The 86,514-nt window shown below is 64.0% G+C and carries 78 protein-coding genes, 2 tRNA genes, 1 pseudogene and 1 riboswitch (1 of these 82 only partly in view); of the genes and pseudogenes, 53 read left to right on the forward strand and 28 right to left on the reverse strand.

Going from position 1 to position 86,514, the window contains the following annotated elements:
- Both ACQ4N9_RS03605 and waaA read left to right on the forward strand, forming a co-directional pair.
- Nucleotides 1–322: the end of a LysR family transcriptional regulator gene (locus tag ACQ4N9_RS03605; protein WP_125860690.1), read on the forward strand. It extends 569 nt beyond the left edge of the window; the window shows 322 of its 891 coding nt (coding positions 570–891); the start codon falls outside the window, past its left edge; the stop codon is at nucleotides 320–322.
- An 11-nt stretch (nucleotides 323–333) separates the two neighbouring features.
- On the forward strand, nucleotides 334–1,605 hold the full coding sequence (waaA, locus tag ACQ4N9_RS03610; protein ID WP_390965880.1) for a lipid IV(A) 3-deoxy-D-manno-octulosonic acid transferase: 1,272 nt from the start codon (nucleotides 334–336) through the stop codon (nucleotides 1,603–1,605).
- Nucleotides 1,606–1,719: 114 nt separating this feature from the next.
- Here the strand turns inward: waaA and ACQ4N9_RS03615 are convergent, their stop codons facing one another.
- The gene (locus tag ACQ4N9_RS03615; RefSeq protein WP_125465779.1) at nucleotides 1,720–3,153 is read right to left on the reverse strand and encodes a TolC family outer membrane protein; all 1,434 of its coding nucleotides are present in this window, start codon (nucleotides 3,151–3,153) and stop codon (nucleotides 1,720–1,722) included.
- Between the two features lie 160 nt (nucleotides 3,154–3,313).
- A riboswitch (TPP riboswitch) is annotated at nucleotides 3,314–3,420 on the forward strand.
- 157 nt (nucleotides 3,421–3,577) lie between these two features.
- Between ACQ4N9_RS03615 and thiC the strand changes: the two genes are divergently transcribed.
- Together thiC and cytX are read left to right on the forward strand one after the other, a co-directional pair.
- Nucleotides 3,578–5,458, forward strand: coding sequence for a phosphomethylpyrimidine synthase ThiC (thiC, locus tag ACQ4N9_RS03620; protein WP_390965882.1), 1,881 nt, complete (start codon nucleotides 3,578–3,580; stop codon nucleotides 5,456–5,458).
- Nucleotides 5,459–5,595: 137 nt separating this feature from the next.
- On the forward strand, nucleotides 5,596–6,879 hold the full coding sequence (gene cytX / locus ACQ4N9_RS03625) for a putative hydroxymethylpyrimidine transporter CytX (RefSeq protein ID WP_390965884.1): 1,284 nt from the start codon (nucleotides 5,596–5,598) through the stop codon (nucleotides 6,877–6,879).
- Here cytX and ACQ4N9_RS03630 read toward each other — a convergent pair.
- On the reverse strand, nucleotides 6,848–7,594 hold the full coding sequence (locus ACQ4N9_RS03630) for an RsiV family protein (protein ID WP_110996471.1): 747 nt from the start codon (nucleotides 7,592–7,594) through the stop codon (nucleotides 6,848–6,850). The genes cytX and ACQ4N9_RS03630 overlap by 32 nt on opposite strands.
- A gap of 185 nt (nucleotides 7,595–7,779) precedes the next feature.
- On the opposite strand from ACQ4N9_RS03630, the gene ACQ4N9_RS03635 reads away from it, so the two are divergent.
- From ACQ4N9_RS03635 to ACQ4N9_RS03675, 9 genes are all read left to right on the forward strand, one after another.
- Entirely contained in the window at nucleotides 7,780–8,397 is a 618-nt protein-coding gene (locus ACQ4N9_RS03635; protein ID WP_390965886.1) for an NUDIX domain-containing protein, read from the forward strand.
- Nucleotides 8,388–8,840, forward strand: a complete 453-nt coding sequence (locus ACQ4N9_RS03640; RefSeq protein WP_110996469.1) for a DUF1249 domain-containing protein — start codon at nucleotides 8,388–8,390, stop codon at nucleotides 8,838–8,840. The genes ACQ4N9_RS03635 and ACQ4N9_RS03640 overlap by 10 nt, the downstream gene beginning before the upstream one ends.
- Before the next feature lie 85 nt (nucleotides 8,841–8,925).
- A complete protein-coding gene (gene cpdA / locus ACQ4N9_RS03645; RefSeq protein ID WP_390965888.1) occupies nucleotides 8,926–9,729 on the forward strand; it encodes a 3',5'-cyclic-AMP phosphodiesterase in 804 nt (267 codons plus the stop codon).
- Between the two features lie 253 nt (nucleotides 9,730–9,982).
- Nucleotides 9,983–10,591, forward strand: coding sequence for a YqiA/YcfP family alpha/beta fold hydrolase (locus ACQ4N9_RS03650; RefSeq protein WP_390965891.1), 609 nt, complete (start codon nucleotides 9,983–9,985; stop codon nucleotides 10,589–10,591).
- Nucleotides 10,592–10,626: 35 nt separating this feature from the next.
- Entirely contained in the window at nucleotides 10,627–12,531 is a 1,905-nt protein-coding gene (gene parE / locus ACQ4N9_RS03655) for a DNA topoisomerase IV subunit B (RefSeq protein WP_110996466.1), read from the forward strand.
- Nucleotides 12,528–13,514 carry an esterase-like activity of phytase family protein gene (locus ACQ4N9_RS03660; RefSeq protein ID WP_390965894.1) on the forward strand — a complete coding sequence of 329 codons (987 nt, stop codon included), beginning with the start codon at nucleotides 12,528–12,530 and terminating at the stop codon, nucleotides 13,512–13,514. Before parE ends, ACQ4N9_RS03660 begins: the two co-directional genes overlap by 4 nt.
- A complete protein-coding gene (locus ACQ4N9_RS03665) occupies nucleotides 13,511–14,029 on the forward strand; it encodes a retropepsin-like aspartic protease family protein (RefSeq protein ID WP_125860677.1) in 519 nt (172 codons plus the stop codon). Before ACQ4N9_RS03660 ends, ACQ4N9_RS03665 begins: the two co-directional genes overlap by 4 nt.
- Before the next feature lie 10 nt (nucleotides 14,030–14,039).
- The gene (gene parC / locus ACQ4N9_RS03670; RefSeq protein ID WP_258643407.1) at nucleotides 14,040–16,298 is read left to right on the forward strand and encodes a DNA topoisomerase IV subunit A; all 2,259 of its coding nucleotides are present in this window, start codon (nucleotides 14,040–14,042) and stop codon (nucleotides 16,296–16,298) included.
- Nucleotides 16,299–16,473: 175 nt separating this feature from the next.
- Complete coding sequence (locus ACQ4N9_RS03675) at nucleotides 16,474–17,184, forward strand: PqiC family protein (RefSeq protein WP_110996462.1); 711 nt, start codon at nucleotides 16,474–16,476, stop codon at nucleotides 17,182–17,184.
- Nucleotides 17,185–17,274: 90 nt separating this feature from the next.
- On the opposite strand, the gene serB is transcribed toward ACQ4N9_RS03675, so the two are convergent.
- Entirely contained in the window at nucleotides 17,275–18,489 is a 1,215-nt protein-coding gene (serB, locus tag ACQ4N9_RS03680) for a phosphoserine phosphatase SerB (RefSeq protein WP_390965897.1), read from the reverse strand.
- 135 nt (nucleotides 18,490–18,624) lie between these two features.
- Here serB and ACQ4N9_RS03685 point away from each other — a divergent pair, with 135 nt between their 5' ends.
- Nucleotides 18,625–20,070: a histidine kinase gene (locus ACQ4N9_RS03685; RefSeq protein ID WP_390965899.1), complete on the forward strand. Its 1,446-nt coding sequence runs from the start codon at nucleotides 18,625–18,627 to the stop codon at nucleotides 20,068–20,070.
- A gap of 62 nt (nucleotides 20,071–20,132) precedes the next feature.
- On the opposite strand, the gene asd is transcribed toward ACQ4N9_RS03685, so the two are convergent.
- From asd to ACQ4N9_RS03700, 3 genes are read right to left on the reverse strand one after another with little or no spacing between them, the layout of a single operon-like run.
- Entirely contained in the window at nucleotides 20,133–20,996 is an 864-nt protein-coding gene (gene asd, locus ACQ4N9_RS03690; RefSeq protein ID WP_110996147.1) for an archaetidylserine decarboxylase, read from the reverse strand.
- Between the two features lie 9 nt (nucleotides 20,997–21,005).
- A complete protein-coding gene (locus tag ACQ4N9_RS03695) occupies nucleotides 21,006–21,815 on the reverse strand; it encodes a rhodanese-like domain-containing protein (protein ID WP_390965901.1) in 810 nt (269 codons plus the stop codon).
- A 44-nt stretch (nucleotides 21,816–21,859) separates the two neighbouring features.
- Entirely contained in the window at nucleotides 21,860–23,395 is a 1,536-nt protein-coding gene (locus ACQ4N9_RS03700) for an HDOD domain-containing protein (protein WP_390965903.1), read from the reverse strand.
- A gap of 130 nt (nucleotides 23,396–23,525) precedes the next feature.
- On the opposite strand from ACQ4N9_RS03700, the gene motA reads away from it, so the two are divergent.
- Both motA and motB read left to right on the forward strand, forming a co-directional pair.
- Entirely contained in the window at nucleotides 23,526–24,377 is an 852-nt protein-coding gene (gene motA / locus ACQ4N9_RS03705) for a flagellar motor stator protein MotA (protein WP_125860666.1), read from the forward strand.
- Between the two features lie 3 nt (nucleotides 24,378–24,380).
- Nucleotides 24,381–25,400 carry a flagellar motor protein MotB gene (motB, locus tag ACQ4N9_RS03710; RefSeq protein ID WP_125860664.1) on the forward strand — a complete coding sequence of 340 codons (1,020 nt, stop codon included), beginning with the start codon at nucleotides 24,381–24,383 and terminating at the stop codon, nucleotides 25,398–25,400.
- A 280-nt stretch (nucleotides 25,401–25,680) separates the two neighbouring features.
- Here motB and rsgA read toward each other — a convergent pair whose 3' ends face one another.
- Nucleotides 25,681–26,712, reverse strand: a complete 1,032-nt coding sequence (gene rsgA, locus ACQ4N9_RS03715; protein ID WP_390965907.1) for a small ribosomal subunit biogenesis GTPase RsgA — start codon at nucleotides 26,710–26,712, stop codon at nucleotides 25,681–25,683.
- A 108-nt stretch (nucleotides 26,713–26,820) separates the two neighbouring features.
- Here rsgA and orn point away from each other — a divergent pair, with 108 nt between their 5' ends.
- Nucleotides 26,821–27,363 carry an oligoribonuclease gene (gene orn, locus ACQ4N9_RS03720; RefSeq protein ID WP_390965909.1) on the forward strand — a complete coding sequence of 181 codons (543 nt, stop codon included), beginning with the start codon at nucleotides 26,821–26,823 and terminating at the stop codon, nucleotides 27,361–27,363.
- 92 nt (nucleotides 27,364–27,455) lie between these two features.
- Nucleotides 27,456–28,067, forward strand: a complete 612-nt coding sequence (locus ACQ4N9_RS03725) for a trimeric intracellular cation channel family protein (protein ID WP_110996140.1) — start codon at nucleotides 27,456–27,458, stop codon at nucleotides 28,065–28,067.
- Between the two features lie 168 nt (nucleotides 28,068–28,235).
- On the opposite strand, the gene queG is transcribed toward ACQ4N9_RS03725, so the two are convergent.
- The gene (gene queG, locus ACQ4N9_RS03730) at nucleotides 28,236–29,300 is read right to left on the reverse strand and encodes a tRNA epoxyqueuosine(34) reductase QueG (RefSeq protein WP_125465761.1); all 1,065 of its coding nucleotides are present in this window, start codon (nucleotides 29,298–29,300) and stop codon (nucleotides 28,236–28,238) included.
- A gap of 65 nt (nucleotides 29,301–29,365) precedes the next feature.
- On the opposite strand from queG, the gene ACQ4N9_RS03735 reads away from it, so the two are divergent.
- From ACQ4N9_RS03735 to ACQ4N9_RS03795, 13 genes and pseudogenes are all read left to right on the forward strand, one after another.
- The gene (locus tag ACQ4N9_RS03735; RefSeq protein ID WP_390965912.1) at nucleotides 29,366–30,226 is read left to right on the forward strand and encodes an NAD(P)H-hydrate dehydratase; all 861 of its coding nucleotides are present in this window, start codon (nucleotides 29,366–29,368) and stop codon (nucleotides 30,224–30,226) included.
- The gene (gene tsaE / locus ACQ4N9_RS03740; RefSeq protein ID WP_371923667.1) at nucleotides 30,223–30,687 is read left to right on the forward strand and encodes a tRNA (adenosine(37)-N6)-threonylcarbamoyltransferase complex ATPase subunit type 1 TsaE; all 465 of its coding nucleotides are present in this window, start codon (nucleotides 30,223–30,225) and stop codon (nucleotides 30,685–30,687) included. Before ACQ4N9_RS03735 ends, tsaE begins: the two co-directional genes overlap by 4 nt.
- 12 nt (nucleotides 30,688–30,699) lie before the next feature.
- Nucleotides 30,700–32,133 (forward strand): N-acetylmuramoyl-L-alanine amidase, encoded by a 1,434-nt coding sequence (locus ACQ4N9_RS03745; RefSeq protein ID WP_390965914.1) that lies wholly within the window; start codon nucleotides 30,700–30,702, stop codon nucleotides 32,131–32,133.
- A complete protein-coding gene (gene mutL / locus ACQ4N9_RS03750; protein WP_390965916.1) occupies nucleotides 32,130–34,031 on the forward strand; it encodes a DNA mismatch repair endonuclease MutL in 1,902 nt (633 codons plus the stop codon). The genes ACQ4N9_RS03745 and mutL overlap by 4 nt, the downstream gene beginning before the upstream one ends.
- Nucleotide 34,032: 1 nt before the next feature.
- Nucleotides 34,033–35,004: a tRNA (adenosine(37)-N6)-dimethylallyltransferase MiaA gene (miaA, locus tag ACQ4N9_RS03755; RefSeq protein WP_125861431.1), complete on the forward strand. Its 972-nt coding sequence runs from the start codon at nucleotides 34,033–34,035 to the stop codon at nucleotides 35,002–35,004.
- A gap of 93 nt (nucleotides 35,005–35,097) precedes the next feature.
- Nucleotides 35,098–35,358: an RNA chaperone Hfq gene (hfq, locus tag ACQ4N9_RS03760; protein WP_110996133.1), complete on the forward strand. Its 261-nt coding sequence runs from the start codon at nucleotides 35,098–35,100 to the stop codon at nucleotides 35,356–35,358.
- A gap of 18 nt (nucleotides 35,359–35,376) precedes the next feature.
- Complete coding sequence (gene hflX, locus ACQ4N9_RS03765) at nucleotides 35,377–36,678, forward strand: ribosome rescue GTPase HflX (protein ID WP_125860658.1); 1,302 nt, start codon at nucleotides 35,377–35,379, stop codon at nucleotides 36,676–36,678.
- A 96-nt stretch (nucleotides 36,679–36,774) separates the two neighbouring features.
- Entirely contained in the window at nucleotides 36,775–37,965 is a 1,191-nt protein-coding gene (hflK, locus tag ACQ4N9_RS03770; RefSeq protein ID WP_125860656.1) for an FtsH protease activity modulator HflK, read from the forward strand.
- On the forward strand, nucleotides 37,965–38,834 hold the full coding sequence (gene hflC, locus ACQ4N9_RS03775) for a protease modulator HflC (RefSeq protein ID WP_110996130.1): 870 nt from the start codon (nucleotides 37,965–37,967) through the stop codon (nucleotides 38,832–38,834). Before hflK ends, hflC begins: the two co-directional genes overlap by 1 nt.
- Before the next feature lie 281 nt (nucleotides 38,835–39,115).
- On the forward strand, nucleotides 39,116–40,303 hold the full coding sequence (locus ACQ4N9_RS03780) for an ATP phosphoribosyltransferase regulatory subunit (protein ID WP_347151168.1): 1,188 nt from the start codon (nucleotides 39,116–39,118) through the stop codon (nucleotides 40,301–40,303).
- Between the two features lie 56 nt (nucleotides 40,304–40,359).
- The gene (locus ACQ4N9_RS03785) at nucleotides 40,360–41,652 is read left to right on the forward strand and encodes an adenylosuccinate synthase (RefSeq protein ID WP_003249542.1); all 1,293 of its coding nucleotides are present in this window, start codon (nucleotides 40,360–40,362) and stop codon (nucleotides 41,650–41,652) included.
- A 1,114-nt stretch (nucleotides 41,653–42,766) separates the two neighbouring features.
- Nucleotides 42,767–42,979: pseudogene (locus ACQ4N9_RS03790) on the forward strand (methyl-accepting chemotaxis protein); the annotation flags it as partial.
- Between the two features lie 201 nt (nucleotides 42,980–43,180).
- The gene (locus ACQ4N9_RS03795; RefSeq protein ID WP_371923669.1) at nucleotides 43,181–43,885 is read left to right on the forward strand and encodes a methyl-accepting chemotaxis protein; all 705 of its coding nucleotides are present in this window, start codon (nucleotides 43,181–43,183) and stop codon (nucleotides 43,883–43,885) included.
- Between the two features lie 78 nt (nucleotides 43,886–43,963).
- Here the strand turns inward: ACQ4N9_RS03795 and ACQ4N9_RS03800 are convergent, their stop codons facing one another.
- The 4 genes from ACQ4N9_RS03800 to ACQ4N9_RS03815 all read right to left on the reverse strand — a co-directional run bounded on the left by ACQ4N9_RS03800 (nucleotide 43,964) and on the right by ACQ4N9_RS03815 (nucleotide 47,013).
- A complete protein-coding gene (locus ACQ4N9_RS03800; RefSeq protein WP_125465752.1) occupies nucleotides 43,964–45,529 on the reverse strand; it encodes an ABC transporter permease in 1,566 nt (521 codons plus the stop codon).
- Complete coding sequence (locus ACQ4N9_RS03805) at nucleotides 45,529–46,542, reverse strand: extracellular solute-binding protein (protein ID WP_153786176.1); 1,014 nt, start codon at nucleotides 46,540–46,542, stop codon at nucleotides 45,529–45,531. Before ACQ4N9_RS03805 ends, ACQ4N9_RS03800 begins: the two co-directional genes overlap by 1 nt.
- A gap of 211 nt (nucleotides 46,543–46,753) precedes the next feature.
- Nucleotides 46,754–46,840 (reverse strand) — tRNA-Leu (locus ACQ4N9_RS03810).
- A gap of 86 nt (nucleotides 46,841–46,926) precedes the next feature.
- A tRNA-Leu gene (locus ACQ4N9_RS03815) sits at nucleotides 46,927–47,013 on the reverse strand.
- Between the two features lie 271 nt (nucleotides 47,014–47,284).
- On the opposite strand from ACQ4N9_RS03815, the gene rnr reads away from it, so the two are divergent.
- The 7 genes from rnr (at nucleotide 47,285) to dnaB (ending at nucleotide 54,489) form a co-directional block, all read left to right on the forward strand.
- Nucleotides 47,285–49,861: a ribonuclease R gene (rnr, locus tag ACQ4N9_RS03820; RefSeq protein ID WP_390965920.1), complete on the forward strand. Its 2,577-nt coding sequence runs from the start codon at nucleotides 47,285–47,287 to the stop codon at nucleotides 49,859–49,861.
- Nucleotides 49,858–50,604 (forward strand): 23S rRNA (guanosine(2251)-2'-O)-methyltransferase RlmB, encoded by a 747-nt coding sequence (rlmB, locus tag ACQ4N9_RS03825; protein ID WP_110996124.1) that lies wholly within the window; start codon nucleotides 49,858–49,860, stop codon nucleotides 50,602–50,604. The genes rnr and rlmB overlap by 4 nt, the downstream gene beginning before the upstream one ends.
- 321 nt (nucleotides 50,605–50,925) lie before the next feature.
- Complete coding sequence (gene rpsF / locus ACQ4N9_RS03830; RefSeq protein ID WP_110996123.1) at nucleotides 50,926–51,351, forward strand: 30S ribosomal protein S6; 426 nt, start codon at nucleotides 50,926–50,928, stop codon at nucleotides 51,349–51,351.
- Nucleotides 51,352–51,379: 28 nt separating this feature from the next.
- On the forward strand, nucleotides 51,380–51,610 hold the full coding sequence (gene rpsR, locus ACQ4N9_RS03835; RefSeq protein ID WP_003249563.1) for a 30S ribosomal protein S18: 231 nt from the start codon (nucleotides 51,380–51,382) through the stop codon (nucleotides 51,608–51,610).
- A 35-nt stretch (nucleotides 51,611–51,645) separates the two neighbouring features.
- The gene (locus ACQ4N9_RS03840) at nucleotides 51,646–52,512 is read left to right on the forward strand and encodes a hypothetical protein (protein ID WP_125465749.1); all 867 of its coding nucleotides are present in this window, start codon (nucleotides 51,646–51,648) and stop codon (nucleotides 52,510–52,512) included.
- Nucleotides 52,513–52,532: 20 nt separating this feature from the next.
- Complete coding sequence (rplI, locus tag ACQ4N9_RS03845) at nucleotides 52,533–52,979, forward strand: 50S ribosomal protein L9 (protein WP_011535934.1); 447 nt, start codon at nucleotides 52,533–52,535, stop codon at nucleotides 52,977–52,979.
- 112 nt (nucleotides 52,980–53,091) lie between these two features.
- The gene (dnaB, locus tag ACQ4N9_RS03850) at nucleotides 53,092–54,489 is read left to right on the forward strand and encodes a replicative DNA helicase (RefSeq protein ID WP_390965924.1); all 1,398 of its coding nucleotides are present in this window, start codon (nucleotides 53,092–53,094) and stop codon (nucleotides 54,487–54,489) included.
- Nucleotides 54,490–54,579: 90 nt separating this feature from the next.
- Here the strand turns inward: dnaB and ACQ4N9_RS03855 are convergent, their stop codons facing one another.
- The 3 genes from ACQ4N9_RS03855 to ACQ4N9_RS03865 are packed head-to-tail and all read right to left on the reverse strand — an operon-like array spanning nucleotide 54,580 to nucleotide 57,493.
- Entirely contained in the window at nucleotides 54,580–56,187 is a 1,608-nt protein-coding gene (locus tag ACQ4N9_RS03855; protein WP_390965926.1) for an ATP-binding cassette domain-containing protein, read from the reverse strand.
- Nucleotides 56,174–57,343, reverse strand: a complete 1,170-nt coding sequence (locus ACQ4N9_RS03860; protein ID WP_390965928.1) for a YcaO-like family protein — start codon at nucleotides 57,341–57,343, stop codon at nucleotides 56,174–56,176. The genes ACQ4N9_RS03855 and ACQ4N9_RS03860 overlap by 14 nt, the downstream gene beginning before the upstream one ends.
- 51 nt (nucleotides 57,344–57,394) lie before the next feature.
- Nucleotides 57,395–57,493 carry an alginate O-acetyltransferase gene (locus tag ACQ4N9_RS03865; RefSeq protein ID WP_390965930.1) on the reverse strand — a complete coding sequence of 33 codons (99 nt, stop codon included), beginning with the start codon at nucleotides 57,491–57,493 and terminating at the stop codon, nucleotides 57,395–57,397.
- Between the two features lie 387 nt (nucleotides 57,494–57,880).
- On the opposite strand from ACQ4N9_RS03865, the gene ACQ4N9_RS03870 reads away from it, so the two are divergent.
- Nucleotides 57,881–60,181: a YgiQ family radical SAM protein gene (locus ACQ4N9_RS03870; RefSeq protein ID WP_390965933.1), complete on the forward strand. Its 2,301-nt coding sequence runs from the start codon at nucleotides 57,881–57,883 to the stop codon at nucleotides 60,179–60,181.
- Nucleotides 60,182–60,320: 139 nt separating this feature from the next.
- Here ACQ4N9_RS03870 and ACQ4N9_RS03875 read toward each other — a convergent pair whose 3' ends face one another.
- Nucleotides 60,321–60,908, reverse strand: coding sequence for a TIGR00730 family Rossman fold protein (locus ACQ4N9_RS03875; protein WP_125860646.1), 588 nt, complete (start codon nucleotides 60,906–60,908; stop codon nucleotides 60,321–60,323).
- A 344-nt stretch (nucleotides 60,909–61,252) separates the two neighbouring features.
- On the opposite strand from ACQ4N9_RS03875, the gene azu reads away from it, so the two are divergent.
- Nucleotides 61,253–61,702 carry an azurin gene (gene azu / locus ACQ4N9_RS03880; RefSeq protein WP_110992991.1) on the forward strand — a complete coding sequence of 150 codons (450 nt, stop codon included), beginning with the start codon at nucleotides 61,253–61,255 and terminating at the stop codon, nucleotides 61,700–61,702.
- 126 nt (nucleotides 61,703–61,828) lie between these two features.
- Here azu and nadE read toward each other — a convergent pair whose 3' ends face one another.
- Nucleotides 61,829–62,656: an ammonia-dependent NAD(+) synthetase gene (nadE, locus tag ACQ4N9_RS03885; RefSeq protein ID WP_125465746.1), complete on the reverse strand. Its 828-nt coding sequence runs from the start codon at nucleotides 62,654–62,656 to the stop codon at nucleotides 61,829–61,831.
- A 3-nt stretch (nucleotides 62,657–62,659) separates the two neighbouring features.
- Nucleotides 62,660–63,865, reverse strand: coding sequence for a nicotinate phosphoribosyltransferase (gene pncB / locus ACQ4N9_RS03890; RefSeq protein ID WP_110992989.1), 1,206 nt, complete (start codon nucleotides 63,863–63,865; stop codon nucleotides 62,660–62,662).
- A 508-nt stretch (nucleotides 63,866–64,373) separates the two neighbouring features.
- Here pncB and ACQ4N9_RS03895 point away from each other — a divergent pair.
- From ACQ4N9_RS03895 to ACQ4N9_RS03920, 6 genes are all read left to right on the forward strand, one after another.
- Nucleotides 64,374–65,510 carry a branched-chain amino acid ABC transporter substrate-binding protein gene (locus ACQ4N9_RS03895; protein WP_110992988.1) on the forward strand — a complete coding sequence of 379 codons (1,137 nt, stop codon included), beginning with the start codon at nucleotides 64,374–64,376 and terminating at the stop codon, nucleotides 65,508–65,510.
- Nucleotides 65,511–65,664: 154 nt separating this feature from the next.
- Entirely contained in the window at nucleotides 65,665–66,579 is a 915-nt protein-coding gene (locus ACQ4N9_RS03900; RefSeq protein WP_110992987.1) for an ABC transporter permease subunit, read from the forward strand.
- Between the two features lie 2 nt (nucleotides 66,580–66,581).
- Nucleotides 66,582–67,883 carry a high-affinity branched-chain amino acid ABC transporter permease LivM gene (gene livM, locus ACQ4N9_RS03905; RefSeq protein WP_390965937.1) on the forward strand — a complete coding sequence of 434 codons (1,302 nt, stop codon included), beginning with the start codon at nucleotides 66,582–66,584 and terminating at the stop codon, nucleotides 67,881–67,883.
- Nucleotides 67,880–68,755, forward strand: coding sequence for an ABC transporter ATP-binding protein (locus ACQ4N9_RS03910; RefSeq protein ID WP_232882500.1), 876 nt, complete (start codon nucleotides 67,880–67,882; stop codon nucleotides 68,753–68,755). Before livM ends, ACQ4N9_RS03910 begins: the two co-directional genes overlap by 4 nt.
- Nucleotides 68,752–69,468: an ABC transporter ATP-binding protein gene (locus tag ACQ4N9_RS03915; protein WP_125465742.1), complete on the forward strand. Its 717-nt coding sequence runs from the start codon at nucleotides 68,752–68,754 to the stop codon at nucleotides 69,466–69,468. Before ACQ4N9_RS03910 ends, ACQ4N9_RS03915 begins: the two co-directional genes overlap by 4 nt.
- A gap of 671 nt (nucleotides 69,469–70,139) precedes the next feature.
- Nucleotides 70,140–70,907 (forward strand): SDR family oxidoreductase, encoded by a 768-nt coding sequence (locus ACQ4N9_RS03920; RefSeq protein WP_110992983.1) that lies wholly within the window; start codon nucleotides 70,140–70,142, stop codon nucleotides 70,905–70,907.
- A gap of 198 nt (nucleotides 70,908–71,105) precedes the next feature.
- Here ACQ4N9_RS03920 and ACQ4N9_RS03925 read toward each other — a convergent pair whose 3' ends face one another.
- From ACQ4N9_RS03925 to ACQ4N9_RS03935, 3 genes are all read right to left on the reverse strand, one after another.
- Nucleotides 71,106–72,194, reverse strand: a complete 1,089-nt coding sequence (locus ACQ4N9_RS03925) for an AGE family epimerase/isomerase (RefSeq protein WP_390965940.1) — start codon at nucleotides 72,192–72,194, stop codon at nucleotides 71,106–71,108.
- A 200-nt stretch (nucleotides 72,195–72,394) separates the two neighbouring features.
- On the reverse strand, nucleotides 72,395–73,027 hold the full coding sequence (locus ACQ4N9_RS03930) for a TetR family transcriptional regulator (RefSeq protein ID WP_110992981.1): 633 nt from the start codon (nucleotides 73,025–73,027) through the stop codon (nucleotides 72,395–72,397).
- 122 nt (nucleotides 73,028–73,149) lie between these two features.
- Nucleotides 73,150–73,695: a phage infection protein gene (locus ACQ4N9_RS03935; protein WP_390965943.1), complete on the reverse strand. Its 546-nt coding sequence runs from the start codon at nucleotides 73,693–73,695 to the stop codon at nucleotides 73,150–73,152.
- Nucleotides 73,696–74,034: 339 nt separating this feature from the next.
- Between ACQ4N9_RS03935 and ACQ4N9_RS03940 the strand changes: the two genes are divergently transcribed.
- The gene (locus ACQ4N9_RS03940) at nucleotides 74,035–76,101 is read left to right on the forward strand and encodes an AsmA family protein (protein WP_390965945.1); all 2,067 of its coding nucleotides are present in this window, start codon (nucleotides 74,035–74,037) and stop codon (nucleotides 76,099–76,101) included.
- A gap of 244 nt (nucleotides 76,102–76,345) precedes the next feature.
- Here the strand turns inward: ACQ4N9_RS03940 and ACQ4N9_RS03945 are convergent, their stop codons facing one another.
- Both ACQ4N9_RS03945 and osmE read right to left on the reverse strand, forming a co-directional pair.
- Complete coding sequence (locus tag ACQ4N9_RS03945) at nucleotides 76,346–76,873, reverse strand: ferritin-like domain-containing protein (protein ID WP_390965947.1); 528 nt, start codon at nucleotides 76,871–76,873, stop codon at nucleotides 76,346–76,348.
- Nucleotides 76,874–76,900: 27 nt separating this feature from the next.
- Nucleotides 76,901–77,242: an osmotically-inducible lipoprotein OsmE gene (osmE, locus tag ACQ4N9_RS03950; RefSeq protein WP_390965948.1), complete on the reverse strand. Its 342-nt coding sequence runs from the start codon at nucleotides 77,240–77,242 to the stop codon at nucleotides 76,901–76,903.
- Nucleotides 77,243–77,366: 124 nt separating this feature from the next.
- Here osmE and ACQ4N9_RS03955 point away from each other — a divergent pair, with 124 nt between their 5' ends.
- The gene (locus ACQ4N9_RS03955) at nucleotides 77,367–78,257 is read left to right on the forward strand and encodes an alpha/beta fold hydrolase (protein ID WP_390965949.1); all 891 of its coding nucleotides are present in this window, start codon (nucleotides 77,367–77,369) and stop codon (nucleotides 78,255–78,257) included.
- 139 nt (nucleotides 78,258–78,396) lie between these two features.
- Here ACQ4N9_RS03955 and ACQ4N9_RS03960 read toward each other — a convergent pair whose 3' ends face one another.
- Nucleotides 78,397–79,275, reverse strand: a complete 879-nt coding sequence (locus ACQ4N9_RS03960) for a DMT family transporter (RefSeq protein ID WP_390965951.1) — start codon at nucleotides 79,273–79,275, stop codon at nucleotides 78,397–78,399.
- A 205-nt stretch (nucleotides 79,276–79,480) separates the two neighbouring features.
- On the opposite strand from ACQ4N9_RS03960, the gene ACQ4N9_RS03965 reads away from it, so the two are divergent.
- The 3 genes from ACQ4N9_RS03965 (at nucleotide 79,481) to ACQ4N9_RS03975 (ending at nucleotide 81,695) form a co-directional block, all read left to right on the forward strand.
- Nucleotides 79,481–80,269 (forward strand): AraC family transcriptional regulator, encoded by a 789-nt coding sequence (locus ACQ4N9_RS03965; RefSeq protein WP_390965953.1) that lies wholly within the window; start codon nucleotides 79,481–79,483, stop codon nucleotides 80,267–80,269.
- 63 nt (nucleotides 80,270–80,332) lie between these two features.
- A complete protein-coding gene (locus ACQ4N9_RS03970; RefSeq protein ID WP_110992973.1) occupies nucleotides 80,333–80,617 on the forward strand; it encodes a PsiF family protein in 285 nt (94 codons plus the stop codon).
- 70 nt (nucleotides 80,618–80,687) lie between these two features.
- A complete protein-coding gene (locus tag ACQ4N9_RS03975) occupies nucleotides 80,688–81,695 on the forward strand; it encodes an AI-2E family transporter (RefSeq protein WP_110992972.1) in 1,008 nt (335 codons plus the stop codon).
- Between the two features lie 135 nt (nucleotides 81,696–81,830).
- Here the strand turns inward: ACQ4N9_RS03975 and ACQ4N9_RS03980 are convergent, their stop codons facing one another.
- Nucleotides 81,831–83,102: an Hsp70 family protein gene (locus ACQ4N9_RS03980; RefSeq protein WP_390965956.1), complete on the reverse strand. Its 1,272-nt coding sequence runs from the start codon at nucleotides 83,100–83,102 to the stop codon at nucleotides 81,831–81,833.
- A gap of 164 nt (nucleotides 83,103–83,266) precedes the next feature.
- Here ACQ4N9_RS03980 and cbpA point away from each other — a divergent pair, with 164 nt between their 5' ends.
- Both cbpA and ACQ4N9_RS03990 read left to right on the forward strand, forming a co-directional pair.
- The gene (gene cbpA, locus ACQ4N9_RS03985; protein WP_153785555.1) at nucleotides 83,267–84,226 is read left to right on the forward strand and encodes a curved DNA-binding protein; all 960 of its coding nucleotides are present in this window, start codon (nucleotides 83,267–83,269) and stop codon (nucleotides 84,224–84,226) included.
- 2 nt (nucleotides 84,227–84,228) lie between these two features.
- Entirely contained in the window at nucleotides 84,229–84,534 is a 306-nt protein-coding gene (locus ACQ4N9_RS03990) for a chaperone modulator CbpM (RefSeq protein ID WP_110992969.1), read from the forward strand.
- Between the two features lie 97 nt (nucleotides 84,535–84,631).
- On the opposite strand, the gene ACQ4N9_RS03995 is transcribed toward ACQ4N9_RS03990, so the two are convergent.
- The 3 genes from ACQ4N9_RS03995 to urtE are packed head-to-tail and all read right to left on the reverse strand — an operon-like array spanning nucleotide 84,632 to nucleotide 86,422.
- On the reverse strand, nucleotides 84,632–85,162 hold the full coding sequence (locus ACQ4N9_RS03995) for a GNAT family N-acetyltransferase (RefSeq protein ID WP_390965960.1): 531 nt from the start codon (nucleotides 85,160–85,162) through the stop codon (nucleotides 84,632–84,634).
- A 5-nt stretch (nucleotides 85,163–85,167) separates the two neighbouring features.
- Complete coding sequence (locus ACQ4N9_RS04000; protein ID WP_390965962.1) at nucleotides 85,168–85,692, reverse strand: GNAT family N-acetyltransferase; 525 nt, start codon at nucleotides 85,690–85,692, stop codon at nucleotides 85,168–85,170.
- 31 nt (nucleotides 85,693–85,723) lie between these two features.
- Nucleotides 85,724–86,422 (reverse strand): urea ABC transporter ATP-binding subunit UrtE, encoded by a 699-nt coding sequence (gene urtE, locus ACQ4N9_RS04005; protein WP_390965964.1) that lies wholly within the window; start codon nucleotides 86,420–86,422, stop codon nucleotides 85,724–85,726.
- Nucleotides 86,423–86,514: the final 92 nt, after the last annotated feature.

Here is an 86,514-nt window from a genome sequence, read left to right on the forward strand (position 1 = left end):
GCAACTGGCGCGTCATCGCCAGTTGCTGATCACCCCACAGCAGAGCGGTTATCCGGGCGGCGAGGCGATCAGCCCGCAGGTCTGGCGTGCCGACAGCTTCTACGCCATGGCCGAGTTGCTGATGCGCGGCCTGGGTTGGGCCTGGTTGCCGCGCCACGTGGTGCAGTACCCCACCTACCAGGCACAGATGGTCGAGCTGGACAGCGAGTGGCGCCCGCCCGCGCTGGTGGCCGAGCTGGCCTGGCGCCGTGACGAGCCGCTGGGGCCGGCGGCGCAATGGCTGGCCGAGCGTTTTGCCGTGCACCTGCGTGCGATCGGGTAAACTCCGCCGCCATGAACAGAACCCTCTACTCCCTGCTGTTTCACCTGGGCCTGCCGCTGGTCGCGCTGCGCCTGTTCCTGCGCGGGCGCAAGGCGCCGGCGTACCGTGCGCGCATCAATGAGCGCTTCGCCTGCAAGCTACCGCCGCTGAAGCAGGGCGGGATCTGGGTGCATGCGGTGTCGGTGGGCGAGAGCATCGCCGCCGCGCCCTTGGTTCGCGCGCTGCTCAAGCAGTACCCGGACCTGCCGATCACCCTGACCTGCATGACCCCGACCGGTTCGGAGCGCATCCGCGCGATGTTCGAGGGCGAGCCGCGGGTGCAGCACTGCTACCTGCCCTATGACCTGCCATGGGCGGCCGGGCGCTTCCTCGACCATGTGCGCCCGAAGCTGGGCATCATCATGGAAACCGAGCTGTGGCCGAACCATATCCACCAGTGTGCCAAGCGCGGCATCCCGGTGGCGTTGGCCAATGCGCGGTTGTCTGCGCGTTCGGCCCGGGGCTACGGTCGCTTCGCCGGGCTGACCCGGCCGATGCTGGAGGAAATGAGCCTGATCGCCGTGCAGACCGAGACCGAGGCCGAGCGCTTTCGCAGCCTTGGCGCACGCAGCGAATGCGTGCAGGTGACGGGGTCGATCAAGTTCGACCTGAAGATCGATGAGCAACTGCTGCCCCGCGCCCGGGCGTTGCGCGAGCAATGGGGGGCGGCGCAGCGCCCGGTGTGGATCGCCGCCAGCACCCATGACGGCGAGGACGCGCTGATCCTCGAGGCGCATCGGCAACTGCTCCAGGTGCACGGCGATGCGCTGCTGATCCTGGTGCCGCGCCACCCCGAGCGCTTCAATGCGGTACATGCCCTGTGCAGCGCCGGGTTCGCCACGGTGCGCCGTTCCACCAGGGAGGCGGTTCAGGCCCAGACCCAGGTGCTGCTGGGCGACACCATGGGCGAGTTGCTGTTCCTCTATGCCCTGGCCGACATCGCCTTTGTCGGTGGCAGCCTGGTGGCCACTGGCGGGCACAACCCGCTGGAGCCCGCGGCGCTGGCGTTGCCGGTGCTGATGGGGCCGCATGTGTTCAACTTCCTCGAGATCAGCGCGATGCTGCGTGAGGCGGGGGCGTTGCAGCAGGTGGACGATGCCGAGGGGCTGGCCGGGGAAGTGCGGCGCTTGGTCGAGCTGCCCCAGGATGCCCGACGCATGGGCGAGGCGGGCAGGGCGGTGATGCAGGCCAATCAGGGGGCGTTGCAGCGGTTGCTGGATGGGTTGGGGCAGTTCATTCGCTGACATGCTCACTGGCCTCTTCGCGGGTAAACCCGCTCCCACAGGTACATCACAAGGCTCAAGGCCAGTGGTGTACCTGTGGGAGCGGGTTTACCCGCGAAGAGGCCTGCGCCGATATCAAGGCCTGCGTTCGAAGTTCTTCGCCGCCGCCGCCGCCAGGTCCGGTGGCAGGAAGTCCTTGTCCGGGTTGTAGTCGGCCTTCAGGTACCGCCCCAGGTCCTGCAGATCCTGCGGGCTCAATGTCCCCGCCGCCTGCTTCAGGCGCAGGTTGTCGAGGATGTAGTCGTAGCGGCTGTTGTTGTAGTCGCGCACCGAGGTGTACAGCTGGCGTTGGGCATCCAGCACGTCGACGATGTTGCGGGTACCCACCTGGTAGCCGATTTCGGTGGCTTCCAGCGCACTCTGGTTGGAGATGATCGACTGCTTGCGCGCCTGCACCTGCTCCACGTCGGTGTTCACCGCGCGGTGCAGGTTGCGGGTGTTCTCCACCACCTGGCGGCGCAGGCTCTCGCGCTGCTGCTCGCTCTGGCTCAGGCGCTGGTAGGCCTCGCGCACCTGCGAGCTGGTCAGCCCGCCGCTGTAGATCGGAATGTTCAACTGCAGGCCGACGCTGGTCTGCTCCACATCGCCGCCGTAACGGATGCCGTTCTGCGAGGGGTTGGTGAAACCGAGGCTGTCGTTGTCGCCCTTCTGGTACTTGGCCACCGCATCGAGGGTCGGCGCGTGGCCGGCCTTGCGCTGGCGCAGGGTCTCTTCGGCGGCATCGACCGCGTGGTTGGTGGCCAGCAGGTTGAGGTTCTGGCGCCCGGCGGTTTCGACCCAGGCCTTGGCGTCGTTGGGGGTCGGCACCTGTATCGGCAGGGTGTGGACCACGCCCTGGATCGAGCTGTACTGGCGGTTGGTCAGGGTGATCAGTGCTTCGAAGGCGTCCTGCACCTGGCGCTCGGCGATGATCCGGTTGGCCCGGGCGGTGTCGTAGCTGGCCTGGGATTGCAGCACGTCGGTCTTGTCCGAGAGGCCGACGTCGAAACGCTCGTTGGACTGGTCCAGCTGGCGCTTGAACGCGGCTTCCTCGGCTTTGGTCGAGGCCAGGTTGTCCTGGGCACGCAGCACGCTGAAGTAGTTCTCAGCGGTTTGCAGGATCAGGTTCTGCTCGGTGGCCGACAGCTCCAGCGCGGCCTGCTCGTTGACGGCTTCGGCGGCTTGCAGCTGGAACCAGCGATCGGCGCGGAAAATCGGCTGGGCCAGGGTGGCGCTCCAGGAATTGCCGCTGCGGTTGGAGGTGATCGACGGGTCGTCGATCTTGGTGCGGGTGTTCATCATTTCGGCACCGGCCGACAGGTTGGGCAGCAGGCCGGCGCGGGCTTGCGGCACCACTTCGCGGCGGGCGCCGTAGTCGGCGCGGGCGGCGGCCAGGTCGGCGTTGTTGTCGACCGCTTCCTGGTAGACGCTGACCAGGTCGGTCTTGACCGTGGTCGGCGTATCCACTGCCCACGCCACTCCGTGGGTCGCACAAGACACGGCAATCGCCAGTGAGAGTTTGCGCAGCATAGGGCAATCCTTGATCAAGATTTAATTACTGTACTGTCGGGTATCGAGCGGTGCGCCAGTGTAGTGCCACGCGCAGGCATCAACAATCCACTGTTTGTGCCATTTGTCATGCCCCCAAATACCTGCTTGGCTTTGCCGACCACTCCAGCTTAGACTGCGCAGGTTCTTGTCGGGGTGCCTTGATGCAAAGGCTGAGATCGCAAAGTTGCGGATCCCGTTGAACCTGATCAGGTTAGCGCCTGCGTAGGGAACAAGATTGCTCTCACTTCCCGGGAGCCTCTTGTGCCAGGTCCGGGATCGTCACAGCTGCATGCAGCTCATGGCACCCCATATCCGGCACTGCACTCGTCACCACGAGTGCGTCCGCGCCTTTCAGGTTCACCCCGACATTCCGCCCGCTAGGAAGCTGTCTGGAGAGCCTGTGATGAGCAAACAAGAAAAAATTATCAGCCTGAGCGAGTCGGCCCAAGTCGACCAACAGTCCGTACAACCCCTGCCCAATTCGCGCAAGGTCTACGTCGAAGGTTCGCGCCCCGACATCCGCGTGCCCATGCGTGAAATCAGCCTGCACGACACCCCCACCGACTTTGGCGGCGAAAAGAACGCCCCGGTGCTGGTGTATGACACTTCCGGCCCGTACACCGACCCCAACGTCGTCATCGACGTGCGCAAGGGCCTGGGCGATGTGCGCTCGGCGTGGATCGACGCCCGTGGCGACACCGAGCGCCTGGAAGGCCTGAGCTCCAACTTCGGCCAGCAGCGCCTGAACGATGCCGAGCTGACCAAGCTGCGCTTTGCCCATGTGCGCAACCCGCGCCGCGCCAAGCCCGGCGCCAACGTTTCGCAGATGCACTACGCCCGCCAGGGCATCATCACCGCCGAGATGGAATACGTTGCCATCCGCGAGAACATGAAGCTGCAGGAAGCCCGCGCCGCCGGCCTGTTGAGCCAGCAGCACGCCGGCCACAGCTTCGGTGCCAACATCCCGAAAGAGATCACCCCCGAGTTCGTCCGCGAAGAAATCGCTCGTGGCCGCGCGATCATCCCGGCCAACATCAACCACACCGAACTCGAGCCGATGATCATCGGCCGCAACTTCCTGGTGAAGATCAACGGCAACATCGGCAACAGCGCCCTGGGCTCCTCGATCGAGGAAGAAGTGGCCAAGCTGACCTGGGGCATCCGCTGGGGTTCGGACACGGTCATGGACCTGTCCACCGGCAAGCACATTCACGAAACCCGCGAGTGGATCATCCGCAACTCGCCGGTACCGATCGGCACCGTGCCGATCTACCAGGCCCTGGAAAAGGTCAATGGCGTTGCCGAAGACCTGACCTGGGAGCTGTTCCGCGACACCCTGATCGAGCAGGCCGAGCAGGGCGTGGACTACTTCACCATCCACGCCGGCGTCTTGCTGCGCTACGTGCCGCTGACCGCCAAGCGGGTTACCGGCATCGTCAGCCGCGGCGGCTCGATCATGGCCAAGTGGTGCCTGGCGCACCACAAAGAGAACTTCCTGTACACGCACTTCGACGAGATCTGCGAAATCATGAAGGCCTACGACGTCAGCTTCTCGCTGGGCGACGGCCTGCGCCCGGGCTCGATCGCCGACGCCAACGACGCCGCCCAGTTCGGTGAGCTGGAAACCCTTGGCGAGCTGACCAAGATCGCCTGGAAGCACGATGTGCAGTGCATGATCGAAGGCCCGGGCCACGTGCCGATGCAGCTGATCAAGGAGAACATGGACAAGCAGCTGGAGTGCTGCGACGAGGCGCCGTTCTACACCCTCGGCCCGCTGACCACCGACATCGCACCGGGCTACGACCACATCACTTCGGGCATCGGTGCGGCGATGATCGGCTGGTTCGGTTGCGCCATGCTTTGCTACGTCACGCCCAAGGAGCATCTGGGCCTGCCGAACAAGGATGACGTCAAGACCGGCATCATCACCTACAAGATCGCCGCCCATGCCGCCGACCTTGCCAAGGGCCACCCGGGCGCGCAGATCCGCGACAACGCGCTGTCCAAGGCACGCTTCGAGTTCCGCTGGGAAGACCAGTTCAACCTCGGCCTGGACCCGGACACCGCGCGCTCGTTCCACGACGAGACGCTGCCCAAGGAGTCGGCCAAGGTTGCGCACTTCTGCTCGATGTGCGGGCCGAAGTTCTGCTCGATGAAGATCACCCAGGAAGTGCGTGAGTATGCCGCGAAGATCGACGCCGTCGATGTGACGGCCGAGCAGGGCATGCGCGAGCAGGCCGAGCGGTTCCGCCAGGAAGGCAGCCAGCTGTACCAGAAGGTCTGATCCACAGATCCACGGCGGTGCGCTTCGCGCACCGCATCGCTGGCAAGCCAGCTCCCACAGGGACCGCATCAGGCCCTTGTGGGAGCTGGCTTGCCAGCGATTGGAGCAACCCAATCCTTTTGCCGAGCGCCGCGAGCATGACCACACCCAGCCACTTCTCCCCCGACCACCCGGTCCCCCTCCATCACCGCCAGTTCGGCGCCCGCGACCTGTTCTCGCTGTGGTTCTCCCTCGGCATCGGCCTGATGGTCCTGCAGGTCGGCGGGCTGCTGGCCACGGGCCTGGGCCTGGCCGGGTCGATCCTGGCGATCACCCTGGGCACGGCGGTGGGCGTGTTGCTGCTGGCGGCGGCCGGGGTGATCGGCAGCGACACCGGGCTGTCGGCCATGGCCACCCTGCGCCTGTCGCTGGGCCGCCACGGCGCGCGCCTGCCGGCGCTGCTCAACCTGCTGCAACTGGTGGGCTGGGGCTCGTTCGAGATCATCGTCATGCGCGATGCCGCGAGCCTGCTGGGCGCGCGAACCTTCGGCGAGGACAGTGGCTGGAACAGCCCGCTGCTGTGGACCTTGTGCTTTGGCGCCCTGGCCACCTTGCTGGCGGTCAGCGGGCCCTTGGCGTTCGTGCGCAAGGTGCTGCGCAAGTGGGGGATCTGGCTGCTGCTCGGCGCTTGCCTGTGGCTGACCTGGAACCTGTTCGCCAAGGCGGACCTGGCCGAACTGTGGCGCCGCCCTGGTGACGGGTCGCTGTCGCTGGCGCTGGGCTTCGATATCGTCATCGCCATGCCGCTGTCGTGGCTGCCGTTGATCGCCGACTATTCGCGTTTCGGCAAGCGCGCCAGCCGGGTGTTCGGCGGTACCGCGCTGGGCTTCTTCATTGGCAATGCCTGGCTGATGAGCCTGGGCGTGGCCTACACCCTGGCCTTCGCCCCGAGCGGCGAGGTGAATGCACTGCTGCTGGCCCTGGCTGGCGCCGGGCTGGGCATTCCGCTGTTGCTGATCTTGCTCGACGAGTCGGAGAACGCCTTTGCCGATATTCACTCGGCAGCGGTTTCAACCGGCCTGCTGGTGAAAATGAAGGTCGAGCACCTGGCGCTGGCCATCGGCGTGCTGTGCACCCTGATCGCACTGTTGGCGCCCTTGGCCCAGTACCAGAACTTCCTGCTGTTGATCGGCTCGGTGTTCGCGCCGCTGTTCGGCGTGGTGCTGGTGGACCACTTCGTGGTCCGCCGTCGGCGCCTGCCGGCGCTGGTCGACGGGCTGCATTGGCAAGCGCTGCTGGCCTGGGCGGTGGGCGTGGCGGCTTACCATGTCATGGCCAATGAGGCGCCGGAGCTAGGGGCGACCCTGCCGGCACTGCTGCTGGCAGGGGTGCTGCACGGGTTGCTGTCGATCAGCCGCGGCCGGGAAACAGCTCAGGCCTGATCACGCCGTTGAGGCGCGGGTAGGGGATTTTCAGCTCGACGTGGCCCATGGAGTAGGGCGCGATGGCATAAACCTCGTATTTCACGATCACCGCGCCGTAGGTCAGGGCAATGTGCGGCGACTGCTTGAACGGCCAGGTCTTGACGAACTCGGGGTCCTTGTCCACGCCGGTGCTGATCTGCCAGGCGCGGTGGGACTCCTCGACGGTCTTCCAGAAGGTCTCTTTCTGGCCGGGCACCAGCATGTCGTCCAGGGTCAGCACCTTGTCCAGCTTGCGCGAGTAGTTGATGAAGCCGCGCCCGGGCATGCCGTGGGCGCCGCCGCTGTCGAGGTAGCTGGACAGCTCGACGATCACCAGCCCGTCATGCTGCTCGCGTACCTTGGCTTGCAGGTAGCTGCTGTTGCGCTTGTCGGCGCGGGCCAGGTACTGCTGCTCATAGGCCTGCAGCGAGGCTGGCGGGGTGCCGCGCTGGTTGTCCTCGGTCAGTTGCAGCAGGCGTTTTTCGACGATGGCGTCGAGCTTGGGCAGTGCCGGGAAGTGCACGGTGTCGATGTTCACCAGCGGGCAGTCGCTTTCGCTGCAGCCGGGTTTTACATGCTCCCAGGCGTCGCGCTTGACCTCGAGCGGTGCCCGGTAGTTGGGCGTGAACAGGCTCTGGCAGGCGCTCAGGGCGACTGCCAGCACGGCCACGGAAGTCAGTTTGACTAGCGTCATGATGATCCTTGCACAACGGTGATGATCGGCCTTGGACCGCCTGCGCGGCCTTCAGTTCGCCACTAAGCTAACAGAGAGCGTAGCGCCTGTCCCGAGTGCCCGAACGGTCGCCACAAAGGGATGAAACCGGGCGGCGCGCAGAGTAGGATTGCGCGATGCGGTAAACGAGGTAATAAGGAGTTTGCATGACGGACACGTTGAATTCGGTGCCCAGCCAGATCGAGATCGCGAAGCGCGAGCAGTTGTTCAAGGGCTTCTACAAGCTCGACAAGCTGCACCTGCGCCATGAACTGTTCGCCGGGGGCATGAGCCGTGAGTTCACCCGCGAGCTGTTCGTGCGCCATGACGCGGTCTGCGTGCTGCCCTACGATCCGCAGCGCGACGAAGTCGTGCTGATCGAGCAGTTCCGGGTGGGCGCCATAGGCAAGGTGGCCAATCCGTGGCTGATCGAGATGGTGGCCGGCCTGATCGACAAGGACGAACAGCCGGAAGAAGTCGCCCATCGCGAGGCCGATGAAGAAGCTGGCCTTACCTTCAGCGCGCTGTGGCCGATGACCTGCTACTTCCCGTCCCCGGGCGGCAGCGATGAGTACGTTCATCTGTTCCTCGGCCGTTGCGTCAGTGAAGGGGCCGGTGGCCTGCATGGCCTGGAAGAAGAAAGCGAGGATATCCGCGTGCGGGTGTGGGCGTTCGAGGATGCGTTGCAGGCGGTGCGCGACGGGCGCATCTGCAATGCCGCGGCGATCATCGGCCTGCAATGGCTGGCGCTCAACCGTGACGAAGTACGAGGTATGTGGAAGTGAACCTGCTGCGCGAGCGCTATCGAGTCGACCTGGTCGGGCTGCAGACGGCCTGTGAGGCCAACTACGCCCGCCTGATGCGCCTGCTGCCGGAGATGCGCACCACGCAAAGCTCGCGGCGCATCGGCATGACCCAGGGCGATCAGATGCTCGGTGTGCTGGTGCTCGAAGTGCTGTTGGCCTGCCCCTATACCACCACCCTGCGGGTGCGTCAGGAACACAGCCTGCCGTGGTTGCCGGTGCCTGAGCTCGAGGTGCAGGTGTATCACGACGCGCGGATGGCCGAAGTGGTCAGCGCCGAGCATACCCGCCGCCTGCACAGCATCTACCCGTACCCCAACACGGCGATGCACCAGCCCGACGAGAAGGCCCAGCTCAACCTGTTCCTCGGCGAATGGCTCAGCCACTGCCTGGCCTGTGGTCACGAACTGGCGACCGTGCGCTGAAATGTGACGCCCGTCGGCTTCGAGTATTTGCTCCAAAGCGATCCATCGCCATAATCCGTGCTGAATCCGTTCGAGGAGACGGCCGTTGCCGCAAGCACTTTTCGCAGAGTCACCCGTTCATGTGGTGCAACTGACCGATGCCCATCTGTTCGCCGATCCCGCTGGGACGCTGCTGGGGCTCAATACCCGCGACAGCCTTGAACATGTGGTGACGCAGGTGCGCTGGGAGCAGCCGCGCATAGACCTTTTGCTGTGCACGGGGGACCTGTCCCAGGATGCCAGTGTGGCCTCCTATGAAGCATTCCGCGAGCTGACCGCCGGGTTCGGTGCGCCGGCACGCTGGTTGCCGGGCAATCATGACGAAGCCCAGGTAATGGCCAAGGTGGCGCCGGAGCTGATCACGGCGGTGACCGATATCGGCGCCTGGCGCATCGTGATGCTCGATTCGGCGGTGGTCGGTGCCACGTTCGGGCTGCTGGCTGAAGACCAGCTGGCCACGCTGGATCAGGCGTTGGCCGATGCCGGTGAGCGTCATTGCCTGGTGTGCTGCCACCACCAGCCGGTGGATATCGGTTGTGCGTGGATGGCGCCGATCGGGTTGCGCAATGCTGACCAGCTTCTGCTGCTAGTAAAACGTTATCCACAGGTGAAAGCGCTGCTCTGGGGGCATGTTCACCAGGAATGGGACCAGGTGCGCGAGGGTGTGCGCTTGCTGGCCACGCCCTCGACCTGCATTCAGTTCGCGCCGGGCAGCGAGGACTTCCAGGTGAGTGAAGAGCAGCCGGGGTATCGCTGGTTGCGTTTGCATGCCGACGGGCGGGTGGAGACCGGGGTGGAGCGGGCGCGGGATTTTGTGGTGAAGCTGGATTTCGACAGCCCAGGCTACTGAGTCCAAGCGGGAGATGGGGGCCAATCCTGTGGGAGCGGCTTTAGCCGCGAAGCAAGCGACGCGGTGGATGGCACCGGCTTTGCCGGTGTTCGCGGCTAAAGCCGCTCCCACAGTGTCCGTGTTGAATCACAGGCTGATGATTTTTCCATGCAAGCCGCAGCGCGCATTTTGAAGAATGTGTTGCGAAAATCCCTGCACTGAACCAATGCTCCTCGAACAGGCTACACTGCGCGTCTTTGCGTCCGGGGGCAGCATGTCGGGTTCCATCCTTTATATCCATGGCTTCAACAGCTCGCCGCTGTCGAAGAAGGCCCGCCAACTCGAGGCGGTCATGCAGCAGATCGGCCTCACTGACCAACTGCGCGTCCCAGCTCTGCATCACCACCCGCGCCAGGCCATCGCGCAGCTGGAGGCGGCTATCGGCGAGCTCGGCGCGCCCTTGCTGGTCGGCAGCTCGCTGGGCGGCTACTATGCCACCCACTTGGCCGAGCGCCACGGCCTCAAGGCCCTGCTGATCAACCCGGCGGTCGCCCCGCACCGGTTGTTCGATGGTTATCTCGGCACCCAGCGCAACCTGTATACCGACGAAGCCTGGGAGCTGACCCACGACCATGTGCAGGCCCTGGCCGAGCTGGAAGTGCCTGCCCCGCTGGATGCCAGCCGCTATCAAGTGTGGTTGCAGACCGCCGATGAAACACTGGACTATCGCCAGGCCGAGCGCTATTACCGAGCCTGTGCCCTGCGCATCCAGGCCGGCGGCGACCACAGCTTCCAAGGCTTCGCCGAACAGCTCCCGGCGCTGCTGAGCTTTGCCGGTATTGCCCGTGGGCAGTATGCGGCGTTGGACTTTTCTGTACTTTGAGCTTTTTGCATTCACCTGACTGACGACGAGACCCCATGGCCAATCCCAGCGCTAGCGCCTATAACGCAGACGCCATCGAAGTCCTCTCGGGCCTTGACCCGGTCCGCAAACGCCCGGGCATGTACACCGACACCAGCCGGCCGAACCACCTGGCCCAGGAAGTCATCGACAACAGTGTCGACGAAGCCCTGGCTGGCCACGCCCGTTCGGTGCAGGTGATCCTGCACGCCGACCACTCGCTGGAAGTGTGCGACGACGGCCGCGGCATGCCGGTGGACATCCACCCCGAAGAGGGCGTGTCCGGTGTCGAACTGATCCTCACCAAGCTGCATGCCGGCGGCAAGTTCTCCAACAAGAACTACCAGTTCTCCGGCGGTTTGCACGGCGTCGGTATTTCGGTGGTCAACGCCCTGTCCACCCAGGTGCGGGTGCGTGTGAAGCGCGATGGCAACGAGTACCAGATGACCTTTGCCGACGGCTTCAAGGCCAGCGAGCTGGAGGTGGTCGGCACCGTCGGCAAGCGCAACACCGGCACCAGCGTGTACTTCACGCCTGATCCCAAGTACTTCGACTCGCCCAAGTTCTCCATCAGCCGCCTCAAGCATGTGCTCAAGGCCAAGGCCGTGCTGTGCCCGGGGCTGTCGATCAGCTTCGAAGACAAAGGCACCGGCGAGAAGGTCGAGTGGCACTACGAGGACGGCCTGCGTTCCTACCTGGTCGACTCGGTCAGCGAATACCTGCGCCTGCCCGACGAGCCGTTCTGCGGCAGCCTGGCCGGTAACAAGGAAGCGGTCGACTGGGCCCTGCTGTGGCTGCCGGAGGGCGGCGACAGCATCCAGGAAAGCTACGTCAACCTGATCCCCACCGCGCAAGGCGGCACCCACGTCAACGGCCTGCGCCAGGGCCTGCTGGATGCCATGCGCGAGTTCTGCGAGTTCCGCAACCTGCTGCCGCGTGGGGTCAAGCTGGCCCCGGAGGACGTCTGGGAGCGCATCAGCTTCGTCTTGTCGATGAAGATGCAGGAGCCGCAATTCTCCGGCCAGACCAAGGAGCGCCTGTCGTCCCGCGAGGCGGCGGCGTTCGTCTCTGGCGTGGTCAAGGACGCGTTCAGCCTGTGGCTCAACGCCCACCCCGAGCTGGGCATGCAACTGGCCGAGCTTGCCATCAGCAATGCCGGCCGCCGCCTGAAGGCGAGCAAGAAGGTCGAGCGCAAGCGCGTCACCCAGGGGCCGGCGCTGCCGGGCAAGCTGGCTGACTGCGCAGGCCAAGACCCGATGCGCGCCGAGCTGTTCCTGGTCGAGGGTGACTCCGCCGGTGGTTCGGCCAAGCAGGCACGGGACAAAGAGTTCCAGGCGATCCTGCCGCTGCGCGGCAAGATCCTCAACACCTGGGAGGTCGATGGCGGTGAAGTGCTGGCCAGCCAGGAAGTGCACAACATCGCCGTGGCCATCGGCGTCGATCCGGGTGCCACCGACCTGACCCAACTGCGTTACGGCAAGATCTGCATTCTTGCCGACGCCGACTCCGACGGCCTGCACATCGCCACCTTGCTGTGCGCGCTGTTCGTCCAGCATTTCCGCCCGCTGGTCGAGGCCGGTCACGTCTACGTGGCCATGCCACCGCTGTACCGCATCGACTTGGGCAAAGAGATCTACTACGCCCTCGACGAAGCCGAGCGTGATGGCATCCTTGATCGCCTGGTCGCCGAGAAGAAGCGCGGCAAGCCGCAGGTCACCCGATTCAAGGGGCTGGGCGAGATGAACCCGCCGCAGCTGCGCGAAACCACCATGGACCCGAACACCCGGCGCCTGGTCCAGCTCACGCTCGACGACCTGGCGGGTACCACCGAGATCATGGACATGCTGCTGGCCAAGAAGCGCGCCGGTGACCGCAAGAACTGGCTGGAGACCAAAGGCAACCTGGCCGAGGTCCTGGTTTGATTCGTCCGCTCCTGGCACTTTGCCTGGCGTTGTCGATGTTGCCGGCCCTGGCGCAGGACTGGCCGGAGCTCAAGCTCACCCGCGAGCACCCGGTCGACGGCATGCGTGGCGGTAACCTGTCCGGCCTGGCGGTGTGCCGCGGGGCGTTGTGGGCGGTGTCCGACCGCGACGATGACCGCATCTATCGCCTCGACCAGGGCGATAGCACCTGGCGCGCCGAAGCGCTGGTGTTTACCCCGCCCGCGGCGCCGGACACCGGCCTGCCGTGGGGGCTGAAGTCGCGCAACTGGGCCGCATCGTTCATCCGTGGCGGGGCGCTGGATTTCGAAGGGATCGCCTGTGATCAGGCCGGTAACTTCTATGTCGTCAGCGAAGCGCACGCGGCGGTGCTGCAATTGCCAGCCTCGGGTGAACCGAACTGGTTGAAAATTGATCAGTCGATGGTCCGCCAGGCCCGTGCCAGCGGCATGCTGCTGCACTTCAATGCGTTGTTCGAAGGCCTGGCGGTCAATCCGGCGGGCGACCGCCTGTGGCTGGCCGCCGAGCGCGAGCGCCGTGGCCTGCTTTCGGTGCAGCGCCAGCAATCGGTATGGGCCTGCGGGCGCAGTTGCGTGATGTTCAGCGAGGCCGGCGTCGAGATGCAGCCAGCCCAGTTCCCGGGGGCACGCGCGCTGTCGCGGGACTTCGCCGACCTGGCGCTGTTCGACGGCAAGCTGTTCACCCTGGAGCGCAATGCCTACCGCATTTGCCGGCGGGATGCCGACAGCGGCGCGGTCGAGCGCTGCTGGTCGTTTGCCGCCGACGCGTTGCTGGCGCCCCGTCAGTACGATCAACCCTACGGCCTTGCCGAAGCGCTGGTGATCGACAAGGACGGCGCCTGGATTGGCGTGGACAACAACAATGGCGTGCGCGCCGATGGTGAAGTGCGGCCGATCGTCTGGCGCTTCGCCGCGCCACAGGGCGGCTGGAGCGGCAAACCATGAGCCAGGCACCGGGCAAACGTGCGGGCAGGGTGCTGATGGTGCTGGCCTGGGCGGCGGCGATGTTCCTTGCCACGCGTTTTTTCGGCGAGTGGGAAGCGCGCCAGGAAAACCCGAACAGCGAAGTGCAGAGCACCCAGGGCGATGGTTTCGTCGAAGTGCGCCTGCTGAGCAACGGCCAGGGGCATTTTGTCGCCGATGGCGCGATCAATGGCCGGGTGGTGCATTTCATGCTCGACACCGGGGCCACCGACGTGGCCATCCCCGAGGCGCTGGCCCGTGACCTCGATCTGGCCCGTGGTGCACCCGTGACGCTGAGCACCGCCAATGGCCGCACGGAAGGTTACCGCACCCGTATCGACAGCCTGCTGCTGGGCGATATCCACCTGCGCGACGTGCGCGCCCTGGTGGTGCCCGGTCTCGACGGCCAGGCCGTGCTGCTGGGTATGAGCGCCCTCAAACAACTTGAATTTACCCAGCGCGGCGGCACCATGCTGCTGCGCCAGAACCTGAAATGACGAGGCCCGCATGAGCGACTCACTCGAACTCAGCCTGGACGGTGTCGAACGCCGTTCCCTGGCTGACTTCACCGAACAGGCCTACCTCAACTACTCCATGTACGTGATCATGGACCGCGCGCTGCCGCACATCGGCGACGGCCTCAAACCGGTGCAGCGCCGTATCGTCTATGCCATGAGCGAGTTGGGGCTCGATGCCGATTCCAAGCACAAGAAGTCGGCGCGTACCGTCGGCGACGTGCTCGGCAAGTTCCACCCCCACGGCGATTCGGCCTGCTACGAAGCCATGGTGCTGATGGCCCAGCCGTTCAGCTACCGCTACACCCTGGTCGACGGCCAAGGTAACTGGGGTGCGCCGGACGATCCGAAGTCGTTCGCCGCCATGCGTTACACCGAGGCGCGCCTGTCGCGTTACTCCGAAGTGCTGCTCAGCGAGCTGGGCCAGGGCACGGCCGACTGGGTGCCGAACTTCGACGGCACCCTGCAGGAGCCGGCGGTATTGCCGGCGCGCCTGCCGAATATCCTGCTCAACGGTACCACCGGCATCGCCGTGGGCATGGCCACCGATGTGCCGCCGCACAACCTGCGCGAAGTGGCCAGTGCCTGCGTACGCCTGCTCGACGAGCCCAAGGCCACGCTTGAGCAGCTGTGCGAACACATCCAGGGGCCGGACTACCCGACCGAGGCCGAGATCGTCACCCCACGCGCCGACATCCTCAAGATGTACGAGAGCGGCAAGGGCTCGATCCGCATGCGTGCGGTGTACCGCGTCGAAGACGGCGATATCGTCGTCACCGCGCTGCCGCACCAGGTCTCCGGGGCCAAGGTGCTGGAGCAGATCGCCGCGCAGATGCAGGCCAAGAAACTGCCGATGGTCGCTGACCTGCGCGACGAGTCGGACCACGAGAACCCCTGCCGCATCGTCATCATCCCGCGCTCCAACCGCGTCGACGCCGCCGAGCTGATGCAGCACCTGTTCGCCACCACCGACCTTGAGAGCACCTACCGGGTCAACGTCAATATCATCGGCCTCGACGGCCGTCCGCAGCTCAAGAGCCTGCGGGCATTGTTGCTGGAGTGGCTGGAGTTCCGCATCGGTACCGTTCGCCGCCGCCTGCAGCACCGCCTGGACAAGGTCGAGCGCCGCCTGCACCTGTTGGAAGGCTTGCTCAAGGCGTTCCTCAATCTGGATGAAGTGATCCACATCATCCGCACCGAAGAGCACCCGAAGCAGGCGCTGATCGAGCGTTTCGAGCTGACCGAGATCCAGGCCGACTACATCCTCGAAACGCGCCTGCGTCAGTTGGCGCGCCTGGAGGAGATGAAGATCCGTGGCGAAACCGACGACCTGCTCAAGGAGCAGAAGCGCCTGACCACGCTGCTGGGCAGCGATGCCAAGCTGCGCAAGCTGGTACGCAGTGAACTGATCGAAGATGCCGAAACCTACGGCGACGATCGTCGCTCGCCGATCGTCGAGCGGGCCGAAGCCAAGGCCCTGTCGGAAAACGAGCTGATGCCGACCGAGCCGGTCACCGTGGTGCTGTCGGAGAAGGGCTGGGTGCGCTGCGCCAAGGGCCACGACATCGATGCCACGGGGCTTTCGTACAAGGCCGGCGATGGCTTCAAGGCCGCTGCCGCCGGGCGCTCCAACCAGTTTGCCGTATTGATCGACTCCACCGGGCGCAGCTACTCGGTGGCTGCCCACAGCCTGCCGTCCGCCCGTGGCCAGGGCGAGCCGTTGACCGGCCGCCTGACGCCGCCGCCGGGCGCTACCTTCGAGTGCGTGCTGCTGCCGGACGACGATGCCCTGTACGTGGTGGCGTCCGACGCCGGCTACGGCTTCGTGGTCAAGGGTGAAGACCTGCAGGCCAAGAACAAGGCCGGCAAGGGCCTGCTGAGCCTGCCAAACGGTGCCAAGGTCATGACCCCGCGCCCGGTGGCCGACCGCGAGCAGGATTGGCTGGCGGCAGTGACCACCGAAGGGCGCCTGCTGGTGTTCAAGGTCGCCGACCTGCCGCAGCTGGGCAAGGGCAAGGGCAACAAGATCATCGGCGTGCCGGGCGACCGGGTGGCCAGCCGTGAAGAATATGTCACCGATCTTGCGGTGGTCAGCGAGGGGGCGACCCTTGTTTTGCAGGCTGGCAAGCGTACCCTGTCTCTGAAACCGGACGACCTCGAGCATTACAAGGGTGAGCGCGGTCGCCGTGGTAGCAAATTGCCACGTGGTTTCCAGCGTGTCGATGCACTGCTGGTGGAAACCCCGGCATAAGCGGGTAGCACGTCTGCAGCGGCGCTTTCGGCGCCGTTGCAGGCGGAAATGCTGGAGTCGGGCCGCTATTTCGCGGATGATAGTGCACTTGTGGCGCCGGCGTGGCCGAGTGCCCGGATGAATTTACGTGAGTATCACTGCGGTCAGTCTTGAGGCGACCGCCTGGATGGGATGAATGAAATTTCTGCGCCTTCCATTTGCGCTGTTGATGACTGGGCTGCTGGGCCTGAGCGGATGCAGCATGCATCAGCCGGTCGCCTTGTATCAGCTCGACAGCGGTGACCCTGGCCAGCCTTCGCAGGCGGCGGGCATGGCGGTGGTGCTTGGCCCTGTTTCGGTGGCCGACTACCTGCAACGCGAAACCTTCCTGCAGCGCCAGACCGACGGCAGCCTGACTGCGGCGACCGACGGGCGCTGGGCCGGTAGCCTTTCGTCGGACATCGATCAGTTGCTGGTGCGCCAACTGGCATGGCGCCTGGACAGCCAGCGCGTGGTGCTGGCGCCCGCCAGTGCCGGTTTCACCCCGGACGTGCAGGTGCTGCTGACCATCACCCGCCTGGATTCGGGCAAGAACCAGCCGGCGATCCTGGATGCGCAATGGCGTGTACTGGACCGTCGTGGCCAGGTGCGCGACAACCGCATCGTTCACCTTGAGCAGCCGCACCAAGGCAGCGAATCGGCCCAGGTGCAGGCCCAGGGGCAGTTGTTGCAGAAGCTCGCCGAGCAGCTCAGCAACACGGTCAAACCATTGGCCAACCAGCCGGCCATCGCCGAGGAAGCGCCCCGCAAGCAGGCGGCGCCGGTACAGGTGAAGAAGGAACCGGAGAAGTCGAAGATCCCGATGGCTTCACCGATCCGCACCGATATGGAAGTCTATCGGTTCTGATCCGCCAGACATGAAAAAGCCCGCAGCGATGCGGGCTTTTTTATTGCCTCGGTCTTCGCCGGCACGCCGGCGAAGAGGTTCAGCCAATCATCAGCTGCGCGCGTCGCGATCGCGCAGGCCCAGCAGGTACAGCACGCCATCCAGGCCCAGCGTGGAGATTGCCTGCTTGGCCGACTGGCGCACCAGCGGCTTGGCGCGGAACGCCACACCCAGCCCGGCCAGCGACAGCATTGGCAGGTCGTTGGCGCCATCGCCCACGGCGATGGTCTGCTCCAGCTGCAGCCCTTCCTGATTGGCCAGTTGTTGCAGCAGCTCAGCCTTGCGCTGGGCGTCGACGATCGGCTCGACGGCCACGCCGGTGACTTTGCCATCGACCACTTCCAGCTCGTTGGCAAACACGTAGTCGATGCCCAGGCGTGCCTGCACCTGCTTGGCGAAGTAGGTGAAGCCACCGGAAAGAATGGCGGTCTTGTAGCCCAGGCGCTTGAGTTCGGCGAACAGGTGTTCGGCACCCTCGGTCAAGCGCAGCGACGCGCCGATCTGCTCGAGTACGCCAACGTCCAGGCCCTTGAGCAGCGCCATGCGCTCCTTGAAGCTGGCGCGAAAATCCAGCTCGCCACGCATGGCACGCTCAGTGATCTCCGCCACTTGCTCGCCCACGCCAGCGGCCTTGGCCAGCTCGTCGATCACTTCGGCCTCGATCAGCGTGGAGTCCATGTCGAACACGGCCAGGCGGCGGTTGCGGCGGAACAGGTCGTCGCGCTGGAAGGCGATGTCGATGTTCAGTGCTTCGCACAGGGCAAAGAAATCGGCACGCAGGGCCTGGGCATCGGTTGGTTCGCCACGCGCGGAAATCTCCAGCGCGGCCTTGCCGTTATCGGCATCGGCATCCAGCGCCACACGGGCGGACAGGCGCTCGATGCGTTCGATGGTCAGACCGTACTGGCTGATGATCGCGCTGACCCGCTGCAACTGCTCCGGGGTGACCCGGCGGCTGAGCAGGGTGATGATATGGCGCGCCTCGCCCTGGCTGTCGGCCCAGTGCTGGTAATCGGCTTCGGAGATCGGCGTGTAACGTGCTTGCAGGTTCAGCTCGTGGGCCTTCGATTGCACGCTTTGCAGCAGCCCGGTGGCGACCTCGTTGTCGGGAATGTCGACCAGGATGCCGAACGACAGCGTGCCGTGCATCACCGCCAAACCGATGTCGAGGATGTTCACACCGCCCTGGAGCAGGACGCCGGTGATGGCAGCGGTAAGACCTGGACGGTCTTCACCAGTGATGTTGATCAGGACGATTTCGCGCAAGACCGGGCTCCGACTTCGATGAAAAATGCGCATTCTACCGATTTTCCGTGACCATCGGGCGCCAACGATACTTTGCCGACAAAACTCTGCTCGCTATACTGCGCAGCACTTTCTCGCCATTAAGAGCCGCGCTCTGTGAACCGGCCCACGCCCGTCAAAACCGACAACTTCTTCCTGATGATCTACCGAGCCCTCAGCCAGCGCCGAATCCCCCTGGCCCTGCGTATCGCCAGCCATAACATCTTCCTGGTGGCCCTGGCCCTGGTGATCTATGCCTGCGTGATGGGTTTGCAGTTCAAGCAGGCCATGCATGAGCAGGCCGATGCCGTTGGCCAGAGCCTGACCACGCAGACCGCCACCTCCGCCACCGAACTGCTGGTGTCCAACGACATCCTCAGCCTCAATGTGCTGCTCGGCAACCTGGTGAAGAACCCGCTGGTGGCGCACGCCGCCATCTACAGCGTGGACAACCGCATCCTCGCCGAGGCCGGCCAGCGCCCGCGCAACAGCCTGCTGGGCGAGGCAGAAGGGTTGTACCAGACCAAGATCACCTTCCAGGACGTGACCGCCGGCCAGCTGCGCATCAGCCTGGATATGAGCCAGTTCCAGCAGCCGATGCTGATCAGCCTGCAGAGCATGGGCATCCTTGCCGCCATCCTGCTGGCGCTGGCCCTCACTCTGAGCCTGCGCCTTGGCCGTTTCATCTCCACCCCGCTGTTGCAACTGCGGGTCTGGCTGCGTGACCCGCACCCCTACACCCCGGCCATCGACCGCCAGGACGAAATCGGCGACCTGGCCCGCCAGCTGCACGCCCGCCTCGCACCGCCACCGCCGCCGGAGCCAGAGGTCGAGGAAGAAGACGACTTCGACGACGCGCCGGTAGCGCCAAAGGCCGCCCCGCGCGCCAGGCCCGCCGTGCACGAGGCTGACGACGATGACGAAGCCTTTGCCGGCCTGATGGACGAAGAAACCGCCCCCGCCAAGCCGATCGCCGTCGAGTCGAACGAGCCCCAGAGCAGCGCCGTGCTGGCGGTCCAGCTGGGCTCCCAGGAGCAACTGCGCCGCCTGCCGCGCACCCGCCTGGCCGAGCTGCTGGAACGCTACAACGACTGCCTCGACCAGGCTGCCTCGCTGTATGAAGGCGAAGTGCACACGCTGAGCGACGGCGGCACCCTGCTGCTGTTCCACAGCCGCGACTCTGGCGAGGACTACCTGACCAACGCCATCTGCTGCGGTGAGCTGCTGCGTGCCCTGGGCCATGCCCTGCAGATCGAGGTGGCCGATAGCGGCATCACCCTGCAGCTGCAACTGGGCCTGGTGCTGGCCGATGACCTGCAGGGCCTGGATCAGGTTGACCTGCTGATGACCGAACAGGCCCAGGACGCCCTGGCGCTGTCGCAGCACAGCCGCAACCTGCTGCTGGTGGAGCGGCGCATCAGCGACGATGCCCTGGTGCGCCAGCGTGCGCGCATCCGCCCGATCGCCAGCCCCGAGGGCGCGAGCTGCGTCGAGCGGTTGATGGAGCCGTACCCGTCGATGCTGGAACGCCAGCTGGCGCGGATGCACGAACGCCGCGCCTGATACGCCATGCACCAAAAGAAAAGGCCCTGCAGATGCAGGGCCTTTTTCATTGCAGCGGCGGATCAGGCCTGGGCTGGCTGCGCCAGCAGTTCACCCATGCGCACGGCAGAGGCTGCGCCGAGGTTTTCAGCCCACTTCACCTGCTCTGGCCCGAACAGCACGATAGCCGTGGAGCCCAGCTTGAAGCGCCCCAGTTCGGCGCCTTTCTCCAGGTGGATCGGTGCGCGGCTGGCTTCGTCGTAGCGGAAGGTCTTGAGCTCGCGCTTCGGTGGCGTGACCAGGCCGGCCCAGACGGTCTCGATCGAGGCGACGATCATTGCGCCAACCAGCACTACCGCCATCGGCCCACGCTCGGTGTCGAACAGGCAGACCACGCGCTCGTTGCGGGCGAACAGCTCGGGGACGTTCTCTGCGGTGGTCTGGTTGACCGAGAACAGCCGGCCCGGCACGTAGACCATCTCGCGCAGGGTGCCGGCCAGCGGCATGTGCACGCGGTGGTAGTCCTTGGGCGACAGGTAGATGGTGGCGAACTCGCCGCCCATGAAGGGGGCGGCCAGGGCCGGGTCACCGCCCAGCAGCTCAAGGGCGCTGAAGCTGTGGCCCTTGGCCTGGAAGATGCGGCCATGCTCGATCGGGCCGAGCTGGCTGACCGCGCCGTCGGCCGGGCAGAGGATGGCGCCGGGGGTCTCGTCCAGCGGGCGGGCGCCGGGCTTGAGGGCACGGGTGAAGAAGGCGTTGAAGTGCTCGTAGGCAGTCAAGTCTTCGACCAGCGCTTCGGACATGTTGACCTGGTAGCGCTTGGCGAACCAGGCGGTGAAGGCATTCTTGAACCAGCGCGCGCGGCATTCGGCGACGCAGCCGGCCAGGCGCGACAGCAAGTGGTGCGGCAGCAGGTGCTGGCTGATGATGAACAAACGGGATTTCATTGTGCGTCCTTAAACTTCTACGGGCGTGTCGGGGTGGTTGCCCCATTCGCTCCACGAGCCGGCGTAAGCCTTGATGCGTGGGTAACCGAGGGCCTTGGCCACCAGGTAGGTGAAACCGGAGCGGCGGTGGGTCTGGCAGTGGGTGATCACTTCCTTGTCTGGGGTGATGCCCAGTTGTTCGAGCACTTGCGCGATGTCCTTGCGGATGCGCAGGTGGTCGTTCAGGTCCATGCCGGCGGTCCACTCGAAGTTGATCGCGCCGGGGATGTGCCCGCCCTTGGCGGCCAGGACTTTTTCGCCGCTGAACTCCTGCGGGCCGCGGGCGTCCCAGACCACCAGGTCGTCGGCGCCCAGGCGGCTTTGCAGGTATTCGCGGGTGGCGGTCGGCTCGCTGTGCAACTGCAGGCGCACCGGGGTGCTGGCAGGTGCCGGCGCCTCGGTGGACAGCTTGTCTGCCGGCCAGGCCTGGATGCCGCCGTTGAGGTAGTGGTAGTGCGGGTGGCCGATCACGTCGAGCAGCCAGATGAAGCGCCCGGCCCAGCCGCCCCCTTCATCGTCGTAGACCACATAGACGGCATCGTCGCGGTGGCCGAGCTCGCTGAACAGTTTCTCCAGGTCGCCCAGTGCCGGCAGCAGGCCGGGTGCTGGTGGTTGGCCCAGTTGGGTGCGCTTGCCCTCGACGAAGCGGGCCCCTGGGATGTGCCCGCTGACGTAGCGATTGGCACTGCTCAGGTCGACCAGGATCAGCTGTGGCGAAGCCAGGCGCGGTAGCAGGTCCTCGGCTTCGATCACCAGGGGCAAGCCGGAAAAGTCAGTCATCCACGGTCTCCAGGGTGGAAAGAGCAGCGATTGTAGCGCAAGGCTCAGGCATTGCGGTTGGCAAACACGGCCAGGGCGCGCTCGATGCATTGCGCGGTCTTGCCGAAGGCTTGCACGCTGACATCGGCCAACGGCTTGCCGCCCTGGTCGACCACCGCCAGCATCAGCACCTGCTCGCCGACGGCCAGCGAGCGCAGCAGCAGGTGCTCGCTGCGGAAGAACGCCCGCAGCGGGGCCGGCAGCAGTGCGGCGAACTGGGCGTGGTTTTCCGGCGTCAGGCGCAGTTGCCCGGCTTTGCTCATCAGCTTTTGCAGCAGTTTGTTCTGCCCGATCGCCAGCGCCATGGCGTCTGCTTCCTTGGGCAGACCGGCGGTCTGCTGCACGCGCAGGTAGTCGCTGGCCTTGTCCAGGCTCAGCAGCATGATGCGCTGCATGCCGCACGCCAGCAGCGCCTCGCGCGCTTGCGTGGCCAGGTGCACGGTGTTGGAGAACGGGCTTGGCTGGGCCAGCAGTTCCTGGCACAGCGTGCGCCAGTGCGCCAGCGTTTCGGCGCTGGGCGGCGGCGGGGTGAGCATGTCCGGGTGCGGGCGGCGCTGGTGCCAGGGCCAGATCAGCGCTTCGGCCGGGTGGAACAAGGCGTGGCGCGCATGGTGGCGGGCGCTGGCCGCGGCCTGTTGGTGGACCTGCTGCTGCACATCTTCCAGCGAAGTCTGCAGGTACAACGCGGTCAGCAACTGCCAGCGCAGCAGGTGCGGATTGTCCCAGCCGACCTGCGCCGCCAGCGCCAGGCCATTGGCGAGCAAGACGGTGTTGGGCGGCTGGTTGAACCAGCGGCGCAGGGCCGGCTCCTCGTCCAGGCGCTGCTGTTGTACCAGGGGCTCGGGTTCGCGGGCGATGGCCAGTACCTGGGCCAGTTGCTCGCGTTCGTCGATCAGCAGGCGATAGCCCTGGGTGACCCAGCCAGGCAGGCGCCAGTGCTCGGCCACGGCCTGGCACAGCGACATGATGCGCACGCCGAACAGTTCATGTTCGACCTGGGCGGCGTCCTCGCCTTTGTGGATAACTCGCAGCTCCCAGGCGTCCAGCAGCTTCGGGTAGGCCAGGGCCAGCGGCCACAGCGGCGAGAGGAACAGCAGGCTGCCCCAGTGGATGTCCTGCCACAGCCGCGCCAGGCGGCTGGCGAACAGGCCGTTGGCTTGTTGTGCGGCGTGCTGGCTGATCAGCAGGAACTGGCGCAGCACCGGCGGGATGTCGTCGCCGGGCAGGGTGGGCAGGCGTGCCAGCAGTTGACTGGTACGTTCAAGGCCCAGGCGATTCAGGGCAACTTCCAGGCTTTCGGCGGGGGCGGCCTGGCTGGGGCTGGCCGGATGGTTGGCCTCGCGCATCACGCATAGCACCAGGGCGGGGCTGTCCTGCAGCAGTTCGGCGATCTCGCGCAGCGAGCGACGGCTGTCGGCGATGGCCTTGACCACCTGGTCGTGGCTCTCTTTCGGCACCGGCAGGCGCACCCCGTCGAGCAGCTTTACCCAGGCCTCTAGCGTCGCGGGAACCTTACTTGGCACCTTGGTTTCAATTGGCATTTTGACATCAGTCCGAACTGGCTTTTCGCGATGAGTGGCTATAGTCTGGCGCAGTTGTGCCGATAAGTAGAAGAAGAGTTTTAAAGCTCCCGTCCCCGACCCTGACCACGACAGCAAGTGCTTTGAACCTATGGCTAAAATTATCGGCATCATCGTCGTATTCGCGAGCGTGCTCGGCGGCTACGTGCTTTCCCACGGCAAGATCGCGGCGCTGATTCAGCCGTTCGAAGTGCTGATCATCGGCGGCGCCGCGTTCGGTGCGTTCCTCCAGGCGAACCCTGGCTACATGACCATGCATGTGGTCAAGAAGTCGCTGAAGATGTTCGGCAGCCGCTTCACCCATACTTTCTACCTGGAAGTACTGGGCCTGGTATACGAGATCCTCAACAAGAGTCGCCGCGAAGGCATGATGGCCATCGAAGGTGACATCGAAGACGCCGCCGCCAGCCCGATCTTCGCCAAGTACCCCGCCGTACTGGGCGATGAACGCATGACCGCCTATATCTGCGACTACCTGCGCATCATGTCCACCGGCAACATGGCTCCCCACGAGCTCGAAGGCCTGTTCGACATGGAGCTGCTGAGCATGAAGGAAGAGCTGGAGCACCCGTCCCACGCGGTGAACGGCATCGCCGACGGCATGCCCGGCTTCGGTATCGTCGCGGCGGTACTGGGTATCGTGGTGACCATGGCGTCGCTGGGCGACGGCGACCAGGCGTCGATCGGCCTGCACGTAGGTGCGGCGCTGGTCGGTACCTTCTTCGGTATTCTCGCCGCCTATGGCTTCTTCGGCCCGCTGGCCAAGTGCCTGGAGCACGATGCCAAGGAAGAGCTCAACCTGTACGAGTCGATCAAGGCTTCGCTGGTCGCTTCCGCCTCGGGCATGCCGCCTTCGCTGGCTGTCGAGTTCGGGCGCAAGGTGCTGTACCCCAAGCACCGTCCAAGCTTCGCCGAGCTGGAACAAGCGGTCCGCGGTCGCTAAGCCATGGAAAACAATCAGCCCATCATCATCAAGCGCGTAAAGCGCTTCGGTGGAGGCCACCATGGCGGCGCCTGGAAGATCGCCTTCGCCGACTTCGCCACGGCGATGATGGCGTTCTTCCTCGTGCTGTGGCTGCTTTCCACCGCCACGCCCGAGCAGAAGATCGCCATTGCCGGCTACTTCAAGGACCCGATCGGCTTCTCCGAAAGCGGCACGCCGTACATCATCGACCTGGGTGGCTCGCCACAGCTGGCCCCCGAAAAGACCATCAACCCCGAGACCAAGTCCGAGCCGACGCCTGATACCAGCATCCAGCTGGACAAGGACAAGGTCGAGACCATGGCCGAGCAGGTCGAGCGCGAGCGCCTGGAGCTGCTGCTGCAGGAGCTGCAGAACAAGGTCGAGGAAAACCCGCAGCTGCAGAAGTTCAAGGACCAGATCCTGTTCGAGATCACCCAGGACGGCCTGCGCATCCAGATCATGGACGCCGAGAACCGGCCGATGTTCGACATTGGCAGCGCACGGTTGCAGCCGTACTTCGAAGACATCCTGCTGGCCATGGCCGACACCATCAAGGCGGTGCCGAACAAGATCAGCATCAGTGGCCACACCGATGCCAAGCCGTACTCCGGCACCGGCGACTACGGCAACTGGGAGCTGTCGGCCAACCGTGCCAACGCCGCGCGTCGTGCCCTGGTCGCGGGTGGTTACCCGGATGAGCAGGTGGCGCGAGTGGTGGGGTACGCGTCGTCGTCGCTGTTCGACCGCAAGAATCCGTTCAACCCGGTCAACCGCCGTATCGACATCATCGTCCTGACCAAGAAGGCCCAGCGCACCATCGAGGGTGAGCAGGGTGAGCAGGGTGCGCCTGAGGCCCAGCCGCAAGCGACGCCGCCTGCCCAGGGTGCGCCAGGCGCCGCCGCTCCGGCGCCGCAGGACCCGATGCAGCCTCGCGAGTTGCGGCAAAAGCTGAACATCTTCGAGGATGGTGTGTTGAAGATGGATGAGCAGAAGAACCAGTAAACCGGTCGCTGCCAGGCAAAACGCCCGTGATTGAGTACGCAGTCACGGGCGTTTTGCTTTGTGAAGGGCCTGTGGGAGCAACTGTCTTATGTTGTCAGTGCTGGCCTCATCGCTGGCAAGCCAGCTCCCACAGGTACGATGCTGCTTCAAGTTAGCGCGATCCATGTGGGAGCGGGTTTACCCGCGAACACCGGCGAAGCCGGTGCCATGCATCGCGTCGCCTGCTTCGCGGGTGAACCCGCTCCCACAGGGCTTGTGAATACACCGCTCTGCCGCAGCCTCAGTAGCTGTCTTGCGGCAGGCTGGCGATGATCGAGCGGTAGCTGTTCATCCGCTGCTGCGTCACGCTGCCCGCCTCCAGTGCCTTGAGCAATGCACAGCCCGGTTCGCGGTCGTGCTTGCAGTCGCGGAAGCGGCAATGGCCGATCAGCTCGCGGAACTCGATGAAGCCATCTTCCACATCATCACGGCTGACATGGCCCAGGCCGAACTCGCGGATACCCGGGGAGTCGATCAGGTCGCCGCCGTTGGGGAAGTGATAGAGCCGCGCGGTGGTGGTGGTGTGGGTGCCCTGGCCTGACCATTCGGACAGGTCGCCGACGCGGGTGCCGGCGTCAGGCAGCAGGCTGTTGACCAGCGACGACTTGCCCACCCCCGACTGGCCGACGAACACACTGATATGGCCATCCAGCGTCTGTTGCAGGCGCTGCATGCCATCGCCCTGGTGCGCCGACACTTCCAGCAATGGGTAGCCGAGCCCGCGATACACCTCGAGCATGGCGTTGAGCGTCGGGGCGTTCTCGTCGTTGATCAGGTCGGCCTTGTTGAGCAGCAGCAGCGGGCGGATACCGGCATGCTCGGCGGCCACCAGGTAGCGGTCGATCAGGTTGGGGTGCGGTTCCGGCGCGGGTGCGAAGACGATGACGATCAGGTCGACGTTGGCCGCCACCGGCTTGAGCTGGCCATGATTGTTCGGCCGGCACAGCTCGGTGCTGCGCGGCATCTGGGCGACGATCACGCCGATGCCCTGGTTGCCGGCGCGCCATACCACGCGATCGCCGGTGACCAGCGCCGGCAGGTTGGCCCGCAGGTGGCAGCGGAATACCTGGCCGGCGTCGTCGCCGTCCTGGGCCTCGACCTCGACCTGCACACCGAAGTGGGCGATCACCAGGCCCAACTGCTCCGGCCCCAGGTCGCCACCTTCGAGCTCTTGCAGTGCATGCTGCTCGCGTTTGGCGGCGCGGGCGGCGCGTTCACCCTGGATCTTTTCGATGCGCCAGTTCTGGCGGCGGTTGAGCTGGCGTTTGGCCATGAAGGTTCCGTATCGGCGGGGCAGTGAGAAAACCGCCGCAGTTTAGCATGGCCCGCCCACGCACCGCCTTGCTGGGCTAATATGACGGCCTATTCGAGGAGCACTTTCATGCAGAACCCACAGAACCTGATCTGGATCGACCTGGAAATGACCGGCCTGGACCCGGACAGCGACGTCATCATCGAGATGGCCACCATCGTCACCGACAGCGAGCTGAACACCCTAGCCGAAGGCCCGGTGATCGCCATTCATCACAGCGATGAAGTGCTGGCACGCATGGACGAGTGGAACACCCGCACCCACGGCGGCTCGGGCCTGACCCAGCGCGTGCGCGAGAGCAAGATCAGCATGGCCGAGGCCGAGGCGCAGACCATCGCTTTCCTGGAGCAGTGGGTGCCCAAGGGCAAGTCGCCGATCTGTGGCAACAGCATCTGCCAGGACCGCCGCTTCCTGTACCGGCACATGCGCGGGCTGGAAAACTACTTCCACTACCGCAACCTCGACGTCTCCACGCTCAAGGAATTGGCCGCGCGCTGGGCGCCGGACGTGCGTGACAGCTTCAAGAAGGGCAGCACCCACCTGGCCCTGGACGACATTCGCGAGTCGATCGCCGAGCTGCGTCACTACCGCGAGCATTTCATCAAGGTCTGAGCTTGCCGTGCGCCGACAATCGTCGGCGCGCCCTCTTTTGGTGCCTCGCGCGACTGGGTAGACTGCGCGCCTTTCCCGCACGGACCTGCACCATGTTGTTGATGCTCTACCTCATCGCCATCACCGCCGAAGCCATGACTGGCGCCCTGTCTGCCGGCCGTCGCGGCATGGATTGGTTCGGTGTGGTGCTGATTGCCTGCGTTACCGCCCTGGGTGGCGGTTCGGTGCGTGACGTGCTGCTCGGGCACTATCCGCTGACCTGGGTAAAACACCCGGAATACCTGGTGCTGACCAGTTTTGCCGCGCTGGTGACCATCTTCATCGCCCCCTTGATGCGCCACCTGCGCTCATTGTTCCTGGTGCTCGATGCCCTGGGGCTGGTGGCGTTCACCCTGATCGGCTGCATGACCGCGCTGGAGATGGGGCAGGGCTTCCTGGTCGCCTCGATCAGCGGGGTGATCACCGGGGTATTCGGCGGCATCCTGCGGGATATCTTCTGCAACGACATCCCGTTGGTGTTCCGGCGCGAGCTGTACGCCAGCGTGTCGTTCGCGGCGGCGTGGTTCTACCTGGGCTGCGTGTACTTCAAGGTGCCGGCGGAGCAGGCGATGCTGCTGACCCTGTTTGGCGGGTTCCTGGTGCGCTTGCTGGCGATCCGTTTCCACTGGGAAATGCCCAAGTTCCACTACAACGACCAGCAGTGAATCGTGCGCGGCTGCTGCGGGATGCAGGAGCTGTTCGGCTACTCGTGGGAGCGGGCTTGCCCCGCGATTGGATGCACCGGCTTCGCCGAGATCGCGGGGCAAGCCCGCTCCTACGTACCACCGCTTTCACGTTGTGCGACTGCGCACGCCGAAACGCTGACTGATCGCCTACAGGACGCCGTGCCGCCCCAGCGCCCATTCCACATGCTCGCGCACTAACGCCGACGGGTCATTGCGCCGCGCTTTCAGCGCTTCTACAACCGGGATCGTGGTAGGCGCGTTGCCCAGCCCCACCGCCAGGTTGCGGGAAAACCGCTCATACCCCGCACGCCGCAACGGCGAGCCCTCGGTGCTGCCGAGAAAGCGCTTTTCATCCCACAGGAACAGCTCGGCCAACTCGACGTTGTCCAGGCCGCGCCGCGGCATGAAGTCATCCTCGGTGGTGGTCTTGGCAAAGCGGTTCCATGGGCAGACCAGCTGGCAGTCGTCGCAGCCGAACACACGGTTGCCGATCAGTGGGCGCAGCTCCACGGGAATGGCGTGGCGCAGCTCGATGGTCAGGTAGGAAATGCAGCGCCGTGCATCGAGTTGGTAAGGGCCGACGAAGGCCTGGGTCGGGCAGATGTCCAGGCAGGCCTGGCAGCGGCCGCAGTGATCGCTGCCCTGCACGCCGTCAATCGGCAGCGGCAGGTCAACAAACAGCTCAGCGAGGAAGAAGTAGCTGCCGGCCTTGCGGTTGAGCAGCAAGGTGTTCTTGCCGATCCAGCCCAGGCCAGCCTCCTGCGCCAGGGCTTTCTCCAGCACTGGGGCGCTGTCGACGAAGGCACGGTAGCCGAACGGGCCGATGGCTTCCTGGATGCGGTCGGCGAAGTGCTGCACACGCTTGCGTACCAGCTTGTGGTAGTCGCGGCCCAGGGCGTAGCGCGCGATATAGGCTTTTTCCGGCTGGGCCAGGCGTTGTGCCATCTGCGTGTCGCCCGGCAGGTAGTCCATGCGCAGCGATATCACCCGCAGGGTGCCGGGGATCAGCTCGGCGGGGCGCGAACGCTTGGTGCCGTGCTCGCCCATGTATTCCATCTCGCCCTGGTAGCCGGCCGCGAGCCAGCGCTGCAGGTGCTGTTCGTGCTCGCCAAGGTCCACGCCGGCGATGCCGACGTGGGCAAAACCGAGTTCTTGGCCCCAATCCTTGATCGATTGGGCCAATGTGTTGATGTCTGGAAGCGTGGCAGGCATGGATGGGCAAGGCATTACGGGTGTAGGTGCGTATAATTCTGCCAGACATCGGAGCCTTTGACCCCATGCCTCAGACCAAACACCCCGGTAATACCCCGCAACCGCTCAATCGGCTGATCTTGGCCGGCCTGCCGCCGCGTGCCGCTGGCGCCCACAAGGCTGACTTCGGCCACGTGCTGGTGGTCGGTGGCGACCTGGGCACCGGCGGTGCGGTGATGCTCAGTGCGCAAGCCGCGCTGCGTTGTGGCGCCGGCCTGGTCAGTGTGGCCACGCGCCCCGAACATGTCGCTGCCGGGCTGGCCCGTCTGCCCGAGGCCATGTGGCTGGGCGTGAGCTCGGTCAATCAGTTGATGGGGCCGCTGGAGCGCGCCTCGGTGCTGGTGGTCGGGCCAGGGCTGGGGCAAGCGGCCTGGGGGCGCAGCCTGTTGTCGGCGGTGGCCAACGCGCACCTGCCGCAAGTCTGGGATGCCGATGCGCTCAACCTGCTGGCGCGCTCGCCGCTGGCGCTGCCCAGCGGCAGCGTGCTGACCCCGCACCCGGGGGAGGCGGCGCGCCTGCTGGGGATCTCCACCGAAGCGGTGCAGGCCGACCGGCCCGGTGCCGCGCGCAAGCTGGCGCGCAAATATGCCAGCGTCTGTGTGCTCAAGGGCGCCGGCACGCTGGTGGCTGACCCTGCCGGGCGGCTGGCGCTGTGCGATCACGGTCATCCGGCCATGGCCGGCGCGGGGTTGGGCGATGTGCTCACCGGGGTGCTGGCGGCGCTGCTGGCCCAAGGGCTGGACGCCTGGCAGGCAGCCTGCCTGGGGGTGTGGTTGCATGCCCGAGCCGGCGAGCGGCTGGGGGTTGAGGGAAGAGGCCTGGCAGCCAGCGATCTGGTTGCGGTCATTAGAGAATTGTTGGAGGAACATTCAGCGTGTCTGGCATAACCCTGTTTTTGGCCGATGAAGAGGCCACCGTCGACTTCGGCGCGAAGCTGGCTGAAGTGACCGGCGGTCATGGCGTGATCTTTCTCGAGGGCGACCTGGGCGCCGGCAAGACCACCCTGTCCCGCGGCCTGATCCGTGGCCTGGGCCACACCGGTCCGGTCAAGAGCCCGACCTTCACCGTGGTCGAACCCTACGAGATCGGCGACATTCGCGCTTTTCACTTCGACCTGTATCGCTTGGTCGATCCGGAAGAGCTTGAATTCATGGGGATTCGCGATTACTTCGAGGGCGATGCCCTGTGCCTGTTCGAATGGCCCGATAAAGGTGCGGGCGTTTTGCCAAAGCCCGACCTGACCATTACCATAAGCCCGCAAGCGGGCGGGCGCTCGCTGAACCTGTCGCCGCAGGGGGCACGCGGCGAAGCCTGGTGTGCCGATCTGGCCAAGAAAATCAAACAGTAAGTGGGGAAAGGTATGCGCATACGCGCACTGGTCGCTGTCGTTGGGCTGCTGCTGACAACGGTGACCGTTGACGCTCTGGCGGCTGTCACTCAAGTCAAGAGCGTGCGCCTGTGGCGTGCGCCGGACAACACGCGGCTGGTCTTCGACCTGTCCGGGCCTGTACAGCACAGCGTCTTCACCCTGACCGCGCCGGATCGCCTGGTCATCGATATCAACGGTGCCACCCTGGGTGGGCCGCTGAACGTGGCCACCTCGAACACGCCGATCAACAGCATGCGCTCGGCCCAGCGCACGCCCACCGACCTGCGCGTGGTGATCGACCTTAAAAAGGCCGTATCGCCCAAGAGCTTCACCCTGGCGCCGAATGCCCAGTATGGCAACCGCCTGGTGGTCGACCTGTACGACCAGGAAGCCGACGCCATCGCCGCCAGCAACCCGACACCGCCCCCGGCGGTGCAGCCGCCTGCGACCACACCGGCGGTGCCGGTGACCCCGGTGCAACCCGCGATCAAGCTGCCACCGGCACCTGCCGGCAAGCGCGACATCGTCGTGGCCATCGACGCCGGCCACGGTGGCGAAGACCCGGGCGCCTCGGGCTCGCGTGGGCAGCACGAAAAAGACATCGTGCTCGACATCGCCAAGGAACTGCAGCGTCAGATCAACAGCGAGAAAGGTTACCGCGCCGAGCTGACCCGTACCGGCGACTACTTCATCCCGTTGCGCAAACGCACCGAGATCGCCCGCAAGAAGGGCGCTGACCTGTTCGTCTCGATTCACGCCGATGCCGCGCCGTCTAAGGCCGCCTTCGGTGCCTCGGTATTCGCCCTGTCCGACCGCGGCGCTACCTCCGAGACCGCGCGCTGGCTGGCCGACACGGAAAACCGTTCCGACCTGATCGGCGGCGCCGGCAACGTCAGCCTCGACGACAAGGACCGCATGCTCGCCGGGGTACTGCTCGACCTGTCGATGACCGCCACCCTCAGCTCCAGCCTCAACGTTGGGCAAAAGGTGCTGGGCAACATGGGCCGGGTGACCCCGCTGCACAAGCAGCGCGTCGAGCAGGCCGGGTTCATGGTGCTGAAGTCGCCGGACATTCCATCGATCCTCGTTGAAACCGGGTTCATCTCCAATGCCAACGAGGCGGCCAAACTGGCCACGCGCGGCCACCAGCAAGCGCTGGCCCGTTCGATCCATACCGGCGTGCGCCAGTTCTTCCAGCAGAACCCGCCACCGGGCACCTACATCGCCTGGCTGCGTGACAGCGGCAAGATTGCCCAAGGGCCGCGCGATCACACCGTGCGCCCCGGCGAGACCCTGGCGATGATCGCCGTACGCTACCAGGTCAGCGTTGCCAGCCTGCGCAGCAGCAACAGCCTGAAGACCGATGAGCTGAAAGTCGGCCAGCACCTCGACATTCCGGGCACCACCCTGGCGTCGCAACAATGAATGGCGGTTCGCGCATCCAGCTGCTCAGCCCGCGGCTGGCCAACCAGATCGCCGCGGGCGAGGTCGTCGAGCGCCCGGCTTCGGTGGCCAAGGAGTTGCTGGAAAACAGCCTCGACTCCGGCGCCCGGCGCATCGAAGTCGAGGTCGAGCAGGGCGGCGTGAAGCTGCTGCGGGTACGTGACAACGGCAGCGGCATTGCCCCGGACGACCTGCCGCTGGCCCTGGCGCGCCACGCCACCAGCAAGATCCGTGAGCTGGAAGACCTCGAAGGCGTGCTCAGCCTGGGCTTTCGCGGTGAGGCCCTGGCCTCGATCAGCTCGGTGGCCCGCCTGACCCTGACATCGCGCACCGCCGACGCCGGCGAAGCCTGGCAGGTGGAGACCGAAGGCCGCGACATGCTCCCGCGCGTGCAGCCAGCCGCGCACCCGGTCGGCACCTCGGTGGAGGTGCGTGACCTGTTCTTCAATACCCCGGCCCGGCGCAAGTTCCTCAAGGCCGAGAAAACCGAATTCGATCACCTGCAGGAAGTCATCCGGCGCCTGGCGCTGGCGCGCTTCGACGTGGGCTTCCACCTGCGCCACAACGGCAAGACCATCTTCAGCCTGCACGAGGCTGCCGACGAGATGGCCCGGGCGCGGCGCGTGGGTACCATCTGTGGCCCGGGCTTCCTCGAGCAGGCCTTGCCGATCGACGTCGAGCGCAACGGCCTGCGTTTGTGGGGCTGGGTTGGTCTGCCGACGTTTTCGCGCAGCCAGGCAGACCTGCAGTACTTCTTCGTCAATGGCCGCGCGGTGCGCGACAAGCTGGTTGCCCACGCGGTGCGCCAGGCCTACCGCGACGTGCTGTTCAACGGCCGGCACCCGACCTTTGTGCTGTTCCTTGAGCTCGACCCGACCGGTGTCGACGTCAACGTGCACCCGACCAAGCACGAAGTGCGCTTCCGCGAAGGGCGGATGGTCCACGATTTCCTCTATGGCACCCTGCACCGGGCCCTGGCTGATGTGCGGCCCGAGGATCAGCTCGCGGCCCCCGCGGCAACCGCCGAACTGATTCGCCCGAGCGGCCAGCAGGCCGGGGAATTCGGCCCCCAGGGCGAAATGCGCCTGGCTTCGCCGGTACTGGAGCAGCCCCAGGGCGAGGCGCGTCAGTCGTTCTCCTCGGGCGGCGCGGGTGCGGGTTATCAGTACCAATACACCCCGCGGCCGGCTCAGCCGGTCGCTGCCGGTGAGGCCCAGGCGGTCTACCGCGAGTTCTATGCGCCGCTGGACAACGCCACGGCAGCGCCGGGAGCCTTGCCGGACAGCCAGGGCGATATCCCGCCACTGGGCTATGCCCTGGCCCAGCTCAAAGGCATCTACATCCTGGCCGAGAACGCCATCGGCCTGGTGCTGGTGGACATGCATGCCGCCCACGAGCGGATCATGTACGAGCGCCTCAAGGTGGCCATGGCCAGCGAAGGCCTGAGCGGCCAGCCGCTGCTGGTGCCAGAGTCGCTGGCGCTGAGCCAGCGCGAGGCCGACTGCGCCGAAGAGCACGCCCAGTGGTTCCAGCGCCTGGGCTTCGAGCTGCAGCGCCTGGGCCCGGAAACCCTGGCGATCCGGCAGATCCCGGCGCTGCTCAAGCAGGCCGAGGCCAACCGCCTGGTACAGGACGTGCTCGCCGACCTGATGGAGTACGGCAGCAGCGACCGCATCCAGGCGCACCTGAACGAATTGCTCGGGACCATGGCCTGCCATGGTGCGGTGCGCGCCAACCGGCGCTTGGCGATCCCGGAAATGAACGCCCTGCTGCGCGACATGGAGAACACCGAGCGCAGTGGCCAGTGCAACCACGGCCGGCCGACTTGGACCCAGATGGGCCTGGATGACCTGGACAAGCTGTTCCTGCGGGGGCGATGAGATGAGCATGAAACCCCCGGCGATATTCCTCATGGGCCCGACGGCAGCCGGCAAGACCGACCTGGCCATCGAGCTGACCAAGGTGCTGCCGTGCGAGCTGATCAGTGTCGATTCGGCGCTGGTCTATCGCGGCATGGATATCGGTACTGCCAAACCCTCGAAAGAGGTGCTGGCCGCCCATCCGCATCGGCTGATCGACATCCTCGACCCGGCCGAGAGCTATTCGGCAAAGCAGTTCTGCACCGATGCGCTCGAGGCCATGGCCGAGATCACCGCGCGCGGCAAGATCCCGCTGCTGGTCGGCGGCACCATGCTTTATTACAAGGCTTTGGTCGACGGCCTGGCCGACATGCCGCCGGCCGATGCAGGGGTGCGCGCCGAGCTTGAGGCCCAGGCCGGCGAGCTGGGCCTGGCCGAGTTGCATCGCCAGCTGGCCGAGGTGGACCCTGAGTCGGCGGCGCGTATCCATCCGAATGACCCGCAGCGGCTGATTCGCGCGCTTGAGGTGTACCGGGTGAGCGGCGAAAGCATGACCGCCCACCGCCAGCGACAATTCGCCGAAAGTCGCGGCGCAGACGCAGGCGTGAGCGGGCATTTGCCCTATACTGTCGCCAGCCTGGCCATAGCGCCTACAGATCGTCACATTTTGCATGAGCGAATTGCGTTACGATTTTCGCAGATGCTGGAACAGGGCTTCGTCGACGAGGTCCGATCGCTGCGAGCCAGAAGTGACTTGCACGCCGGGCTGCCGTCTATACGGGCAGTGGGGTATCGGCAGGTCTGGGATTACCTGGACGGCCAGCTAACTGAGAATGAGATGCGTGAACGCGGTATCATTGCCACGCGTCAGCTGGCCAAGCGCCAATTCACCTGGTTGCGCGGTTGGTCCGACGTGCACTGGCTGGATAGCCTGGCCTGCGACAATCTGTCCCGCACCTTGAAATACCTTGGGGCCGTCTCCATATTGAGCTGAGTCCCTGCTTATTGCCGTCTATTCTTGCGAAAGGCGGCAGCAATTACTGAATTTTCTTGTTTTTTACTATTGATCCTTACAGGAGTGCGGCATATGTCAAAAGGGCATTCGCTACAAGACCCTTACTTGAACACCTTGAGAAAAGAGAAGGTCCCGGTTTCGATCTATCTGGTCAACGGGATCAAGTTGCAGGGCCAGATTGAATCGTTCGACCAGTTCGTCGTGCTGCTGAAGAACACCGTCAGCCAGATGGTCTACAAGCACGCGATTTCGACTGTCGTACCTGCCCGTCCAGTTCGTCTGCCTAGCCCGACCGATGGCGAGCATGGCGACAGCGAGCAAGGCAACGCTTGAAAATAGTAGGAGCCTGCATTGTTCTTTGAGCGCCACGGTGGTGGTGAGCGAGCGCTGCTCGTTCACTTGGAAGGTCAGAACCCTGAGGCGCGCGAAGACCCGCAGGAGTTTCAGGAGCTGGCGCTGTCGGCCGGAGCCGAGATCGTTACACTGGCGACAGTGTCACGGCATCAGCCCACCGCCAAGTTTCTGATCGGTAGCGGCAAGGTCGAGGAATTGCGCGACCTGGTCAAAACCGAAGAAGTTGACCTGGTGATTTTCAATCACACCCTCACGCCCAGCCAGGAACGTAACCTCGAACGTGTTTTCGAGTGTCGCGTGCTGGACCGTACCGGGCTGATTCTCGATATCTTCGCCCAACGGGCGCGTACTCACGAAGGCAAGCTGCAGGTCGAACTGGCCCAGCTCGAGCACATGAGCACGCGGCTGGTACGCGGCTGGACTCACCTTGAGCGGCAAAAGGGCGGTATCGGCCTGCGCGGCCCGGGTGAAACCCAGCTGGAAACCGACCGCCGTCTGTTGCGGGTGCGCCTGCGCCAGATCAAGGGCCGCCTGGAGAAGGTGCGCAGCCAGCGCGAGCAGGCCCGTCGCGGGCGCAAGCGCGCCGATATCCCGTCCGTGTCGCTGGTGGGTTACACCAACGCCGGCAAGTCGACCCTGTTCAACGCCCTCACGCAGTCCGAGGTCTATGCCGCGGACCAGCTGTTCGCCACCCTCGACCCTACGCTGCGCCGGCTGGAACTGGCCGACCTTGGGCCCATCGTGCTGGCCGACACCGTGGGTTTCATCCGCCACCTGCCGCACAAGCTGGTCGAGGCATTTCGGGCTACGCTCGAAGAGTCGAGCAACTCCGACCTGCTGTTGCACGTGATCGACGCCCATGAGCCCGAGCGCATGGAGCAGATCGAGCAGGTCTTGGCGGTGCTGGGCGAGATTGGCGCTGAAGGCTTGCCGATCCTCGAGGTGTATAACAAACTCGACCTGCTCGAAGATGTCGAGCCGCAGATCCAGCGCGATGCCGACGGCAAGCCGCAACGGGTCTGGGTATCGGCACGTGATGGACGAGGCCTGGAGCTGGTTGGCCAGGCAGTTGCCGAATTGCTGGGGGATGATCTTTATGTCGGAACCCTGTGCCTGGAGCAGCGATTTGCCCGCTTGCGCGCGCAATTCTTCGCGTTGGGTGCCGTGCAAAGTGAAGAGCATGATGAAGAAGGGCGCAGCCTGCTGAGCGTGCGACTGCCCAGGGTCGAGTTGAATCGCCTGGTCAGCCGCGAAGGCATGGAGCCGCAAGTGTTTGTCGAGCAACACACTTTGCAATAAATGCTCGTCGAGGTCGCCGGGCAGCAGTGACAGGCATTCTGTAGCATTGGACGGCGCGCCGTGGGCGCGTCTTTGCTTTATCAGATGGAGAGCGCTATGGCTTGGAACGAGCCGGGTGGCAACTCGAACAATCAGGATCCCTGGGGCGGTCGTCGCGGTGGCGGTGGCGGCGGTGGCGACAAGAAAGGTCCACCGGATCTGGACGAGGCCTTCCGCAAGCTGCAGGACAGCCTGAACGGCATGTTCGGCAGTGGCAAGAAGCGCGGTGGCAACAGCGACCGCAATATCGGCAAAGGTGGCGGCCTGGGCCTGCTGGGCGTAGGCCTGGCGGTGCTGGCGGCAATCTGGCTGTACAACGCCGTGTACGTGGTGGACGAGCAGGAGCAGGCAGTCGTGCTGCGCTTCGGCAAGTACTACGAGACCGTCGGCCCCGGCTTGAATATCTATTTCCCGCCGATCGACCGCAAGTACATGGAAAACGTGACCCGTGAGCGGGCCTACACCAAGCAGGGCCAGATGCTCACCGAAGACGAGAACATCGTCGAAGTGCCGCTGACCGTGCAGTACCGCATCAGCAACCTGCAGGACTTCGTGCTCAACGTCGACCAGCCGGAAGTCAGCCTGCAGCATGCGACCGACAGCGCCCTGCGCCACGTGGTGGGTTCCACCTCGATGGACCAGGTGCTGACCGAAGGCCGTGAGCAGATGGCCGTGGACATCCGCGAGCGCCTGCAGCGTTTCCTCGACACCTACCGGACCGGTATCACCGTGACCCAGGTCAACGTGCAGAGCGCGGCCGCCCCGCGTGAAGTGCAAGAGGCCTTCGACGACGTGATCCGTGCCCGTGAAGACGAGCAGCGTGCCCGCAACCAGGCCGAATCCTACGCCAACGGCGTGGTGCCGGAAGCCCGTGGCCAGGCGCAGCGCATCATCGAGGACGCCAACGGCTACCGCGATGAAGTCATCGCCCGCGCCAAGGGTGAGGCCGATCGCTTCACCAAGCTGGTCGCCGAGTACCGCAAGGCGCCAGAGGTTACCCGTCAGCGCCTGTACCTCGAGACCATGCAGGAGGTGTACAGCAACTCCAGCAAAGTCCTGGTGGCAACCAAGGATGGGCAGAACAACCTGCTCTACCTGCCGCTGGACAAGATGGTCGAAAGCGGCCGCAACAGCGCTGCAGCTCCATCCGCCGGTGCATCGACCTCGTCGGCTAACGACGCAGCCGCGCGCGCCGCGCAGGACCTGCAACAGCAACAACCGCCGCTGCGTTCCAGGGAGAGCCGCTGATGAGCAATAAATCGCTGTTCGCCCTGATTGGCGCCGTGGTGCTGGCGATCGTCGCCTGGAACTGCTTCTACATCGTTTCGCAAACCGAACGCGCGGTATTGCTGCAGTTCGGTCGCGTGGTCAAGGCCGATGTCCAGCCTGGCCTGCATGTGAAGGTGCCGTACGTGAACCAGGTGCGCAAGTTCGACGCCCGCCTGATGACCCTCGACGCCCCGACCCAGCGTTTCCTGACGCTGGAGAAGAAAGCAGTGATGGTCGACGCCTACGCCAAGTGGCGCGTCAAGGACGCCGAGCGCTTCTACACCGCTACTTCGGGTATGAAGCAGATCGCCGACGAGCGCCTGTCGCGTCGTCTGGAAAGCGGCCTGCGTGACCAGTTCGGTAAACGCACCCTGCACGAAGTGGTATCGGGTGAGCGTGACGCACTGATGGCTGACATCACCGCCTCGCTGAACCGCATGGCCAGCAAGGAGTTGGGTATCGAAGTGGTCGACGTTCGCGTCAAGGCCATCGACCTGCCCAAGGAAGTCAACCGCAGCGTGTTCGACCGCATGAGCACCGAGCGTGAGCGTGAAGCCCGCGAGCACCGCGCCAAGGGTAACGAGCTGGCCGAAGGCATCCGTGCCGACGCCGATCGTCAGCGCCGCGTGCTGCTGGCCGAAGCGTATCGTGAAGCGGAAGAGACCCGCGGTGATGGCGACGCCCAGTCGGCTGCCATCTATGCCAAGGCCTACACCCAGGACGCCGATTTCTACGCGTTCTACCGTAGCCTGCAGGCCTACCGCGAGAGCTTCTCCAGCAAGAGCGACGTGCTGGTCCTGGACCCGAAGAACGAGTTCTTCCGTTTCCTGGACAAGAGCAAGCCCTGAGGTTGCTCTCATGATGGGCGCACCCCGCCCGGCAGCTAAAATGCCTGGCGGGGTGCATCCTGAATGAAAAGGGGTGTATGATGCGGCAGCCGGGAAATTCCCGGCTTTTTTGCGTCTGTAAGGTTGATTGGCCGATGAAACGGCCCCGGCGCAAGGTATTCAAGGGTGTTGGTAACGGTGGCTGCGCTGGGTTCGGTCCTGCCCGCTGCTGTCCGCCAGGGCCCGTTTCACTCAAGGCTAGCCCGCAGGGTGGCCGCCCGGACCAAAGGGGAAATGGCGTAATGGCAACGGTAGACCGCTGGCTTCTGCCAGATGGCATCGAGGAAGTACTGCCACCTGAGGCTGCGCGCATCGAGATCGCGCGTCGGCAGGTGTTGGACCTGTTCCAGAGCTGGGGTTACGAGCTGGTGGTCACCCCCCATATCGAATACCTGGAGTCGCTGCTGACCGGTGCCGGTGCGGACCTGGACGAGCGCACCTTCAAGGTTGTCGATCCGCAGTCCGGGCGCCTGATGGGCTTCCGCGCCGACTTCACCCCGCAGGTGGCGCGTATCGATGCACACACCCTGCGCCGCGAAGGCCCGAGCCGCCTGTGCTATGCCGGTAGCGTGCTGCACGCCCAGCCACGCGCGCTGTCCACCTCGCGCAGCCCGATCCAGTTGGGCGCTGAGCTGTACGGCGACGCCAGCCCTACCAGCGATGTCGAAATCATCAGCCTGATGCTCACCACGCTGCAGCTGACCGACGTGGCGGATGTGCACATGGACCTCGGCCATGTCGGCATCTACCGTGGCCTGGCCCGCGCCGCCAACCTGTCGGGTGACGTCGAGCAGCAGCTGTTCGATGCCCTGCAGCGCAAGGCTGTCGATGAAGTTCAGGCGCTGACCGCCAACCTGCCGCAGGACCTCGGCAACATGCTGCGCGCCCTGTGCGAGCTGTGCGGTGGTCGCGAAGTGCTGGCCGAAGCCCGTGTGCGCCTCGGCCGTGCCCCGGCCAGCGTGCTGGCAGCGCTGGACGACCTGCTGGCGATCGCTGATCGCCTGGCCTCGCGCTACCCGGACCTGCCGCTGTACTTCGACCTCGGCGAGCTGCGCGGCTACCACTACCACACCGGCGTGGTGTTCGCCGTGTTCGTGCCTGGCGAGGGTCAGTCGATCGCCCAGGGCGGGCGTTACGACGACATCGGCGCCGACTTCGGCCGGGCACGCCCGGCCACCGGTTTCTCCACGGATTTGAAGACCCTGGTCACACTGGGGCGAGCGGAGGTCGTACTCCCGGCTGGCGGCATCTGGATGCCCGACAGCGGTGATGCGGCCCTCTGGCAGCAAGTCTGCCAGTTGCGCAACGAGGGCCAGCGTGTGGTCCAGGCTCTGCCTGGCCAGCCGCTGAGTGCTGCCCTTGAGGCGGATTGTGATCGGCAATTGATTCAGCAAGACGGGCGCTGGCAGGTTCTGCCGCTGACCCATTGAGATTCTTCGCCGGCGATGGGCCGGCAACCAAGTTTGCGTGAATGAGGACAAGTGTTATGGGTAAGAATGTCGTCGTCCTGGGCACCCAGTGGGGTGATGAGGGCAAAGGCAAGATCGTCGATCTGCTGACCGAACATGCTGCCGCCGTCGTGCGCTACCAAGGTGGCCACAACGCGGGTCACACCCTGGTGATCAACGGTGAGAAGACCGTTCTGCACCTGATTCCGTCGGGCATCCTGCGTGAAGGCGTACAGTGCCTGATCGGCAACGGCGTGGTCGTGGCCCCGGATGCGCTGATGCGCGAAATCACCAAGCTGGAAGAGAAGGGCGTACCGGTGCGCGAGCGTCTGCGCATCAGCCCGGCTGCCCCGCTGATCCTGTCGTACCACGTGGCCCTCGATCAGGCCCGTGAGAAAGCCCGTGGCGAAGCCAAGATCGGCACCACCGGTCGTGGCATCGGCCCAGCCTACGAAGACAAGGTCGCGCGCCGCGGCCTGCGTGTGGGCGACCTGTTCCACCGCGAGCGTTTCGCCGCCAAGCTCGGTGAGCTGCTGGACTACCACAACTTCCAGCTGGTGAATTACTACAAAGAGCCGGCCATCGACTTCCAGCAGACCCTGGACGAGTGCATGGCCTACGCCGAGCAGCTCAAGCCGATGATGCTCGACGTTACCGCCGAGCTGCACAACCTGCGCCGCGCCGGCAAGGACATCATGTTCGAAGGCGCCCAGGGCTCGCTGCTGGACATCGACCACGGTACCTACCCGTACGTCACCAGCTCCAACACCACCGCTGGCGGCATCTCCACCGGTTCCGGCGTTGGCCCGATGTACCTGGACTACATCCTCGGCATCACCAAGGCCTACACCACCCGTGTCGGTTCCGGTCCGTTCCCGACCGAACTGTTCGACGAGACCGGCGCCACCCTGGCCAAGCGTGGTCACGAGTTCGGTTCCACCACCGGCCGCGCCCGTCGTTGCGGCTGGTTCGATGCGGTAATCCTGCGTCGCGCCATCGACGTCAACAGCATCTCGGGCATCTGCCTGACCAAGCTGGACGTACTGGACGGCCTGGAAACCATCAACATCTGCGTGGGCTACAAGAACGAGAACGGTGCTGTCATCGACGCACCTTCCGATGCCGACAGCTACATCGGCCTGGAGCCGGTGTACGAAGAGATGCCAGGCTGGAGCGAGTCGACCCTGGGCGTTAAAACCCTGGAAGAGCTGCCACAGGCCGCGCGCGATTACATCAAGCGCATCGAGGAGCTGGTCGGCGCGCCGATCGACATCATCTCGACTGGCCCGGACCGCAACGAGACCATCGTGCTGCGTCATCCGTTTGCCTGATTAGCCTTTCCGGCTGATCGAGCGCCGCGCTCCCGCAAGGGGGTGCGGCGTTTTCATTTGTATCGTCAAGTTGGGCGTTGCCCCATCGCCGGCAAGCCGGCTCCCACAGGCTCTGGCATGCGCTGTGTGTGGGAGCTGGCTTGCCAGCGATAGCGCCAATACAAGCAACATTGCAGAAACGCCTCACTACGCTCTTCAAATTGGCGTTTATACCTCCTGCCTCAGGCACAACCCTTGCTGTAAGAAGTTTCCGTAGATGCCATCAAAGTAATGGCGCCAGAAACACGAGGGTTACAACGTGTCTGCCATCCTTTCATTGTTACGAAGCCGCCTGTTGCGGCCTGTGTTTGTTGCGCTTGGTATCGCTCTTCTGGTGCAGGTGCTGGTCGCCGTTGCACTGACGCGGAGCACGGTCACCGCCCTGGAGGCCGATTTGGGGGAGCGCCTGGGGCATGACAGCCAGAAACTGGCCGCAGAACTGGAACAGGCCGGCCAGGATGTACGCGCCGGGCTCGACAGCCTTTCTGCCAGTACCCGTCAGCGCCTGAGTGCCGGCCTTTCCGAGCGGCTGCAGGGCGAGCAGCAGCAACTGCGCGCCACCCTGGAAAAGAACCTCAAGGACTCGGCCAACGACATGGCCGAACTCTTGGCGTCGGTTGCGCCGCGCGCCATCTGGGATAACGACGTGCCAATGTTGTCGGACTTCGCCCGCCGCGCCCAGCGCAATCCCAACGTGCTGTTTGTGATCTATGACGACGCCCAGGGCCAGCACCTGACCCGCTACCTCAACCGGCAGAACCCGATCAACCAGGCACTGATGGACAAGGGCCAGGGCGAGCGGGCGCTGGACAAGGTGTTGGATGCGGCGCGCAAGGACCCGTCGGTGTACTTCGTTGAAGCGTCCATCAGCCCCAATGGCGCCGAGATCGGCAAGGTGCTGATGGGTGTTTCCACGGCGGGCGTCGATCAGGAACTCAAGGCGCTCGACCAGCGTTTTGCCGCGTTGATCGGCAGTGGTGAGCAGTTGGTTGGCGACAGCCTGGTGGCCGCCGCCGCCGACAGTGGCAAGGCCCTGCGCGCCCGCCTGGAAACCGCCCAGAACAGCGCCACGGCGATGCAGGCCAATACCGCGCAGACCGTGCGTGACGCCGCAGGCGAGTTGCGCTGGCGTATCGGGCTGGGCCTGGTGCTGGTCGGGCTGGGGGTATTGCTGGTGGTCGCCGTGGTGCTTGGGCGCCGGGTACTCAGCAAGCTGCGCCTGCTGATTGCCGCGCTCAACGACCTGGCTGCGGGTGAGGGTGACCTCACCAAGCGTGTGACCCTCGACAGCCGCGACGAGATCGGCGACATGGCTTCGGCGGTCAACCGCTTCGTCGACAAACTGCAGCCCATCGTGCGTGAGGCCGGTGAGGTGGCCCAGCGCACCGGGGTGGAGATCGGCAGCATGACCCAGCGCAATGCCGGGGCCGACGCTGCGGCGGCGCTGCAGCGCGATGAAGTGGCCGCCAGCCTGCGCGACCTGTCGAGCATGGCCGACGAGGCCCAGGCCGAAAGCCATGCCATGCAGGCCGCATTACAGCAGGTGGTGGATATCCGCCAGGCCACCGATGAGAACAGCCGTGCGTCCACGCAGCTGGCACGGCTGATCGAGAACCTGGCCGGTGAAGTAGAAACCGGTTCCCAGGTGATCGAGCGGCTGGCCAAGCAAAGCGAGCAGATCGAAGTGGTGCTGACGGTTATCCACGGCATTGCCGAGCAGACCAACCTGCTGGCGCTCAATGCCGCCATCGAGGCGGCGCGGGCGGGCGAGACCGGGCGTGGCTTCGCCGTGGTGGCTGACGAGGTGCGGGCGCTGGCGAGCAAGACGCAGAGTTCGACCGGTGATATCCAGTCGCACATCACCGCCCTGCAGCAGGGTGCGAAGGAGGCGGTCGCCACCATCAGCCAGGCCGGGCGCCAGGCCAGCGAAGGCCTGCTGGTGCTGCGTGACAACGAACGGCGTCAGCAGTCGGTGCAGGCGGCGGTGGAGCAGGTGCATGCGGCGATCGGCCTGGCTACCCGTGCGGCAGAGCAGCAGGCCAATGGCGCGCAGGCGGTGCGTGGGCGGGTGGAGAACATCCATGCCCAGGCCGAGCGCTCAGCCGAGGTGGTGATGCAGACCACGGCCAGCAGCAAGGTGCTGGATGACCTGGCGGCGCAGTTACGGGCGAGCCTGGGGCAGTTCCGGGCCTGAAAAACATCGCGGGGCAAGCCCGCTCCCACGCGACCTACAAACGGCGGCGTGGGAGCGGGCTTGCCCCGCGATAGGGCCTTACGCCTTGTTCAGATACATCCGCGTGGTCAGTAGATACACCGGCAACCCCGACACCACGATCAACAGCGCCGCATAAGGCGCCGCCGCCGCAAACTCGACGTTGGCGGTATGCGCCCACACCTCGGTTGCCAGCGTGGTCATCCCGGTCGGGCTGAGCAGCAAGGTGGCGGTCAGCTCCTTCATGGCATCCAGGAACACCAGCGCAAACGCCGCCGCCATGGCCGGGAAGATGATCGGCAGGGTCACCCGGCAGAACGCCGCGAAGCTGCTCGCACCCAGCGTGCGCGCCGCCTCTTCCAGCGTCGGTGAAGCCTTGTTCAGTGCCGTGCGCACCGGCGACTGGGCCAGCGGCAGGAACAGCAGGGCATAGGCCAGGATCAGCAGGGCAGTGGTCTGGTACAGCGCCGGCACGTAGTGCAGGGCGAAGAACACCAGGGTCAGCGCGATCACCAGGCCCGGCAGGGCGTGCAGCAGGTACGGCAGGCGTTCGGCCCAGATCGCCAGGCGACCCTTGTAGCGCACCACCAGGAAGCTGATCGGCAATGCCAGCAGCACGCAGAAACCTGCACCGCCCAGCGACACCGACAGCGAGGTGGCCAGTGCCTTGCCGATGGCCGCCACCGGGAAAGCCGCCGACGAGCCGACACTCAGCCAGTAGCCGAGCATGGCCAGTGGAATACCGCTGCCCAGCACCGCAAGCGCCAGGCACAGCAGTTGCCCCAGTGGCATCCAGCCACGCAAGTTGACCGGCTGGGCGCGACGCGCCACGCCCTGGCCGATCCGCACATGGCGGGCCTTGCCGCGTACCCGCAGCTCCAGCCAGAGCATCACCAGGCACAGCGCCAGCAGCACTGCCGAAAGCATGGCAGCGTTGGCGTTGCTGAATTCCAGTTCGAACTGCTGGTAGATCGCCGTGGTGAAGGTCTGCAGGCCAAGAATCGACAGGGCGCCGAACTCCACCAGCATGTGCAGGGCGATCAGCAAGGCGCCGCCCAGCATCGACGGCCAGAGCAGTGGCAGGGTGATCTTGCGAAACACCCCCCAGCGGCTGCAACCCAGGGTGCGTGCCGATTCTTCCAGCGCGGTGTCGAGGTTGCGCAGGGTGGCGGCCACCGGCAGGAACACCAGCGGGTATTTGGACAGCGCCATTACCAGGATCGCCCCGCCCAGCCCTTCGAAGTCCGAACTCAGCGACACCCAGGTGAAGCTGCTGACGAACGACGGCACGGCGAACGGCAGGCACAGCACCACGCCCCACAGGCGCCGGCCCGGCAGGTCGCTGCGCTCCAGCAGCCAGGCCAGGGCCACGCCCACCACCAGGCACAGCGCGGTGACGCCGGCCATCAGCAGCAGGGTGTTGCGCAGCAGGCCCCAGACGAACGGGCGCCAGAGCAGGCGCAGGGCCTCGTGAGCGCCGGCTTCCCAGGCCTTGAGCCCGACATACAGCAGTGGCAGCAGGCTCATCGCCACCAGGAACAGCACCGGCAGCAGCACCCAGACAGACGGGCGCTTGCGCTTGGGGACGAAGCGGGAGACGGCGGGCGAGGGCAGGGCGGCGGTCATCAGAGCAGGCCAACCTCACGTTCGAGCTCGATGGCTTCCTCGGCATTGCCCAGGTCGGCCGGCGAGATCTTCGGCGGGCGCAGCTCCTCGAACGGCTTCAGGCCGCGGTCCGAGACCATGCCCTTGTGCAGCGGGTATTCGGCGGTGGTCTGGGTGATCACGCGCTGGCCTTCTTCGCTGGCCATCCAGTTGAGCAGGGCCTGGGCTTCTTTCGGGTGCTTGCTGGCTTTCACCGCAGCGGCGCCGGAGATGGTCACCAGGTTGCCGGCATCGCCATCGGCCAGGTAGTACAGCTTGGAATCGAGCTTGCCGCGCTCGCGCTCCAGGGCGTACCAGTAGTAGTTGTTCACCAGCACGGCGGCGACTTCGCCTTTTTCCACGGCCTTCAGGGCAACCATGTTGTTGGTGTAGGTCTTGCCGAAGGCTTTCAAGCCGGTCAGCCATTCCTCGGTGGCTTCGCGCCCGTGCATCTTGAGGATGGCCACGGCCTGTTCCTGGAATGCGCCGCTGGTGGGCACGTAACCGACTCGGCCTTCCCACTCGGGGTCGGCGAAGTCCATCACTGTGGTGGGCAGGTCTTTCTCGTCGACCTTTTTCGGGTTGTACACCACCACGCGGGTGCGGGCAGTGACCCCCATCCAGGTGCCATTGGCGCCCACGTATTCCTTGGGCAGCATGTTCAGGGTGGCGTCGTCGATCTTCGCCAGCAGGCCCAGTTCGCCCAGGTTGTTCAGCGGTGGCGACTCTTCGGTATAGATGATGTCGGCGGGCGAACGGTCGCCTTCCTCGATGATCTGGCTGGCCAGCTGGTTGCTGCTGCCTTTGCGGATATTGATGTGGATGCCGGTCTTGGCCTCGTAGGCCTTGGCAATGGCTTCGCCGATTTCCTTGTGCTGACCGTTGTACATGGTCAGGCTGGCCGGGGCGTCTGCCAGGGCGGCCGGAGCGCCGATCACCAGGCTCAGCACTGCAGCGGCCAGGGTGCGCATCAGCGGTTGCGGGCGGATCGTCATGCGGGTACTTCCTCGCTTACGGCTACATATTTGGAAACAATGGTAAACGAAATCGTTTCTCAAATGGGCGTATGACGGGAAATTCATGGGGGTTCGCCGTGATCCCTGCTGTGTCTGTGAGATCGAGCGCTAGAGAACCTTCGGCGGGAGAGGGGGTAACCAAAAATCGCAGGCAAGAAAAAACCCACTAGCAAGCTAGTGGGTTTTTATATGGTGCCCAGGAGAAGACTCGAACTTCCACGACCGTTAAGTCACTGATACCTGAAACCAGCGCGTCTACCAATTCCGCCACCTGGGCAAAGCTTTGAATCATCTGGTGATGCGACTATCGATCGCTTTCACACAGTAGTAATAGATCCTTGGTCATCTATTACTTGAAAATCTTGGTGCCCAGGAGAAGACTCGAACTTCCACGACCGTTAAGTCACTGATACCTGAAACCAGCGCGTCTACCAATTCCGCCACCTGGGCACACATTCGAGATTACAAGATGCTTTACAGCTCCGTTCATCTCTACTACAACTTCGGGGTTGTCCGTCGTTGTGGTGCGCACTATACGGGCGGTCCTGGAGGCTGTAAAGCCCCCAAGCGAAAAAAATTTCAAAAAATTCAACTTGTTGATTCCGCAGGTCTATTACTGCCTGGCGGACGCTGTGCTGGGGCTGTCCAAGGCTGACATTTCCGGTTTCAATAGGCCTATGCCAGAATTCATATCTATATACCCCAAGGTGAACCCCTTCTGATGGCCGATTGGCAATCCCTCGATCCCGAGGCCGCTCGCGAAGCGGAAAAATACGACAATCCTATTCCCAGCCGTGAGCTGATCCTGCAGCGCCTCGCCGACCGTGGCGAACCGGCTGCCCGCGAAGAACTGGCGGCAGAGTTCGGTCTGTATGAAGAAGACCAGATCGAAGCACTGCGTCGCCGCCTGCGCGCCATGGAGCGTGATGGCCAGCTTATCTATACCCGGCGCGGCACCTATGCCCCGGTAGACAAGCTCGACCTGATCTGCGGCCGTGTCTCCGGCCACCGCGACGGCTTCGGTTTCCTGATCCCCGACGACGGCAGCGAGGACCTGTTCCTTAGCCCCTCGCAGATGCGCCTGGTATTCGACGGTGACCGCGGCCTTGCCCGGGTCTCCGGTGTCGACCGCCGTGGCCGCCGCGAGGGCGTGCTGGTTGAAGTCATCTCCCGTGCCCACGAGAGCGTGGTCGGCCGCTACTTCGAAGAAGGTGGCATCGGCTATGTGACCCCGGACAACCCGAAGATCCAGCAGGAAGTGCTGGTCACCGCCGGGCGCAACGGCGGCGCGAAGATCGGCCAGTTCGTTTCGATCAAGATCACCCATTGGCCCACCCCGCGCTTCCAGCCGCAAGGTGACGTTGTCGAAGTGATCGGCAACTACATGGCCCCGGGCATGGAGATCGATATCGCCCTGCGCAGCTACGACATTCCCCATGTCTGGCCGCAGGACGTGATCAAGGAAGCGCGCAAGTTCCGCTCCGAAGTCGAAGAAAAAGACAAAGAGAAGCGCATCGACCTGCGTCACCTGCCGTTCGTCACCATCGACGGTGAAGACGCCCGTGACTTCGACGATGCCGTTTACTGCGAGCCGCTGGGCAAGCTGCGCCTGTTCTCGGGCGGCTGGCGCCTCTACGTGGCGATCGCCGACGTTTCCAGCTACGTGCGCCTGGGTTCTGCCCTGGATACCGAAGCACAGCAGCGCGGTAACTCGGTGTACTTCCCGGAGCGCGTCATCCCGATGCTGCCCGAGGAGCTGTCCAACGGCCTGTGCTCGTTGAACCCGCACGTCGATCGCCTGGCCATGGTCTGTGAAATGACCATCAACAAGGCCGGCCAGATGGTCGACTACCAGTTCTACGAGGGGGTCATCCACTCCCATGCGCGCCTGACCTACAACAAGGTCAGCAGCATGCTCGAGCATTCCCGTACCCGCGAAGGCAAGGCCCTGCGCGAGGAGTACAGTGCGGTCCTGCCAGACCTCAAGAGCCTGTACGCGCTGTACAAGGTGCTGCTGGCGGCCCGTCACACCCGTGGCGCGATCGATTTCGAGACCCAGGAAACCCGGATCATCTTCGGCGAAGACCGCAAGATCGACGAAATTCGCCCGACCGTGCGCAACGACGCCCACAAGTTGATCGAGGAATGCATGCTGGCGGCCAACGTCGCCACCGCCGCGTTCCTGCAGAAGCACAACGTGCCGTCGCTGTACCGCGTGCACGATGGCCCGCCGCCGGAGCGCCTAGAAAAACTGCGCGCCTTCCTCGGCGAGCTGGGGCTGAGCCTGCACAAGGGCAAGGATCCGTCGCCGAAGGACTACCAGGCCCTGCTGGCGAGCATCGCCGGGCGCCCGGACTTCCACCTGATCCAGACCGTCATGCTGCGCTCCCTGAGCCAGGCGGTGTACAGCGTCGAGAACAATGGCCACTTCGGCCTGAACTACGAAGCCTACACCCACTTCACCTCGCCGATCCGTCGTTACCCGGACCTGCTGGTACACCGGGCGATCCGCAGCGTGATCCGCTCCAAGGTCGATACCCCGCACGTCAAGCGTGCCGGTGCCATGAGCATCCCCAAGGCGCGTATCTACCCGTACGACGAGAACGCCCTGGAGCAGATGGGCGAGCAGTGCTCGATGACCGAGCGCCGCGCCGACGAGGCCACCCGTGACGTGGTCAACTGGCTCAAGTGCGAGTACATGCGTGACCGTGTCGGGGAAATTTTCCCAGGCGTGATCACGGCTGTGACCGGCTTTGGCCTGTTCATCGAGCTGACCGACATCTATGTCGAAGGCCTGGTGCATGTCAGTGCCTTGCCGGGTGACTACTACCACTTCGATCCGGTTCATCATCGCCTGTCGGGCGAGCGTACCGGGCGCAGCTTCCGCCTTGGCGACACGGTAGAGGTCAAGGTCATGCGCGTCGACCTCGAGCAGCGCAAGATCGACTTCGAGATGTCCGAGCAGACCGTCACCGCGCCAGTTGGCCGCAAGCCGCGCGCCGGTGCCGCCGAGCCTGCCGCCCAGCCGGCGCCTGCCGGCGAAGCGAAAATCTCGCCCAAGCCGCGCAGCCGCAAGGGCGAGACCGCCGATGCCTACTTCCCGAAAGACGCCGTCCAGCGTAACGCCGAAGTGCGCAAGAGCCGCGAGATGAAGAAAGCGCTGATGAGCGATGCGCGCACCGGGCATACCGCCAGCAAGTCGGAAAAAGGCAGCAAGTCGGCTACCGGTAAACCGACCAAGCATCGCAAGGGCCCGTCGAAGTCCGGCGCGCCACGTAAAGGCAAGAACAAGTCATGAGTCAGCTGGAAAAGATCTACGGCGTGCATGCCGTCCAGGCGCTGCTGCAGCACCATCCTAAGCGGGTCAAGCAGATCTGGCTGTCGGAAGGCCGTAGCGAACCGCGTCTGCAGACCTTGCTGGCCTTGGCCGCGGAAAACCGCGTCCAGGTCGGTCAGGCCGAGCGCCGCGAGCTCGATGCCTGGGTCGAGGGCGTACACCAGGGCGTAGTGGCTGAGGTGAGCCCGAGCCAGGTGTGGGGTGAGTTGATGCTCGAAGAGTTGCTCGAGCGCACTGAAACCCCGCCGCTGATCCTGGTCCTCGATGGCGTCACCGACCCGCACAACCTCGGCGCCTGCCTGCGTACCGCCGATGCTGCGGGCGCTACTGCGGTAGTGATCCCCAAGGACAAGTCGGCCAGCCTGACTGCCGTGGTGCGCAAGGTGGCCTGTGGTGCCGCCGAAGTGATCCCGCTGGTGGCCGTGACCAACCTTGCCCGCACCCTGGAAAAGCTCCAGCAGCGCGGGTTGTGGGTGGTCGGTACCGCCGGCGAGGCCGAACAGGAGATCTACCAGCAGGACCTGACCGGCCCGCTGGTGATGATCATGGGGGCCGAAGGCAAGGGCATGCGTCGCCTGACCCGCGAGCACTGCGATTTCCTGGTCAAGCTGCCGATGGCCGGCAGCGTCAGCAGCCTGAACGTCTCGGTCGCGACCGGGGTGTGCCTGTTCGAGGCCGTACGTCAGCGCCAGGCCAAGCGCTGAGCGAAATCCTGCGTCGGCCTCTTCGCCGGTAAATCGCAGCGGCGAACCGCCGCTTCCTCAGGTACTGCGGCGCCCTCAAGGGCAACAGTAATCCTGTGGGAGCGGGTTTGCCCGCGAAAGGGCCGGGTGCTTGCGAATATGTTTCCGGCTGTTCAAATATTCGCCAATCACCTTGCTTGTCCCCCCAGCCTTCTCTACAATTGCGCCCCTTGCCAGCTGGCCGGTGCGCATGCGCCTACACGCCGGGGCAAGACTTACAGTGTCATTCACTCCTTGTCTGACCAGATTCGCTGGCAGACTACTAACCCGTAAGGAGCATTCATGCGTCATTACGAAATCATCTTCCTGGTCCACCCGGATCAGAGCGAGCAAGTCGGCGGCATGGTTGAGCGTTACACCAAGCTGATCGAAGAAGATGGTGGCAAGATCCACCGCCTGGAAGACTGGGGCCGTCGTCAACTGGCCTACGCAATCAACAATGTTCACAAGGCTCACTACGTGATGCTGAACGTTGAGTGCACCGGCAAGGCCCTGGCCGAGCTGGAAGACAACTTCCGCTACAACGATGCCGTGATCCGTAACCTGGTCATCCGTCGTGACGAAGCCGTTACCGGCCCGTCCGAGATGCTCAAGGCAGAAGAGAACCGCAGCGAGCGCCGTGAGCGTCGCGAACGTCCTGACAGTGCTGATGGCGTCGATGGCGACGACAGCAATGACAGCGACAACAGCGATAACGCTGACGAGTAATCCACGGACCTTTTGAGGAGCCAATCACATGGCACGTTTCTTCCGTCGTCGTAAATTCTGCCGCTTCACTGCTGAAGACGTGAAAGAGATCGACTTCAAAGATCTCAACACCCTGAAAGCTTACGTATCCGAAACCGGCAAGATCGTTCCAAGCCGCATCACCGGTACCAAAGCTCGTTATCAGCGTCAGCTGGCTACCGCTATCAAGCGCGCCCGCTTCCTGGCCCTGCTGCCCTACACCGACAGCCACGGCCGCTGAGACCGGGTCGTCGACTTAAGTAGCAAGGGATAAGCATGCGAGCGTTAGCAAGTTTCATCATGCGCGGTCGTGTGCAGGCCACCTTCGTGGTGGTCATCAGTGCGGTACTGCCGCTGCTGTTCTGGTTGAGTGCCGCCGCCGGGAGCCTGGTGTTCCTGCGGCGTGGTTTCAAGGATGCTTCATCGGTCATCGCCTGGGGCCTGTTGCCGGCGGTGGTCATGTGGTACTTCGGCGAACCCAGCACCTTGCTGGTGTTTTTGGGAACGCTGGGCCTGGCTGCGCTGTTGCGTGCCGGGCACTCCTGGAGCCGGGTGCTGCTGTCCAGTGTCGTATTAGGCTTGCTGTACAGCCTGATCCTGGATGCGGTGCTGCGCGAAACCTTCGAAGTGTTGGCCAAGGCGCTTGAAAAAGCCCTGCCGCAGTTCGAAGGCAAACCCGTACTACCTGGTGAGCTGATCGGCCCTTTGCTGGTCGCTTCCAGTGCGGTAATGCTGCAGCTGTTCAGCCTGCTGGCTTTGATGCTGGCGCGCTACTGGCAGGCAGCCTTGTACAACCCCGGTGGTTTCGGCCGCGAGTTTCGCGAACTGAGGCTACCGCTGGTGCCCATGCTGGCACTGGTGTCGCTGATGGCGCTGGGTCCGTTTATCGGGTCTCAGTTCATCGTGCTGGCATCGGCCTCCAGCCTGGTACTGCTTCTGGCTGGCATCGCCCTGATTCATGGGTTGGTGGCGCAGGGGCGACTGGCCGGGTTCTGGCTGGTGGGGATGTACGTGACGTTGCCGCTGCTCATGCAGCTGATGTATCCGTTGCTCGTGGTTTTGGCCATTGTCGACAGCCTGATTGATTTTCGCGGTCGCAAGTCCCCTTCGCAGGGTGACGATTCCGCGAACGGTGAAGGTTAAAAGTTAAGAGGTTTTACCAAATGGAACTGATCCTGCTGGAAAAAGTCGCCAACCTGGGCAACCTGGGCGACAAAGTAAACGTTAAGGCCGGTTACGGCCGTAACTTCCTGCTGCCGTTCGGCAAGGCCACCGTTGCCAACGCCGCCAACCTGGCCGCGTTCGAAGAGCGCCGCGCTGAGCTGGAAAAAGCCGCAGCAGACAAGAAAGCATCGGCTGAAAGCCGTGCTGCCCAACTGGCCGAGCTGGAAGTGACCATCACTGCCACCGCTGGCGACGAAGGCAAGCTGTTCGGTTCGATCGGCACCCACGACATCGCTGACGCCCTGACCGCCTCCGGCGTTGAAGTGGCCAAAGCTGAAGTTCGTCTGCCGAACGGCACCATCCGTCAGGTTGGCGAATACGACGTAGCCGTGCACCTGCACAGCGACGTTGAAGCCACCGTACGTGTGGTCGTCGTAGCTGCCTAAGCTGCGCAATCGGCTGGTCCCTCGAGGGCCAGGCGGTTAACATCGGGCACGGTCCTGTTTCCTACAGGCCGTGCCCTTTGTTTTTATCATTCCCCAGAATTCTTTCGTGGCCATGAACGAGATTACCCATCCGGAACAGCTCGACCTGCAAACCGCTGCCCTGAAGGTGCCGCCGCATTCCATCGAGGCCGAACAGGCCGTGCTCGGTGGCCTGATGCTGGACAACAACGCCTGGGAGAAGGTGCTGGATCAGGTGTCGGATGGCGATTTCTATCGGCATGACCACCGCCTGATCTTCCGCGCCATCCACAAGCTGGTCGACGCGAACAACCCGTTCGACGTGGTGACGTTGCACGAGCAGCTGGACAAGGAAGGTGTCTCTACCCAGGTCGGCGGCCTGGCCTATCTGGCTGAGCTGGCCAAGAACACGCCGTCGGTGGCCAACATCAAGGCCTACGCCGCGATCATTCGCGAGCGAGCCACGCTGCGCCAGCTGATCAGCATCAGTACCGACATCGCCGACAACGCCTTCAACCCCCAGGGGCGCAACGCCGAGGAGATCCTCGACGACGCCGAGCGGCAGATCTTCCAGATCGCCGAGGCGCGGCCGAAGACCGGCGGCCCGGTTGGCGTCAACGAACTGTTGACCAAGGCCATCGACCGCATCGACACGCTGTTCAACTCCGACAGCGACATCACCGGTATCTCCACCGGTTACACCGACCTCGACGAGAAGACCAGCGGCTTGCAGGCTGCCGACCTGATCATCGTTGCTGGCCGTCCGTCGATGGGCAAGACCACCTTCGCCATGAACCTGGTGGAGAATGCCGTACTGCGCAGCGACAAGGTGGTGCTGGTGTTCTCCCTCGAGATGCCAGGTGAATCGCTGATCATGCGTATGCTCTCGTCCCTCGGCCGTATCGACCAGACCAAAGTGCGTTCCGGTCAGTTGGACGATGACGACTGGCCGCGCCTCACTTCCGCGGTCAACCTGCTCAACGACCGCAAGCTGTTCATCGACGACACCGCCGGCATCAGCCCCTCGGAAATGCGTGCCCGTACCCGCCGCCTGGCCCGTGAGCACGGCGAGATCGCCATGATCATGGTCGACTACCTGCAGCTGATGCAGATCCCGGGCTCTGCCGGCGACAACCGCACCAACGAGATCTCCGAGATCTCCCGCTCGTTGAAAGCCCTGGCCAAGGAATTCAACTGCCCGGTCATCGCCCTGTCGCAGCTCAACCGCTCCCTGGAGCAGCGCCCCAACAAGCGCCCGGTCAACTCCGACCTGCGTGAATCCGGTGCAATCGAGCAGGACGCCGACGTGATCATGTTCGTCTACCGCGACGAGGTGTATCACCCCGAGACCGAGCACAAGGGCGTGGCCGAGATCATCATCGGCAAGCAGCGTAACGGCCCCATCGGCTTCATCCGCCTGGCGTTCATCGGCAAGTACACCCGCTTCGAGAACCTCGCGCCGGGCATGTACAACTTCGACGACGACGAGTAACTGGCTCGCCCCTTTACCGGCGGCACGGTCATTGTGGGAGCCGGCTTGCCGGCGAAGAGGTAGGTCCGGCCCCTACAAAGCGCTGCCTCGCTACTGTTCGACGATTTTGCCGTCTTTCAACCAAATCACCCGGTCGAAACGATGCAGTGCCTCATGGTCATGGGTGACGCAAATCAGCCCGCGACCCGCAAGCGAATCGAACAACAGGTCCCAGGTACGTCTTGCCAACTCAGCATCCAAGCCGCTGGTGGGCTCGTCGAACAGGTTGTAGTCGCCGGGGCGGTTGAGCACGCGTAACAGTGTCAGTCGCCGAGCTTCGCCTCCGGAAATGCTCTCACCCCGGCTATCCAGCTCACGCTCGTACCAGCCATCGCGCAGATCGAGTGCTTCCAGCCAGCGCTCTACCTGGCTGCGATCATGGGCATGATCGAACAGCACCGAACGTGGCAATTTGCCCGGTATGAAACGAGGGCCCTGTGGGCAGAGGCGCAAGCGGGTGAGCTGTTCGGTGGCTTTGAACTGAGTCAGGCATCTGCCATCCAGTTGCAAGTGCTGGCGAATGGGGTCAAGTGTGCCGGCCAAAGCCTGAAGAAGGGTCGATTTGCCAGAGCCGCTCGCGCCGGCCAGCGCGACCCGTTCACCTTTGCGGATTAACAACGGACTCTCCAATTGCAATCGCACTTCTGCGCGTTCGTGCAATGTGCAGGGGGTCAGCAACAGGCCGCATCGCTCATTCATGTCGGGCTGTGTTGTAGGGTTGGTCGCCCCGAAATCCGGTAAGCCTAGCCAGTGTTCCAGCTTGCGCTTGTCCAGACGATACTGATCCAGCATGCGCCAGCCCTCTGCCAGTTGCGCTACGCCCGCCAGCAGCCCGCTCACCAGTGTGAATAGTGCCACCAGTTCCCCGAGGCTCAGCGACGGGGTCGTGTGTGTCTGGTCATAGGTTCCCCACGCTAGCAATCCTCCGCTGCCCAGGCCAATGAACGCGATGCGCAGACCGAGCAGCCAGCCGCCAGAGGTCGCCACCCGCACTGCCGCATCGGCGTACCCGCTGAGCGTTAGGAGTACTGGCTGCATCGCGGCCTCTTCAGCACGCTCAAGCTTGACCGTTGCCGCAGTGGCAAATGTATCTACCCACTGTTCGGCCAGTTCGTCCTCACGCTCGTTCACGGTTTCGATGTGCGGGCGCCGCCAGCGCACCATGCGATTGTTCAACCACAGGTAGGCCAGGCTCAAGGGCACCAAGCCAAGAAGCACCGCTGCAGCACCCAGATACAAGAACAGGCCGGTCAGTACCAGCGCTTCTGCCAGTACCGGCCACGCCGAGCCAATCAAAAAGCCGAACCAGCGCTCTTGTGCGGTTATGCCCCTGTCCAGAACCTTTACCAGTGCGCCGCCATGCAACTGTCCATAAGCCTCGAAACGCTTATCCAACAATACTCGGCACCACCTGGCAGACATTTGCCTGACCTGCTCTTGGCAAAGCCTTGCCAGGCACCAGGCCTGCAAGGGGGTAAGCAGTGCCTGCAAACCGACCAGGCATATAAATGCCGCCAGCAGATTGATGACGGCCGTAGATGATCCACCTCCAGAGAGATCATCGATGATGTCGGCGAGGATCAGGGCGGGCAGTACAGTAGCTATTTTCAGGACCAGCGTTGTACTCAACGCGGTAAAGACACCCCTATAGATGGACATGAGGCTCTCTTGCGCCATTGGACAGTGCGCTTTGTGGTGCGACCGGAATGCCGGAGCGGATCAAGTGAAAGCGTTCAAGGCCGGGAATATATACTTGAACCACGCTTGCCAGTCCTGGCTCATCGAAAAGGACGTGGTAGAAAACTTGCCTGTCATACTCTTTGAGGTTGAGTAGCGTACGTTTAATCTGTTGGCGCACACTGTACGACTTAACTGAGGGGTGTAGTGAGGGGTAGTTGGCGTTGGGTAGAGGGTGTAGTAGTGCTGCTAATTTTTTCGATTTTGACAGGGTTACAGAGGTGTCTTCATCTTCAAGTAATTCTTTGCTTGAGCGTAAGCGTTCACATTGAATTTGTTCGGTGACAGCCCTGTAGAGGGCTGTGGACGGGTCTGTGGAACAGCCTGAACCGATCACCGATAATTCATTAGGTAGACTGCTGCTTGGGATGGCAATGCAGAAGTACGTGTCGTAAAAAGTGTCACTCATGTAAATTTTCAGGTCTTTACTATGGTCCTCTAACTCCGAATGATTACTGAAGGCTTGCTTGATGAGGCTTGGGGCTGGCTGGAATAACTTGAGTGGCGTCGTAAGGTTGCAAAGGGAAAGATAGTAGATAGAGAGTGCATGGCGCTCGATGACTTCGTTGATGGCGTGTAGGAGCGCTTCGTTCTCCGTGCAGCCAAGAGCAGTACCTGAATTGCTGGAATATTTGTTTATGAATGCTGCGGGTGTATCTCCGGTCTGTCGAGCGATCCTGGCCTCGGGCGCGAGCAATGCGGCGGGTACGTACAGGCGAGCATCGCTGTCGGCTGCCTCCGATTCGAATGCTGGAATACTGCAGGGCGGTAGTGAAAGAAGAAGCCAGTCATCTAAATTTTTGGCAGATTCGACAATTACTTCACTACAAATGCTTAAGGGGGTTGGTGTGGCAGATAGATGGTGCTCTAAACACTCGGCAAGCGCTCCGAGTTTACAATTCCTGCCTTTCCCTGCGCCTGAGGACAGTTCATTTCCTGTGGCGTCGTGCAGTACGCAACTAGCAACTAGGTCATCGTCGCCAAGGTTTTCAATTTTTGGGTGGAGTCCTAGTGATTTACACAATTGCTCTAGGCGAAGCTGCGCCTCATGTTCGCTAAGTTCACGTTCGCTTAACATGTTCTCCTCCTGAGAAGCGCGGGAAGACGGTTGGGGCTTCCCGCGCTCTACTTACATGATGTTGAGGAAGTCAATCTCGGCTTCGATGAAGGTGTAGTTCATGAAGCGAGGGATCTGGAGGTGGTTTATTTCGGAACGGCGTCTGCCCATTTTAAGTACTCCTGTAATGACTGTTTGGGATTTGAGTGCGTCATTTGACGCAGTTGTTTTTTATCATTCTCATGTTTTTGATAGCAATGAGGTGTGAGCTGGAATGACGTCGTTAAGATGTAGAGGGTTTCTTAGGGGGCTGACGCTTCCCTCCTGCGAAAAAGGTTTCTTATTATTTATTTCTTTTTTAATCAATCGAGTGCAGTTGCCAATGGGTGGATGAGGCAACACATTTTGAAAAAAGCCCGGAGGCTGGTGAGGGCGAGTGGCACAGGAGCAGGAGGATGGAGGGCGATGAGGTTTCCGACCACCACCGTCGGATTTGGTCAAAATTTGTGCTATATTCCGCGCCCGCGATTTCCCTGCACACCAGAACCGGTCACTGACATGCAAGCAGCCAAACCACTCTACGACTATCCCAAGTACTGGGCCGAATGCTTCGGGCCAGCGCCGTTCCTGCCGATGAGCAGGGAGGAGATGGATCAGCTCGGCTGGGATTCCTGCGACATCATCATCGTGACCGGTGACGCCTACGTCGACCATGCGTCGTTCGGCATGGCCATCATCGGCCGCCTGCTCGAGGCCCAGGGCTTCCGGGTGGGCATCATTGCCCAGCCGAACTGGCAGTCCAAAGACGACTTCATGAAGCTAGGCGAGCCGAACCTGTTCTTCGGCGTCGCGGCCGGCAACATGGACTCGATGATCAACCGCTACACCGCGGACAAGAAGATCCGTTCCGACGACGCCTACACCCCTGGCGGCTTGGCCGGCAAGCGCCCGGACCGCGCCAGCCTGGTGTACAGCCAGCGTTGCAAGGAAGCCTACAAGCACGTGCCGATCGTGCTCGGCGGCATCGAGGCCTCGCTGCGCCGCATCGCCCACTACGACTACTGGCAGGACAAGGTCCGCCACTCGATCCTGGTGGACGCCAGCGCCGACATCCTGCTGTACGGCAACGCCGAGCGGGCCATCGTCGAGGTCGCCCAGCGCCTGTCCCAGGGCGAGCACATCGAGCAGATCACCGACGTGCGCGGCACGGCGTTCATTCGCCGCGACACGCCCCAGGGCTGGTACGAGATCGACTCCACCCGCATCGACCGTCCGGGCCGGGTCGACAAGATCATCAACCCCTACGTCAACACCCAGGACACCCAGGCCTGCGCCATCGAGCAGGCCAAGGGCGAGCAGGACGACCCGAACGAAGCCAAGGTAGTGCAGATCCTCGACAGCCCGCAGATTACCCGGGAAAAGTCGGTGATCCGCCTGCCATCGTTCGAAAAGGTGCGCAACGACCCGGTGCTCTATGCCCACGCCAACCGCGTGCTGCACCTGGAGACCAACCCCGGCAACGCCCGCGCCCTGGTGCAGAAGCACGGCGAGGTGGACGTGTGGTTCAACCCGCCACCCATCCCCATGACCACCGAAGAAATGGACTACGTGTTCGGCATGCCCTACGCGCGTGTTCCGCACCCGGCCTATGGTAAGGAACGCATCCCGGCCTACGAGATGATCCGTTTCTCGGTCAACATCATGCGTGGCTGTTTCGGTGGCTGCACCTTCTGCTCGATCACCGAGCACGAAGGCCGGATCATCCAGAACCGCTCGCACGAGTCGATCCTGCACGAAATCGAAGAGATGCGTGACAAGGTGCCAGGCTTCACCGGCGTGGTCTCCGACCTGGGTGGCCCGACTGCCAACATGTACCGCATCGCCTGCAAGAGCCACGAGATCGAGAAGCACTGCCGCAAGCCGTCGTGCGTGTTCCCCGGCATCTGCGAGAACCTCAACACCGACCACAGCTCGCTGATCGAGCTGTACCGCAAGGCCCGTGCCCTGCCTGGGGTGAAGAAGATCCTGATCGCCTCGGGCCTGCGCTACGACCTGGCGGTGGAATCGCCGGAGTATGTGCGCGAGCTGGTGACCCACCACGTCGGTGGCTACCTGAAGATTGCCCCGGAGCACACCGAGCGTGGCCCGCTGGACAAGATGATGAAGCCGGGTATCGGCACCTACGACCGCTTCAAGCGCATGTTCGAGAAGTTCTCGAAAGAGGCGGGCAAGGAGCAGTACCTGATCCCGTACTTCATCGCCGCGCATCCGGGCACCACCGACGAAGACATGATGAACCTGGCCCTGTGGCTCAAGGGCAACGGCTTCCGCGCCGACCAGGTGCAGGCGTTCTACCCGTCGCCCATGGCCTCGGCCACGGCCATGTACCACTCTGGCAAGAACCCGCTGCGCAAGGTCACCTACAAGAGCGAAGGGGTGGAGATCGTCAAGAGCGAGGAGCAGCGCCGCCTGCACAAGGCGTTCCTGCGCTACCACGACCCGAAGGGCTGGCCGATGCTGCGTGAAGCGCTGGAGCGTATGGGCCGCGCCGACCTGATCGGCCCGGGCAAGCACCAGTTGATCCCGCTGCACCAGCCGCAGACCGACAGCTACCAGAGCGCCCGGCGCAAGAACTCCACGCCGGCCGGCAGCCACAAGGTGGGCAAGGAGCAGAAGATCCTCACCCAGCACACCGGCCTGCCGCCGCGGGCCAGCGATGGCAGCCAGCCTTGGGACAAGCGCGAGAAGGCCAAGGCCGAAGCGTTCGCCCGCAACCAGCAGGCGGCCAAGGAGCGCAAAGAAGCGGCCAAGGGCGGCGGCAAGGGCAAGAAGCCGCGTCAGCCAGTCATCCCGCGCTGACCTTCAAGGCAGCATGAGATCCCTGTGGGAGCGGGTTCATCGAAGCGTCGAACCGCCGCGAATGCGATGGTCGATCCACCGACGGATTCGCGGGTAAACCCGCTCCCACAGGCTCAGGTGTTTGCCGCATCAATCGAGATCAATCCGGCTTCTTATCCACCCACTTCGGCGCCACTGGCGCGACGAAGCTGTCCATCGCCTCCAGCAACTCATCCGGCTGCTGCGCCAACTGCAGCATCGCCCGGTGCTGCGGCCGTACGAAGCCTTCCTCGACGATATGGTCGAGGAACCCGCCCAGCTTCTCGTAGAACCCGTTCACATCCAGCAAGCCCAGCGGCTTGGCGTGATACCCCAGTTGCCCCCAGGTCCACACCTCGAACAGCTCCTCCAGCGTCCCCAGCCCACCCGGCAGGGCGATGAAGGCATCGCTGAGTTCGGCCATGCGCGCCTTGCGCGCGTGCATGCCGTCCACCACCTCCAGACGGGTCAGGCCCTTGTGGCCGATTTCGGCGTTCATCAGGCTTTCGGGGATGATCCCGACCACTTCACCGCCCGCTGCCAGCGCGGCGTCGGCCACGGTGCCCATCAGGCCCACCGCGCCGCCGCCATAGACCAGCGTCAGGCCCCGACGGGCGATGGCCTGGCCCAGGGCGATGGCGGCTTCACGGTAGGCGGGGTTGGCGCCGATACTGGCGCCACAGAACACACAAACGGAACGTACAGGCATGGCTTGTCTCCCTTCACAGGGGGCACAGGGTAAGGCTCTAGCCTGACACTTCCAAGGCTATTCACTCTGGGCGGGAGAATTCGCAGGCTGCGCCGGTGGCGCCCTGGGCGTAGGCGGCGAGCAGGCTGTTCATGAAACTTGAGAGGGACATTTCAGTTACTCCTAAATGAAAGGTTGTCCCATCGTCTATCAAGAGGGCATGATGTGCTCTTTGATTGGTTGTATACAATCCATTGAACAATTCAACTGGCTGGCCACTTGACACCCCTTGACCCACATCAGGGCTGGGTTGCATGGTTTCAGGCAGTCTCGCAATTGATAAAACCCTGCCAAGGAGATTCATGATGTTTGCGAAAGCTGTAGCGGTATCCCTGCTGACCCTCGCCAGCGCCTCTGTCTTTGCAGCCGAATGCTCGGTCACTGTCGAGTCGACTGACCAGATGTCCTACACCAGCAAAGAATTCACCGTCGACAAGAGCTGCAAAGAGTTCACCGTCAAGCTGACCCACTCGGGCAGCCTGCCGAAGAACGTCATGGGCCACAACCTGGTGATCAGCAAGACTGCCGACATGCAGGCGATCGCCACCGAAGGCATGAGCCAGGGCATCGACAAAGGCTACTTGAAGGCAGATAACGCCAACATCATCGCCCACACCGCGATGATCGGCGCGCCAGAGAAAGAGACTGAAGTGAAGTTCGACACCTCGAAGCTTGAAGCCGGTGGCGACTACAGCTTCTTCTGCACCTTCCCGGGCCACATCTCGATGATGAAGGGCAAGGTAGTCGTCAAGTAATCGAAGCCTGACGCAGTACCCTGTGGGAGCGGGTTTATCGAAGCGTCGAACCGCCGCGAATGCTTTGGTTGATTCACCATCGCATTCGCGGGTGAACCCGCTCCCACAGGCCGTTTTATGACCTGATCAAGGCGCGAACGGCAGTTCGCGCTTGTGCTGGGTCTTGCGGTAGGTGCCGACGATGATGTCGAACGCCGCCTGATCGACCGGCTGGCCATGCAGGAAGGCATCGATCTGCTGGTAGGTGACGCCGTGGGACGCCTCGTCCGGCTTGCCCGGCTCCAGGTCTTCCAGGTCGGCGGTCGGCACCTTCTCCACCAGCGATTCCGGCGCGCCAAAGCTACGCGCAATCGCCCGTACCTGGTTCTTCACCAGCCCGCTCAGCGGCGCCAGGTCGCAGGCACCATCACCAAACTTGGTAAAGAAGCCCATCACCGCCTCGGCGGCGTGGTCGGTGCCGATCACCAGGCCTGCGCGGGCGCCGGCGATGGTGTATTGCGCCACCATGCGCATGCGCGCCTTGGTATTGCCAACAACGAAGTCCACCAGGCTCGGCGAGCCACCTTCCAGTGCCTTCACTTCAGTGGCCAGGGCGCGTACCGCCGGGGCGATGTCGACGGTGTGCACTTCGTCGGCCTTGATCACGTCCAGGCAGGCCTGGGCGTCGTGCTCGTCGTGCTGCACCTGGTACGGCAGGCGCACGGCGATGAAGGTGTAGGCCTTGTCGCCGGTCTCGGCGCGCAACTCGTTGACGGCGCGCTGGGCGAGCAGGGCGGCGGTCAGCGAATCGACGCCGCCGCTGATGCCCAGCACCAGGGTCTTGAGCCGGGCGTTGGCCAGGCAATCCTTGATGAACGCCACGCGCCGGGCCACTTCTTGCTCAAGTGCGGCGGTATCGGCGAAGGGGGGCTGCACCTTGAGCGCCTGGGCAATCTCCTGCTGAACGGCTTGCATGGGTTACTCCTTGCTGGGGATTTTGAATACGTGACGCAGGTAGGCGACGAAGTTCTGGTCGCGGCACTGGGTCTTGGCGGCTTCGTCGGAGATCTTCGCCACTGGCGAGCCGTTGCAGTCGGTCATTTTAAGCACGATGTTCATGGGCGCCACACCGGGGATATCGCACGTCAGGTTGGTGCCGATGCCAAAGCTGACGTTGATCCGACCGCGCAGGGCACGGAAGATTTCCAGTGAACGGGTCAGGTTCAGGCCATCGGAGAACACCAGGGTCTTGGTCATCGGGTCGATGCCCAGCTTCTGGTAATGGGCGATGGCTTTCTCGGCCCAGGCCACCGGCTCGCCCGAGTCGTGGCGCAGGCCGTCGAAGAGCTTGGCGAAGTACAGGTCGAAATCCTTGAGGAAGGCATCCATGGTGATGCAGTCGGTCAGGGCGATGCCCAGCAGCCCGCGGTATTCACGTACCCAACAGTCCAGCGCGGCGCTCTGGCTGTCGATCAGCCGTGGGCCGAGTTGCTGGTGGGCCATGAACCACTCGTGGGCCATGGTGCCCAGCGGCTTGATATCCAGTTTCCATGCCAGGTCGACGTTGCTGGTGCCGACGAAACGCGCCGGGAAGTCATCGCGCAGCACCCGCACCACTTCCGCCTGCACCCGGCTGGAAAAGCGCCGGCGGGTGCCGAAGTCGGCCACCTGCAGTTCGGCCAGTTCATCATCGCTGGCATGGGCGCGCAGCCAGTCGAACTTGCGGTGTAGCTGGTCACGCGCCTCGGCCAGGCGCATGTGCGGGTGCAGGTGGCGGTTGCGCACTTCACTGATGATCGCCAGCAGGGGTATTTCGAAGAGGATCACGTGCAGCCACGGGCCACGCAGGCGCAGGCTCAGCTGGTCATTTTCGATCCCTAAGCGCACGTAGCGCAGGTTGAAGCGGAACAGCCGCAGAAAACGCAGGAAGTCGGGCTTGAGGAAGCTGATGCGCTCGAGGAAGGCCAACTGGCCATCATCCAGGGTGAGCTCGCTGAGCAGTTCCAGCTGGTGGCGGATTTCGCCCAGGTAGGGGCGCAGGTCTTCGCCATTGCGGCAGCGAAACTCCCACTCGACGTCGGCGTCCGGGTAGTTGTGCAGCACGCCCTGCATCATCGTCAGTTTGTAGAAATCTGTGTCGAGCAGGTTGTGCACGATGCGCTCGGCGAATGCGCTCTCGCTCATCAGGGGGAAGCTCCAAAGCGGGCAATGGCGGCTATTGTGCCAGCCTTTGAGGTGTTGTTGCGCCTATGCCGGCCCCTTCGCGGGTAAACCCGCTCCCACAGGTCAGGTGCCATCCTGTGGGAGCGGGTTTACCCGCGAAAGGGCCTGCATAGGCAAAACAGGTGTTTTTCCGTGCACCGGCTAGCCTTCAAACGGTGCTGCTTGTAGCAGTCACGCACCAGCGGTGTGCAGTTCGGTGACGTCGGCTGTTACAGGGCGGTTGCACGTTAACACTTGCAAGGGTTGCAATGATGGCACTCGATGGTTGCTCCTTGTCTAGGCGTTTGGGTGGCGCTCACCCTGCGGCAGACGGTTGCACGCTCAATAAAGAAAAGGCCGTCGGTCGCCTCGTATCCCCCTGCACAGTGAGTTTTCCCGGAATGCAAAACCAATGGCACGGCCCTTGCTCGGAGCACAGGGTTGATGAAGTTGTAGTGCCAACCAAAAAAAACTCTAGGAGCACCACCTCATGTCGCAGACGTTTTACAAGAAAGGTTTCCTGGCACTGGCGGTAGCCACAGCACTGGGTGTTTCTTCGTATGTTCAGGCCGACGTCAAGATCGGTGTAGCGGGCCCCATGACCGGTGCCAACGCAGCGTTTGGCGAGCAGTACATGAAAGGTGCCCAGGCGGCAGCCGACAAGATCAACGCCGCCGGCGGGGTGAACGGCGAAAAGATCGTCCTGGTCAAAGGTGACGACGCTTGTGAACCCAAGCAGGCCGTGGCTGTAGCCAACCGCCTGGTGGACCAGGACAAGGTGATCGGCGTGGTCGGCCACTTCTGCTCCTCCAACACCATCCCCGCCTCCGAGGTGTATGACGAGGCCGGCGTGATCGCCATCACCCCGGGCTCCACCAACCCGCAGGTCACCGAGCGTGGCCTGTCTGCGATGTTCCGCATGTGTGGCCGTGACGACCAGCAGGGCATCGTCGCCGGCGACTACATCGTCGACGTGCTCAAGGGCAAGAAAGTGGTCGTGCTGCACGACAAGGACACCTACGGCCAGGGCCTGGCCGACGCGACCAAGGCACAGCTGATCAAGCGCGGCGTCACGCCGGTACTGTACGAAGGCCTGACCCGCGGCGAGAAGGACTTCAGCGCCGTGGTCACCAAGATCCGCGCCGCCGGTGCCGACGTCGTCTACTTCGGTGGCCTGCACCCAGAGGCCGGCCCGCTGGTACGCCAGCTGCGCGAGCAGGGCCTGAAGGACGTCAAGTTCATGTCCGACGACGGCATCGTCACCGACGAACTGGTCACCACCGCTGGCGGTGCCCAATACGTCGATGGTGTGTACATGACCTTCGGCGCCGACCCACGTCTGCTGCCCGACAGCAAGGCGGTGGTCGAGGAGTTCCGCAAGAACGGCACCGAGCCGGAAGGCTACACCCTGTACGCCTACGCCTCGCTGCAGGCCCTGGCCGCCGGTTTCAACGGCGCCAAGTCGAACAAGGGCGAGGACGCCGCCAAGTGGCTCAAGGCCAACCCGGTCAAGACCGTCATGGGCGAGAAGAAGTGGGACAGCAAGGGCGACCTGACCGTGTCCGACTACGTGGTCTACCAATGGGATAAAGACGGCAAGTACCACCAGCTCGAAAAACAAAAATAACCAGGGTGGGGCCCGGGCCTGCAAGCCCGGGCCAACGCCCCCGCAGCAGCTGTCTTTATTCGTAGATCTGCACGGTTCTGCGCCGCAACGGCCACTTCATCCGTGGCCCGCCGTGGTCGGCGCTCGTGCAATCTCAATCAGGTGAGATTGCGTTATGGATGGTATTTTCCTGCAGCAACTGGTCAACGGCCTGACCCTCGGGTCGGTCTATGGCCTGATCGCCATCGGCTACACAATGGTCTATGGCATTATCGGCATGATCAACTTCGCGCACGGCGAGGTGTACATGATTTCCGCGTACCTCGCGGCAATCAGCCTGGCATTGCTGGCCTACTTCGGCATCGAGTCGTTCCCCTTGCTGATGCTCGGCACGCTGTTGTTCACCGTCGTCGTCACCGGCGTCTACGGCTTCACCATCGAGCGCATCGCCTACAAACCCCTGCGCAACTCCACCCGCCTGGCACCGCTGATCAGCGCCATCGGCATCTCGCTGATCCTGCAGAACTACGCACAGATCAGCCAGGGCGCCCGCCAGCAGGGCGTACCCACGCTGCTCGAAGGCGCCATGCGCATCGACGTCGGCAGTGGTTTCGTACAGCTGACCTACACCAAGATCTTCATCCTGGTCGCCGCATTCGTCGGCATGGGCCTGCTCACCTACGTGATCAAGTACACCAAGCTCGGCCGCATGTGCCGGGCCACGCAACAAGACCGCAAGATGGCCTCCATCCTGGGTATCAACACCGACCGGGTGATCTCCTACGTGTTCGTCATCGGCGCGGTGATGGCCGCACTGGCGGGCGTGTTGATCACCATGAACTACGGCACCTTCGACTTCTATGCCGGCTTCATCATCGGCATCAAGGCATTCACCGCCGCCGTACTTGGCGGTATCGGCTCGCTCCCGGGCGCCATGCTTGGCGGGATCATCCTGGGGATTTCCGAGTCGCTGTTCTCCGGCCTGATCAACTCCGACTACAAGGACGTATTCAGCTTCTCGCTGCTGGTGATGATCCTCATCTTCCGTCCCCAAGGCCTGCTGGGTCGCCCGCTCGTGGCTAAGGTGTGAACATGTCCGCTGCCAATACTGCCCCTGCTGTTGCAAATAAAGGTTTCGATCTCAAACGCAGCCTGCTGGAGACCATCGTCGCCGGCCTGCTGGCCCTCATCGTGTTTGGCCCCGTCGTCGGCGTGGTGCTCGACGGCTACACCTTCAACGCCCAGCCGACCCGCGTGGCCTGGCTGGTCGGCGGGGTGATGGTCGGGCGCTTCGTGCTCAGCCTGTTCCTGCAGACCGCTACCGGCCTGCGCATGCTCCAGGGCTTCGACAGTGGTGGTTCGGGTGTGCACGTGCTGGCGCCGGACTACAAGTCGCGCCTGCGCTACATCATTCCGGCGCTGATCGTGATCGCCATCGTGTTCCCCATTTTCGCCAACAAGTACCTGCTGACCGTGGTCATCCTCGGCCTGATCTACGTGCTGCTTGGCCTGGGCCTGAACATCGTGGTTGGCCTGGCCGGCCTGCTCGACCTGGGTTACGTGGCGTTCTACGCCATTGGTGCCTACGGCCTGGCGCTGGGCTACCAGTACCTGGGCCTGGGCTTCTGGAGCGTGCTGCCGCTGGCGGCCATCGCTGCCGCGCTGGCGGGATGCATCCTCGGCTTCCCGGTGTTGCGGATGCACGGCGACTACCTGGCGATCGTGACCCTGGGCTTTGGTGAAATCATCCGCCTGGTGCTGAACAACTGGCTGTCGTTCACCGGTGGCCCCAACGGCATGCCGGCGCCATCGCCGACCATCTTCGGCCTGGAGTTCGGTCGCCGGGCCAAGGACGGCGGGGTGCCGATCCATGAGTTCTTCGGCTTCGAATACAACGCCAACCTCAAGTTCGTGTTCATCTACGCGGTGTTGTTCCTGGTGGTGCTGGCCGTGCTGTACATCAAGCACCGCTTGACCCGCATGCCGGTCGGCCGTGCCTGGGAGGCACTGCGCGAAGACGAGATCGCCTGCCGCTCGATGGGCCTGAACCACGTGCTGGTCAAGCTCTCCGCCTTCACCCTCGGTGCCTCTACCGCAGGCCTTGCCGGCGTGTTCTTCGCCACCTACCAGGGCTTCGTCAACCCGTCGTCGTTCACCTTCTTCGAGTCGGCGCTGATCCTCGCCATCGTCGTGCTCGGCGGCATGGGCTCGACCGTGGGCGTGGTGATCGCTGCATTCGTGCTGACCGTGGCCCCCGAGTTGCTGCGCAGCTTCTCCGAGTACCGCGTGCTGCTGTTCGGCGTATTGATGGTGCTGATGATGATCTGGCGACCACGGGGGCTGATCCGCATCAGCCGTACCGGTGTGGTCCCGCGTAAAGGAGTGGCGCCATGAGCGACGAAATCATTCTGTCGGTCGATAACCTGATGATGCAGTTCGGCGGGATCAAGGCGCTCAGCGATGTCAGCCTGAAAGTGAAGCGCAACCAGATCTTCGCCCTGATCGGCCCCAACGGCGCCGGCAAGACCACCGTGTTCAACTGCCTGACCGGCTTCTACAAGGCCAGCGGCGGGCGCATCGAACTGAACGTGCGCGGCAGCAGCACCAACGTCATCCAGCTGCTGGGCGAGCGTTTCCGGCCCACCGACTTCGTGTCCCCTGCGCGTTTCGCCAACCGCATGTACTACAAGATGTTCGGCGGTACCCACCTGGTCAACCGGGCAGGGCTGGCGCGTACGTTCCAGAACATCCGCCTGTTCAAGGAAATGTCGGTGGTGGAGAACCTGCTGGTGGCCCAGCACATGTGGGTCAACCGCAACCTGCTGGCCGGGGTGCTCAACACCAAGGGCTACCGCCAGGCCGAGAGCGAGGCGCTGGACCATGCCTTCTACTGGCTGGAGGTGGTCGACCTGGTCGACTGCGCCAACCGCCTGGCCGGTGAACTTTCCTATGGCCAGCAACGCCGTCTGGAGATCGCCCGGGCCATGTGCACGCGGCCCAAGATCATCTGCCTGGACGAACCGGCCGCCGGCCTCAACCCGCAGGAAACCGAGGCGCTCAGCCGCATGATCCGCGTGCTGCGCGACGAGCATGACATCACCGTGGTGCTGATCGAGCACGACATGGGCATGGTCATGAGCATTTCCGACCACATCGTCGTGCTCGACCACGGCAACGTGATCGCCGAAGGCGCGCCGCAGGATATCCGCCACAACCCGACGGTGATCGCCGCCTACCTGGGTGCTGATGAAGAGGAACTGGTATGACCGCACCCATTCTCGAACTGAAGGATCTCGAGGTGTTCTACGGGCCGATCCAGGCCCTGAAGAAAGTCTCGATGCACATCAACGAAGGCGAGACGGTAAGCCTCATCGGCGCCAACGGCGCGGGCAAGTCGACCTTGTTGATGTCGATCTTCGGCCAGCCCCGGGCGGCTTCCGGGCAGATCATCTACCGTGGCACCGATATCACTCGCAAGTCATCGCACTACATCGCCTCCAACGGCATCGCCCAGTCCCCCGAAGGGCGCCGGGTATTCCCCGACATGACCGTCGAGGAGAACCTGATGATGGGCACCATCCCCATCGGCGACAAACATGCCGACGAGGACATGCAGCGCATGTTTACGCTGTTCCCCAGGCTCAAGGAGCGGCGTAACCAGCGGGCGATGACCATGTCCGGTGGCGAGCAGCAGATGCTCGCCATCGCCCGGGCGCTGATGAGCCGGCCCAAGCTGTTGCTACTCGACGAACCGTCGCTGGGGTTGGCGCCGATCGTGGTCAAGCAGATCTTCGCCACTCTGCGCGAGCTGGCGCAGAGCGGCATGACCATCTTCCTCGTCGAGCAGAACGCCAACCACGCGCTGAAGCTGTCGGACCGGGCCTATGTGATGGTCAACGGGCAGATCCGCATGACCGGGACCGGGCAGGAACTGTTGGTCAACGAGGAGGTGCGTAACGCCTATCTGGGCGGGCACTGATTGTTTCCGGGGCCGCTGCGCGGCCCCTTCGCCGGCAAGCCGGCTCCCACCCTGACCGCATGAACCTGCTTCTGTGGGAGCTGGCTTGCCAGCGATGCGGCTTCCCAGCAGCATGTGGACAACTTGTCGCATATCTTTCTCGAAGCACTCCACAACCCCTTCGCAAGCCCTTGTTTCCACAGGTACAAAACTTTCCACGGATTATGTGGAGCCGCCTGTGGAAAACATGGTGGCACCTCGCTGCGCGCCTTTGTTTTCAAGCCCTTCAAGGGTTTGTACGTTTTTTGATCATGTACGCTTTGTGGTTGATTCAACGAGTGTTTTTGCCTGCGGGACGACCTTTCCACAAGGGCCGGATATCTGTGGGTAACTCTGTGCAAAAACCTTGGACAGACTGCCGCAGGCGGCATGGTTGAAAGCGTTGCGCCATCACTGAGAGATTTCCACAGCACCTCGGCCGAACAAAAGGTTCCGCACAACCGACGAGTTGCCCCCAATCCGTGGGGAAAGGCTTGTGGATAAGGTGCGCATAGCTCTCTCAGGGCCATCTAGCACGGGGCCTTCAAGGCTGTGGTCGTTTTTTGATCAGGCATCGAAACGGTTGTCGCCAGAGCGTGCGCCGGGCATGCTGCGAGGCCTGCAGCACCTAATCCACAGCCAAGGAGAAGAGCATGACATCCACCGTATTCATTACTGGCGCGACTTCCGGTTTTGGTGAGGCCACCGCCCGCCGTTTCGCCGAGGCCGGCTGGAAGCTGGTCCTCACCGGCCGTCGCCAGGAGCGCCTGGATGCCCTGCGCGCCGAGCTGTCGGCCAAGACCGAAGTGCACACCCTGGTGGTCGATGTGCGTGACCGCAAAGCCATGGAGGCGGCCATCGCCAGCCTGCCGCCGGCCTTCGACAAACTGCAGGGCCTGGTCAACAACGCCGGCCTGGCGCTGGGTGTCGATGCCGCGCAGAACTGCAGCCTGGACGACTGGGAAACCATGGTCGACACCAACATCAAGGGCCTGATGTACACCACCCGCCTGCTGCTGCCACGCCTGATCGCCCACGGCCGCGGTGCGTCGATCCTCAACGTCGGCTCGGTGGCGGGCAACTACCCGTACCCAGGCGCCAACGTGTACGGCGGCACCAAGGCGTTCGTCGGCCAGTTCTCGCTGAGCCTGCGTTGCGACCTGCGCGGTACCGGGGTGCGGGTGAGCAACATCGAGCCAGGCCTGTGCGAGAGCGAGTTCTCGCTGGTGCGCTTCGGCGGCGACCAGGCCAAGTACGACGCCACCTATGCGGGCGCCGAGCCGATCCAGCCGCAGGACATTGCCGAGACCATCTTCTGGATCCTCAACCAACCGGCGCACATCAACATCAACAGCCTCGAGCTGATGCCGGTAAGCCAGGATTGGGCAGGTTTCTCGATCGATCGCTCGGCCAAGGGCTGAGTCGATTGACAGGGGTAAGTCGGCTGTCGCGCAGTACATGTGGGAGCGGGTTTACCCGCGAATCAGGCACTGCGGTATATGGCACCGGCTTCGCCGGTGTTCGCGGGTAAATCGCAGCGGCGAACCGCCGCTCCCACAGGTGACGTCGATTTGCTGTGGGAGCGGCGGTGCGCCGCTGCGACTTGCCCCGCGATTGCGTCAGCCCAGGCGCTGCAAACCTTCCAGGCAGGTCGCAAGGTGGTACGGCGTGGTCGAAGGCATGTCATGCCGGCTGACCGCGCCATTGCCATCCCGGCACTCATGCCAGCCGCCGTCATGCAGGAACTGCCCCTGAAGGGCCTGCAGCTGCCCAAGCAATTTTTCATCGCTGGCCGAGCGCTGTGCCAGCGCCCGCAGGTACTCCGCCTGGGCCCAGATCCGCTGGGTGGCGTCGAGCACCTTGCCGTCCACATCCAGCATCGCCAGCACCGCCGAATCCTTCACCCCGTACTGTTCGGCGTAGCCGAACGCACGGCTGATGGAGGCATGCAGCGGCGTGCCGCGCAGCAGCGGCGAGCTGTCGAGCAGGTAGAACCATTCGAACTGATGGCCAGGCTCGAACCAGTTATCCACAGCCCCGCGCGGTTTCTCCAGCATCAGGCCGTGTTGCGGCTCGACGAATTGCGCCTGCAGCGCTTCGCACAGCTGCAGCAGCGATTGGCGTACGTCGTCGTCCTCGCGCACGGTCAGCACCTGCAGGAAAGCTTCGGCCAGGTGCATCTGTGGGTTCTGCAAGGGGCCGCTGCCCAGGTCAGACCAGTCTTCACCCAGGCTGGCCTCGTACAGGCCATCGTCACGGGCGAACTGCTCGGCAACCACTTCCAGGGCGCCATTGAGCGTGGCTTCCACCAGGCCTTCACCGACCTTGCCCCAGTAGTGGGCACAGGCGAAGACGATGAAGGCGTGGGTATAGAGATCCTTGCGCCGGTCCAGCGGCCTGCCTTGGGCGTCGATGCTGTAGAACCAGCCGCCGTGCTCGGCGTCATGGAAGTGCTTTTGCAGCGAGCGGAACAGCGCCGCCGCGCGTTCGGCCGCGCCCGGTTGTTCGATGCGGCTGCTGAACAGGTACAGCTGGCGCGCGCAGGCCATGGCGCGGTAGCGCTGTACCGGCAGCGGGCGGTGTTGGGCGTCCAGGGCTTCGTAGGGGAGCGCTAGCTCGGCGTTCCAGCCCGGGCCTTGCCACAGCGGCACGATGCGTTCGGCGAAGTGCTGTTGAAAACGGGTCAAAGCAAGGCGGGGGTCGGACATGCTGGCGCTCATGGACGGTCGGGCAGGGCGCCATGGTAGCAGAACTGGGGGTATGGGTTGCCTGTGCTGGCCCCATCGCTGGCAAGCCAGCTCCCACAAGTATCGAGGCTGACGCCTGCTCTGTGGGAGCAACTGTCTTTGTAGGAGTGATTCCCTGTGGGAGCCGGCTTGCCGGCGATGGGGCCGGTACAGGCAAGGGATCAGCCTGGGTTCCCCAACCCCTGCCAATGCCGCGCACCCACGAAGATGAAGCGCAGCTGCTGGGTGATCTTCTCTTGCGCCGTCATCGCCTGAGGGTTGCCCGGCTCCGGGCTGTCGATCAGCTCCGGCAGGGTGGCGAACACGGTCTTGACCACCAGGTCGGCCATCACCGCCAGGGCCGCGCCGTCCAGGTGCTGCCAGCGCGGCATGCGCGCAAGGTCGGTGGCCAGGTCGCTGCTGATGTCCTGGCGCAGGCGGGCGATGGCCTGGCGTACGGCTTGCGAACCGCCGTACTGTTCGCGGGCCAGGAACAGGAACTGAGCACGGTGGGCGTTGACCACATCGAGGAAGATGCGCACCGAGGCGTCGGTGATGCCACCCAGCTCGAATTCGTTGTGCCGCACCAGGCGGATGGTCTGGCGGAAGGTGGTGTCGATTTCGGCGACCAGGGCCAGGCCCAGGGTGTCCATGTCGGGGAAGTGGCGATAGAAGCCAGTGGGCACGATGCCGGCAGCCTTGGCCACTTCGCGCAGGCTGATGCTGCCAAAGCCACGGCCGCTCTCCATGAGCTGGCAGGCGGCGTCCAGCAGGGCCTGGCGGGTCTGTAGCTTCTGTTCGGCACGCGGCAGCATGGGGCGGGATTCTGTGGCTGTGAGGCCGGCCATTCTGGATAAAAAAACAAAGCCCGGTCAATGGACCGGGCTAGGTGGGGAGCATATACAGCGGGGCGGCTTGTTGTTTTCGGCCATGGCGATCAGCTCACACGGCTGAGTTCAACGAGGCGATCCGAGCCACCTTCGGCAACGCGGTTGTTACGTTCGATCAGGCGGTCCGAGCCACCTTCGGCGACGCGGTTGTTGCGTTCGATCAGGCGATCCGAGCCACCTTCGGCGACGCGGTTATTACGTTCGATCAGACGATCCGAGCCACCTTCGGCGACGCGGTTGTTACGTTCGATCAGGCGATCCGAGCCACCTTCGGCGACGCGGTTGTTGCGTTCGATCAGACGATCCGAGCCACCTTCGGCGACGCGGTTATTACGTTCGATCAGGCGATCCGAGCCACCTTCGGCGACGCGGTTATTACGTTCGATCAGACGGTCCGAACCACCTTCGGCAACGCGACCGGCACGTTCCTGCAGGCGTTCGGCGCCACCTTCAGCCAGGGTGTTCAGCGGCTGGGCAACAGTGGCTGCGCTGGAGCGCGATTCGGCGCTCAGGTGCTGGTCTTCAGCAGGCAGGGCGAAAGCGTTGGCGGCAAGTACGGACAGGGTCAGGCTCAGCAGCAGATGGCGTTTCATGATTCGGTGCTCCTCTCGGGGGCTGAAAAGTGGCTACGGAGGCAATGCTACGCCGCGTAACGCCAGAGAGAAGTTCATCAGGGTAATGGTAACAATCGACGCTATTGATACTCAGGCGCGACGGCTCTGGGTCAATGGTTTTGGCGATGATGGCGGCATTGTGCGCTGCCGATTTCGCAGTAACACCTAGGCCCGCGGCAGACCAATAGCACAGAAAAGTGCCAGGAAAACTTCGCTATCATGGCAACCCGGACTAAACCCTGCGGGTTTTCGTCAGTCCGACATTTTAAGTGCCATCGTTATGCCCGCCTCGTGCCCGGCAGTCAGGAGAACCCCGCAATGACGCGCCCCGCCAGAATCCTTGTCTGGACCTTCGCCACCCTGGCCACGCTGCTGGCGATCCTGGTGGTGGTGATCGCCACCTTCGACTGGAACCGCGTCAAGCCACTGCTCAACGAGAAAGTGTCCGAGGCGCTGCATCGGCCCTTCGCGATCAACGGTAACCTCGCCGTGCACTGGCGCACCGCACCGGAAGAAGGCGGCTGGCGTGCCTTCGTGCCCTGGCCGCATTTCACCGCCGAAGACCTCTCGCTGGGTAACCCGGACTGGCTCAAGGAGCCGCGCATGGTCGGCCTCGAGCGGGTCGAGTTCCGCCTGGCGCCGCTGCCGTTGATCGTCCAGCGCATCAGCATCCCGCGCATCGACCTGGTCAAGCCCAGCGCCAGCCTCACCCGGCTGGCCGACGGCCGCGCCAACTGGACCTTCGACTTCGGGCCCAAGGACGACAACGAACCACCGTCGAAATGGGTGTTGGACATCGGCGCCATCGGCTTCGACCAGGGCAACGTCAGCTTCGACGACCAGACCCTCAAGACCAGCCTGAAGGTGCAGATCGACCCGCTGGGCAAACCGATCCCGTTCAGCGACATCGTCGGCAAGGCCCGCGCCGAAAAAGCCGGCAACGCCCAGGCCTACGCCTTCGGCCTCAAGGCCCAGGGCCGCTACAAAGGCCAGGCAGTGACGGCCACCGGCAAGATCGGCGGCCTGCTGGCGCTGCAGGATGCCAGCCAGCCGTTCCCGCTGCAGGCCGACGCCCGCATCGGCGACACCCAGGTGGCGCTGGCCGGTACCCTGACCGACCCGCGCAACCTGGGCGCCCTCGACCTGCGCCTGAAGCTGTCCGGCAGCAGCCTGGGCAACCTCTACCCGCTCACCGGCGTGACCTTGCCGGACACCCCGGCTTATGAAACCGACGGCCACCTCAACGCCAATTTGCATGCAGCAGGCGGTGCGCAGTTCCGCTACGAGGGCTTCAACGGCAAGATCGGCGCCAGCGATATCCATGGCGACCTGGCGTTCGTCGCCAGCCAGCCGCGGCCGAAACTGTCCGGCAACCTGGTGTCGAACCAGTTGCTGTTCAAGGACCTTGCACCGCTGATCGGCGCCGACTCCAACAGCCAGCAGAAGGCCCGTGGCGGCGCCAGCAAGCAGCCGGCGGGCAAGGTGCTGCCGGTGGAAGAATTCCGCACCGAGCGCTGGCGGGCCATGGATGCCGACGTCTCGTTCGCCGGCAAGCGCATCGTCCACAGCGAGCAGCTGCCGTTCAACGACCTGGCCGCCCATGTGATCCTCGACGATGGCCTGTTGCGCCTGGAGCCGCTGCGCTTCGGCGTGGCCGGCGGCAACCTCGATTCCAACATCAGCCTGGACGGGCGCAGCACGCCGCTGCAAGGGCGTGCCAAGCTCACCGCCCGGGGCTTCAAGCTCAAGCAGCTGTTCCCCAGCTTCGCGCCGATGCAGACCAGCTTTGGTGAGCTCAATGGCGATGCCGACCTGCGCGGCCGCGGCAACTCGGTGGCGGCGTTGCTCGGCACCTCCAACGGTGACCTGCGCCTGCTGATCAACGATGGCGCGATCAGCCGCAGCCTGATGGAGATCGCCGGGCTCAATGTCGGCAACTATGTGATCGGCAAGCTGTTCGGCGACGAGGACGTGAAGATCAATTGCGCGGCGGCCGATGTGGGCATCAAGGATGGCCTGGCCACTACCCGCCTGTTCGTCTTCGATACCGAGAACGCGATCATCTACATCAACGGCACGGCCAACTTCGCCAGCGAGCAGCTGGACTTGAAGATCACCCCGGAATCCAAGGGCGTGCGGCTGTTCTCGCTGCGTTCGCCGTTGTACGTGCGTGGGCCGTTCGCCAAGCCCAATGCCGGCGTGCAGGCGGTGCCGCTGGCGCTGCGTGGCGCGGGGATGCTGGCATTGGGTGTGGTCGTGGGGCCGGCGGCGGGGCTATTGGCGCTGATCGCGCCGAGCAGTGGCGATGCGCCGAACCAATGCACGCCGCTGTTGCAGCAGATGAAAGCCGGCAAGGCGCCGGCTGCGGTGAACAAAGGTCGTTGAAGTGCGTGGGAGCAACTGTCTTATGTTGTCAGTGGTGGCCTCATCGCTGGCAAGCCAGCTCCCACAGGTACGATGCTTGCCTCGAGGTTAGCGCGGTCCATGTGCGGGCCGAGAACTCAAGACCTGCGCTCTACCTGTGGGAGCGGCGGTTCGCTGCTGCGATTTACCCGCGAAAGTGACACCTCGGTGCCTGGCACGGGCTATGCCCGTGTTCGCGGGTGAACCCGCTCCCACAGTCTGATGTTTACAGCCCCTGCAACAGATCCGCCATATCGTCCGCGTGCTCTTCTTCCTGGGCCAGGATGTCCTCGAAGATCCGCCGTGTAGTCGGGTCGCTATCGCCAATGAACTGGATGATCTCGCGGTAGCTGTCGATGGCGATGCGCTCGGCCACCAGGTCTTCCAGCACCATCTCCTTCAGGTTCTTGCCTTCCACGTACTGGGCATGTGAATGCTTGCTCAGGTTGTCCGGGTTGAAGTCCGGCTCGCCGCCCAGTTGCACGATGCGCTCGGCCAGCTTGTCGGCGTGCTCGGCTTCCTGGGTGGCATGCTCGAGGAATTCCGCTGCAGCGACACTGGCCTTGATGCCGCTGGCCATGAAGTAGTGGCGCTTGTAACGCAGCACGCACACCAGCTCCGTGGCCAGCGACTCGTTGAGCAGGCGCAGGATCTTCTCGCGGTCGGCCTGGTAACCCTCGGTCACCGCGCCGTTTTCAGCGTGCTTGCGCGCACGTTCGCGCAGGGTCTTCACATCGGTCAGTTCAACGCTCATGTTCATCTCCGAAAAAAATCAGGGTGGTCATGCGCCGTGGGCGGCGTCGCTGTCTTGCTGGCGTTGCTTGCACGTCTTGAAGCCCTTGGCGTCAACATGCCCGGTGGCGTCAAAGCGCACGTAGTAGGCCTGCTGGTGGCCGTCGCGGTTGAGGATGTAGTCGTTGCAGGTGCCGCCATGGGGCAGGTCGATGGCATTCGACGGGTTGCCGCCGATGGCGATGACCTTCTGCATGGTCATGCCGTTTTCCACCTGCTTGACCAGCGGCTGGTCGCGGTAGGTCACGTAGTCCACCGGGTTTTCCGGGCGGCTGCTGCAGGCGGCGAGGGTGGCGCTTGCCAGAAGAATGGCCAGGGTCTGCTTGTACATGGTCCCGCTCCTTGCTCGAGGGTCTGTTCTGCTTGGAACCGCGCGGCGCGCCAGGAGTTCGATTGCGCAGGGCTCAAACGGCGCTGTAGTGTGGGCCGGTCGTCCATGGAAAGGGGCTGGGGCAATGACGCAGGCGTTGGCTACACGCTATCCACTGGTGCTGGTGCCCGGCATGCTCGGGTTTGTGCGGTTGCTGCTCTATCCCTACTGGTTCGGCATCGTCCCGGCCCTGCGCCGGGGCGGCGCGCAGGTGTTCCCGGTGCAGGTCTCGCCCTTGCATGGCAGCGAGGTGCGCGGCGAACAGCTGCTGGCCATCATCGAAGACATCTGCCAGCGCACGGGGGCGGAAAAGGTCAACCTGATCGGCCATAGCCAGGGTGCGCTGAGTGCCCGCTATGCGGCGGCGAAACGCCCTGACCGGGTAGCCTCGGTGACCTCGGTGGCCGGGCCCAACCATGGCTCGGAGCTGGCCGACCACCTGGAACGCACGGCGCCGGGCGACTCAGCCCGGGGGCGTATCCTCAAGGCTGTGCTGCATGGCCTGGCGGTGTTGCTGGTGTGGCTGGAGACCGGCTGGCGCCGCGACCCGCTGCCGATCGACGTGCATGCCTCGCATCAGTCGTTGACCTGCGCCGGGGTGGCGCTGTTCAACCAGGCTTATCCACAGGGGCTGCCCGAGGTCTGGGGCGGGGAAGGGCCAGGGGAGGTGAACGGGGTGCGCTACTACTCCTGGTCCGGCACCCTGCAGCCCGGGCTCACCGACCAGGGCCGCAACCGCTTCGATGGCAGCAACCGCTTCTGCCGCCTGTTCGCCCGCAGCTTCGTCAGGGAGAAAGGCCAGTGCGATGGCATGGTCGGGCGCTTCAGTTCGCACCTAGGCCAGGTGATCGGTGACGACTATCCGCTCGACCACCTGGACATCGTCAACCAGTCGCTCGGCGCGGTGGGCAAGGGCGCCGAGCCGGTGCGGCTGTTTACCGAGCATGCCGCCCGGCTCAAGGCGGCGGGGTTGTGATCGAGCGGCCAGCACATACCCTGTGGGAGCGGCTTTAGCCGCCAAACAGACGACGCGGTGCATGGCACCGGCTGCGCCGGTGTTCGCGGGTAAACCCGCTCCCACAGGTCCTCACTCAATCATCAAGTTATGCGCAGTTCTATGAGGTCCGACGCACCGGCGTAGTCCAGCGCTCGGCCAGCAGCACCCCAACCAGGGTCAGCAACCCGCCAACCAGGTGATAACTGGCCAGCTGCTCATCCAGCACCACTGCGGCAATCACCGCCGTCACCACCGGCAACAAGTTGAAGAACAGCGTGGTCCGGCTCGGCCCCAGCCGGTGCACCGCCTGCATCCATACCCGTGGCGCGACCATCGAGGCCAGCACGCAGGCATACACCACCAGGCCAATGTTATGGCCGTTCAGCCCGGTCTTGGGCGACAGCAGGAACAGCGGCAGCAGCACCAGGATCGCCACCAGGATTTGCAGGTACAGCAGCTGCATCGGCGGCAGGCGCAGTTGCCATTTCTTCAGCAGGAAGCTGTACAGCGCATAGGCGAAGGTGGCCACCAGCATCATCAGGTCGCCGCTGTTCAGGCCCTGGTGCAGCAGCGCCGAAGGTTGGCCGGCCGAGACCACCTCGAGCACGCCGAAGAACGACACCAGCGCGCCGAGCAAGGCGCCGTAGCTCAGGCGCTGGCCCAGCCAGGCGATGGACAGGGCCAGCGACATCAGCGGCATCAGCGACAGGATGATGCCCATGTTGGTGGCGCTGGTGATGCCGGCGGCGAAGTAGGCCAGGCTCTGGTAGATGGCCATGCCCAGCACGCCCAGCACCAAGACCTTGCCCAGGTGCGGGCGAATTGCTGCGCGGTTGCGCCATACCTGGGGCAGCAGGAAGGGGGTGAACAGCAGGCCGGCCAGCAGCCAGCGGTAGAAGCCGATCTCGGCCGGGAAGATGGCCCCGGCGGACAGCTTGGTGACCACGGTGTTGCCGGCCCAGATGAGGATGGCGGTAAGGGGGAAGAGGTAATTCATGCAACGAGTACTCGCAGTTACAGACTGGGGCCGCTGTGCGGCCCTTCGCGGGTAAACCCGCTCCCACAGAAGTTTGCGCAGATCCTGTGGGAGCGGGTTTACCCGCGAAGGGCTGCGCAGCAGCCCCTGATGGCTCGGTATTATCCGCTGTCTGTCGCAAGGCCTATACTTCCATCCAGACAACCCGCCCCGCGAAGCAGCCAACATGCCCCGCCAGTACCTCGACATCCCGCAATTCGACCAGCTCCCCGCCCCGGTCTACTTCCGCTACGACGAATTCGGCGCCGGCAGCCAGAGCGCGCCCCATCGCCACCCTTGGGGCCAGCTCAACTACGCCTCCCACGGCGTCATGCACCTGGATGTCGAAGGCCAGCGCTTCATCTCGCCTCCCCACTACGCCGTGTGGGTGCCGCCGGGCACCGAGCACGGCTGCTACAACCCCCAGGCCATCGTCTACCGCTCGGTGTACCTGGACCGCAGCCTGTGCGCCGAGCTGCCAGCCCAGCCCTGCAGCCTGGTGGTCAGCGACATCCTCAAGGCGATCCTCGGCGACTTCGCCCGGCGCGACCTCAAGGTGGCCCAGAACGCCTGCGACCAACGCCTGGTCCAGGTGCTGCTCGACCAACTGCACCAGGCGCCGAGGCAAACCTGCTACCTGCCGTTCGCCCGCAGCGACAGCCTGGGCCAGGTGCTCGCCGGGCTGCAGGCCGAGCCCGGCGACAACCGCCCACTGGCCGACTGGGCCGCGCAGGTGCACGTCAGCGAGCGCACCCTGGCCCGGCACTTCCTGCGCGAGCTGGGCATGAGCTTTGGTGAGTGGCGCCTGCGCCTGCGCTTTCTGCGGGCCATCGAGGCGCTGGAAGCCGGCCTGCCGATCCAGGCCATCGCCTTCGACCTCGGCTACAGCAGCGGCTCGGCGTTCATCGCCATGTTCCAGCGCCAGGCCGGCTGCACGCCGGAGCAGTACCGGCGGCAGGCCCGGGCAGAGATGTAAGATTTCTTGTCTACACTCAGCTCGACAAGCGCGCATCGGGCGCGCCGACAAGGAGACCACTCCATGAAGCTGCTGCATGTGCCACTGCTGGTGCTGGGCATGTTGATCGCTGGGCAAGGATTCGCCGCCACCGCGCAACAGGAAAAGATGAAGACCTGCAACGCCGACGCCACCACCAAGGCGCTCAAGGGCGATGAGCGCAAGGCGTTCATGAGCACCTGCCTGAAGAAGGATGTGCCGCAGACCCAACAGGACAAGATGAAAACCTGCAACGCCGACGCCACCACCAAGGCGCTCAAGGGCGACGAGCGCAAGGCGTACATGAGCGACTGCCTGAAGAAGAAATGACCTGTGCCTATGCCTGTGCATTGAAGGCTGGCAGACTGCGGGACTTTCCGCTGTCTGCCGTCGAGGCTGTATGACCTTCACCCCCCGCCAGATCTCCCTTGCCAGCCTGGTCATCGTCATCGGCGGTCTGTTGCTGGCATTGCCCCTGAAGTTGCTCCCCAGCCTGCTGGCCGGGCTGTTGGTGTTCGAGCTGGTCAACATGCTCACCCCGCGCCTGCAGCCGCTGATCGCCGGGCAGCGCGCCCGCTGGCTGGCGGTCGCCCTGCTGGGCACGCTGGTGGTGAGCACCCTGACCCTGCTGTTCGCCGGCGCCTTCAGTTTTCTCCTGCACGAAGCCGAGAACCCCGGCGCCTCGCTGGACAAGTTCATGGCCCTGGTCGAACGCGCCCGTGGTCAGTTGCCGCCGTTCATCGAAGCCTACCTGCCGGCCAGCGCGGCTGAGTTCAAGGTGGCTATCGGCGACTGGATCAAGAGCCACCTGAGCGACCTGCAACTGGTGGGCAAGGGCATGGCGCACATGTTCGTGACGCTGTTGATCGGCATGATCCTCGGCGCCATCGTCGCCTTGCAGCGCATCCCCGACATTTCCCGGCGCAAGCCCCTGGCCGCGGCCTTGTTCGAGCGCCTGAGCCTGCTGGTGCAGGCGTTTCGCAACATCGTCTTCGCGCAGATCAAGATCTCGCTGCTCAACACCGCGTTCACCGGCATCTTCCTGGCCGTGGTGCTGCCGCTGTTCGGCGTGCACCTGCCGCTGACCAAGACGCTGATCGTGCTGACCTTCCTGCTCGGCCTGCTGCCGGTGATCGGCAACCTGATGTCCAACACCCTGATCACCATCGTCGGGATGTCGCTGTCGATCTGGGTGGCGGCGGCGGCGCTGGGCTACCTGATCGTGATCCACAAGGTCGAGTACTTCCTCAACGCGCGGATCGTCGGCGGGCAGATCAGTGCCAAGGCCTGGGAGCTGTTGCTGGCGATGCTGGTGTTCGAGGCCGCGTTCGGCCTGCCGGGGGTGGTGGCGGGGCCGATCTACTACGCGTACCTGAAGAGTGAGCTGAAGCGGATGGAGCTGGTCTGAGGGATTGCTTGAACCTGTACCGGCCTCTTCGCGGGTAAACCCGCTCCCACAGGTTCACCGCTGCCTTCAAGGCATAGATAATCCTGTGGGAGCGGGTTTACCCGCGAAGAGGCCTGTACAGGCGAAGGCAAAGGTTCAGATTGTCCCGTAGCGCTTGCGCGCCTCGATCGCCAGCCCGCTGCCGATGCTGCCGAAGATATTCCCTTCCACATGCCGCGCCTTGGGCAGCATCGCCGCCACGCTGTTGCGCAGTGCCGGGATGCCGCTGGAACCGCCGGTGAAGAACACCGTGTCCACCTGGCTTTCATTCACCCCGGCCCTGGCCAGCAGCTCTGTCACGCTGCCACGCACACGCTCCAGCAAGCCATCGATGGCATCCTCGAACAACGCGCGGGTCAGCTCGGCGCAGAGCCCCGGCTCGATGCGGCCAAAGTCCACGCTACGGCTGTCACGGTCGGTCAGCTCGATCTTGCTGGCCTCCACTTCCATCGCCAGCCAGTGCCCGGCGCGCTCTTCGATCAGCTTGAACAGGCGGTCGATGCCCAGGGTGTCCTCGATGTCGTAGCGCATGTTGCCCAGCGCCAGCTGCGACTTCTGCGAGTACAGGGCGTTGATGGTGTGCCAGGTGGCCAGGTTGAGGTGGTAGCTGGTGGGCATCAGTGCGCCGCTCTTCATCCGGCTGCCGTAACCGAACAGCGGCATCACGCCCTGCAGGCTCAACTGCTTGTCGAAGTCGGTACCGCCGATGTGCACGCCGCCGGTGGCGAGGATGTCGTCCTGGCGCTCGTCCACCAGGTGACGCTCGGGCGACAGGCGGATCAGGGTAAAGTCCGAAGTACCGCCGCCGATATCGACGATCAGCACCAGCTCTTCACGGCTGATGCCCGACTCGTAGTCGAACGCCGCGGCGATCGGCTCGTACTGGAACGACACGTCCTTGAAACCGATCTTGCGCGCCACCTCGGCCAGGGTGTCCTCGGCCTCCTGGTCGGCAGCGGGGTCTTCGTCGACGAAGAACACCGGGCGGCCCAGCACCACCTGGTCGAACTCGCGGCCGGCGGCGGCTTCGCCACGCTTTTTCAGCTCGCCGATGAACATGCCCAGCAGGTCCTTGAAAGGCAGGGCGCTGCCCAGCACGCTGGTGTCGTGCTTGATCAGCTTGGAACCCAGCAGGCTCTTGAGCGAGCGCATCAGGCGGCCTTCGTAGCCTTCCAGGTACTCGTGCAGGGCCAGGCGGCCGTACACCGGCCGACGTTCCTCGATGTTGAAGAAGACCACCGAAGGCAGGGTGATCTTGCCGTCTTCCAGGGCGATCAGCGACTCGACGCCCGGGCGGTGCCAGCCGACCGTGGAGTTGGAGGTACCAAAATCGATGCCAAGGGCGCGGGCCGGGGATACGTCAGACATGAGGGGAAAGCTTCCGGAGGCAAAACGGCCGCGCAGTGTATGCCAGTTGGCTACAGAATCAAGACCGGTCGTCTGCCGTGAGGCAAAGCCAAGCGCACCTTGAAAGGCTATGCTTGGCCCCTATCTTCAGTTGCAACCTGCACTTTCACATTGGTGATCCACAGATGGACTTCAAAGACTATTACAAGATACTCGGCGTTGAACCGAGCGCGGACGAGAAGGCGATCAAGGCCGCGTACCGCAAGCTCGCGCGCAAGTATCACCCCGACGTCAGCAAGGAGCGTGACGCCGAGGACAAATTCAAGGAGGCCAACGAGGCCTACGAAGTGCTTGGCGACAAGGACAAGCGCGCCGAGTTCGACGAAATCCGCAAGTATGGCGGCCAGCACGGCCGGCCGTTCCAGGCCCCGCCTGGCTGGCAGAGCCGCGGCGGCAACGGCGGCGGCGGTTTCGAGGGCGGCGACTTCTCCGACTTCTTCAGTTCGATCTTCGGCGCCCGGGGTGGCAACCCCTTCGGTGGTGGCGGCCGGCAACAGCGCAGTACCGGCAGACGAGGGCAGGACGTGGAACTGGAACTGGCGGTCTTCCTTGAAGAGACCCTGAACAACGAATCCAAGCAGATTAGCTTCCAGGTGCCGCAGACCAACGGCGCCGGGCAGCGCACCGGGTTCACCACCAAGACCCTGAACGTGAAGATCCCCGCCGGGGTGACCGACGGCGAGCGCATCCGCCTCAAGGGCCAGGGCGCGCCGGGTGTGGGCGGTGGCGCCAACGGCGACCTGTTCCTGACCCTGCGCATGGCCCCGCACCCGCTGTTCGATGTCGAAGGCCATGACCTGATCATCACCGTGCCGCTGGCCCCGTGGGAGGCCGCGCTGGGCGCCAAGGTGGCGGTGCCGACCCTGACCGGCAAGATCAACCTGACCATCCGCCCCGACAGCCAGAGCGGCCAGCGCCTGCGGGTCAAGGGCATGGGCCTGCTGAACAAACAGGGCGAGCGCGGCGACCTTTATGCGCAATTGAAAGTGGTAATGCCCGCCCAGTCCGACGCCGCCGCACGCGAGCTGTGGACCCAGCTCTCCGAGAAAGCCGCGTTCAATCCGAGGACTCAATGGAGTAAGTGACCATGAGCAGCACCCTGATCGTTCAACTGGACATGCGTACCCTGTGCCAGGAGGCCGATGTCACGGCCGACTGGGTGATCGAGATCGTCGAGCACGGCATTGTTGAACCGTCGGGGCGAACGCCCGACGAATGGCTGTTCGATGACCGCGCGCCGGTGACCTTGAAGCGCGCGGTGAAGCTGCATCAGGAGTTGGAGCTGGAGTGGGAAGGGGTGGCGCTGGCGCTGGAGTTGCTGGAGGAGGTGCAGCAGTTGCGCAGCGAGAACAGCATGCTGCGCCAGCGCTTGGGCAGGTTCACTCAGATGTGAACAGGTCGGGGCCGCGTTGCGGCCCTTTCGCCGGCAAGCCGGCTCCCACCTGTACAGCGCACGCCGTTCCCTGTGGGAGCCGGCTTGCCGGCGATTCTCAAGCAGCAGCCATGATCTTGAAATACAACGCCGTCGCCCGGTAAACCCCATCCGGCCCACAGGCATAATCCGGGATCTCCCCCGCCTTGCTATACCCCTGCGCCCGATAAAACGCCTCCGCGCCGGAGCCAGCCTCGGTATCCAAGTACAGCATCCCCCGCCTGACCCGCCGGGCATCGGCCTCCAGCGCATTCATCAGTTGCTGCCCCAACCCACGCCGCCGCGCATTGCTGTGCACCAGCAGCTTCTGCACCTCGGCCCGGTTCAGCCCGTTGGGCTTCAGGCACAGGCCCAGCTGCACGCTGGCCAGCACCTCATGGCCCTGGGCGATCACCCATAAAAGTTGCTCGCCACTGGCCAGGCGCGCCTTCACCTCATCGAAATAGGCATTGGCCTGCTGCTCGTCGATATCCGCCAGAAAGCCCACCGAAGCACCCTGTCGCACCGCATCCAGCAGCAGGGCCACCAGGCCCTCGCGGTAATAGGCCAGGCCTTCATGGGAGACGCGTTGCAGGTGGGCGGCGTTCATCGGGTTCAGCTCCTTGAGGGGGGGAGGGCGTTCTCGTCCAGATTCAGCTGCATGAAGGTCAGGTCCAGCCAACGGCCGAACTTCACGCCCACCTGGGCCATCTGCCCGGTGATGGCGAAGCCCAGGCGCTGGTGCAGGCGGATCGACGCGGCGTTGCCGCTCTCGATGGCGGCGACCATCACATGTTTGTCGCACGTGCGCGCACGTTCGATCAGCGCCGCCATCAGGATCGGCCCCAGGCCTTTGCCACGCTGATCGCCACGGATGTACACCGAGTGCTCGACGGTATGCCGGAAGCCTTCGAAGGGCCGCCAGTCGCCGAACGAGGCATAGCCCAGCACCCCGCTTTCATCCACCGCCACCAGGATCGGGTAGCCCTGCTGCGCGCGGGCCTCGAACCAGGCCCGGCGGTTGGCCAGGTCGACCGGGGTTTCGTTCCAGATCGCCGTGGTGTTGCGCACGGCGTCGTTGTAGATGTCGAGGATGCCTGGCAGGTCTTCGGCCAGGGCATCGCGCAGCGGGTAACTCATGACGGCATCTCGCAAGGGAAGTCAGTGCAGATTAAATGGTAACCAGGCCACGCACACCTTCGGCCTGCATGTTTTCGCCGCGCCCCTGCTGGACGATCTCGCCACGGGCCATCACCAGGTACTGGTCGGCCAGTTCCTCGGCGAAGTCATAGAACTGCTCTACCAGCAGGATGGCCATGTCGCCACGGTCGGCGAGTTTGCGGATCACCGCGCCGATTTCCTTGATCACCGAGGGCTGGATGCCTTCGGTCGGTTCGTCGAGGATCAGCAGGCGCGGGCGGCTGGCCAGCGCACGGCCGATGGCCAACTGTTGCTGCTGGCCGCCGGACAGGTCGCCGCCACGGCGCTGTTTCATCTGCGCAAGCACCGGGAACAGTTCGTAGATGAAGGGCGGTACTTGCCGTGCCTCGCGGGCGGGGAAGCGCGACAGGCCCATCAGCAGGTTTTCCTCCACCGTCAGGCGCGGGAAGATCTCGCGGCCCTGGGGCACGTAGGCGATGCCGGCCTGTACCCGTTGCTGCGGCTTGAGCGCGGTGATTGCTTTGCCTTCCCATTCCACGCGGCCCTCGCGGGCCGGCAGCAGGCCCATCAGGCAGCGCAGCAGGGTGGTCTTGCCCACGCCGTTGCGCCCGAGCAGGCAGGTCACTTCGCCGACCTTGGCCTCGAAGGACAGGCCGCGCAGGATGTGGCTGCCGCCGTAGTACTGGTGCAGGGTATCGATTTTGAGCATGTGTTGTTCCTGGAGTATTCGTATTGCCCATGCCGGCCCTTTCGCGGGTAAACCCGCTCCCACAAGGATCGCTCACAAAACCTTGGGGAGGG

This window comes from Pseudomonas sp. ES1 (assembly GCF_050586605.1).
GTDB classification, from domain to species: domain Bacteria; phylum Pseudomonadota; class Gammaproteobacteria; order Pseudomonadales; family Pseudomonadaceae; genus Aquipseudomonas; species Aquipseudomonas sichuanensis.

Coding starts and splice junctions, on each gene's coding strand:
- waaA (WP_390965880.1), top strand. CDS start 334: ATGAACAGAACCCTCTACTCCCTGCTGTTTCACCTGGGCCTGCCGCTG.
- ACQ4N9_RS03615 (WP_125465779.1), bottom strand. CDS start 3,153: ATGCTGCGCAAACTCTCACTGGCGATTGCCGTGTCTTGTGCGACCCAC.
- thiC (WP_390965882.1), top strand. CDS start 3,578: ATGAGCAAACAAGAAAAAATTATCAGCCTGAGCGAGTCGGCCCAAGTC.
- cytX (WP_390965884.1), top strand. CDS start 5,596: ATGACCACACCCAGCCACTTCTCCCCCGACCACCCGGTCCCCCTCCAT.
- ACQ4N9_RS03630 (WP_110996471.1), bottom strand. CDS start 7,594: ATGACGCTAGTCAAACTGACTTCCGTGGCCGTGCTGGCAGTCGCCCTG.
- ACQ4N9_RS03635 (WP_390965886.1), top strand. CDS start 7,780: ATGACGGACACGTTGAATTCGGTGCCCAGCCAGATCGAGATCGCGAAG.
- ACQ4N9_RS03650 (WP_390965891.1), top strand. CDS start 9,983: ATGTCGGGTTCCATCCTTTATATCCATGGCTTCAACAGCTCGCCGCTG.
- parE (WP_110996466.1), top strand. CDS start 10,627: ATGGCCAATCCCAGCGCTAGCGCCTATAACGCAGACGCCATCGAAGTC.
- ACQ4N9_RS03665 (WP_125860677.1), top strand. CDS start 13,511: ATGAGCCAGGCACCGGGCAAACGTGCGGGCAGGGTGCTGATGGTGCTG.
- parC (WP_258643407.1), top strand. CDS start 14,040: ATGAGCGACTCACTCGAACTCAGCCTGGACGGTGTCGAACGCCGTTCC.
- ACQ4N9_RS03675 (WP_110996462.1), top strand. CDS start 16,474: ATGAAATTTCTGCGCCTTCCATTTGCGCTGTTGATGACTGGGCTGCTG.
- asd (WP_110996147.1), bottom strand. CDS start 20,996: ATGAAATCCCGTTTGTTCATCATCAGCCAGCACCTGCTGCCGCACCAC.
- ACQ4N9_RS03695 (WP_390965901.1), bottom strand. CDS start 21,815: ATGACTGACTTTTCCGGCTTGCCCCTGGTGATCGAAGCCGAGGACCTG.
- ACQ4N9_RS03700 (WP_390965903.1), bottom strand. CDS start 23,395: ATGCCAATTGAAACCAAGGTGCCAAGTAAGGTTCCCGCGACGCTAGAG.
- motA (WP_125860666.1), top strand. CDS start 23,526: ATGGCTAAAATTATCGGCATCATCGTCGTATTCGCGAGCGTGCTCGGC.
- motB (WP_125860664.1), top strand. CDS start 24,381: ATGGAAAACAATCAGCCCATCATCATCAAGCGCGTAAAGCGCTTCGGT.
- rsgA (WP_390965907.1), bottom strand. CDS start 26,712: ATGGCCAAACGCCAGCTCAACCGCCGCCAGAACTGGCGCATCGAAAAG.
- orn (WP_390965909.1), top strand. CDS start 26,821: ATGCAGAACCCACAGAACCTGATCTGGATCGACCTGGAAATGACCGGC.
- ACQ4N9_RS03725 (WP_110996140.1), top strand. CDS start 27,456: ATGTTGTTGATGCTCTACCTCATCGCCATCACCGCCGAAGCCATGACT.
- queG (WP_125465761.1), bottom strand. CDS start 29,300: ATGCCTGCCACGCTTCCAGACATCAACACATTGGCCCAATCGATCAAG.
- ACQ4N9_RS03735 (WP_390965912.1), top strand. CDS start 29,366: ATGCCTCAGACCAAACACCCCGGTAATACCCCGCAACCGCTCAATCGG.
- ACQ4N9_RS03745 (WP_390965914.1), top strand. CDS start 30,700: ATGCGCATACGCGCACTGGTCGCTGTCGTTGGGCTGCTGCTGACAACG.
- mutL (WP_390965916.1), top strand. CDS start 32,130: ATGAATGGCGGTTCGCGCATCCAGCTGCTCAGCCCGCGGCTGGCCAAC.
- miaA (WP_125861431.1), top strand. CDS start 34,033: ATGAGCATGAAACCCCCGGCGATATTCCTCATGGGCCCGACGGCAGCC.
- hfq (WP_110996133.1), top strand. CDS start 35,098: ATGTCAAAAGGGCATTCGCTACAAGACCCTTACTTGAACACCTTGAGA.
- hflK (WP_125860656.1), top strand. CDS start 36,775: ATGGCTTGGAACGAGCCGGGTGGCAACTCGAACAATCAGGATCCCTGG.
- hflC (WP_110996130.1), top strand. CDS start 37,965: ATGAGCAATAAATCGCTGTTCGCCCTGATTGGCGCCGTGGTGCTGGCG.
- ACQ4N9_RS03780 (WP_347151168.1), top strand. CDS start 39,116: ATGGCAACGGTAGACCGCTGGCTTCTGCCAGATGGCATCGAGGAAGTA.
- ACQ4N9_RS03785 (WP_003249542.1), top strand. CDS start 40,360: ATGGGTAAGAATGTCGTCGTCCTGGGCACCCAGTGGGGTGATGAGGGC.
- ACQ4N9_RS03795 (WP_371923669.1), top strand. CDS start 43,181: ATGGCCGACGAGGCCCAGGCCGAAAGCCATGCCATGCAGGCCGCATTA.
- ACQ4N9_RS03800 (WP_125465752.1), bottom strand. CDS start 45,529: ATGACCGCCGCCCTGCCCTCGCCCGCCGTCTCCCGCTTCGTCCCCAAG.
- ACQ4N9_RS03805 (WP_153786176.1), bottom strand. CDS start 46,542: ATGACGATCCGCCCGCAACCGCTGATGCGCACCCTGGCCGCTGCAGTG.
- rnr (WP_390965920.1), top strand. CDS start 47,285: ATGGCCGATTGGCAATCCCTCGATCCCGAGGCCGCTCGCGAAGCGGAA.
- rlmB (WP_110996124.1), top strand. CDS start 49,858: ATGAGTCAGCTGGAAAAGATCTACGGCGTGCATGCCGTCCAGGCGCTG.
- rpsF (WP_110996123.1), top strand. CDS start 50,926: ATGCGTCATTACGAAATCATCTTCCTGGTCCACCCGGATCAGAGCGAG.
- rpsR (WP_003249563.1), top strand. CDS start 51,380: ATGGCACGTTTCTTCCGTCGTCGTAAATTCTGCCGCTTCACTGCTGAA.
- ACQ4N9_RS03840 (WP_125465749.1), top strand. CDS start 51,646: ATGCGAGCGTTAGCAAGTTTCATCATGCGCGGTCGTGTGCAGGCCACC.
- rplI (WP_011535934.1), top strand. CDS start 52,533: ATGGAACTGATCCTGCTGGAAAAAGTCGCCAACCTGGGCAACCTGGGC.
- dnaB (WP_390965924.1), top strand. CDS start 53,092: ATGAACGAGATTACCCATCCGGAACAGCTCGACCTGCAAACCGCTGCC.
- ACQ4N9_RS03855 (WP_390965926.1), bottom strand. CDS start 56,187: ATGTCCATCTATAGGGGTGTCTTTACCGCGTTGAGTACAACGCTGGTC.
- ACQ4N9_RS03860 (WP_390965928.1), bottom strand. CDS start 57,343: ATGTTAAGCGAACGTGAACTTAGCGAACATGAGGCGCAGCTTCGCCTA.
- ACQ4N9_RS03865 (WP_390965930.1), bottom strand. CDS start 57,493: ATGGGCAGACGCCGTTCCGAAATAAACCACCTCCAGATCCCTCGCTTC.
- ACQ4N9_RS03870 (WP_390965933.1), top strand. CDS start 57,881: ATGCAAGCAGCCAAACCACTCTACGACTATCCCAAGTACTGGGCCGAA.
- ACQ4N9_RS03875 (WP_125860646.1), bottom strand. CDS start 60,908: ATGCCTGTACGTTCCGTTTGTGTGTTCTGTGGCGCCAGTATCGGCGCC.
- azu (WP_110992991.1), top strand. CDS start 61,253: ATGTTTGCGAAAGCTGTAGCGGTATCCCTGCTGACCCTCGCCAGCGCC.
- nadE (WP_125465746.1), bottom strand. CDS start 62,656: ATGCAAGCCGTTCAGCAGGAGATTGCCCAGGCGCTCAAGGTGCAGCCC.
- pncB (WP_110992989.1), bottom strand. CDS start 63,865: ATGAGCGAGAGCGCATTCGCCGAGCGCATCGTGCACAACCTGCTCGAC.
- ACQ4N9_RS03895 (WP_110992988.1), top strand. CDS start 64,374: ATGTCGCAGACGTTTTACAAGAAAGGTTTCCTGGCACTGGCGGTAGCC.
- ACQ4N9_RS03900 (WP_110992987.1), top strand. CDS start 65,665: ATGGATGGTATTTTCCTGCAGCAACTGGTCAACGGCCTGACCCTCGGG.
- livM (WP_390965937.1), top strand. CDS start 66,582: ATGTCCGCTGCCAATACTGCCCCTGCTGTTGCAAATAAAGGTTTCGAT.
- ACQ4N9_RS03910 (WP_232882500.1), top strand. CDS start 67,880: ATGAGCGACGAAATCATTCTGTCGGTCGATAACCTGATGATGCAGTTC.
- ACQ4N9_RS03915 (WP_125465742.1), top strand. CDS start 68,752: ATGACCGCACCCATTCTCGAACTGAAGGATCTCGAGGTGTTCTACGGG.
- ACQ4N9_RS03920 (WP_110992983.1), top strand. CDS start 70,140: ATGACATCCACCGTATTCATTACTGGCGCGACTTCCGGTTTTGGTGAG.
- ACQ4N9_RS03925 (WP_390965940.1), bottom strand. CDS start 72,194: ATGTCCGACCCCCGCCTTGCTTTGACCCGTTTTCAACAGCACTTCGCC.
- ACQ4N9_RS03930 (WP_110992981.1), bottom strand. CDS start 73,027: ATGCTGCCGCGTGCCGAACAGAAGCTACAGACCCGCCAGGCCCTGCTG.
- ACQ4N9_RS03935 (WP_390965943.1), bottom strand. CDS start 73,695: ATGAAACGCCATCTGCTGCTGAGCCTGACCCTGTCCGTACTTGCCGCC.
- ACQ4N9_RS03940 (WP_390965945.1), top strand. CDS start 74,035: ATGACGCGCCCCGCCAGAATCCTTGTCTGGACCTTCGCCACCCTGGCC.
- ACQ4N9_RS03945 (WP_390965947.1), bottom strand. CDS start 76,873: ATGAGCGTTGAACTGACCGATGTGAAGACCCTGCGCGAACGTGCGCGC.
- osmE (WP_390965948.1), bottom strand. CDS start 77,242: ATGTACAAGCAGACCCTGGCCATTCTTCTGGCAAGCGCCACCCTCGCC.
- ACQ4N9_RS03955 (WP_390965949.1), top strand. CDS start 77,367: ATGACGCAGGCGTTGGCTACACGCTATCCACTGGTGCTGGTGCCCGGC.
- ACQ4N9_RS03960 (WP_390965951.1), bottom strand. CDS start 79,275: ATGAATTACCTCTTCCCCCTTACCGCCATCCTCATCTGGGCCGGCAAC.
- ACQ4N9_RS03965 (WP_390965953.1), top strand. CDS start 79,481: ATGCCCCGCCAGTACCTCGACATCCCGCAATTCGACCAGCTCCCCGCC.
- ACQ4N9_RS03970 (WP_110992973.1), top strand. CDS start 80,333: ATGAAGCTGCTGCATGTGCCACTGCTGGTGCTGGGCATGTTGATCGCT.
- ACQ4N9_RS03975 (WP_110992972.1), top strand. CDS start 80,688: ATGACCTTCACCCCCCGCCAGATCTCCCTTGCCAGCCTGGTCATCGTC.
- ACQ4N9_RS03980 (WP_390965956.1), bottom strand. CDS start 83,102: ATGTCTGACGTATCCCCGGCCCGCGCCCTTGGCATCGATTTTGGTACC.
- cbpA (WP_153785555.1), top strand. CDS start 83,267: ATGGACTTCAAAGACTATTACAAGATACTCGGCGTTGAACCGAGCGCG.
- ACQ4N9_RS03990 (WP_110992969.1), top strand. CDS start 84,229: ATGAGCAGCACCCTGATCGTTCAACTGGACATGCGTACCCTGTGCCAG.
- ACQ4N9_RS03995 (WP_390965960.1), bottom strand. CDS start 85,162: ATGAACGCCGCCCACCTGCAACGCGTCTCCCATGAAGGCCTGGCCTAT.
- ACQ4N9_RS04000 (WP_390965962.1), bottom strand. CDS start 85,692: ATGAGTTACCCGCTGCGCGATGCCCTGGCCGAAGACCTGCCAGGCATC.
- urtE (WP_390965964.1), bottom strand. CDS start 86,422: ATGCTCAAAATCGATACCCTGCACCAGTACTACGGCGGCAGCCACATC.